This is a genomic window from Exiguobacterium qingdaonense (assembly GCF_018617855.1).
GTDB classification, from domain to species: domain Bacteria; phylum Bacillota; class Bacilli; order Exiguobacteriales; family Exiguobacteriaceae; genus Exiguobacterium; species Exiguobacterium qingdaonense.
Genome location: NZ_JACSKY010000002.1, coordinates 115,343 through 230,685 on the forward strand (window position 1 = coordinate 115,343; position 115,343 = coordinate 230,685).

General features: G+C 47.3%; 110 protein-coding genes, 2 tRNA genes and 1 other annotated feature (2 of these 113 running past the window's edge). Of the genes, 98 read left to right on the plus strand and 14 right to left on the minus strand.

Going from position 1 to position 115,343, the window contains the following annotated elements:
* The 4 genes from pnpS to coaE form a co-directional block, all read left to right on the plus strand.
* On the plus strand, window positions 1–956 hold the 3' portion of the coding sequence (gene pnpS, locus KNP00_RS03950) for a two-component system histidine kinase PnpS (protein ID WP_215142473.1). It extends 772 nt beyond the left edge of the window; only the last 956 of its 1,728 coding nucleotides appear in the window; its start codon lies beyond the left edge, outside the window; its stop codon occupies window positions 954–956.
* A gap of 283 nt (window positions 957–1,239) precedes the next feature.
* Window positions 1,240–3,834 carry a DNA polymerase I gene (gene polA, locus KNP00_RS03955; RefSeq protein WP_215142474.1) on the plus strand — a complete coding sequence of 865 codons (2,595 nt, stop codon included), beginning with the start codon at window positions 1,240–1,242 and terminating at the stop codon, window positions 3,832–3,834.
* A gap of 21 nt (window positions 3,835–3,855) precedes the next feature.
* Entirely contained in the window at window positions 3,856–4,683 is an 828-nt protein-coding gene (mutM, locus tag KNP00_RS03960) for a bifunctional DNA-formamidopyrimidine glycosylase/DNA-(apurinic or apyrimidinic site) lyase (protein ID WP_215142475.1), read from the plus strand.
* A 13-nt stretch (window positions 4,684–4,696) separates the two neighbouring features.
* Window positions 4,697–5,302 carry a dephospho-CoA kinase gene (coaE, locus tag KNP00_RS03965; protein ID WP_215142477.1) on the plus strand — a complete coding sequence of 202 codons (606 nt, stop codon included), beginning with the start codon at window positions 4,697–4,699 and terminating at the stop codon, window positions 5,300–5,302.
* 159 nt (window positions 5,303–5,461) lie between these two features.
* Here the strand turns inward: coaE and KNP00_RS03970 are convergent, their stop codons facing one another.
* Window positions 5,462–5,944: a site-2 protease family protein gene (locus tag KNP00_RS03970; protein WP_215142479.1), complete on the minus strand. Its 483-nt coding sequence runs from the start codon at window positions 5,942–5,944 to the stop codon at window positions 5,462–5,464.
* 157 nt (window positions 5,945–6,101) lie between these two features.
* On the opposite strand from KNP00_RS03970, the gene KNP00_RS03975 reads away from it, so the two are divergent.
* The 8 genes from KNP00_RS03975 (at window position 6,102) to KNP00_RS04010 (ending at window position 14,242) form a co-directional block, all read left to right on the plus strand.
* Entirely contained in the window at window positions 6,102–7,133 is a 1,032-nt protein-coding gene (locus tag KNP00_RS03975) for a glyceraldehyde-3-phosphate dehydrogenase (protein WP_215142481.1), read from the plus strand.
* Between the two features lie 232 nt (window positions 7,134–7,365).
* The gene (gene speD, locus KNP00_RS03980; RefSeq protein WP_215142483.1) at window positions 7,366–7,758 is read left to right on the plus strand and encodes an adenosylmethionine decarboxylase; all 393 of its coding nucleotides are present in this window, start codon (window positions 7,366–7,368) and stop codon (window positions 7,756–7,758) included.
* A 106-nt stretch (window positions 7,759–7,864) separates the two neighbouring features.
* Window positions 7,865–8,236, plus strand: coding sequence for a hypothetical protein (locus KNP00_RS03985; RefSeq protein ID WP_215142485.1), 372 nt, complete (start codon window positions 7,865–7,867; stop codon window positions 8,234–8,236).
* Window positions 8,237–8,248: 12 nt separating this feature from the next.
* Window positions 8,249–8,716: a transcriptional regulator NrdR gene (gene nrdR / locus KNP00_RS03990; protein ID WP_215142487.1), complete on the plus strand. Its 468-nt coding sequence runs from the start codon at window positions 8,249–8,251 to the stop codon at window positions 8,714–8,716.
* A gap of 40 nt (window positions 8,717–8,756) precedes the next feature.
* On the plus strand, window positions 8,757–10,109 hold the full coding sequence (locus KNP00_RS03995) for a DnaD domain protein (protein WP_215142489.1): 1,353 nt from the start codon (window positions 8,757–8,759) through the stop codon (window positions 10,107–10,109).
* A 4-nt stretch (window positions 10,110–10,113) separates the two neighbouring features.
* On the plus strand, window positions 10,114–11,028 hold the full coding sequence (dnaI, locus tag KNP00_RS04000) for a primosomal protein DnaI (RefSeq protein WP_215142492.1): 915 nt from the start codon (window positions 10,114–10,116) through the stop codon (window positions 11,026–11,028).
* A 295-nt stretch (window positions 11,029–11,323) separates the two neighbouring features.
* A complete protein-coding gene (gene thrS / locus KNP00_RS04005) occupies window positions 11,324–13,267 on the plus strand; it encodes a threonine--tRNA ligase (protein ID WP_215142494.1) in 1,944 nt (647 codons plus the stop codon).
* A gap of 102 nt (window positions 13,268–13,369) precedes the next feature.
* Window positions 13,370–14,242: a DUF1002 domain-containing protein gene (locus tag KNP00_RS04010; RefSeq protein WP_215142496.1), complete on the plus strand. Its 873-nt coding sequence runs from the start codon at window positions 13,370–13,372 to the stop codon at window positions 14,240–14,242.
* A gap of 28 nt (window positions 14,243–14,270) precedes the next feature.
* On the opposite strand, the gene KNP00_RS04015 is transcribed toward KNP00_RS04010, so the two are convergent.
* A complete protein-coding gene (locus tag KNP00_RS04015; RefSeq protein WP_215142498.1) occupies window positions 14,271–14,480 on the minus strand; it encodes a hypothetical protein in 210 nt (69 codons plus the stop codon).
* A 341-nt stretch (window positions 14,481–14,821) separates the two neighbouring features.
* Here KNP00_RS04015 and infC point away from each other — a divergent pair, with 341 nt between their 5' ends.
* From infC to pheT, 9 genes are all read left to right on the plus strand, one after another.
* Window positions 14,822–15,352 (plus strand): translation initiation factor IF-3, encoded by a 531-nt coding sequence (gene infC, locus KNP00_RS04020; RefSeq protein ID WP_074033409.1) that lies wholly within the window; start codon window positions 14,822–14,824, stop codon window positions 15,350–15,352.
* A gap of 30 nt (window positions 15,353–15,382) precedes the next feature.
* Window positions 15,383–15,577 (plus strand): 50S ribosomal protein L35, encoded by a 195-nt coding sequence (rpmI, locus tag KNP00_RS04025; protein ID WP_012726697.1) that lies wholly within the window; start codon window positions 15,383–15,385, stop codon window positions 15,575–15,577.
* A gap of 28 nt (window positions 15,578–15,605) precedes the next feature.
* Window positions 15,606–15,965 (plus strand): 50S ribosomal protein L20, encoded by a 360-nt coding sequence (gene rplT, locus KNP00_RS04030; protein ID WP_012726696.1) that lies wholly within the window; start codon window positions 15,606–15,608, stop codon window positions 15,963–15,965.
* A gap of 86 nt (window positions 15,966–16,051) precedes the next feature.
* Window positions 16,052–16,306: a hypothetical protein gene (locus KNP00_RS04035; RefSeq protein WP_215142500.1), complete on the plus strand. Its 255-nt coding sequence runs from the start codon at window positions 16,052–16,054 to the stop codon at window positions 16,304–16,306.
* Window positions 16,307–16,330: 24 nt separating this feature from the next.
* The gene (locus tag KNP00_RS04040) at window positions 16,331–16,813 is read left to right on the plus strand and encodes a dUTP diphosphatase (protein WP_215142502.1); all 483 of its coding nucleotides are present in this window, start codon (window positions 16,331–16,333) and stop codon (window positions 16,811–16,813) included.
* 18 nt (window positions 16,814–16,831) lie between these two features.
* On the plus strand, window positions 16,832–17,911 hold the full coding sequence (locus tag KNP00_RS04045; protein WP_215142504.1) for a M42 family metallopeptidase: 1,080 nt from the start codon (window positions 16,832–16,834) through the stop codon (window positions 17,909–17,911).
* 1 nt (window position 17,912) lies between these two features.
* Window positions 17,913–18,659, plus strand: a complete 747-nt coding sequence (locus KNP00_RS04050; protein WP_215142506.1) for a TrmH family RNA methyltransferase — start codon at window positions 17,913–17,915, stop codon at window positions 18,657–18,659.
* A 301-nt stretch (window positions 18,660–18,960) separates the two neighbouring features.
* Window positions 18,961–19,983: a phenylalanine--tRNA ligase subunit alpha gene (gene pheS / locus KNP00_RS04055; protein WP_215142507.1), complete on the plus strand. Its 1,023-nt coding sequence runs from the start codon at window positions 18,961–18,963 to the stop codon at window positions 19,981–19,983.
* A 12-nt stretch (window positions 19,984–19,995) separates the two neighbouring features.
* Window positions 19,996–22,371 (plus strand): phenylalanine--tRNA ligase subunit beta, encoded by a 2,376-nt coding sequence (gene pheT / locus KNP00_RS04060; RefSeq protein ID WP_215142508.1) that lies wholly within the window; start codon window positions 19,996–19,998, stop codon window positions 22,369–22,371.
* Between the two features lie 79 nt (window positions 22,372–22,450).
* Here pheT and KNP00_RS04065 read toward each other — a convergent pair whose 3' ends face one another.
* Window positions 22,451–23,263 (minus strand): alpha/beta fold hydrolase, encoded by an 813-nt coding sequence (locus KNP00_RS04065; protein ID WP_215142509.1) that lies wholly within the window; start codon window positions 23,261–23,263, stop codon window positions 22,451–22,453.
* A 71-nt stretch (window positions 23,264–23,334) separates the two neighbouring features.
* Window positions 23,335–24,249 (minus strand): ribonuclease HIII, encoded by a 915-nt coding sequence (gene rnhC, locus KNP00_RS04070; protein ID WP_215142510.1) that lies wholly within the window; start codon window positions 24,247–24,249, stop codon window positions 23,335–23,337.
* Window positions 24,250–24,368: 119 nt separating this feature from the next.
* On the opposite strand from rnhC, the gene KNP00_RS04075 reads away from it, so the two are divergent.
* The 7 genes from KNP00_RS04075 (at window position 24,369) to KNP00_RS04105 (ending at window position 32,590) form a co-directional block, all read left to right on the plus strand.
* Window positions 24,369–24,767, plus strand: a complete 399-nt coding sequence (locus KNP00_RS04075; RefSeq protein WP_215142511.1) for a hypothetical protein — start codon at window positions 24,369–24,371, stop codon at window positions 24,765–24,767.
* Window positions 24,767–25,288, plus strand: coding sequence for an NfeD family protein (locus KNP00_RS04080; protein WP_215142512.1), 522 nt, complete (start codon window positions 24,767–24,769; stop codon window positions 25,286–25,288). The genes KNP00_RS04075 and KNP00_RS04080 overlap by 1 nt, the downstream gene beginning before the upstream one ends.
* 3 nt (window positions 25,289–25,291) lie before the next feature.
* Window positions 25,292–26,803, plus strand: a complete 1,512-nt coding sequence (locus KNP00_RS04085; RefSeq protein WP_215142514.1) for a flotillin family protein — start codon at window positions 25,292–25,294, stop codon at window positions 26,801–26,803.
* 254 nt (window positions 26,804–27,057) lie between these two features.
* The gene (locus KNP00_RS04090; protein ID WP_215142516.1) at window positions 27,058–28,026 is read left to right on the plus strand and encodes a BMP family lipoprotein; all 969 of its coding nucleotides are present in this window, start codon (window positions 27,058–27,060) and stop codon (window positions 28,024–28,026) included.
* On the plus strand, window positions 28,026–29,669 hold the full coding sequence (locus KNP00_RS04095; protein WP_215142518.1) for a methyl-accepting chemotaxis protein: 1,644 nt from the start codon (window positions 28,026–28,028) through the stop codon (window positions 29,667–29,669). Before KNP00_RS04090 ends, KNP00_RS04095 begins: the two co-directional genes overlap by 1 nt.
* Window positions 29,670–29,886: 217 nt before the next feature.
* Window positions 29,887–30,471, plus strand: coding sequence for a helix-hairpin-helix domain-containing protein (locus tag KNP00_RS04100; protein ID WP_338082259.1), 585 nt, complete (start codon window positions 29,887–29,889; stop codon window positions 30,469–30,471).
* Between the two features lie 61 nt (window positions 30,472–30,532).
* Window positions 30,533–32,590, plus strand: a complete 2,058-nt coding sequence (locus tag KNP00_RS04105) for a DNA internalization-related competence protein ComEC/Rec2 (RefSeq protein ID WP_215142522.1) — start codon at window positions 30,533–30,535, stop codon at window positions 32,588–32,590.
* A 61-nt stretch (window positions 32,591–32,651) separates the two neighbouring features.
* Here the strand turns inward: KNP00_RS04105 and KNP00_RS04110 are convergent, their stop codons facing one another.
* Window positions 32,652–32,816, minus strand: a complete 165-nt coding sequence (locus KNP00_RS04110) for a YqzM family protein (RefSeq protein WP_012726678.1) — start codon at window positions 32,814–32,816, stop codon at window positions 32,652–32,654.
* A gap of 90 nt (window positions 32,817–32,906) precedes the next feature.
* On the opposite strand from KNP00_RS04110, the gene holA reads away from it, so the two are divergent.
* Together holA and KNP00_RS04120 are read left to right on the plus strand one after the other, a co-directional pair.
* Window positions 32,907–33,917 (plus strand): DNA polymerase III subunit delta, encoded by a 1,011-nt coding sequence (gene holA / locus KNP00_RS04115; RefSeq protein WP_338082260.1) that lies wholly within the window; start codon window positions 32,907–32,909, stop codon window positions 33,915–33,917.
* 9 nt (window positions 33,918–33,926) lie between these two features.
* On the plus strand, window positions 33,927–34,364 hold the full coding sequence (locus tag KNP00_RS04120) for a GNAT family N-acetyltransferase (RefSeq protein ID WP_215142526.1): 438 nt from the start codon (window positions 33,927–33,929) through the stop codon (window positions 34,362–34,364).
* Between the two features lie 27 nt (window positions 34,365–34,391).
* Here the strand turns inward: KNP00_RS04120 and rpsT are convergent, their stop codons facing one another.
* Entirely contained in the window at window positions 34,392–34,652 is a 261-nt protein-coding gene (rpsT, locus tag KNP00_RS04125; protein WP_012726675.1) for a 30S ribosomal protein S20, read from the minus strand.
* 219 nt (window positions 34,653–34,871) lie between these two features.
* Here rpsT and lepA point away from each other — a divergent pair, with 219 nt between their 5' ends.
* The 5 genes from lepA to hemW all read left to right on the plus strand — a co-directional run bounded on the left by lepA (window position 34,872) and on the right by hemW (window position 41,431).
* On the plus strand, window positions 34,872–36,695 hold the full coding sequence (lepA, locus tag KNP00_RS04130; RefSeq protein ID WP_215142528.1) for a translation elongation factor 4: 1,824 nt from the start codon (window positions 34,872–34,874) through the stop codon (window positions 36,693–36,695).
* A gap of 78 nt (window positions 36,696–36,773) precedes the next feature.
* Complete coding sequence (gene serC, locus KNP00_RS04135) at window positions 36,774–37,877, plus strand: 3-phosphoserine/phosphohydroxythreonine transaminase (RefSeq protein WP_240542702.1); 1,104 nt, start codon at window positions 36,774–36,776, stop codon at window positions 37,875–37,877.
* Complete coding sequence (locus tag KNP00_RS04140) at window positions 37,855–39,018, plus strand: phosphoglycerate dehydrogenase (protein WP_215142530.1); 1,164 nt, start codon at window positions 37,855–37,857, stop codon at window positions 39,016–39,018. The genes serC and KNP00_RS04140 overlap by 23 nt, the downstream gene beginning before the upstream one ends.
* Window positions 39,019–39,028: 10 nt before the next feature.
* On the plus strand, window positions 39,029–40,210 hold the full coding sequence (locus tag KNP00_RS04145; protein ID WP_215142533.1) for a DUF1015 domain-containing protein: 1,182 nt from the start codon (window positions 39,029–39,031) through the stop codon (window positions 40,208–40,210).
* 18 nt (window positions 40,211–40,228) lie between these two features.
* Window positions 40,229–41,431 (plus strand): radical SAM family heme chaperone HemW, encoded by a 1,203-nt coding sequence (gene hemW / locus KNP00_RS04150; RefSeq protein ID WP_240542703.1) that lies wholly within the window; start codon window positions 40,229–40,231, stop codon window positions 41,429–41,431.
* A 47-nt stretch (window positions 41,432–41,478) separates the two neighbouring features.
* Here the strand turns inward: hemW and KNP00_RS04155 are convergent, their stop codons facing one another.
* Window positions 41,479–42,084: a DUF1054 domain-containing protein gene (locus KNP00_RS04155; RefSeq protein ID WP_215142537.1), complete on the minus strand. Its 606-nt coding sequence runs from the start codon at window positions 42,082–42,084 to the stop codon at window positions 41,479–41,481.
* Window positions 42,085–42,277: 193 nt separating this feature from the next.
* On the opposite strand from KNP00_RS04155, the gene hrcA reads away from it, so the two are divergent.
* The 6 genes from hrcA to KNP00_RS04185 all read left to right on the plus strand — a co-directional run bounded on the left by hrcA (window position 42,278) and on the right by KNP00_RS04185 (window position 48,677).
* Entirely contained in the window at window positions 42,278–43,300 is a 1,023-nt protein-coding gene (gene hrcA / locus KNP00_RS04160) for a heat-inducible transcriptional repressor HrcA (RefSeq protein ID WP_215142539.1), read from the plus strand.
* 17 nt (window positions 43,301–43,317) lie between these two features.
* A complete protein-coding gene (grpE, locus tag KNP00_RS04165) occupies window positions 43,318–43,908 on the plus strand; it encodes a nucleotide exchange factor GrpE (protein WP_215142541.1) in 591 nt (196 codons plus the stop codon).
* Between the two features lie 26 nt (window positions 43,909–43,934).
* A complete protein-coding gene (dnaK, locus tag KNP00_RS04170) occupies window positions 43,935–45,761 on the plus strand; it encodes a molecular chaperone DnaK (RefSeq protein WP_215142543.1) in 1,827 nt (608 codons plus the stop codon).
* 96 nt (window positions 45,762–45,857) lie between these two features.
* Complete coding sequence (dnaJ, locus tag KNP00_RS04175; protein WP_215142545.1) at window positions 45,858–46,964, plus strand: molecular chaperone DnaJ; 1,107 nt, start codon at window positions 45,858–45,860, stop codon at window positions 46,962–46,964.
* A gap of 18 nt (window positions 46,965–46,982) precedes the next feature.
* Complete coding sequence (gene prmA, locus KNP00_RS04180) at window positions 46,983–47,921, plus strand: 50S ribosomal protein L11 methyltransferase (protein ID WP_215142546.1); 939 nt, start codon at window positions 46,983–46,985, stop codon at window positions 47,919–47,921.
* 3 nt (window positions 47,922–47,924) lie between these two features.
* Window positions 47,925–48,677, plus strand: coding sequence for a 16S rRNA (uracil(1498)-N(3))-methyltransferase (locus KNP00_RS04185; protein ID WP_215142547.1), 753 nt, complete (start codon window positions 47,925–47,927; stop codon window positions 48,675–48,677).
* A 46-nt stretch (window positions 48,678–48,723) separates the two neighbouring features.
* On the opposite strand, the gene KNP00_RS04190 is transcribed toward KNP00_RS04185, so the two are convergent.
* The gene (locus KNP00_RS04190) at window positions 48,724–52,380 is read right to left on the minus strand and encodes a S8 family serine peptidase (RefSeq protein WP_215142548.1); all 3,657 of its coding nucleotides are present in this window, start codon (window positions 52,378–52,380) and stop codon (window positions 48,724–48,726) included.
* A gap of 306 nt (window positions 52,381–52,686) precedes the next feature.
* On the opposite strand from KNP00_RS04190, the gene KNP00_RS04195 reads away from it, so the two are divergent.
* From KNP00_RS04195 to KNP00_RS04320, 26 genes are all read left to right on the plus strand, one after another.
* Complete coding sequence (locus KNP00_RS04195; protein ID WP_215142549.1) at window positions 52,687–53,310, plus strand: class I SAM-dependent methyltransferase; 624 nt, start codon at window positions 52,687–52,689, stop codon at window positions 53,308–53,310.
* A 16-nt stretch (window positions 53,311–53,326) separates the two neighbouring features.
* On the plus strand, window positions 53,327–53,794 hold the full coding sequence (locus KNP00_RS04200; protein WP_215142550.1) for an S-ribosylhomocysteine lyase: 468 nt from the start codon (window positions 53,327–53,329) through the stop codon (window positions 53,792–53,794).
* A 1-nt stretch (window position 53,795) separates the two neighbouring features.
* A complete protein-coding gene (locus tag KNP00_RS04205) occupies window positions 53,796–54,734 on the plus strand; it encodes a PLP-dependent cysteine synthase family protein (RefSeq protein WP_215142551.1) in 939 nt (312 codons plus the stop codon).
* Complete coding sequence (locus KNP00_RS04210; protein WP_215142552.1) at window positions 54,700–55,857, plus strand: bifunctional cystathionine gamma-lyase/homocysteine desulfhydrase; 1,158 nt, start codon at window positions 54,700–54,702, stop codon at window positions 55,855–55,857. The genes KNP00_RS04205 and KNP00_RS04210 overlap by 35 nt, the downstream gene beginning before the upstream one ends.
* Window positions 55,858–55,964: 107 nt before the next feature.
* Window positions 55,965–56,843, plus strand: a complete 879-nt coding sequence (gene rarD / locus KNP00_RS04215; RefSeq protein ID WP_215142554.1) for an EamA family transporter RarD — start codon at window positions 55,965–55,967, stop codon at window positions 56,841–56,843.
* 79 nt (window positions 56,844–56,922) lie between these two features.
* On the plus strand, window positions 56,923–57,588 hold the full coding sequence (deoC, locus tag KNP00_RS04220) for a deoxyribose-phosphate aldolase (RefSeq protein WP_215142556.1): 666 nt from the start codon (window positions 56,923–56,925) through the stop codon (window positions 57,586–57,588).
* A 74-nt stretch (window positions 57,589–57,662) separates the two neighbouring features.
* Window positions 57,663–57,857, plus strand: a complete 195-nt coding sequence (gene rpsU / locus KNP00_RS04225; protein ID WP_029334745.1) for a 30S ribosomal protein S21 — start codon at window positions 57,663–57,665, stop codon at window positions 57,855–57,857.
* A 33-nt stretch (window positions 57,858–57,890) separates the two neighbouring features.
* Entirely contained in the window at window positions 57,891–58,340 is a 450-nt protein-coding gene (locus tag KNP00_RS04230; RefSeq protein WP_215142558.1) for a GatB/YqeY domain-containing protein, read from the plus strand.
* A gap of 106 nt (window positions 58,341–58,446) precedes the next feature.
* Complete coding sequence (locus tag KNP00_RS04235; protein ID WP_240542704.1) at window positions 58,447–58,986, plus strand: NfeD family protein; 540 nt, start codon at window positions 58,447–58,449, stop codon at window positions 58,984–58,986.
* Window positions 58,983–59,969 carry a flotillin-like protein FloA gene (gene floA / locus KNP00_RS04240; RefSeq protein WP_215142560.1) on the plus strand — a complete coding sequence of 329 codons (987 nt, stop codon included), beginning with the start codon at window positions 58,983–58,985 and terminating at the stop codon, window positions 59,967–59,969. Before KNP00_RS04235 ends, floA begins: the two co-directional genes overlap by 4 nt.
* Before the next feature lie 5 nt (window positions 59,970–59,974).
* Complete coding sequence (locus KNP00_RS04245; RefSeq protein ID WP_215142562.1) at window positions 59,975–60,397, plus strand: hypothetical protein; 423 nt, start codon at window positions 59,975–59,977, stop codon at window positions 60,395–60,397.
* A 117-nt stretch (window positions 60,398–60,514) separates the two neighbouring features.
* Window positions 60,515–61,486, plus strand: a complete 972-nt coding sequence (locus tag KNP00_RS04250) for a PhoH family protein (protein WP_240542705.1) — start codon at window positions 60,515–60,517, stop codon at window positions 61,484–61,486.
* A gap of 42 nt (window positions 61,487–61,528) precedes the next feature.
* Window positions 61,529–63,616 (plus strand): HD family phosphohydrolase, encoded by a 2,088-nt coding sequence (locus tag KNP00_RS04255; RefSeq protein ID WP_215142564.1) that lies wholly within the window; start codon window positions 61,529–61,531, stop codon window positions 63,614–63,616.
* Window positions 63,594–64,070: an rRNA maturation RNase YbeY gene (gene ybeY, locus KNP00_RS04260; protein WP_215142566.1), complete on the plus strand. Its 477-nt coding sequence runs from the start codon at window positions 63,594–63,596 to the stop codon at window positions 64,068–64,070. Before KNP00_RS04255 ends, ybeY begins: the two co-directional genes overlap by 23 nt.
* The gene (locus KNP00_RS04265) at window positions 64,067–64,414 is read left to right on the plus strand and encodes a diacylglycerol kinase family protein (RefSeq protein ID WP_215142568.1); all 348 of its coding nucleotides are present in this window, start codon (window positions 64,067–64,069) and stop codon (window positions 64,412–64,414) included. The genes ybeY and KNP00_RS04265 overlap by 4 nt, the downstream gene beginning before the upstream one ends.
* Before the next feature lie 30 nt (window positions 64,415–64,444).
* The gene (era, locus tag KNP00_RS04270) at window positions 64,445–65,353 is read left to right on the plus strand and encodes a GTPase Era (RefSeq protein WP_215142571.1); all 909 of its coding nucleotides are present in this window, start codon (window positions 64,445–64,447) and stop codon (window positions 65,351–65,353) included.
* Window positions 65,354–65,356: 3 nt separating this feature from the next.
* The gene (gene recO / locus KNP00_RS04275) at window positions 65,357–66,106 is read left to right on the plus strand and encodes a DNA repair protein RecO (protein WP_215142573.1); all 750 of its coding nucleotides are present in this window, start codon (window positions 65,357–65,359) and stop codon (window positions 66,104–66,106) included.
* Between the two features lie 50 nt (window positions 66,107–66,156).
* Window positions 66,157–66,338: a binding site (T-box leader), on the plus strand.
* 64 nt (window positions 66,339–66,402) lie between these two features.
* Window positions 66,403–67,296 (plus strand): glycine--tRNA ligase subunit alpha, encoded by an 894-nt coding sequence (glyQ, locus tag KNP00_RS04280; protein ID WP_215142785.1) that lies wholly within the window; start codon window positions 66,403–66,405, stop codon window positions 67,294–67,296.
* The gene (gene glyS, locus KNP00_RS04285) at window positions 67,289–69,343 is read left to right on the plus strand and encodes a glycine--tRNA ligase subunit beta (protein WP_215142575.1); all 2,055 of its coding nucleotides are present in this window, start codon (window positions 67,289–67,291) and stop codon (window positions 69,341–69,343) included. Before glyQ ends, glyS begins: the two co-directional genes overlap by 8 nt.
* Before the next feature lie 21 nt (window positions 69,344–69,364).
* Entirely contained in the window at window positions 69,365–69,994 is a 630-nt protein-coding gene (gene ccpN, locus KNP00_RS04290) for a transcriptional regulator CcpN (RefSeq protein ID WP_215142577.1), read from the plus strand.
* Window positions 69,981–70,823, plus strand: a complete 843-nt coding sequence (locus tag KNP00_RS04295) for a pyruvate, water dikinase regulatory protein (RefSeq protein WP_215142578.1) — start codon at window positions 69,981–69,983, stop codon at window positions 70,821–70,823. The genes ccpN and KNP00_RS04295 overlap by 14 nt, the downstream gene beginning before the upstream one ends.
* Window positions 70,824–70,950: 127 nt before the next feature.
* Window positions 70,951–72,762, plus strand: coding sequence for a DNA primase (dnaG, locus tag KNP00_RS04300; protein WP_215142579.1), 1,812 nt, complete (start codon window positions 70,951–70,953; stop codon window positions 72,760–72,762).
* 35 nt (window positions 72,763–72,797) lie between these two features.
* Window positions 72,798–73,892, plus strand: a complete 1,095-nt coding sequence (rpoD, locus tag KNP00_RS04305) for an RNA polymerase sigma factor RpoD (RefSeq protein WP_215142580.1) — start codon at window positions 72,798–72,800, stop codon at window positions 73,890–73,892.
* Window positions 73,893–74,024: 132 nt separating this feature from the next.
* The gene (gene cccA / locus KNP00_RS04310) at window positions 74,025–74,363 is read left to right on the plus strand and encodes a cytochrome c550 (RefSeq protein WP_215142581.1); all 339 of its coding nucleotides are present in this window, start codon (window positions 74,025–74,027) and stop codon (window positions 74,361–74,363) included.
* Between the two features lie 96 nt (window positions 74,364–74,459).
* Window positions 74,460–75,176: a tRNA (adenine(22)-N(1))-methyltransferase gene (locus KNP00_RS04315; protein WP_215142582.1), complete on the plus strand. Its 717-nt coding sequence runs from the start codon at window positions 74,460–74,462 to the stop codon at window positions 75,174–75,176.
* On the plus strand, window positions 75,176–76,288 hold the full coding sequence (locus tag KNP00_RS04320) for a Nif3-like dinuclear metal center hexameric protein (RefSeq protein WP_215142583.1): 1,113 nt from the start codon (window positions 75,176–75,178) through the stop codon (window positions 76,286–76,288). Before KNP00_RS04315 ends, KNP00_RS04320 begins: the two co-directional genes overlap by 1 nt.
* 43 nt (window positions 76,289–76,331) lie before the next feature.
* Here the strand turns inward: KNP00_RS04320 and KNP00_RS04325 are convergent, their stop codons facing one another.
* Entirely contained in the window at window positions 76,332–77,285 is a 954-nt protein-coding gene (locus KNP00_RS04325) for a 4-hydroxy-3-methylbut-2-enyl diphosphate reductase (RefSeq protein WP_215142585.1), read from the minus strand.
* Window positions 77,286–77,414: 129 nt separating this feature from the next.
* Between KNP00_RS04325 and KNP00_RS04330 the strand changes: the two genes are divergently transcribed.
* From KNP00_RS04330 to KNP00_RS04350, 5 genes are all read left to right on the plus strand, one after another.
* Window positions 77,415–79,169: a sensor histidine kinase gene (locus tag KNP00_RS04330; RefSeq protein ID WP_240542722.1), complete on the plus strand. Its 1,755-nt coding sequence runs from the start codon at window positions 77,415–77,417 to the stop codon at window positions 79,167–79,169.
* Complete coding sequence (locus KNP00_RS04335; RefSeq protein ID WP_215142587.1) at window positions 79,166–80,104, plus strand: sugar ABC transporter substrate-binding protein; 939 nt, start codon at window positions 79,166–79,168, stop codon at window positions 80,102–80,104. Before KNP00_RS04330 ends, KNP00_RS04335 begins: the two co-directional genes overlap by 4 nt.
* Window positions 80,105–80,165: 61 nt before the next feature.
* Window positions 80,166–81,509 (plus strand): DEAD/DEAH box helicase, encoded by a 1,344-nt coding sequence (locus tag KNP00_RS04340; protein WP_215142588.1) that lies wholly within the window; start codon window positions 80,166–80,168, stop codon window positions 81,507–81,509.
* Between the two features lie 80 nt (window positions 81,510–81,589).
* The gene (locus KNP00_RS04345; RefSeq protein ID WP_215142788.1) at window positions 81,590–82,492 is read left to right on the plus strand and encodes a deoxyribonuclease IV; all 903 of its coding nucleotides are present in this window, start codon (window positions 81,590–81,592) and stop codon (window positions 82,490–82,492) included.
* A 3-nt stretch (window positions 82,493–82,495) separates the two neighbouring features.
* Complete coding sequence (locus KNP00_RS04350; RefSeq protein WP_215142589.1) at window positions 82,496–83,062, plus strand: hypothetical protein; 567 nt, start codon at window positions 82,496–82,498, stop codon at window positions 83,060–83,062.
* A gap of 31 nt (window positions 83,063–83,093) precedes the next feature.
* Here KNP00_RS04350 and KNP00_RS04355 read toward each other — a convergent pair whose 3' ends face one another.
* The 3 genes from KNP00_RS04355 to KNP00_RS04365 all read right to left on the minus strand — a co-directional run bounded on the left by KNP00_RS04355 (window position 83,094) and on the right by KNP00_RS04365 (window position 87,056).
* Window positions 83,094–83,264, minus strand: coding sequence for a DUF1427 family protein (locus KNP00_RS04355; RefSeq protein WP_012726630.1), 171 nt, complete (start codon window positions 83,262–83,264; stop codon window positions 83,094–83,096).
* A gap of 94 nt (window positions 83,265–83,358) precedes the next feature.
* Complete coding sequence (locus KNP00_RS04360; RefSeq protein ID WP_215142590.1) at window positions 83,359–85,524, minus strand: RNA degradosome polyphosphate kinase; 2,166 nt, start codon at window positions 85,522–85,524, stop codon at window positions 83,359–83,361.
* A 2-nt stretch (window positions 85,525–85,526) separates the two neighbouring features.
* Window positions 85,527–87,056 (minus strand): Ppx/GppA family phosphatase, encoded by a 1,530-nt coding sequence (locus KNP00_RS04365; protein ID WP_215142591.1) that lies wholly within the window; start codon window positions 87,054–87,056, stop codon window positions 85,527–85,529.
* A gap of 187 nt (window positions 87,057–87,243) precedes the next feature.
* Here KNP00_RS04365 and KNP00_RS04370 point away from each other — a divergent pair, with 187 nt between their 5' ends.
* Genes KNP00_RS04370 through KNP00_RS04385 form a run of 4 tightly spaced genes read left to right on the plus strand, consistent with a single transcriptional unit; the run spans window position 87,244 to window position 90,695 of the window.
* The gene (locus KNP00_RS04370; protein WP_215142592.1) at window positions 87,244–88,005 is read left to right on the plus strand and encodes a metal ABC transporter ATP-binding protein; all 762 of its coding nucleotides are present in this window, start codon (window positions 87,244–87,246) and stop codon (window positions 88,003–88,005) included.
* Window positions 88,002–88,850 (plus strand): metal ABC transporter permease, encoded by an 849-nt coding sequence (locus KNP00_RS04375; RefSeq protein ID WP_215142594.1) that lies wholly within the window; start codon window positions 88,002–88,004, stop codon window positions 88,848–88,850. The genes KNP00_RS04370 and KNP00_RS04375 overlap by 4 nt, the downstream gene beginning before the upstream one ends.
* Before the next feature lies 1 nt (window position 88,851).
* Complete coding sequence (locus tag KNP00_RS04380) at window positions 88,852–89,262, plus strand: Fur family transcriptional regulator (RefSeq protein ID WP_215142595.1); 411 nt, start codon at window positions 88,852–88,854, stop codon at window positions 89,260–89,262.
* Window positions 89,263–89,309: 47 nt separating this feature from the next.
* Window positions 89,310–90,695: an NAD(P)H-hydrate dehydratase gene (locus tag KNP00_RS04385; RefSeq protein ID WP_215142598.1), complete on the plus strand. Its 1,386-nt coding sequence runs from the start codon at window positions 89,310–89,312 to the stop codon at window positions 90,693–90,695.
* A gap of 33 nt (window positions 90,696–90,728) precedes the next feature.
* Here the strand turns inward: KNP00_RS04385 and KNP00_RS04390 are convergent, their stop codons facing one another.
* Together KNP00_RS04390 and ispG are read right to left on the minus strand one after the other, a co-directional pair.
* Complete coding sequence (locus KNP00_RS04390; RefSeq protein WP_215142600.1) at window positions 90,729–91,313, minus strand: hypothetical protein; 585 nt, start codon at window positions 91,311–91,313, stop codon at window positions 90,729–90,731.
* A 75-nt stretch (window positions 91,314–91,388) separates the two neighbouring features.
* Window positions 91,389–92,510, minus strand: a complete 1,122-nt coding sequence (ispG, locus tag KNP00_RS04395; RefSeq protein ID WP_215142603.1) for a flavodoxin-dependent (E)-4-hydroxy-3-methylbut-2-enyl-diphosphate synthase — start codon at window positions 92,508–92,510, stop codon at window positions 91,389–91,391.
* A gap of 212 nt (window positions 92,511–92,722) precedes the next feature.
* Between ispG and KNP00_RS04400 the strand changes: the two genes are divergently transcribed.
* The 22 genes from KNP00_RS04400 to KNP00_RS04505 all read left to right on the plus strand — a co-directional run.
* Complete coding sequence (locus tag KNP00_RS04400; RefSeq protein WP_215142605.1) at window positions 92,723–94,414, plus strand: methyl-accepting chemotaxis protein; 1,692 nt, start codon at window positions 92,723–92,725, stop codon at window positions 94,412–94,414.
* Between the two features lie 655 nt (window positions 94,415–95,069).
* Window positions 95,070–96,713 carry a Na/Pi cotransporter family protein gene (locus KNP00_RS04405; protein WP_215142607.1) on the plus strand — a complete coding sequence of 548 codons (1,644 nt, stop codon included), beginning with the start codon at window positions 95,070–95,072 and terminating at the stop codon, window positions 96,711–96,713.
* A 205-nt stretch (window positions 96,714–96,918) separates the two neighbouring features.
* Window positions 96,919–96,992: transfer RNA gene (locus KNP00_RS04410), tRNA-Met, on the plus strand.
* Between the two features lie 7 nt (window positions 96,993–96,999).
* Window positions 97,000–97,073: transfer RNA gene (locus KNP00_RS04415), tRNA-Ile, on the plus strand.
* A gap of 113 nt (window positions 97,074–97,186) precedes the next feature.
* On the plus strand, window positions 97,187–98,659 hold the full coding sequence (locus tag KNP00_RS04420; protein WP_215142609.1) for an alpha-amylase: 1,473 nt from the start codon (window positions 97,187–97,189) through the stop codon (window positions 98,657–98,659).
* Between the two features lie 84 nt (window positions 98,660–98,743).
* Window positions 98,744–99,352, plus strand: a complete 609-nt coding sequence (locus KNP00_RS04425) for a superoxide dismutase (RefSeq protein ID WP_215142611.1) — start codon at window positions 98,744–98,746, stop codon at window positions 99,350–99,352.
* Between the two features lie 157 nt (window positions 99,353–99,509).
* Complete coding sequence (locus KNP00_RS04430; RefSeq protein ID WP_215142612.1) at window positions 99,510–101,573, plus strand: peptidoglycan D,D-transpeptidase FtsI family protein; 2,064 nt, start codon at window positions 99,510–99,512, stop codon at window positions 101,571–101,573.
* A gap of 153 nt (window positions 101,574–101,726) precedes the next feature.
* The gene (locus tag KNP00_RS04435; protein WP_215142613.1) at window positions 101,727–102,662 is read left to right on the plus strand and encodes a PstS family phosphate ABC transporter substrate-binding protein; all 936 of its coding nucleotides are present in this window, start codon (window positions 101,727–101,729) and stop codon (window positions 102,660–102,662) included.
* Window positions 102,663–102,746: 84 nt separating this feature from the next.
* The gene (pstC, locus tag KNP00_RS04440) at window positions 102,747–103,691 is read left to right on the plus strand and encodes a phosphate ABC transporter permease subunit PstC (protein ID WP_215142614.1); all 945 of its coding nucleotides are present in this window, start codon (window positions 102,747–102,749) and stop codon (window positions 103,689–103,691) included.
* 1 nt (window position 103,692) lies between these two features.
* Window positions 103,693–104,604, plus strand: coding sequence for a phosphate ABC transporter permease PstA (gene pstA / locus KNP00_RS04445; RefSeq protein ID WP_215142615.1), 912 nt, complete (start codon window positions 103,693–103,695; stop codon window positions 104,602–104,604).
* Window positions 104,605–104,714: 110 nt separating this feature from the next.
* On the plus strand, window positions 104,715–105,476 hold the full coding sequence (pstB, locus tag KNP00_RS04450) for a phosphate ABC transporter ATP-binding protein PstB (RefSeq protein ID WP_240542725.1): 762 nt from the start codon (window positions 104,715–104,717) through the stop codon (window positions 105,474–105,476).
* A gap of 16 nt (window positions 105,477–105,492) precedes the next feature.
* A complete protein-coding gene (gene phoU / locus KNP00_RS04455; protein WP_215142618.1) occupies window positions 105,493–106,155 on the plus strand; it encodes a phosphate signaling complex protein PhoU in 663 nt (220 codons plus the stop codon).
* A 116-nt stretch (window positions 106,156–106,271) separates the two neighbouring features.
* Window positions 106,272–107,018 carry a DUF4912 domain-containing protein gene (locus KNP00_RS04460; RefSeq protein ID WP_215142620.1) on the plus strand — a complete coding sequence of 249 codons (747 nt, stop codon included), beginning with the start codon at window positions 106,272–106,274 and terminating at the stop codon, window positions 107,016–107,018.
* A 14-nt stretch (window positions 107,019–107,032) separates the two neighbouring features.
* On the plus strand, window positions 107,033–109,213 hold the full coding sequence (locus tag KNP00_RS04465) for a 1,4-alpha-glucan branching protein domain-containing protein (RefSeq protein ID WP_215142622.1): 2,181 nt from the start codon (window positions 107,033–107,035) through the stop codon (window positions 109,211–109,213).
* Window positions 109,214–109,333: 120 nt separating this feature from the next.
* Window positions 109,334–109,483 carry a 50S ribosomal protein L33 gene (gene rpmG / locus KNP00_RS04470; protein ID WP_012726608.1) on the plus strand — a complete coding sequence of 50 codons (150 nt, stop codon included), beginning with the start codon at window positions 109,334–109,336 and terminating at the stop codon, window positions 109,481–109,483.
* Window positions 109,484–109,537: 54 nt separating this feature from the next.
* Window positions 109,538–110,092, plus strand: coding sequence for a 5-formyltetrahydrofolate cyclo-ligase (locus KNP00_RS04475; protein ID WP_215142624.1), 555 nt, complete (start codon window positions 109,538–109,540; stop codon window positions 110,090–110,092).
* Window positions 110,071–110,841: a DUF92 domain-containing protein gene (locus tag KNP00_RS04480; protein ID WP_215142626.1), complete on the plus strand. Its 771-nt coding sequence runs from the start codon at window positions 110,071–110,073 to the stop codon at window positions 110,839–110,841. The genes KNP00_RS04475 and KNP00_RS04480 overlap by 22 nt, the downstream gene beginning before the upstream one ends.
* 169 nt (window positions 110,842–111,010) lie before the next feature.
* The gene (locus KNP00_RS04485) at window positions 111,011–111,967 is read left to right on the plus strand and encodes an L-lactate dehydrogenase (protein WP_215142628.1); all 957 of its coding nucleotides are present in this window, start codon (window positions 111,011–111,013) and stop codon (window positions 111,965–111,967) included.
* A 116-nt stretch (window positions 111,968–112,083) separates the two neighbouring features.
* Window positions 112,084–113,139: a rhomboid family intramembrane serine protease gene (locus KNP00_RS04490; protein ID WP_240542706.1), complete on the plus strand. Its 1,056-nt coding sequence runs from the start codon at window positions 112,084–112,086 to the stop codon at window positions 113,137–113,139.
* Window positions 113,140–113,151: 12 nt separating this feature from the next.
* Window positions 113,152–114,174, plus strand: coding sequence for a M42 family metallopeptidase (locus KNP00_RS04495; protein WP_215142632.1), 1,023 nt, complete (start codon window positions 113,152–113,154; stop codon window positions 114,172–114,174).
* Window positions 114,171–114,365 carry a YqgQ family protein gene (locus KNP00_RS04500; protein ID WP_215142635.1) on the plus strand — a complete coding sequence of 65 codons (195 nt, stop codon included), beginning with the start codon at window positions 114,171–114,173 and terminating at the stop codon, window positions 114,363–114,365. Before KNP00_RS04495 ends, KNP00_RS04500 begins: the two co-directional genes overlap by 4 nt.
* 93 nt (window positions 114,366–114,458) lie before the next feature.
* Window positions 114,459–115,343 carry the 5' portion of an ROK family glucokinase gene (locus KNP00_RS04505; protein WP_215142636.1) on the plus strand. 78 nt of this gene lie beyond the right edge of the window, so the window shows 885 of its 963 coding nt (coding positions 1–885); it begins with the start codon at window positions 114,459–114,461; its stop codon lies off the right edge, out of view.

Sequence of the window (115,343 nt, forward strand, 5' to 3'; positions counted from 1 at the left end):
TCGTCACGTTGGTCAACCGTTCTTATCGAGAAATGTTCCAATACGATGATTTATCGATTGGGCAATTTTATCATGGCATATTACCGAGTCCCGATGTGGAAACACTCATCGAGGACGTCTATTTGACAGAAGAAGTGCATCGGCGCCAACTATCGATCCGGACCGGCTTTAATCAAAAGACGTATATGGTGTCTGCCGCCCCGATTTTCAGTGATACGGGGATGCTCCGTGGGACGACACTTCTATTTAACGACATCACGGAACTGAAGCGACTCGAACAGATGCGAAAAGATTTTGTGGCCAACGTCAGTCACGAGCTGAAGACGCCACTCACATCCATACGTGGATTTAGCGAGACGCTTCTCGACGGGGCGAAAGAAGTGCCGGAACTCCGTGACCAGTTTTTAGACATCATTCAAAAAGAGGCGACACGAATGCAGATGCTCGTCGAAGACCTCCTTGAACTGTCAAGATTGGAGCGCGACGACTTTCAGATGGACCTTGTGTCGGTCGATTTGAATCAACTCGTCGACGAGGTATGTCTCTTGCTCAGCCAAAAGGCGAACGAGAAGTCGATCCATTTAGAGGCACAACATCAAGGAACCGTCATCTTACAGGCTGATTTGAATCGGATGAAACAAGTGATCATGAATTTGGTCGCCAACGCCATCAATTATTCACCAGAGGAAAGTCGTGTCGAGATATCAGTTGAATCGAAGCGAGACGCATACGTCCTTCGGGTCAAAGATAACGGAATCGGGATTGCCGAAAAAGAAGTGAGTCGCATCTTTGAGCGGTTCTACCGAGTCGATAAGGCGAGAAGCCGCAACTCGGGTGGGACCGGGCTCGGGCTCGCCATCGTGAAACACATCATCGATTTGCATCACGCAACGATTGACGTTGAGAGTGAAGAAGGCAAAGGAACGACGTTCACGATTGTTTTCCCGAGGGTTTGAGGAACGTTCCTATGTTGAGAGTTACAAGTGACGAAGTGTTGAAAGATGGGTAAATGGTTCATTCCTCTTCACTTTACAAAACCTTGCTGTTCCATTCATATTTACTTTACAAAACCTTGCTATTCTATGAATGAGACCTCTTCATCATCTCGTGACTCGGTCAGTGCTCATCTCCACTCGATCGAGAAATTGGCCCTTTTCTATTCGTAGAAAAGGGCCTTTTTTTTCGAACGCATGTACCCGTATGGTATGATGAATGAAGAGAAGAATGGAGGTCGATTGAATGAATAAACTACTAGTGCTGGATGGGAATTCCTTAACATATCGTGCGTTTTTTGCACTGCCTCCGATGTCGGACGCATCAGGTCGGAACACGAATGCGGTATATGGGTTTACGATGATGTTACTAAAACTGATGGAAGATGAGCGACCGACTCATTTCGCCGTGGCGTTCGATGCGTCAAAGAAAACGTTCCGTCACGATACGTTCGCTGAATATAAGGGTGGGCGACAAAAGACGCCAGGCGAACTACGAGAGCAATTCCCTCTCGTGCGAGACGTTTGTCGGGCATTCGGTATCTCGGTATTAGAGCTCGACCAATACGAAGCGGATGATATCATCGGGACGCTCTCGAAAAATCCGACATTTGACGAAGTGACAATTGTGACAGGGGACAAGGACTTGCTTCAACTGATCAATGAACGCGTGACCGTCTATTTGACGAAGCGAGGGATCACGGACGTCGAAAAAATGAACGAGAACGCGTTCAATGAACGTTACGAAGGGCTAAAACCGATTCAAATGATTGATTTAAAAGGATTGATGGGTGATAAATCCGATAATATCCCTGGTATTCCAGGGGTCGGAGAGAAGACGGCGCTGAAGCTCATCGGAACGTATGGAACGGTCGAATCGCTTTATGAACATACGGATGAGTTAAAAGGGAAGCAAAAAGAGAAAGTGGAGTCGAATGAGCGAGAGGCAAAAATGTCGAAACAGTTGGCGACGATTTATACGGACGTGCCGATCGATGTGACGATTGAGGATCTTGTCTTTAAACCGTATGACGCATCGATTGTAAAGCCCCTTTTCATGGAGCTACAGTTCAAGTCACTCATTGGAAAGCTAACGGATAGCCATTCCGAAGAACCAGTCGAAAAAGTGGTGCGTCCAACGATTGACTTGGCCGACCAAGATTTAACTCGTGCGGTCTTATTACTTGAACAGTTACATGATGATTATTTTGAAGAGGACTTGGTCGGAGTGGCGATTGCGTCGGACCGCGGCGTGACGATCGGCGATTTGACGCTTCTTGAAGAGGAACAGGTAAAATCATGGATCGAAGATGAAGCGAAGACGACGATTTGTCTCGATGCGAAGCAGACAATCATTCAGTTGAAACGTCACCAATTGACTCTTCGGGGATATGAAGACTTGCTCGTCGCCGGCTATTTATTGAACCTATCCGGTGGAACGTCACTCAGCTCGATTGCCGCACACTTTACGTATCAACTCGAGGAAGATGAAGCAGTTTATGGTAAAGGCGCGAAGACCAAAGTGCCAGAAGATGAAGTGTTCCATGCACATCTCGCAGAAAAAGCACACGCCATCTACTCATTATTTGAACGCGTCGTTTCAGAGCTGAAAGAGAACGAGCAGACGGAACTCTATGAGGCGCTCGAAAAGCCGCTCATCTCCGTGTTAGCCGAGATGGAGTGGGCCGGCATTCATGTGAATGTGGAGACGCTCCAACATATGGAGACGGACCTTCGCGAACGTCTGAGCGCGCTCGAGGTGACGATTCATGAAATGGCCGGTGAACCGTTCAATATCAACTCACCGAAACAGCTAGGTGTCGTCTTGTTCGAAAAATTAGCGCTTCCCCCTGTGAAAAAGACGAAGACCGGATACTCGACCGCTGCGGATGTCCTTGAGAAGTTGGCACCACTTCATCCGATCATCGAGAAAATCATGCATTATCGTGAACTCGGAAAACTCCAGTCTACGTATGTCGAAGGTTTGCAGAAAGTCGTGAAGGACGACGGGAAGATTCATACGCGTTATACACAGACGCTGACTCAAACGGGACGGCTTTCGTCGGTCAACCCGAATCTTCAAAATATCCCGATTCGATTGGAAGAGGGTCGTCGCATCCGTAAAGCGTTCACCGCTAGTGAGCCGGGGTGGGTCCTGTATGCGGTCGATTACTCTCAAATCGAACTGCGCATCATGGCACACATGTCACAAGATGAGAAGATGATGGCAGCCTTTCTCCATGATGAGGACATTCACACGTCGACGGCGGCAAACGTATTTAAGGTATCAACAGAAGAGGTCACGTCACTTATGCGTCGTCAAGCGAAAGCAGTCAACTTCGGCATCATCTATGGCATCAGTGACTATGGACTCTCTCAAAACTTAGGTATTACACGAAAAGAGGCCCAAGCGTTTATCGATACGTATTTTGAACAATTCCCTGGGGTGAAGACGTTCATGGATGCTGCGATTGAGCGGGCACGTGAACACGGGTTCGTCGAAACGATGTTGAAACGACGCCGGAACATCCCGGACATCCATTCACGTAACTTCAACTTGCGTGGATTCGCCGAACGTACTGCCATCAACACGCCGATTCAAGGAACGGCAGCAGATATTATTAAAAAAGCGATGATTGATGTCGATCATGCGCTAAGCACGTCGAATCTTCAATCAAAGCTCTTGTTACAAGTGCATGATGAATTGATCTTCGAAGGTCCGTCCGAGGAGATGGAAGCGTTAGAAGCATTAGTGACCGAAGCGATGGAACACACCGTCAGACTCGATGTCCCGTTACGTGCAGACGGAGCGGTTGGGTCGACGTGGTTCGACACGAAATAAACGGATAGAAAGGAAATCAGTATGCCAGAACTACCAGAAGTCGAAACGGTCTGTCGCAGGTTGCGACCGATCGTTTCAGGAAAGACGATTCAATCTGTCGATGTACTCGACCCAAAAATTATCCGCGGACTCGATCCTGAAGAATGGGCTCACCATTTAATCGGGGAAACCATTACGGATGTGGAACGTCGGGGGAAATTCATCTTATTCAAATTGACGAACGGTTATCTCGTCTCCCATCTTCGGATGGAAGGAAAGTTTTTCCCATATGAGACCGTTACCGAACCAGTTAAACATACACATGTCGTGCTCACGTTTACGGACGAATCGACGCTCCATTACAATGATGTCCGTAAATTCGGGACGATGGAGTTGCGGACGAATGAGACGGTTCACACGACTCCGCCTCTCTCGTTACTTGCGTACGAACCGTTTGATGAGCGTGTGACAACGGCGTCGCTACATCGACGTTTGGAGCGGATGAAGACGCGTGCCATTAAGACGGCTCTCCTCGATCAGTCCATATTCGTTGGACTCGGAAACATTTATGTCGATGAAACGCTGTTTCGTGCGAGTGTCCATCCGACTCGACCGGCCGCAAGTTTGTCGCGCGAAGAAGTCGACCGTGTGCGAACTGAAGCCGTTACCGTCTTGAATGAGGCTATTGAGCGTGGAGGTAGTACGATTCGAAGTTATGCCAATCCAGATGGCGCCTCAGGTACGTTTCAAGAGAGGCTCTACGTATATGGTCAGACAGGAGAGCCGTGTCGCCGATGCGGACATGAAATCGAAAAGATGAAACTGGGCGGACGTGGCACACATTATTGTCCGCACTGTCAACAACGGTAAGGGGTGGACGAGTATGTTGAAAATTGGATTGACGGGTGGAATCGCTACCGGGAAGTCCACGGTGTCACGACTGTTCCGAGAGAGGGGGATTCCGATTATCGATGCCGACTCAATCGCAAGAATGGTCGTCGAGCCGGGCGGAAAGGCTATCGAAGGGGTCAAAGCAGCTTTTCCAAGTTGTTTTCATGGTGACGTATTGAACCGCCCCGCTCTTGGGCGCGAGATTTTTCATGACGAAGCAAAGCGTCAACAATTGAACGAGTTGATGCATCCGGCGATTCGTGAAGAGATGAAGGAACAAATGCAATCGTACGAGGCATCGGGAGAGTCTGTCGTCATGTTTGACATCCCTCTTTTGTTCGAAGGTACGATGCTCGACCTTGTCGATTATTCGATCGTCGTCTATTGTCGGGAAGAGATTCAGTTGATGCGTCTCATGGAACGAAACGGATTGACGAAAGAAGAGGCGCTTGCCCGGATTCACTCGCAAATCCCAATCGAAGATAAAAAGCATCAAGCTGATTTTCTCGTGAACAACAACGGGGCGTTAGGGGAGCTGCCACCGCAAATTGACCGTCTGATCGAACAGTTCAATAAATTAAAAAAAGAAGGCGAGTGAGCCTCCAAAAAGACAGATGGCCTGCGTTGCGACCATTTGTGTGACTCGTCCCAAGGCGCCCCGATTTTGGAATTGGCTACGGAAATCATGGGCTCCGTAAGAACGAAATCAAAGATGTTGTTGTCAATAAGCTGAAGGCGATCCGCCTTCAGCTTATATTTAGTTTATCGGATCCGATTCAGGTGATCCTTTCTTCCACGTATCATAAATCGCTCGGCCGTCACTCGGGTGACCGCTTGAATAATAGATCGGGTAGAGTGAGAAAAAGATATAGTAAAACGAGAAGTAGGCAAATTGATAAGTGTACAGAGTCGGCTCGATTTCTTGTTGGAGGATAAACCAGTTTAATATGAGGATACTCGCCATATTGAAAAGCGCTCCACCAGCGTATACGAAGGAGCGGGTCACTTTATTGCTCCACTTCAAATCTGAAAACTGACACCACGCATCATAAAAGTAGACACGGTTCACTTGTAACGGACCTAGCTTGAACAGTTTCTTCCCCGTTCCGATTTGCATGTCGAGTGTGCCACCGAACAATCGTGCGAAGAAATAGTGTCCTAACTCGTGAATCAATGTCACAATCGGTAAAATGATGAAAAATGATATGAAAAATTTGTCGATGTCGCCCCAATCAAACATCGTGATCCCTCCTTTATCCATTGCTACTCGAAAAGAAATTCCCCTCATGTTCAAAAAGTAAACGGTGAAAAATGAAGAAAATGTGACAATAAATAGTGAAAACGCTTACAAGTATCCGTTATAATGGAATCGTAATGTAGAAAAAGGGGGATTTATCATGGGGACAAAAGTTGCGATTAATGGATTTGGTCGAATCGGAAGAATGGTATTTCGGAAACTGATGCTAGAAGGGCGTCAGGAAGTTGTCGCGATTAACGCAAGTTATCCAGCGGAGACGCTCGCTCACCTCATCAAGCATGATTCCATTCACGGTCCACTCGAATTGACAGTTCGTGCGCATGGGGATGCGCTCGAAGTCGATGGGAAACGAATCAAACTGATTTCGGAACGTGATCCGTCTCGATTACCATGGGCTGACCTAGGTATCGATATCGTGGTCGAGGCGACCGGGAAGTTCAATTCAGACATCGGAGCAAGACTTCATCTTGATGCAGGTGCGAAAAAAGTGATTTTGACCGCACCTGGAAAAGGGGATTTACGCACGATCGTGATGGGGGTCAACGATCGAGACTACCGTCCTGAAGAGGATCATATCATTTCAAACGCATCGTGTACGACGAACTGCCTCGGTCCGGTCGTGAAAGTACTACATTCCACTTTCGGAATCGAGACGGGACTCGTTACGACGGTGCACGCCTACACGAACGATCAAAACAATATCGATAATCCACACAAAGATTTACGTCGGGCCCGTGCTTGCGGTAGTTCGATCATCCCGACATCGACCGGTGCGGCGAAAGCGATCGGGCTCGTCATGCCAGAACTTGAAGGAAAACTGAACGGGATGGCACTACGTGTCCCGACACCGAACGTATCACTCGTCGACCTAGTCGTGGAACTTCATCGCGACGTCACGGTCGATGAAGTCAATAAAGCATTTGAACGCGCATCATTCGGAGAGATGACCGGTATTTTAGGCGTATCTGATGAACCTCTCGTCTCCATTGATTTCAATGGAGACGACCGTTCATCGATTATCGATTTAGATTCGACGATGGTGCTTGGTGGTAACCATATCAAAGTGCTCGCGTGGTATGACAATGAATGGGGTTATTCATGTCGTGTCGTGGATTTGTTAGACATGGTCGCTAGTTATCTACAAATCGGACAACAAGAAACGCACGCCTGAAAAATATTACGCTTAAAAAAATATTTTTTAAGATTTTTAATCAAATGTCTTGTCACGATGTCCCAAACACGTTACACTCAGTTTCGTGAACTTCAATTGGTCTGACAAACGCAACTTAAAGGGTTAGGACCTCTTAGGACTAACTTGCCCCCGTGGTTGTGGGCGATTCAGGCACAAAGTGAGTGATCATCAACTACTTTGAGACCATTGATGTAAAGGGGGATCCACTAATATGGATACTATGGGACGTCACATTATTACAGAACTTTGGGAGTGTAATCCCGACAAATTAAATGATATCGACTTCATCGAACGCTTGTTCGTCGATGCTGCTCTTCGCTCTGGCGCTGAAGTCCGCGAAGTCGCATTCCACAAATTTGCACCACATGGTGTAAGTGGGGTCGTCATCATTTCAGAATCACACTTAACGATTCACAGCTTCCCAGAGCACGGCTATGCTTCAATCGACGTGTTCACTTGTGGAGATCGAATCGATCCAGCTACTGCATCACAGTATATCGCTGAAGGCTTGGATGCGAAAGTACGTGAAGATGTGAAACTTGAGCGTGGAATGGGACCGATTCGCGTTCCAAACGCACAGGTTGCACTGTCAAAATCAAACTGAAGCACCTATAGAGGCTGGCCGATTATCGGTCAGCCCTTTTAATTGTTTTGTTGTCGCCTTAATTTTGATATGCTTAACGTATATAACTCAGGTGTTGAGGTGAATTATGGGACTGTTTGACAAGTTACAAACACATATCGAAACGAAAGATACACATAAAAATGAGTCGCTTCAGACTCGTTACTATTCAGCTTCTCCGAACGCGATCTTAAAATGGTTAGAAAATCAGATTCAAGCGAATGGGCAGACGGTTCGACGGATTGATGCGAATCGAGGCGAGCTCTCCTTCATTGGAGATGGTTGGGATGGACTCATCACGATTGTGCAAGTAGATGGTGGTCGCACAGCGGTTGACTTCACGCTAAACCGTGAACAGCGAATCGGCACAGACCTTGCGCGAATCGTCTCTCATTATTATGATGCGCTTACAAATCAATTCCCGCTCCGAGCCATCGGAACTAAATCAGTCGAACGATAAGGAGGTTTGAGCATGCGTTGCCCTAAATGTGATCACAATGGAACGAGAGTGCTCGATTCTCGACCGGTGCAAGACCATTATTCGATTCGACGTCGTCGTGAATGTGAAAAATGTGGGTATCGGTTCACAACATTTGAAACAGTTGAACAGACACCACTCATCATCGTGAAGAAAGATGGGAACCGAGAGGAATTCAGTCGTGAAAAAGTGCTTCGCGGCATCATTCGGGCGTGTGAAAAACGACCGGTCACCGTCGAACAGCTTGAAGGCGTTGTGACGAAAGTTGAACAACAACTTCGTGCTCTCGCCCAGTCGGAAATTCCGAGTGAACAAGTGGGTGAATTGGTGATGAATGAGCTAGCGCGTGTGGACGAAGTCGCCTATGTCCGATTCGCGTCAGTTTACCGTCAGTTCAAAGACATCACGGTGTTCTTTAAAGAACTTGAAGATTTAATGAAGCAAGAAAATTCGACCAACTAAAGGGCGGCCTGCTGGTCGCCCTTTTTCAGGGGAGAGAACTATGGAGAAAGAACGTACAATCTTTGGGACGGACGAACTGTTAATTATGAGTACGGGTCTTGTCGACCGGGAATCGTATCAGTCCCTTTATCATTTATATCAACCTGTCATCGGAGTGAACGCGCTTGCGCTTTACCAGACGCTATGGAGCGAACTGAAGCCAGGTAAAATGAAATCGAATTATATGTCACATAGTGCACTGTGCGAGATGTTAGACTATTCAATCGATTCGTTGATGGACAGTCTATTCCGTCTTGAGGCAATCGGGTTGGTGCGTACGTATAAAACAAAAGATGCCCGATTGACACAGTACGTCTATCAGTTGCGTGTCCCGCTTGCGCCGCATACGTTTTTAAATGATGGACTGTTGTCGAGCTTCCTCTTCTATAAAGTTGGAGAGGTGCGATTCAAACAATTACAGGGTCGCTTTACAATCGACCCGTTACCGGCGGGCATCGTCGAAGTGACGAAAGACTTTAATGAAGTGTTTGACGTCAAAGGGGTGAATCATCGCTCGTTCACACAAAAAAATTATGAAAAGCCTGACCGGGCAAAAATTGAAATCAACTATTCGTTCGATATGGAAATTGTGAAGAAATTGACGAATTTCCCAGTCGGTTTTTTCACTAAAAAACTAGACGAAACCATTACAAAGCTCGCCTACGTCTCGCAACTTGATGAAGAGATGATGGCCGAGATGTTGAAGGAGTATTTTGTCCATGAAGCGTACCTTCCGCTCAGTGAACAAGAGAAGCGGGATGGCTGCCGTCAGATGGTGTTACAGTTAAAGAAAAAGCAAACACGTCATCGTAAAGAAAAAGCGACCGAGCTGGAGAAGACAACGTTAGGAGACCTCCATGACCCGGATGTAATGGAGGCCGCCCATCCTCATCAATACGTATCGACTTTGCGAAAAACACCGCAATTGTCTAAAAGCGATGAACAGCTCGTCATCGAGCTCGTCGATACACTCGGTCTCACGCCGGGAGTGATCAATGCACTTTTCTATTATTGTATCGAAGTGAAAAAACAGACCCGTCTAAACGAGAATTACGTCCTTCGCATTGCGACGAGTTGGAAGACGGCGGGATATACGAATGCGAAAGAAGCGTTAGAACGCGAAGCGTCACAAGATGCGCTCATTGAGAAAAAACAACAAAAACGGGAAAGTGTACAACGGACGACTGTCGGCTCGCGTCGGAAGACCCAAAATGGCGACATGCCGAAGTGGCTCGAAGATGAAGCGAAACAACAGCGGTCGTATGACGAGGCGCGTAAAAAAGAACTCGAATCGTCTGTACCGGATGATGCGGAACTCGTGAAGTTGTTGAATGAATTGAAAGAGAAGGGGTGAGGGGATGGAACGAATCAACGAGTCGCTGTCTCGATTGATGAATCGAAAAGAAGTGCGTGAGGCGTATGAGTCGATTCGCAGACGAACGCTCAATCATCCTGGAGTGATTGCCTTTTTGAACGCTCATCCTGAGCTAGAAGAGAAGGCGATTGAAATCGGATTTACGAAACTGAGTGAGTACGCGGAGCAAATGGACGGGAAAAAGTTGATGGAAGAACAAGCGGTGATCCCAGGACATCAACCGGTTCTTTACGTCGACTTGGGTCAAATTGCGATTCGCTATGAAGAGACGGTCACTCACCGACAGGCTCGGCGCCAAAAAGAAATGGATCGAAAATTTAAAAGCTTATTCTTACCAGAAGAAGTGCGTGAGGCGAGTTTTGAGTCGTTTGATTGGGCAGATGATGCCCGCAAAATCGCACTGCGTGAAGCGATGCGATTCGTGACGGGGATGAAGAACCGGCAAAAAGTGAACGGTCTTTATCTACATGGGAGTTTCGGTGTCGGGAAAACGTATTTACTTGCAGCGATTGCGAATGAGTTGAAGGTGGCGGACATCGAGACGATCTTAGTTCATGCTCCGGGCTTTGTGTCGGAGGCGAAACGTAAAATTCGTACCGAGTCGTTCGACTCTTTCTTGACGTCGTTTCAACATGTGCCAGTCTTACTGATTGATGACATCGGTGCTGAGGCCATCAGCCCATGGGTGCGCGATGAGCTGTTCGGGATCATTCTTCAATATCGGATGATGCACCGCTTGCCGACGCTTTACAGTTCGAACTTTAGCGGCGAAGAGCTCGAGACTCACTTCTCAATCGACGGGTCACCGCAAAACAAAATGAAAGCGCAGCGACTCATGCAACGGATTTCAACGACGACGACTCAAATTGAGCTAAAGGGTGAAAATCGTCGGCGGTAAAGGATTGTTTTTCTTTACCGAGTTCATTATACTAGGAATCATATAACTGATGCATAGAAGAGGATATGGATCATCGAGACGAGTTATAGCGAGGGAAGGGCGGTGGAAGCTTCCTAACGACGACGATGCATTTACTCCCTCGGAGCACCGTACGGGTCAATCGTGCGGCGATTCACACCCGTTAGCGTGTGTTCGAGCCAAGCGTATCGCTTGGGAACGAGGGTGGTACCACGAGAATCAAAGCTCGTCCCTTTTTGAGGGATGGGCTTTTTTTATATTTATTTAGAGGGGACAGATGTACATGATTCAATTGACATTTCCAGATGGTGCGGTAAAAGAATTTGATGCCGGCATCACAGCAGAAGACGTCGCGGGCTCGATCAGCCCGGGACTTCGCAAAAAAGCAATCGCAGCAAAGCTTGATGGAGAACTGATTGACTACCGTCGTCCAATTGAGAGTGACGGAAAGATCGAACTCGTCATGCCGGACTCGGAAGACGGTCTCGATTTGATGCGTCACTCGTCTGCGCATTTGATGGCACAAGCAATCAAGCGTTTGTACGGGGAAGACAATAACATCTACCTCGGAATCGGACCGACGATTGAGAACGGATTCTATTACGATATTGAGATGGACCGTCGCATTAATGAAGAAGATCTCCCGGAAATCGAGAAGATGATGAAACGCATCGTCGACGAGAACTTAGAGATCACACGCGAAGTCGTTTCTCGGGACGAGGCACTCGCTCGTTATAAAGAGTTAGGAGACCCACTTAAAGTTGAGTTGATTGAAGATATTCCTGCTGAGGAGACACTCACGATTTATCATCAAGGTGAGTTTTTCGATCTTTGTCGTGGACCACACGTCCCATCGACTTCGAAGTTGAAAATCTTTAAATTGATGAGCGTGGCTGGAGCATACTGGCGTGGTGACTCGGACAATAAGATGTTACAGCGTGTTTATGGAACGGCGTGGGCGACGAAAGAACAACTCGCAGAGCATTTGCGTCTTCTCGAAGAAGCGAAGGAGCGCGATCACCGTAAACTCGGAAAGGAACTCGACTTATTCTTCGTCTCACAAGAAGTTGGTCAAGGGTTGCCGATGTGGCTCCCGAAAGGCGCATCGATTCGTCGTACGGTTGAACGCTATATCGTCGATAAAGAGCTTGAACTTGGATACCAGCACGTATATACACCGGTGCTCGGGTCGGTCGACTTGTATAAGACATCAGGACACTGGGATCACTATCAAGATGATATGTTCCCGAAAATGGAGATGGACAATGAGGAGCTCGTTCTTCGTCCGATGAACTGTCCGCACCATATGACGATTTATAAACATGAGCCGCGTTCATACCGCGAGCTTCCACTCCGTCTCGCCGAGCTTGGTGGGATGCACCGCTACGAGATGTCGGGCGCGCTGACAGGTCTTCAACGAGTGCGCTATATGGTCTTGAATGACGGGCACACGTTCGTCACGCCAGATCAAATGAAACAAGAATTTAAAGACATCGTCCACTTGATTCAAGAAGTGTACGCTGACTTTGGGATTAAAAACTACCGTTTCCGCCTCTCGTATCGCGATCCTGCCGATAAAGAGAAGTACTTCGATAATGATGCGATTTGGGAGATGGCGCAGAGCCAGTTGAAAGAGACGATGGACGAGCTCGCCCTCCCATACTTCGAAGCGGAAGGGGAAGCGGCATTTTATGGACCGAAACTCGACGTACAAGTGCGTACGGCGCTCGGGAAAGAAGAGACGCTCTCGACTGTCCAACTCGATTTCTTGCTACCGGAACGTTTCGATTTGACATACACAGGACCAGACGGGAAAGACCATCGTCCGATCGTCTTGCACCGTGGTGTCGTCTCGACGATGGAACGGTTCGTCGCATATTTGATTGAGGAATATAAAGGCGCGTTCCCGACATGGCTCGCACCAGTCCAAGTCAAGTTGATTCCGGTCTCACACGTTCACGACGAATACGTCGCTGAAGTGAAAGCCGAGCTGATCAAACGTGGCGTTCGCGTCGAAACGGACCTTCGTGACGAAAAACTCGGGTATAAGATCCGTGAGGCACAGATGAAGAAGATTCCAATGACACTCGTTCTCGGAGACAAGGAACGGGACGAACGTGCGGTCAACATTCGCCGTTACGGTCAACAAGAACAAGTCTCAGCCTCGCTTGACGAGTTCATCGCATCACTTACAGAAGAGATTGCGAACCGTTCACGCTAAGTGAGAGCCACCTTTCCTAAAAGAAAGGTGGCTTTTTTCGGTCTGTAGACGGATGTGGATTTGGTCGTCGGCACGTATCGTAAACGTAAGGAGTGATAAATGATGAATTATATGAAGCCGGTATTGGCACTTACGATTGGAGCAGTCGCATTTACAGGAGCACTTCCGAAAGTCGGGGCGGAGGCGATCGTCAAGGATACAATCGTGACGCTTGGTGAATCGTTATCTTCAGAACAACAGAGTTGGGTACTCGAGCGTATGGACGCCCCGGAAGGAATCGAACCGATCATCGCGACAGCCGCGGATGAAGAAAAGTATCTAGGCGACGCTGTCCCACAGGCACAGCGTGGTGGCGGCATGTACTCGTCTGCTCGCATCAAATTGACGGACGGGACCGGTCTCGATATTCAGACGGAGAATGTGACGTGGGTAACGAAAGATATGTATGCGAACGCCCTCGTCACAGCCGGTGTAACGGATGCGGACATCTATATCACGTCACCGATCAACGTGACAGGAACATCTGCACTGACAGGAATTATGAAGGCATATGACCAAACAGCAGCTGAAACAGGGATTGAATTGTCTGATGAACGAAAAGAGTTGGCGCAAGAAGAACTTGCGGTCACATCTGAACTTGGTAAGACGGTCGGACAAGAGGACGTTGCAGGTCTCATGAACGAAATCAAGGCGGAGGTCGCCAATCAGATGCCTGAGACGAATATTGAAATTCGCGACATCGTCATTCAAGTACTGAACCAAAACAACGTTCAGCTATCTGAAGGGCAGCTCGATCAATTGACGACGCTTTTTGAAAACATGCAGCAGGCCAATTTAGATTGGTCAGCGATCAGTAGTGGGTTGAAAGATGCGGGGCAGGACGTTCAGGCATTCCTCGAACAGGAAGAGGTCCAAGGATTCTTTGCGAGATTGTTTGAAGCAATCAGCAACTTCTTCAAGTCGTTAACAAACTAAGTGGTACTAAAAAGGGCATCTGCCCTTTTTAGTACCACCGTTTATGGATATAGTTTTGCGCCGATTCATGGTCATCGACAATCTTTAGCGTGATGCGATTCATTTCTTCTAACAAGTCTGTCAAAACTGCCTTTAATTTCTCATCTTCTAAGCCATGTGCCTGCATCGTCTTACTGACAATCTGTTGCACTTGATCATGATAGTCATGCTCTCGCGTCACATCTTTTCGCCAGTTCATGTCAATCCCTCCTTTGATATTTCATTATTCCCTTTGAAAAGGTATTGCGAAACGAGAGAATGACTGGTATCATCATAAAAGTGTGAGCTACCAATTATTCATGCGCGATATCTTGACATCTTTTCCTGCTAGTGCTAAGATGACATAGTGATTAAAAACAACAAAGCAGAAGCACCCGCTTTTCACCTCGTCTGAGAGTCATCAGGCAGGTCCATCAAGTTCTTGGTTCATTCGGCCTCGTCTGCCGTTTTATGACCTCAACTGATGTGTGGGTGGGAAACTGCCGACGCTTTTTTTATTGCCATGTTGTCTTGTCAATCTAAATCTCGTGCAATTGCACGATGGAGGTGCTAACCATTAGCAAAGAGCTCTTTATCAACGAAAACATTCGTGCCCGTGAAGTACGTCTCATCGGCGCAGACGGTGCACAACTCGGTGTGAAATCACGTAACGATGCGTTACGTTTAGCTGAAGAAGCGGAACTAGACCTCGTCTTAGTCGCAGATAAAGCAAATCCACCGGTCGCTAAAATTATGGATTATGGAAAGTACCGTTTCGAACTTCAGAAGAAGGAGAAAGAAGCGCGTAAAAACCAAAAAGTGATCCAAATGAAAGAAGTACGTCTCAGTCCGACAATCGAGGACAACGATTTCCAAACAAAATTGCGTAATGCACGCAAGTTCCTTGAAAAAGGAAACAAAGTGAAGGCTTCGATTCGTTTCCGCGGACGTGCCATCACACACTCGGAAATCGGGAAACGTGTTTTAGACAAAATGGCAGCGGAATGTGCCGACTTGGCAACAGTTGAACAAAAGCCGAAGATGGAAGGACGCAGCATGTTCTTAGTGCTGGCTCCGAACAAAGAAGATTAATCATCGATTCTCAGTGGGGAGGAAATACTCATGCCGAAAATGAAATCGCACCGCGGTGCTTCAAAACGTTTCAAACGTACAGCATCTGGTAAACTCAAGCGTTCACACGCTTACACAAGTCACTTGTTCGCAAACAAATCGACTAAAGCGAAACGTAAGCTCCGCAAAGGCGCTATCGTATCAGCTGGAGACTTCAAACGCATTCGCAACATGATCGCGAAGTAATACAGAAACAATTTAGGAGGGAATCCATATGCCACGCGTAAAAGGCGGTTATACGACTCGTCAACGTCGTAAAAAGCAAATCAAACTTGCCAAAGGATACTTTGGTTCGAAACACATTCTATTTAAAGTAGCAAAACAACAGGTCATGAAGTCACTCATGTACGCTTACCGTGACCGTCGTCAAAAGAAACGTGATTTCCGTCGTCTTTGGATCACACGTATCAATGCGGCAGCACGTACAAACGGTCTCTCATACAGCCGTATGATGCACGGCCTCAAGCTTGCAGGAATCGACATCAACCGTAAGATGCTTGCTGAGCTTGCTGTGACAGATGCACAGGCATTCGCGTCACTCGCTGAAACAGCTAAATCAAAATTGAACGCGTAATCGTTCAATCGACAGCGCCGAGACAATCTCTCGGCGCTTTCTTTTTCCTTTAGACTTTTTTAAAATGAAGAAAAGGAGGGACGTACATGAATCAATCAGTCCTAGCGATCGTTGCCCTTGCATTGATTGTCTTAAATGTATATACCTACGTACAGGCAAAACGATTCACGCATGGGAATGGTGACTTCAACGTGTTATACGCATATGCAGGGGGAGCCATCGGTGCCTTGTTCGGCTTTCATTTAACACGTAAAAAGACGGTTCATGCCTCAAAATCAGTCCAATTACAAGTATTGATTTTAGCGGTAGGCTGGTCTTTAATGATTTTAGTACTGCTATAAGTGGAGATAGGGGAGGAACATCCGGTGAACTGGACAACATTGTTTGATCAGCAGCGCGAATTAGACGAGCGGATCAAGGCACAACATGGATTATCCGGTAATCAGTTCGATGAACGGTTACTGGCGCTGCTTGTCGAGCTCGGTGAACTGGCTAACGAAACACGTAGCTTTAAGTTTTGGTCGAAGAAAGGACCGTCGCCTCAAGACGTGATCTTAGAAGAATATGTAGACGGTATTCATTTCTTACTGTCACTTGGTCTTGCGCTCGGGTATGAACGAGATGCGTTTCCTGCGGGAAGTTCATATCTTGACGCGACTGATGCTTTTTTAGATATTTATCGAAAAGTGACGAACTTTGGTCTTTCAAAAACGGAAGCCATGTACGAGACGCTGATGGCAGCTTATCTCGAACTTGGTTATACGCTCGGTTTTAATGAGCAACTCATACTAATGGCATACATGAATAAAAACGAAGTAAACCATGAGCGACAAAATCAAGGATATTAATGAAAGGAGCGGATTGGTATGAATGAATCGTTACATATGTTAAAACGGTTAACGGATGCGACGGGAGTCCCGGGAAATGAGGGGGAAGTCCGTCAACTGATGCGTGAGTACCTCGAGCCACACGTCGAATCGTTCGACCAAGACGGACTTGGTAGCCTATTCGGACAAGTGACAGGAGATGCTGAAGGACCGCGTGTCATGATTGCGGGACATATGGATGAAGTCGGCTTTATGGTGACACGAGTGGAGGAAGGTGGGTTCCTTCGTTTCCAGGCGCTCGGTGGCTGGTGGAACCAAGTCCTTTTGGCACAACGAATGGATGTCGTGACGCGTGCTGGCGAAAAAATCCCAGGTGTCATCGGTGCGAAACCACCTCACGTGTTACCGGTTGAGGCGCGTAAAAAGCCGGTCGAGATCAAGGATATGTTTTTAGATATTGGAGCGACGTCTAAAGACGAAGTGACTGAATGGGGCATTCGTCCAGGTGATACGGTCGTACCGCATTGTGAGTTTACGGTCATGAAGAATGAGAACTTCTTGATGGCGAAAGCTTGGGATAACCGGATCGGATGCGCGATTGCCATTGAAGCGGCAAAACGATTGAAAGAAGAATCATTCCCGGGAGTCTTGTTTACGGGAGCGACCGTACAAGAAGAGGTCGGGTTGCGTGGCGCGGTCACTGCTGCCAACTTGATTCAGCCAGATGTGGCGATTGCGGTCGACACCGGTATTCCGAGTGATACGCCAGGGATGACACCAGCAGAAGGGTTATCAAAACTCGGAGACGGAGTGCAAGTCATCTTCTTCGATGCGACAACCGTCACAAACCCACGTCTTGTCGACTTAATCGTTGACGTGGCCAAAGAGCAAGACATCAAATATCAATTGGATTTAACGCCAGGAGGCGGAACAGATGCAGGGCGATTCCACCTTTCTGGAATCGGAATGCCGGCCATCGCATTGACAGTGCCTGTCCGCTATTTACACACGAATGTGTCAATCATTCATAAAGATGACTATGAGGCAGCGGTGCAACTCGTTGTCGCATTGACGAAACGCTTAGACCACGAAACGGTCCAATGGTTGAAAGAGGGATAATATGACGAAGATTACGTCTACGAAGAGTGAGACGATTAAACGATTGAAACGTTTGATGACGAAAAAAGGTCGTCAAGAGACAGGTCAATTTCTTGTGGAAGGCGAGCACTTGGTGGATGAAGCGATTAAAGCCGGTCGACTCGTACAACTCATCATGGCCGAATCGTATGTGCCGAAAGGGACGTGGCGACTCGAAAATATGCCGGTACTCGAGTTATCCGATCACGTCGCCGACATCCTCTCCGAAACGGAGAAAACGCAAGGTGTATTTGCTGTCGTGAAGATGACGCCGGTCGAACGGAAGATGAAGAATGTACTCGTATTAGACCGGATACAAGACCCGGGTAATCTCGGTACGATGATTCGGACGGCAGATGCTGCCGGATTCGATACCGTACTTCTCGGGAAGGGAACGGTCGACCCGTTCAACGCAAAAGTAGTACGGGCGACGCAAGGTTCCCTGTTCCATGTGAGTGTGACTTCGGTCGACTTACTTGAAAAGTTACCAGAGTTGAAGGAGTCCGGTTTCCATGTGTATGGTACAGCCCTCTCAAAGGCGACATCGTATGAACAAGTTGCGTTTGAAGACAAGGTGGCCCTTGTCATTGGAAATGAGGCGCAAGGGGTACACCCTGATGTGTTGGCACTCTGTGACACACGCGTTCACATTCCAGTGCTCGGTGAGGCAGAATCGCTCAATGCGGCGGTCGCCGCTGGTATTTTAATGTATCGTATCGCGTTACAATAATCTTGTCAGCACGTAAAAAACGTGATAGGTTAAACTCATCGATCAATAATATATGACGTTGAAAGAACATAGTAAGCGAATGACCGGTTCCGTCAAGGGAGCAAAGGCCGTGACTGAGAGCCTTTGCCGGAGTCGTCGCTGAATTCACTCTGGAGTCGTGTTGGAGACAACACCGGTTTGGCATCACGATATCGATGCTCACAAGTGGGCCATCAATTGGCCAAGTAGGGTGGTACCGCGATGATTCGTCCCTTCAGTCAACGACTGAAGGGACTTTTTATGTAGAGGAGGAAGTGTAAACATGAAAGAACAATTAGAACAGTTACAAGTGGAAGCGTTAGAAGAAATTAAACAGGCATCCACACAAAAATCATTAAATGACGTCCGCATCAAATATTTAGGGAAAAAAGGTCCGATGACTGAGGTGCTTCGTGGCATGGGCAAACTATCTGCCGAAGAGCGTCCAATTATCGGTGAAATGGCCAATACGGTCCGTACATCGATTCAAAGCACACTCGATGCTCGTATCGAGGAAGTGAAGGCGATTGAGCTTGAAGAGAAGTTACGAGCAGAAACACTCGACGTGACGCTCCCTGGTCGTACTTCACTTCCTGGCCACAGCCATCTGTTACAACAGATCATCGACGAGATGGAAGATTTGTTCGTTGGTCTTGGCTATACGATCGCAGAAGGTCCAGAAGTCGAGACGGACCTTTACAACTTCGAGATGCTAAACTTACCAAAAGATCACCCGGCACGAGACATGCAGGATTCGTTCTATATCACCGAGGAGACATTGCTCCGTACACATACGTCACCTGTACAAGCACGGACGATGTTAGAGGCGAACGGCAAACCGATTCGCATCATTTGCCCGGGCAAAGTGTATCGTCGCGATGAAGATGATGCGACGCATTCACACCAGTTCATGCAAATCGAAGGTCTTGTCGTCGATGAAGCGATTTCGATGGCTGATTTAAAAGGGACGCTTGAAGTGTTCGTCAAGCAGTTGTTCGGTGAAGCACGTGAAATCCGTCTCCGTCCAAGCTTCTTCCCATTCACAGAGCCATCGGTCGAAGTCGACATCTCTTGTTTCAAATGTGGTGGAAAAGGCTGTAACGTCTGTAAAGGAACCGGTTGGATTGAAATTCTCGGCGGTGGGATGGTCCACCCACATGTATTAGAAATGGCAGGCTATGACTCATCTGTGATGTCCGGATTCGCATTCGGAATCGGGGTCGAACGTATGGCGATGCTCAAACACGGCGTCGATGATATCCGCCACTTCTATACAAATGACTTACGCTTCATCGAGCAATTCTAAGGAGGAAGACAGATGTTACTTTCAAAAAAATGGTTGAATCAATATATTGATGTCTCAGATTTAAGCGGACAAGCGCTCGGCGACTTGATCACGAAAAACGGGATTGAAGTCGAGAGTGTGACGAACCGTGGAGAAGGGCTTTCAGGGATTGTCGTCGGTCGTGTCCTTTCATGTGAAAAACATCCAGAAGCGGATAAATTGAACGTGACGAAAGTGGACATTGGTGAATGTGACCCCGTCCAAATCGTCTGTGGTGCACCAAACGTAGGCGAAGGACAATACGTCATTGTGGCGAAAGTAGGAGCTCGCTTACCAGGACTAAAAATCAAAAAAGCAAAACTTCGTGGTGTCGAATCACACGGGATGATTTGTTCACTCGAAGAACTTGGGTTCGAAAAGAAACAAATTCGAGAAGATGAGCAAGATGGGATTCACACGTTCCGTGAATCGGTACAAGTCGGTGCGGACGTACTCGATTTACTAGACTTGAACGATGAGGTCATCGAACTCGGTCTTACTCCGAACCGTTCAGATTGCTTGAGTCTCTACGGAATCATTCATGAGGTTGCGGCCATCTTGGAACGTCCATACACGTTGCCGACAGCAGACGCGACATCGTCATCACCATCGGCGGTGACGATTGAACTCGCAACACCGAACTGCCCATACTATGCAGCTCGTGAAGTAAAAGGGGTAATGATTTCAGAATCGCCACAATGGCTAAAAAATACGTTGATCGCAGAAGGTGTCCGTCCAATCAACAACATTGTCGATGTGACGAACTACGTGATGCTTGAAATGGGGCAGCCGCTTCACGCATTTGATTCGAAAAAACTCGGCAACTCGATTGTAGTTCGTCAAGCGAAAGACGGCGAAGAGATGGTTACACTTGACGACGTGACACGTACCCTCGATTCATCGATGATGGTCATCACGGACGGGAAAGTACCGGTCGCAATCGCAGGTGTCATGGGTGGCGCGAGTACAGAAGTCGATGCAACGACGACTGATATCGTTTTAGAATCTGCATATTTCGATTCGGCATCTGTACGCAAGACGAGCCGCACACTCGGTCTTCGTTCAGATTCAAGCGCACGTTTTGAAAAGGACGTCGATCCGGAACGCGTCGTGCTTGCGCTCGATCGTGCCGCGCAGTTGATTGAGGAGATCAGCGGAGGGGTAGTGTATGACGCAGTAAGCTCGGGCGAAACAACATCGCGGGCCCGTCAAATCGAGGTATCGATTGACTATATTAACAAGCGTTTAGGAATGACGCTCGATCGTCAGACAATTGTTCAAATCTTGGAGCGTCTCGGTCTCACGACTGAAGGGGGTGACGTGCTGACAGTTCATATTCCTTCGCGTCGTCCAGACTTAGAACTTCCGGCCGACATCACAGAGGAAGTAGCACGTTTATACGGATATGATAGTCTTCCTTCTACACTACCTGCGTCTCAGTCAAAAGGTTATTTGCCAGTCATCAATGCACTGCGCAGAAACACACGTCGCGTGTTACAAGGGGGCGGCTTGTCACAAGCTATTACTTACTCGTTAACGAGTGAGGCACACGCAACGCGCTTTGGTGGAGAGGCCGATCAACTCGTCCGTTTGGCGATGCCGATGAGTGAAGAGCGCTCGGTTCTTCGCACGTCGCTCATCCCTGGATTGTTGGAAGCGGCACGTTACAACACGGCCCGACAACAGTCGAACGTCGCATTATATGAGACGGGTCGTGTCTACACTGAGCACGGTGATACATTACCACGCGAAACAGAACGTGTGGCAGGTGTCGTCACGGGTCTTTGGATGGACCATCGCTCACAAGGTACACGGATTCCGGTTGATTATTTCGTTGCAAAAGGGATTGTCGACACGTTAGTCGAAACGCTGCGACTAGAAGTCACATATGAGGCGGTGTCGATGCCTGATATGCACCCGGGTCGCACGGCGAACATCGTGATGGACGGAGAAGTCATCGGATATGTGGGACAAGTACACCCAGGAACATCAAAAGACGTATACGGGATGAAGGAAGTGTATGTGTTTGAGCTCAATCTTTCGGCACTCCGAGGAGAAGAGACACTTCTTTATCAAGACGTCCCACGCTATCCATCGATTGCACGAGACTTGGCGCTCGTCTTGCCACGTGCGACTCCAGCTGGTGTCGTCGAGCAGACGATCCGACAAGCGGCCGGTCCACTCTTGATTGACCTCGTCTTGTTTGACGTGTATACAGGAGAGAATGTTGGGGCGGATGAGAAGTCAATCGCCTTCTCACTCAAGTTCCAAGACCCGTCAAGAACGTTGCAAGATGAAGAAGTAACGGCAGCATATGAAACAATCGTTGAAGCGGTCCGTGCGGCACACGGTGCTGAAGTACGAGCGTAAAATAAGGAGCGTTGTCCTATGTGGACAGCGCTCCTCTTTGTTTGGATAAAAAAATAAGGAAGCACGGTGGCTTCCTGACTCAGCTCATTTTTAGCGAAAGTGCTTGAATCTGATGATCGATAAAATCCATCGACAACGCGTTGAATTGATCGGGTTGGTCTACATTGACGACATGTCCAGAGTCTGCAACGATTTCAACATTGGCTGTTGGTTGATGCTTTGCCGTCCGTTCGACAGCCTCAAGAAACATATAGTCCTCGTCGCCCATAATGTATAAAATCGGCACGTTCGTTTGAATTGACGTGATTTGGTTTAGCAATGGATTGATATTCTCAGTCATCTTGAACCATCTGATGAACTCGCGCTGGCACAAGTTTGCCGCATCTCGGACGAACATCATTCGAGATTTTTTGTGCCGTTTTTTCGGCAACAAAATCCAAGCGAACAATTTGTACAACCACATGTATGGGACGAAATTTTGGACGAGACTACCGAGACGGATGAGCAACGTCGATCGGACGTTGAACTTGACGATGGCTCCTCCGAGGACGACCGATGCGATTCGGTCCGGATAGTGTTCGAACATCGCCTGAATGACAATCGTTCCTAAAGACAGACCGACCATATGCCCTTTTTCGATACCTAGGTGGTCCATGACTTCAATCACATCTTTTGCAACGACATCAAACGTATAGGCGTTCAGAGGTTGTTTGAGCGACTGTTCTGCATCATACGAACCGCCATGACCGCGCAAGTCGACGAGTAACACATTATATTTTTTACGAAATGGCCGAAGTTGACGATACCAGTGAGATAGACTTCCACCGGCTCCGTGAATGAAGATGACCCAAGGATGGTCATCGCTAATCGTGTAGGTTTTATAATGCAACATGAACGCTATCCCCCAAAAATTTTAAGTTCATTTAACCATAAAAAGAGTATATCATACTTGATGTCGAAGCTCTACATGCGACGTTCATTCAAGTGAATCGCTTTTTTTGTGTTCGCAAAATGGATTTTTGCGAGGTTATGCAAATAATCTTGTCCATGCCGCTGGATGATGGTGGCGGCAACTTGATCGACTTTGGAGCCTGCCCCTTTAGGAAGGGTGACACCTACTTCTTTGCTTAATTTGTCCATCTCTTTCAAAAAGAAAGCGCGAGCTAAAATCGAGGCTGCTGCGACAGCGACATGGAGACCTTCTGCTTTAGTAGAAAAATAGACGTCGTCTCGAACGACATCCCGTTCTGCCCGCAAATGCTGATAATACAACGATTTCTCTGCAAACTGGTCGATTAAAATGGCATCAGGTCTTTTCCCGAGTTTTTGAAGCAATGCTTGTAGCGCAGCGTTATGGGCGATTGCGGTCATCTTACCTTGTGTCATCGTACGTTGCATCTTGTTATAGGTCGGATTGTGCAAGGTCGCCTTTTGATAAGGAATAGTGGCATGTAAATCTCTAGCGATCCGAATGATCTCCGGATCCGTTAACTGCTTCGAGTCTTTGACACCGAGTTCTTTGACAAGAGCGATCTGGTCTCGTGACACAAAGGCCGCTACGACGACGAGCGGTCCGAAATAATCCCCCTTGCCGACTTCATCGCTACCGATGACGGACCAATTTGAAAATCCTTCAGGCAAGGTAGTGCTCGGGACGGATGGCTGTTTCTTCTTGGCTGGTGTTCCCCATTTCATCGCCTCGGTCTCGGCATCCTTACCTTGAAACATCACTTTACCCGATTGATAAATCGTCACGACAAACCCTTTAGTTTTGGCACTGAACGTCGCATAAGGTGGGGGGGTGATCGCATACTCGTGGTACATATTTTTTAACTTTTCTTGTGAGGCGGTGGATAGCTTAATGACTTGGTTGCCCAAAATGAGCACTTCCTTTCTATCTGGCACATTCATTTTACAATTTTTTAAGATTTTTTGAAACCGAAGAAGAGGTTTTATCGTATATGGAAGAGAGTAAAGAAAAGTGAGGTGAAGTGGACGTGTGGTGGCGCGATGACACGCAACAAGATGAGGTGGAGAAGTTATATAAGCATATTCTCGAACTTGAAGCGAGAATTGCCAAATTAGTAGCTCATCAAGTGAGAGTGCGTCGGCTGCTGATGCAAGATTCTTCTGAAGAAGTGACGGACCAGATCATTCAAGTTCAAAAAGAAGTTGATTATTTTTTAAACAGGATGCGACTCGAACGAGAAGAGCTCGTCGAGTTATACAATCGACGCCGCATCGAACAGTCCATCGGTCGAGTCCGGGAAACGAACGATTTAAGAACATCGTCATTGTCGGAATGGGATGCGATAGAAGATCAGCTCGCATTAGAAGTCGAACAGATTCGACGCGTATTGATGACGGAACAGAAACGTCGACAGGAGGGGTGGTAATGGAGGCAATCGATCAACTGTACTGGTGGGTGTTGATTATCGCTGGTTTCGGGACATTCGTCTACATGTTGTTTTCCGATGCGTTTGACGTGTTTGAAGGTTGGTTCAACCCTGCCGTCATCTTATCGTTTTTGGCACTTGGCGCAGGTATCGGACTAATATTGAACGCATTGGCCCATGTTTCTCCAATGATCGGTCTCGCTGTCGCATTAGTTGGTTCGTTCGCGTTGACGACGCTTCTATACTTATTCGTATTGTTACCATTATCAAACGCTGAAGAATCAATCGGTTTGACAGATGACGCGTTAGTTGGACGAGTCGGCCGCCTGACAGTTCCGATTCCTGAGGGCGGGTACGGAGAAGTAATGATCGAGACGGTGACGGGATCCCTTCTAAAGACAGCTCAAAGTATGGACGGCACTTCGATTTCGACCGATCAACGAGTCGTCATTATCGAAGTAAAAGGCAATATTGCAATCGTCATGAAATATGACGAACCTACGATTCGAGAGGAGAAATAACGTATGGATACGGCTATTTTGGTCAGCATCATTGTCGGGGTCATCATCCTCGCACTCATTTTTGTATTCGTATTAAAATATCGCACAGTCGGGCCGGATGAGGCGTTGATTGTGACGGGGAGTTATTTAGGAAAGAAAAACGTACATAGCGATGCATCCGGAAACCGCGTCAAAATCATTCGTGGCGGCGGTACGTTCGTACTTCCGGTATTCCAGCAAGCGGAACCACTGAGTCTACTCTCTAGTAAGTTAGAGGTCACAACGCCTGAAGTATATACGGAACAAGGTGTACCGGTAATGGCGGATGGGACAGCCATCATTAAAATTGGTGGGTCAATCAGTGAAATCGCTACAGCGGCTGAACAGTTTTTAGGTAAGCCAAAAATCGAACGGGAAAACGAGGCGCGAGAAGTGCTAGAGGGACACCTGCGCTCGATTCTTGGTTCGATGACGGTTGAAGAGATTTATAAAAACCGTGACAAGTTTTCTCAAGAAGTACAACGTGTCGCCTCTCAAGATTTGGCGAAAATGGGATTGATCATCGTATCCTTCACAATAAAAGATGTCAGAGACAAAAACGGTTACTTAGAATCACTAGGGAAGCCAAGAATTGCTCAAGTGAAGCGTGATGCTGATATCGCGACTGCGGAAGCCGACAAAGAGACACGCATCAAACAGGCAGAGGCGATGAAGGACGCGAAAAAAGCAGAGTTAGAGCGAGCGTCTGAAATTGCTGAAGCGGAAAAAGAAAACCAGCTTCGTATTGCGGCATACCGACGCGAACAAGACGTCGCCAAAGCCCGGGCCGACCAGGCTTATGAACTCGAGGAGGCGCGTGCGAAACAGGAAGTCACTGAACAGCAGATGCAAGTCCAAATCATTGAGCGTCAAAAGCAAATCGAGCTCGAAGAGAAAGAAATCATGCGCCGTGAGAAGCAGTATGATTCAGAAGTGAAGAAAAAAGCCGATGCAGACCGCTATTCGATTGAACAGTCTGCAGCCGCGGATAAAGCGCGTCAAATCGCAAGCGCAGATGCAGAGAAATATCGTATCGAAGCCCAAGCGAAAGCTGATGCTGAACGTGTGCGCTTGGCGGGTCTCGCAGAAGCTGATTCTGAACGGGCGAAAGGTGAGGCGGAAGCTGAAGTCATTCGTTTGACAGGTCTAGCCGAAGCAGAGGCGAAAGAGAAGATCGCCGAAGCCTTCGCACAATACGGACAGGCCGCGATTCTCGACATGGTCGTCAAGATGCTTCCTGATTATGCGAAACAGATTGCTGCACCACTCGGTAACATCGATCAGATCACGGTCGTCGACACGGGCGGTGGTCAGAACGGCGGCGCTGGGAAAGTGACAGGTTATGCCACCGATCTCATGGCATCACTTCAACAAACGTTGAAGGCATCTTCAGGTATCGATATGAAAGAGTTACTAGAGAACTTTGCTGGGAAAGGTACAAAGATGCCGGTACCTGAGCGAGAGCTAGGTGATTCAACAGAGGCTCCAACAGAATGAGCATAAATGGACCATAGACTTCGCGTCTATGGTCCACTTTTTTGGTTTGCCTAACCACGATGGATTTGTTAGTAAAATTCAATGCAACTCATAACCGTAGCGAAAGAGACAATGGCGATCACGTTTATCACATATCATATCGGGACCCGCCTTCGGCATTTCATTCCCACAACTTTTAAAAAAAATATTGGAGAATGAAGCTTTCATGGTCGATATATAGGTTGTCAGACCAATAGAGAAGGAGTAGCGAATTCATGAAAAAAAGCATAATGATCAGTACAATCACGGCATGTGCTCTTTGGTTATCCGGCTGTCAGTCGGTAATCGACGACCCGAATGCCACGGTAGAAGAACGTCAAACGATGGGAGTCGTCCTATCAGATGTTGGTCTCGGGGACCAATCGTTCAGTGATGCCGCGATGCGTGGTATGGGTGAACTACGTGAGACAGGAGAATGGTTCGTCGATTATCGTGAGTTATCAGAGTCGGAAACGTACCAAGTAGGATTTGAAGAGTTAGTGAAAGAAGGGCATGACGTGATCGTCGGTCTTGGATTCGCGTGTCAGGAAGACTTAGAAAAAGTAGCAGCAGAGCATCCAGATCAACAATTTGCGCTCATCGATGGCGTGTCATCACTTCCGAACATCTTGAACATCACGTTCGAAGAAGGGGAAGGAAGTGTACTCGCTGGGGCGGTTGCAGGGCTTGAGACGGAGTCAAATAAGATTGGTTTTATCGGTGGGATGGATATTGAACTCATTCAGAAGTTCGAAGCAGGATTTGAACAGGGGGCAAAAGCTGTCAATGAGGATGTCGAGATGCTCGTTGATTTCTCCGATGATTTCGCCTCACCTGAAATCGGACGAAAACTAGCTGAGAAGCAGATTGAAGAAGGAGCGGACATTCTCTATGCTGCAGCAGGTCTTACGGGTGTTGGGGTACTCGAGACAGCTGAAAAATATGGGATTAAGGCGATTGGTGTCGATAGTGACCAATCGATGATTGCACCTGATGCAGTCGTGACATCCATGTTGAAGCAAGTCGATTTGGCAATCGTTGAAATCGCTGGCCGTATCACTGACAAACCATTCAATGACCACGTCATCCTCGGCATTGAAGAGGGGGGCGTCGGCTTGGCACCGCTTCGCCGCATCCAATGGGACGAGAGAGAGACTTCCGAATATGAGTCTGTTGAACGCAAGTTGAAGGAGGGGACACTCTAATGAGTTTACGTAAACGATTTACTTTCTCGACGGTGTTCACCGTTGTCTTAGTCGTTATCATGATGAGCTATGTGTTGTCGACTTTGAATCGTCTGCAGACGTACAATGAGCAGTATGGGAGTCAAATGATCGAACTGTCTCAACTTGAGACGTCGCTCTTACAAGAACAGTCGTTATGGACGTCGCTCGGCGAACAGTCGAATCAATCGACATTGACACAACTTGAACGGATTCGTGTAACGAACGCGGAAACGTTTGAGCAGTTGAAGCAATCTTACTTGATTCCTGCATTCTCGAATCATTTAGACCGTGCCACAATGAAGTATGAACAAGTGAATGAGGATGTCGAGTCTGCATTACGAGGTGGTATTGAAGCACGGATCCAGGCAGCGAAGTTAGAAGGCTTATTAAATGATGTCAATACGTTGATTGCGAAGAACGGTTCATTTTATGAAGCGTTACAAGCAGAAGCGGCAAGCGAAACGGAACGACTGTTATTGATTTCCGTATTGTTGACGGTGCTCGTCATTTTGGCACTTGGCGTTTACAATTTCTTTTTTGCCCGGTCCATCACACGCCCTCTCGAGCGAAACGTGAAAGTGGCCGAAGCCATCGCGGCAGGTCGCCTCGTCACGTTACCAGAATCAAACCGACAGGACGAAATCGGACGTCTAGAACGCGCCATGCGAAACATGACAGTGTCGCTTCAAACCGTGATCGGTTCGATTCGTGTCACATCGGTGCAAGTGAACGGCATGACCGAGACGGCAGCTGCTGAGAACGAAGCGGTCGTCAGTACAACTTCAAACATTACAAACGCTGTCGATGAAATGGCTCACGGGGCACAGTCGATTGCGAATGAGTTGCAAGAAACACTCAGCTCTGTCCATACGATGGCGACCTCATTTGAGACGAGTTTGAATCAAACGAAACAGACGACAGAAGAGACGTCAGAAATGACACGTGAAGTCGCAGCTGGAATTGAGACGTTGACTGATCAAGAACATATTTTAGATCGTTCAAGCGAACGAAACGAAGTGCTCGTTTCGCGGATGGACCACTTTGCAAGACAGACGGCAGAGATTGAATCGATGGCGAAGCTTGTCGAAGATGTCGCTGCTCAGACGAACTTGCTTGCCCTCAACGCGGCAATCGAAGCAGCTCGTGCTGGGGAAGCTGGACGTGGGTTTGCGGTCGTGGCAAGCGAAGTGAAAAAATTGGCAGAAGAAAGCAATAAAGCGACTCGTTCCATCTTCCACGTCGTGGAGACGATTCAACAAGAAGTCGTCCGATTGACAGAAACCGTGAACGAATCGAAACGAGAGCAAGAAGCACAGCTAGAGGCGTTCGGATTGACAAAGAAAGCGTTCAACCGAATCCATGAACGAACAGACCATGTCGCCTCGTTCGTGCGTACGATTGAACAAGAGATGCGTACATCTAGTAATGAGGTAAACAATGTCTTGCGCCGGGTCGAAGAAGTGTCTGGTGTGACGGAAGAATTGGCCGCAGGAAACGAAGAAGTGGCGGCCTCGATGAAAGAGCAGCAGGCGAGCTTTGATCAAATCTTTACGTTAATGCAGGAGTTGGAAGGACAGGCGGCGGCACTCGCCGACCAGGTTCAGCATTTCGAAGAAGAATGATTTAGCGAATAGAAGGATCGGAGACCACGCGTTGGTTTTCCGGTCCTTTTTCAGTTGAGTAGTCTCGTGAAATGAGTGACTGCTCTTCACTACACGCAACGATGTGGCGTGTACCTTCAGTGAAAATGATAAAAAAAAAGACAGGGTTGATCGAAGGAACGTTCTAGGTGAATCATCTAAAGATTCGGCATACTGGACGTAACAGTCGAATCGGGTGGTGAATGTTTTGCAGAGGTGGAAACAAGTCGTCATAGGTGTTGTCGTCGCCTTATTTTTAGGTGTCGGTTATATGTTTTATAAGAAAGAGCCGGAACAACGGGTCATTGATGAGTTCGTGATGGCACCTGAGGAGGTCGTCCCTCCAGTGACAGCGGAACGATTAGAGATTGTCGTCTACGTGACGGGGGCAGTCGAGTCCCCAAACGTCTATCAAGTACCTGAAGGCGCGAGAGTCGGAGACGTCCTCTCATTGGCTGTATTGACGGATGAAGCCGATCCTGAACAACTCAACTTGGCGCAACGATTAGTCGATGGGGTCAAAATCATCGTTCCGAAAAAAGGGGAGACACTGATCACTCAAGACATACCGAATTCAGATATGGAGTCGAACGGTGTCCATGTCAATAGTGCCACGAAAGAAGAACTTATGTCGGTCCCAGGAATCGGTCCGGCAAAAGCCGATGCGATTTTAAATCATTTGAAGCAACACGGTCCGTTCAAAACATATGAAGACTTAGGTGATGTGAAAGGGTTTGGCGAGAAAACACTAGAGAGCATGAAACCGTACTTGTTGGTACCGTAACATGCCATTGTACCCTCTATTTGCGGTGTTGGTCGTGACAGGATTGACAGAAGAGGTGTATATGGTATCCGTAGTATTCGGTGTACTGTTCTTCATCTCACGACGAGGTCAACGATTGTTCGCGAAACTAGGCGTCCTCCTCCTCGTCGTCATCGCCTTTATTCACAGCGATTCGGAAGTTTGGTCGCCGGAAGATTCAATCGTATTTTCCATTGATAGTCGAAAGGATAATGGCAAAGCAGTTCGGTTATATGGGCATGTAGATTCGGTTCAAGGCGTGTTACGAGGTCGTGATTTATCTTTAGGGAGACCAGGAGAGACTTGCCTGATGCAAGTCGAATGGGAGACGTTTCAGCCGTCACGAAACGTCGGAGGATTTGACGAGCAGTCATGGGCGTCGAGTTCGAACAAAACGTTTAAAGGAAAGGTTGAGCGAATTGAACGGTGTCGTCCGACCTCAGGACTTGACGGCCGGATGTTGAGATGGAAAGAAAGGCAACTTCAACATATTGAACAATATTACCGGGCAGATGTGGCATTATATATGGAAGCCTTGTTATTCGGAGAAAGTCGAATGCTTGATGAACAGACATCCTTTTCATATCGTGTGACGGGTCTGCTCCATCTTCTCGTCATTTCGGGCTCACACATAGCGTTGCTAATTGTTGCGCTTCACATCATGTTGCGACGAATCCCGATTCGTCGTGAATCGAAGACCGTTTTAATCATGTTCAGTATAACCGCCTTCGGATGGCTGACGGGCTTTTCACCACCCGTCGCTCGAGCGGTCGTCGTGGCAGACGCGCTTTTATTACTTTCCCTTTTCGGTGTGGCGATTCGAGACCCGATTCGTCTTCTCAGTTGGTGTTCAGCAGGGATGCTTGCCATTCAACCGTTTCTTCTCATGAATCTTGGATTTCAGTTGACAGTCGGCATGACATTTTTTTTATTGGTCACTAGACCGATTTGGACGAATGTATTCGAAATGTCAGTGTTTGCCCAGTTCTTCAGTTTATCCGTCCTTTGGCAAGTGCAGGCGGTACTATCCGTTGCATCGCCGCTACTCAATGTCGTGATGGCCTTTTGCATATCGTGGCTCATCATGCCCCTCGCACTCATCACTTGGATCGTTCCATCTGTTGCTCCATTATTCATGGTCATTTTAGATGCGATTAATGGTTTCTTTTCAGCTCATCATGCAAGTCGTCCGTGGATTCCATTACATGAACTCACATTTTTGCAACAAGTCGGTTTGTGGGTCGGGATATGGGGGAGTTTACTTGTCGTTCATCGAAAACGATGGGTTGGATGGGGGATGATGATTCTGACGTATGTTATGCTCATGACAATTTGTGAGTGGTCCGAATCTCCACGGGTGACATTTTTAGATGTCGGCCAAGGTGATGCGATTGTCGTGGAATCAAAAGATACAATCGGAGTGATTGATGTGGGTGGAGTGTTTCAAGATCCGAGTGAGCAAAAACTGTCTGTCTATGATCCGGGAGCGGACGTAGTGGCGCCTTACATATGGAAGCGGGGGGAACGAGCACTTGACTTCGTCATTCTCACGCACGCTGACCATGATCACATCGGAGGCTTGGAAGGACTGCTAAAGGTCATACCGGTTCGAGAAGTTTGGTTATCTAAACTAGTGGCCAATCCCGAGAAACGAGAGGAGATCCTCCGTTTGATCACGAAATACGGGGCTTTAGTACGTTATGTTGAGGTCGGGGATCGACCCGTGCCATGGATGTGGATTGTGGCACCAGATGGCCCACATGAAGATGAGAATGATCACTCCATCAGTTTGTATATGAACGTAGGTGGTATGGCTTATCTTCTGACAGGTGACTTACCGATCGAAGGGGAAGCCATGTTGCCTACGTTGGATGTCGATGTATTTAAACTGGGGCATCATGGGTCAAACACTTCTTCGAGTGAGGCACTATTAGAACGAACCGACCCAGAATGGGTGATTGCGAGTGTCGGTGCGAGCAATCGTTACGGTCACCCTCACGAGGAGACGTTACAACGGATCGTCGGACGGCGTTTATTGCGAACCGACATGGATGGGATGGTCGTTTGTGAGAAGGGAATATGCCAAGGGCGAATCGAGTAGCACCCGATTAAATATGATACACTAAAAAACGATTGCTCCCCCGGGGCAATCGTTTAATCACTTATAGGCTTAAGAATTTGATGATGACACCGATAAAGAAAATCGTGAAGAAAAAGCCAAATGGGACGATGAAACCGATCGCAGAATCGATGGCGTCGTTACGTTTGCATTGAACGTCATTTTCAAACGGGTTTTCACTCGGTGGTCGTACAGAGTTGATTTGCATAATTTGTCCCTCCTTATCATACTTCCTTTATAAGTATAGCGAATCATGAGAAGATAATCTATGTTTAGATGAGAATAAATTGTGAAAGTGGTGTGTGTTTTGAATGAACCTTGGTTACATAATGGGAAACTAGCGAGCGTTTATGTTCTCCACGGCACCGAAAAGTATCTGTTAGAGACATGGGAACGCGGGATTGTGAAGAGCGCCAATCCATCTGGCGACCAATTCGACGTCATGCAACTCGACCTTCAAGAGACGTCATTAGATACGGCGCTAGATGAAGCGGAAACGGTGCCGTTCTTCAGTGAATATCGGACGGTAGTCGTCAAAAATGCGCAGTTTTTGACAGGAGCGAAGGAAAAGCAAAAACAAAATGTCGATCGACTCGCCGACTATGTCATTCAGCCGGCCAGCTACTCGGTCCTCGTGTTAATCGTCGAGTCAGAAAAGCTCGATGAACGCAAAAAAATTGTGAAACGGCTGAAAGAACGTGCGATTGTTCTTGAGGCAAAAAAGCCGAGTCAAACGGAACTCATGCGTTACGTAAACGATACACTCAGTCAAGAACAACAGAAAATGGAGCGTCCGACGATGGAGCGTCTTTTATTTTTATGCCAGGATGATTGGGGAAAATTAGTTCGCGAACTAGAGAAGCTTCAGTTGTACGCAGGAGCGGGCGCAAGCATTCCGATTGAGATTGTGAATGATCTTGTCCCACGTACGTTAGAAGATAATGTGTTTCAGTTATCGGAACTACTCGTCAAGCGCAGGGCGGATGCGGCGCTTCGATTGGTCCGGGATTTAGAGAAACAAGGTCAAGAGTTGATTGGATTACTCGGTCTGCTGGCGAGACAATATCGGAACATGTACTTGGCAAAACAGTTGACGGAGGCAGGTTACGGGGAGAAACAAATCGCATCTAAGATTGGAGCTCATCCGTATACAATCAAACTGGCAACGCAAGCGAGTCGCGGTTTCTCCGCTAGCCAACTCGCGCAGGCATTGACATTGATTGCTGATGCAGACGAAGCGATGAAGACGGGTCGCGGCGACAAACAGATCATTTTTGATACACTTGTTTGTCAATTGACCTTATTGTGAGGTGAGAAAATGGGACTTGAGCAAGTGGCACTCCGTGACGTGATTCCGCTTCGGCATGAAGTGCTCAGACCAGGTTTGAGTATCGAAACGTGTTATTTCGAAGGAGATGAGGCGCAGACGACACGACATTTCGCGTGGGTGGAGGCAGGTCAGATCGTGTCGGTCGCGACGGTCATGACGTCACCAAGACAAATCGATGGGGAGCCGATATCGTTCCAACTTCGTGGAATGGCGACGGATCCTCGTCTGTCGGGAAAAGGAATCGGTTCTCAATTTTTACAGGCTCTCCACACCGAGCTAGGAAGTTCGTGGTGGTGTAACGCGAGAGAAGTGGCTGTTCGTTTCTATGAGCGAAACGGACTTATACGAGTTGGTGAACCGTTCAATCTCCCGCGTGTCGGTCCTCATTACGTCATGGTATACAAAAAAACAGCCGGCTCCGAATAGGAGGCGGCTGTTTCGTTTAGTCTCTAATTAGAGAGCAGCGATACGAGCTGCGAGGCGTGATTTGTCACGACCTGCCTTGTTTTTGTGGATAAGACCTTTTGATGCAGCCTTGTCAAGTTTCTTCGTAGCGAGGACGAAAGCTTCTTGAGCAGCTTCTTTGTTTCCTTCGAGTACGAGAGCGTCAACACGTTTTACTGCTGTACGCATTGCTGCTTTCTCTTGTGAGTTCGCAACACGACGTTTTTCAGAAGTTTTTGCACGTTTGATTGCTGATTTGATGTTTGCCATTGTTTGTCACCTCCTGAAACAAGAAAGTGTATGTTCTTATTACTTCAAGTAATCATTCAACAGAACAAGCACAATTGTAGCAAACGGTTATATGAAAAGCAACCACTTGATGATTATTCTGAAAACTATCTGTGGTATTGTTGTAGTAGGTCGTACACATTACTTTAGGATTTTGATATAATGACACGGTATGCATGAGAAGGATAGGTGAACCCATATATGAATAAACAAGATTTAGAGAATCGTCAGAAGAAGATTCGTAACTTTTCCATCATCGCCCACATCGACCATGGAAAATCGACACTCGCTGACCGGATTCTTGAAAAAACTGGTGCACTCACGGCTCGTGAGATGAAAGAGCAGACGCTTGACGCGATGGATTTAGAGCGCGAGCGTGGAATTACAATCAAACTAAACGCCGTCAAACTGAATTATACGGCAAAAGATGGAGAAGAGTATATTCTTCACTTGATCGACACCCCAGGACATGTCGACTTCACGTATGAAGTGTCTCGCTCGCTCGCAGCATGTGAGGGTGCGATTCTCGTCGTCGATGCGGCTCAAGGGATTGAAGCACAAACCTTGGCGAACGTTTATTTAGCACTCGATAACGACCTCGAAATCATCCCGGTCATCAATAAAATCGACTTGCCGTCAGCCGATGTCGATCGCGTCCGTCAAGAAATCGAAGACGTCATCGGACTCGATGCAAGCGACGCGGTCCCGACATCTGCCAAGGCTGGTATCGGCATCGAAGAGATTCTCGAACAAATCGTCGAGCTTGTGCCACCACCGACGGGTGACCCGTCGGAACCATTACAGGCATTGATCTTTGACTCGTACTATGATGCCTACCGTGGTGTCGTCGCATCGATTCGAATCGTCAACGGTTCGGTCAAAGTAGGCGACAAAGTACAGATGATGGCGACAGGGAAGACGTTTGAAGTGACGGACCTTGGTGTATCGACACCGAAGCCTGTCTCGGTAAAAGAACTGAACGTCGGTGATGTAGGTACGCTCTCTGCGTCGATTAAAACAGTTGGAGATGTTCGTGTCGGGGATACGATCACGCTTGCGAAAAATCCGGCAACAAGTCAGCTTCCAGGTTACCGTAAAATGAATCCGATGGTGTACTGTGGTTTGTATCCGATTGATGCAGCCAAGTATAACGACCTGCGTGAGGCACTCGAAAAGCTTCAACTTTCTGATGCCGCACTCGAGTTCGAGCCTGAAACATCACAGGCGCTCGGATTTGGATTCCGATGTGGATTCCTCGGGATGCTTCACATGGAAATCATTCAGGAGCGGATTGAGCGTGAGTTCGGGATTGACTTGATTACGACGGCACCATCGGTTATCTATCACGTGACGACGACTTCTGGAGAAGTCATCCACGTCGATAACCCATCGAAGATGCCTGAACAGCAAAAAGTCGAATCGATTGAAGAGCCTTACGTCAAGGCGGCTGTCATGACACCGAACGACTACGTCGGCGCCATCATGGAGCTTTGTCAAAAGAAACGTGGAACGTTCATCGATATGCAATACATCGACACGACACGCGTCAAAATCACGTATGAGATTCCACTCAGTGAAATCGTCTATGATTTCTTCGATCAGTTGAAATCGAGCACGAAAGGCTATGCGTCTCTCGACTATGAGTTGATTGGCTACCGTCAATCGCGTCTCGTGAAGATGGACATCTTGCTCAACAATGAAGTGGTCGATGCACTTAGCTTCATCGTTCACCGCGACTTTGCGTATGAGCGCGGGAAGGTCATCGTTGAGAAGTTGAAGGCGCTCATTCCACGTATGCAATTCGAAGTGCCGGTACAAGCTGCTGTCGGAACGAAAATCGTCGCCCGGTCTACAATTAAAGCGTTGCGCAAAAACGTCCTTGCTAAATGTTATGGAGGAGATATTTCACGTAAGCGGAAACTTCTCGAGAAGCAAAAAGAAGGGAAGAAGCGCATGAAGATGGTCGGGTCTGTCGAAGTCCCACAAGAAGCCTTCATGTCTGTACTTTCAATGGACGAAGAATAAGAACAGTCGCCCTGATCCTTGGATTAGGGCGATTTTTCCTTTCAAGCAGGAAAAGTTTCATCCTGTAAGGAAGTGTACATGCCTAGACAGACTTATAGAGGAGGATACATCGTGTCGACGTATACATACTCTGCAGGCCCGGGCATGCTGCCAAAAGAAGTGATGCAAGAAATCCAGCAACACCTTCTCACATTTGAGTATGAGGGGGTTTCAATACTTGAGACGAGTCACCGTTCGGAGGCTTTCCAACATGTGGTGGACTCACTTGAGGTGAGACTTAGGAGGCTCATGGGCATTCCTCGGCATTATGCGGTTCTTTGGCTTCAAGGTGGGGCGACACTTCAATTTTCAATGATTCCGATGAACTTAAGCAGATGCAACCGTTTCGCCTATGTCGACACAGGGGTTTGGTCTAAGAAAGCGATGGAGGATGCCCGGCGATTTGGAGAGGTCGAGGTCATTCAGCCGATAAGTGACGAGGCGGACGGGATGTCATTCGATTCGAGATCTGCCCAAGACGTCGACTATCTTCATGTGACATTGAACAATACGATTGAAGGAACCCGCTTCACAAACATACCTGAAATGGACATACCACTCGTGGCAGATGCCTCTTCGAACATTCTTGCCGAGAAAATCGACGTTGAACGTTTCGGTGTGATTTATGCTGGAGCCCAAAAAAATATTGGACCTGCAGGATTGACCGTTGTCATCATTCGGCGTGACCTCATTCAATCTCTTTCGTTGCCGAGTTACCTTTCTTATGCGTCACATGAGGACAAGCTATTGAATACACCGGCGACGTTTAGCATGTTTACAGCCGAGCGTGTGCTGAAATGGATTGAAGACCGAGGTGGTGTGGAAGCGATGGAACGATTGAATCGTAAAAAAAGTGAGGTCGTCTACTCTTTTCTAGACCGGTCGAACCATTTCTCATCACTCGTGTCGGGCAATCGACGTTCATTGACGAACATCCCATTTACAACCGGTGACAGTGAAGGAGATGCGGCCTTTCAGCGATTCGCCCTCGAGCGCGGGCTGGTTGAACTCGGAGGTCATCGTTCGGTCGGAGGATTGCGCGCGAGCCTATACAATTCGATGCCGCTCGCAGGGGCAGTGCGCCTCGTCGACGTCATGAGGGAATTCGAGGAGGAGACTTATGTATCACATCAGAACATTTAATCAAATCGCTGCGGCAGGATTGAAGCGATTTGAGCCGAGTGAATATGTCATCAATGCGTCGGGGCAAGCTGATGCTTGGATATTGAGAAGCCATAATGTACATGATGAAGAGATACCATCTTATCTTCTCGCGATCGCAAGAGCGGGTGCGGGAGTGAACAATTTACCGCTCGAATCGCTGGCTAAACAAGGTATCGTTGCTTTTCATACTCCCGGTGCCAATGCGAATGCCGTAAAGGAACTTGTCCTTGCCAGTATGATTCTTTCCGTACGCCCAATCTTCAAAGGATTGACTTGGGTGGGCGAGCAAACGGTCAAGTCACAAGCACAATTAGAACAAGCGATGGAACAACAGAAACGACAGTTCCTCGGGGTAGAGTTGAGGGGAAAGAAAGTGGGGATTATCGGACTCGGAGCCATCGGTGCCTCGCTTGCCAATGATTTGCTCCAACTCGGAGTCGATGTCATCGGATATGACCCTCACCTCTCGGTCGATGCCGCTTGGAATATCTCGAAGCATGTGACGCGTGCGAAACATTTGAGTGAGGTACTCGGAGCGGTCGACTTGTTGTCGATTCACATGCCGTTGACGGATGAAACACGACTTAGCATCGACCGAAGTTGGTTTGAACGAATGAAGCCAGGCATGACCATTTTAAATTTTGCGAGAGGCGAACTCGTGAACGATGATGATTTATTGAAGGCGTTCCATCATCATGTCGGAATGTACGTGACCGACTTTCCTCGTCATACGCTAATCGGTCATCCGCAAGTAATGGCACTACCTCACCTCGGGGCATCGACGAAAGAATCGGAAGTCAACTGTGCGATTCAAGCGGTCGAGACGCTCAAGTTGTATCTCGAGACAGGGAACATTCGTTCATCCGCCAATTTTCCGAACGTCGAGCTTCCTTACACTGGCAAACGACGCCTCGGAATTTTGCACCGAAACGTACCGAACATGGTTGGGCAAATCACGGGAGAACTTGCATCCCATGGATTAAATATCGATAACATGGTCAATCGTAGCCGCGGAGAGATGGCATATACGTTAATTGACCTAGACAACTTCGAGCATGAACCGTTGTCGATTCATGCGCTATATGAAATCAAGGGCGTCATTCGCGTCCGAGAATTTTAAGGAGGATATTATGGTCGTATTCAAACCGTTTAGCCCTTACATGCCAATGCATGCGGAACGTGTCGCAGCAGACCCGTACGATGTCGTATCGTTAGAAGAGGCGAAAGCAATCCTTTCAAAGAACCGTGATTCATTTCTAGCTGTCGATAAGCCCGAAGCACTCCAAGACACCCCCTCTCTTCAAGCGTGGGGAGAACTTGCCCGTCAAGAGCTGGACCACCTCTATGAACGAGAATTGACGGAGCGACCGAATGGTTTTTATATTTATCGTCTAACGTCTGGACAGCGGCAACAAACCGGATTGGTCGCGACTTTCTCCGTGAGGGACTATGAAGCGGGGCGAATCAAGATTCACGAACATACCCGTGAGACAAAAGAACGCGAACGTGTCGAACATGTCCAAGCGACGAAAGCACATACCGGGCCGATTTTACTCAGTCACCCCCCTCACGAAAATTTAAAGCAGATTTTACGTGCGGTAACGGAAGAGGAGCCGTTGTTCTCATTCACAGACGATCGTGGCGTAAAGCATGAGGGCTTCATGATTCCAAACCGTGAACTAGCACGGGTCATGATGATTGGTGCGACCATCCCGTCCATCTATATCGCAGATGGGCATCATCGCGCGAAGGCAGCGGCCGTCGTCTCGGGAATGGGCGGAAACGAGACGCAGCAGAGCGAACGGTCTCATTTTTTAGGTGTATTGTTTCCGAGCGATGAGTTGACCATCTTGCCATATCATCGACTACTGACGAATGTTGCGCCGGAGGAAGTGGAACAGATGATCGAGGGATTGTCATTTTCATATGAGGTGAACTCGGTAGACACGCTCGTTACCCCGAAAGCGCATGGAGTGTTCGGAGTCGCCTATCGAGGTAAATACTACGAGCTGAAGAAACGGAAAGAGGACACTGCTCTCGACGTCGCAATCTTACAGCGCGACATCCTTTCTCCATATTTCAGTGTCGAGGATATTCGTACGGACGCGAGAATCGATTTTGTCGGTGGGAACAAGTCGGTCGCCGAATTAGAGGAACTAGTGAAAGGACAGGACCGATTACTGTTCACTTGTCATGAAACGACGATGTCACAGCTCATGCGAGTGGCAGATAGTGGTGGACAGATGCCGCCAAAATCGACCTGGTTCGAGCCAAAATTAAAGAGTGGTCTGTTCATTCATCGATTCGATTGATTGCGCAGGCTGGAAAGAATGGACGAAAAGCGTTATAAATGGAATGAGAAGAAAGGGGTGGCCTCATTGGCTAAAGCCGTATATCTTCACATTCCTTTTTGTGAACATATTTGTTATTACTGTGATTTCAACAAGGTGTTTTTAAAAAACCAACCTGTTGATGACTATTTAGATGCATTAGAACGGGAGATTGTATTGACGCTCGAAGCGTATCCGACGGAGCGGATCGATACGATCTTTATCGGAGGCGGGACACCGACTGCACTCAACGAAGCGCAGATGGCGAAGCTTATGGACGTGGTCCGGCGACACCTCCTCCCACTCGCCTCGGACGACTTGGAGTATTCTGTCGAGGCGAATCCGAACTTTGTGAGTGCGGAAAAACTCGACACGATGAAGGCCGGGGGTGTCAACCGACTTAGTTTCGGTGTCCAGACGTTCGATGATGGTGGACTCGAACGAATCGGCCGAACGCACCGCGCCGACGATGTGTTCGAGACCGTGAGCGAAGCGGCGAAACGCTTTGACAATATCTCGATTGACCTCATGTTCGGTCTACCAGAACAGACACTTGAACAGATTGACCGTGATTTGAAATTAGCGCTTCAATTGCCGATTCAACACGTGTCCTCCTATTCTTTGATCCTTGAACCGCATACCGTGTTCGCGATTCAAGACCGAAAAGGGAAACTTCGTTTACCTGGTGAGGACGTCGAAGTCGAGATGTACCTCAAAGTGATGGAGACACTTGAACAGAATGGGCTGAAACAGTATGAAATCTCGAATTACAGCCTGCCGGGTCGGGAGAGCCGTCACAATCAAGTGTACTGGCGCAATGAAGAGTACTATGGTTTTGGAGCTGGCTCACATAGTTATTTGAACGGGACACGACGTGCCAACATCGCCCCGATTCCTCACTATATTAAGGCGGAAGGCATACCCGTGAAGCGGGTGACCGAGCTTGAGGAAGTGGAAAAAATGGAAGAAGAGCTGTTCCTCGGTCTACGTATGCGTTCCGGGGTCTCGCTTCAGGTGTTTGATCAAAAGTATGGGGCGTCGCTCGATGATGTGTTCGGTCATGTCATCGACGATTTAGTGAAGAAGTCATTGGTTGAACGGACAAAAACACATATCCGTCTAACGGCATCCGGTTTGCCACTCGCGAATGAAGCATTCGCGGCATTTATCGGAGAAGCAAAACTTGAACATGCCGAATCATAAAAAAATGGACGAGTCCCTCGTGAGGGATTTGTCCATTTTTTGTAGGATTATAAGACGAGGTCACGATAGAGCGGCGTGAGCCGAGCGAATGTATCTTCGACGAGCGCTAGAAACGCATCTTCGTTTTGTAAGATTGATGCGTCTGCTGGTAGTTGTCGACCAATCAAGAAATCGGCTTTTTTGACGGTAGCGAACCGTTCCAATAATGCATGAACGTCTTCATTTGGCGTATCTTCGACGAGAAACGCCTCTTTTTTCATATGGTCGCCCGCGATATGGAAATCGGCGAATGTCGATTTTACATCAATCTGTTGCAAATGTTTCGCAATCGCGTCCTTGTTTGGCATCTCATAGATGAACGCAAGCCAAATGAAGACACGGTCGTCGAAGAGGCCGACTTGCAGATGAGGGTGTTTTTTGTACCCGCGTTTATCGTGACAAATCGACATCCACGTATCTTTCGGTGGATTCACCGTCCGACGTGCGTGCTTTGCGACATGAAGATAAAGGGGAATACCGACATCCGCCTCGAGCTGAGGACCGACCTCATCATAAATGCGATGAAACAGCGGCTGGATATCCGAGCGAATGCCTGACATTCGTGAATCGAGCCCATCGCGTTTGAACACTTCAAATTGTTTTGTTGTAAACATTTTATCACCTCATCATCTATCATAACGAATTGATTTTTCTTTTTCAGGTTTGCCGTCTGAGAAAAAGGTAAAAAAATCAGAGGGGATGAATTGACAAATAGTGAGAACATGATAATATTTGAAGTGTGATTAGCACTCGTTAAATATGAGTGCTAATAAAACGAGGTAACTTTTCTCAGAGAGGAGTGATGTTGTGCTGACAGATCGACAATTGCTCATTCTTCGGGCCATCATTGATGATTATATACAGACCGCTCAGCCGGTCGGCTCACGTACGTTGTCGAAGCGAGATGACTTGACGTTTAGTTCGGCGACAATTCGGAACGATATGGCCGACCTCGAAGACATGGGGTTGATTGAGAAACCACATACTTCCGCAGGTCGAATCCCGTCAGAAATCGGCTATCGATATTACGTGGATCATCTCGTCGAAAAGCAGATGATTGATGAACAGGAAACAGGTCGCTTAGAAGAACGACTGAGACAATCTTCTAAAGAGTCTGAGATTCTGATTCGCCAAGCAGCAGATCTCCTTTCTGATCTGACCAATTATACGACGGTCGCCCTCGGTCCAAATAGCCAAATGGAGACGTTGGCACGTGTGGACTTTATGCCATTAGATGAGCGTCGAGGTGTCGTTCTCATTGTTACCGATCAAGGCCACGTCGAACATCGCACCGTCATGTTCGAATCGCGCGTGGCGCCTGAAGTCATTGAGGAAACGATTCGTCTATTAAATGATCGCCTCGTCGGAACTTCAATCGGACAACTGAAAATTCGAATCGGAGAAGAAGTTGCAAGATTACAGCTTGCCCAAAGACAGCAATATGAAAATATGATGCAACTGATTCAATCAACGGTCGGTATTCAAACGCCATCCTCACTTTATTTAGGAGGAAAGAAAAATATCTTTAATCAGCCTGAGTTTCAAACGCTCGATACGTTACGACCGTTTCTTGAATGGATTGATGAGCAGGACCGATTGACCCATTGGCTCGAATCGTTGCCAAATCGTGAGATTTATGTGAGCATTGGGAGCGAGAATGGAATAGTCGCCCTTCAACATTGTAGTGTCATCACCTCTGATTATACACTTGACGGGGAAACATTTGGTACGATTGCCATGATTGGACCGACTCGAATGGATTATCGTCATGGGGTCCAAATGATGGGACAAATTATTGAAGCGTTGCGACGAACGAAATTAGATGAATGATGGAAAGGAGTTTTACGATGACAGAAAATCATCCAAACAGGCGCGACCAAGAAGACGCGCTTGATGAAAAATCGGTTGACTCAGCGAAGACAGAAGAAACAGAGCAGACTGAACAATCGGAAGTAGATGAGGTTTCAAATGCTGAGATTGTGGAAGAAAGTTCTGAGGGGACGGACTTACAAAAAGAAATCGAAGCGTTGAGAGCGAGTGAGCTTCGGATTCGTGCCGATTTCGATAACTTCCGACGTCGTACGAATGAAGAGAATGCCAAGCGCGTCAAATTTGCTTCTCAGTCTGTCATTGAAAAATTGATTCCACTCATCGACAACTTTGAGCGTGCGCTCCAAGTCGAGGCAACTTCAGAAGATGCGATGCAAATCCAGGCAGGAGTCGATATGATTCACCGCCAGTTGCTTGACGTCTTGAATGCTGAACAAGTTGAAGCGATTGATTCGGTCGGACAGCCGTTCGATCCAAATTATCATCAAGCAGTCATGCAAGAGCCTAGCGACGAGTACGAGTCGGGAATCGTGACGATGGAACTTCAAAAAGGATATACGATGCACGGCCGAGTCATTCGTCCAAGCATGGTAAAGGTTGCAGAATAATACTTAATGAGACGGAGGAATAAATGATGGGTAAAATTATCGGTATTGATTTAGGGACTACTAACTCATGTGTAGCAGTGATGGAAGGTGGCGAAGCGGTCGTCATCTCAAACGCAGAAGGGAACCGTACGACTCCTTCAGTTGTCGCATTCAAAGGGGAAGAGCGCCAAGTAGGTGAGGTTGCGAAACGTCAGGCGATCACGAACCCAAACACAATCCAGTCGATCAAACGTCATATGGGAACATCTCATACAGTCGATGTAGACGATAAGAAATTTACACCACAAGAAATCTCGGCTATCATCTTGCAAAAGTTGAAAAAAGACGCTGAAGACTACCTCGGTGAAACGGTCACGGAAGCGGTCATCACAGTTCCTGCGTACTTCAACGATGCAGAGCGTCAAGCTACAAAAGATGCAGGTAAGATTGCAGGTCTCGATGTAAAGCGGATCATTAACGAACCGACAGCGGCTGCACTCGCGTACGGTTTAGATAAAGGTGAAGACCACACGATCTTAATCTATGACCTCGGTGGCGGTACATTCGACGTGTCAATTCTCGAACTTGGTGACGGTGTATTTGAAGTTGTCGCAACAGCAGGTGACAACCGTCTCGGTGGAGATGACTTTGACCAAAAAATCATCGACTATCTCGTTGCAGAATTCAAAAAAGAGAACGGGATCGACCTCGGGAAAGATAAGATGGCGCTTCAGCGTTTGAAAGATGCGGCTGAGAAAGCGAAGAAAGACCTCTCTGGTGTCACAAGTGCGCACATCAGCCTCCCATTCATTACAGCAGGTGAGGCAGGACCACTTCACTTGGAGATGACGCTCACGCGTGCGAAATTTGAAGAGTTGACGGCCGACCTCGTCGAACGTACGATGGAACCGACTCGCCGTGCATTGAAAGACTCAGGACTCACTCCTTCTGACCTCGACAAAATCATTCTCGTCGGTGGTTCGACACGTATTCCTGCAGTTCAAAAAGCAATCCATGACTTCACGAAGAAAGAACCGTTCAAAGGAGTCAACCCGGATGAAGTTGTCGCACTCGGTGCAGCAATTCAAGGTGGGGTTCTTGCAGGCGATGTGAAAGACGTAGTCCTTCTTGATGTTACTCCACTCTCACTCGGTATCGAGACAATGGGTGGCGTGATGACGAAACTCATCGATCGTAACACGACGATTCCGACGTCTAAATCGCAAGTCTTCTCGACAGCGGCAGATAACCAACCGGCTGTTGACATCCACGTCCTCCAAGGAGAGCGTCCGATGGCACCAGACAACAAGACGCTCGGTCGCTTCCAATTGACGGACATTCCGCCGGCGCCACGTGGTGTACCGCAAGTCGAAGTTAAATTTGATATCGACGCCAACGGGATCGTTCACGTATCTGCGAAAGACCTCGGAACGAACAAAGAGCAATCGATCACAATCCAATCTTCTTCTGGTATCGATGAGGCAGAAATCGAGCGTATGGTGAAGGAAGCGGAAGCGAACGCAGAGGCAGATAACCAACGTAAAGAAGAAGCGGAACTTCGCAACGAAACGGACCAGCTCGTCTTCGCAACAGACAAGGCGATCAAAGACCTCGGTGAGCAAGTAGATGAGGCGGACAAAGAAAAAGCAGAAGCTGCGAAAGAAAAAGCGAAAACTGCTCTCGAAGGTTCGGACCTTGAGGCAATCCGTACAGCCAAAGACGAATTGTCAGCTGTCGTTCAAGAGTTGACGCAAAAAGTATATGCAAAAATGGCTGAACAGCAAGGAGCTGAAGGCGCAGAACCACAAACAGAAGCGAAACAGGACGACGATGTCGTGGACGCGGAATTTGAGGATCTCGACGACCGTAAGTAAACAGCCGTTGTAAAAGGGAGCGCCAAAGCAGGTTTCTGCTTTGGCTCTTTCCATGTTAAGGTAGAATCGATATAAGCTAGGATAGGAGCGAGAATAGTGGCGAAACGAGATTATTATGAAGTGCTCGGGCTCGAAAAATCGGCCTCGGCACAAGAAATTAAGCGGGCATACCGTAAACTGGCCCGTCAATATCATCCAGACATTAATCAAGAAGCCGATGCGGCGGAAAAATTCAAGGAAATCGGCGAAGCGTACGAAGTATTGTCCGATGAACAAAAGCGTGCTCAATATGACCGATTCGGTTTTGAAGGTGCCAATCAGTTCGGAGGTGGAGGCGACTTCCAAGGTGGATTCGGAGATATCTTTGACATGTTCTTCGGAGGTGGCGGACGTCGTCAAGACCCGAACGCACCGCGCCGGGGTGAAGATTATCAGTATGTGGTCGACCTTGACTTTATGGAGAGTGTGACCGGAAAGACGGAAACGATTGAACTTGAAATTGAAGTTGAGTGTGACACGTGTATGGGAAGCGGGGCAAAGCCTGGCACGAAACCGGAGACGTGTAGTCGTTGTGGTGGAAGTGGCGTCGAGACGGTCGAACAGAATACGATTCTTGGACGTATGGTCAATCAACGCCCTTGTAGCCAATGTCAGGGAACAGGGAAGACGATTAAAGAAAAATGTGCGACTTGCCACGGTTCAGGTCATGTGAAGAAAAAGCAGACGGTCGAAGTGAAGATTCCAGCAGGGATTGATAACGGTCAACAGATTCGTCTCTCTGGTAAAGGTGGCCCTGGAGTGAACGGTGGACCAGCCGGAGACTTGTACGTTGTCGTCCGCGTCAAAGCACATGAAATTTTTGAACGTGTCGACCAACACATCGCAATGGAGATGCCGGTCACGTTTGCGCAGGCGGCTCTCGGTGCTGAAATTGAAGTGCCAACCGTTCACGGCAATGTGAGCTTGAAAGTGCCAGCCGGAACCCAAACCGGATCGAAATTCCGTTTACGCGGAAAAGGAATGCCGCACTTACGCGGTGGTGCCAACGGTGACCAATATGTCAGTGTCATCGTCATGACACCGAAAAATATGACCGACCGCCAAAAAGAATTGCTTCGTGAGTTTGAAGAAATCAGTGGCGAGTCTGGCGTAGAAGAGGAACATGGCATGTTTCAAAAAATGAAAAAGTTCTTTAGTCATTAAAAGGAGTGTGTTCGGGCGATGAAATGGTCTGAAATTTGTGTCCACACGACACAACTTGCGGTAGAAGCTGTATCGAATATATTACACGAAGTAGGGGCACAAGGTGTCGTCATCGAGGACGTCGAAGATTTCGACAGAATGATGGCGGAGGACCATTTCGGAGAGATTTGGGACGTTTCGGATCGTGAGACGTATCCAACTTCTGGCGTACACGTCAAAGCGTATGTCCCAGCCTCTGGTGATTTTCAAGATTTACTTTCAAATTTGAAGAAAGAAATCGAACGACTCCGCACGATGCTCGATATCGGTTCGGGAGACGTCACGGTCGCTGAAATCGATGAAGAGGACTGGGCGCACTCTTGGAAGCAGTATTATAAACCGGTCAAGATCTCAGAACAGCTGACGATCGTTCCTCTATGGGAAGAGTACACACCGCAACCGGAAGAAAACGTCATCTTGCTAGACCCTGGGATGGCGTTTGGGACGGGGACGCACCCGACGACGATGCTTTGCATTCAGGCGATCGAGAACTACATCCAAAACGGTGATCAAGTCATCGATGTGGGCACAGGCTCAGGTGTCTTATCGATTGCCGCAGCAAAACTCGGGGCAACAAGCGTAAAGGCATTGGACTTAGATACAGTCGCAGTCGAAGCTGCTCGTCAAAACGTTGAGACGAACGGAGTAGACGAACTCGTTCAAGTGGACACGGGTGATCTTTTGAAAGGTGTGGAAGGTGAATACGATTTGGTCGTGGCGAACATTCTCGCCGACGTCATTCTCCTTTTCATCGAAGACGCCTATGCACGTACGAAGTCAGGTGGGCGTTTCATCACCTCTGGTATCATCGGAGAGAAGCGGGCTGAAGTGACGAACGCTTTGATTGCTGCGGGCTTCGAGATTGAAGAGACGCGCGTGATGGAAGACTGGGTCGCAATCATTGCCAAGAAAGGGTAAGTTATGCAACGTTACTTTTTGACACGAGAAGCCTTTAAAGGCGATACGGTGACCCTTCCCGCCGACGTGGTCCATCACATCGGTACAGTCTTAAGACAAGGTCCCGGATATGAGATGGTCCTGTTGGACGGTACAGGTGTTGAATATGCCTGTGTCGTGGCTTCGCTTGAGAAAAAAAGCGGGGAAGCGAAAGTCATGTCATCGCGTCAGGCGACGACGGAACTGCCGATCGAGGTCACGTTGGCGTATGCACTTCCGAAAGGGGACAAGGTCGAACTCGTCGCCCAAAAAGCGACCGAGCTTGGTGTCCACCACCTCCTGCTGTTCGAGTCGACCCGTTCTGTCGCCAAGTGGGACGGAAAAAAAGCGCCGAAAAAAGTGGAGCGGATTCAAAAGATTATGCAAGAGGCAGCTGAACAATCATATCGTGCCGTGGTACCGACTTGCGCATACGTCTCTCCGAAAGAGCTCGACCAAAACATCGATGGCTACGATGCCGTCATCATCGCGTATGAAGAGTCGGCAAAAGAAGGTGAACGGTCTATGTTCGTGCAACTATTAGACCACCTGAAACCGAAGCAACGCCTTCTCGTCATCACGGGCCCTGAAGGTGGGTTCGATGTGGCAGAAATAGAGCGATGGATTGATGCGGGAGCGACAGCCTGTGCATTCGGTCCACGCATTCTTCGGTCTGAAACGGCGCCGCTCTATGCGTTATCTGCAATCTCATTCGCGCTTGAACTAAACACACGATAAGAAAAGACGGATGACCCGATTGAGGTCATCCGTCTTTTGGTGCCGTTTATTTTTTATTGATTGTAATCACTTTCTTCGTGACGTTCCCGCCTAGGTCGGTCACTTCGAATGTGAAGGTGTTCTTTCCTTTCGATGTTACTGGGAGGGTGATGGTTCCAGTTCGCGAAAAGGCACGCATCGCGTATGGTTCTTTTAGTGTATTGCTCCATTTCAAGTCTCCATTGACACGGAGTTTGATCTCATCAAAGTTATCAGTGACCTTTACTTTTACTTTTACCGAGTTCTGTTTAGCCGATACGTTTTTCGGTACGTTTGTCACGGACAGTTTTGCTTTCGTCGAGTCGACGAAGATCGGGCGTACGAAATTGATCACATTTCCGGCAGCGTCTTCTGCAACGAACCGAACTTTATGGAATCCGTCTTGATATGTTCGTGTCGTATTGAACGTGTATTGTTTTGCTGTCGCGTCGTATGTGAGCGGTACTTCGACCCCGTCTAATGTGAACGATGCAATGTCAGACGCATCCTTGATTTGACCGCTCACTGGTACGATGGATGTACCATAAGGAGACAAGGCGAGTGGTGCGTCAACGAAGACCCCTGGTTTGTCCGCGTCATTTTCTGTAGATACGTCACGCGTGATCACATTGCCCGCATTGTCTGAAACGCGAACCGATAGTTGGTCTGTTGATTCAATTGGTGCATCGAGTGTGAAGTTTGCCGTATCACTTGCTTCTTTGGCAACGACCTTCCCGTTCAAGAGGAACTCGATTCCGTTAATTCCAGCGAAGTCGTCTGAGGCTTTGACACTAGCCACTCCTTCGTTCCAACGAATCGTGAAGCGAGGGTCCGTGTAGTCCACTTTTACTGGAATTCGAAGTGTCTGGGCTTGTTTTTTCATATAGTCGATGCTCGCCTCAATTTCGTAATAATATGTTCCTTTTGGCGCCATCTCTCCGTTCAGTTTTCCATCCCAAGCGTTATCAGACGTGTAGTAATATGGATCACCACTTCCACCATCAAAGTAGTTCTTTCTCAATTCCTCATCCATCTTGAGGGTTCGGAGGACGTTTCCTTTCTCATCGACAATCCGATATTTCATGTCTTTCGCATTTCGTAGGAGTGAGAAGACCGGGGTTGCCGTGTCTTTTGATCCGTCCCCGTCTGGCGAAATCGCTACCGCATCTTCAGCCACGGACTCGTCAAGTTTCTCACCTAAATAGTTCCCAGCCGCATCAACCAATCCGGAGATTCCATAGAATGAGCCTTCTTCGTAAATGGTCTCATCAAAGATTGGTGCCTTGCCCCAATCCCCTTCGAACCCGACGAACGGTACGACGAGTGATGGATGACCGTCTGTACCACGTGGGTCTGTCAAACGAATGAATCCATCAATGAAATAACCATTCTCAAAGACTGATTTAGCAGATACGGCACCGTCCAACGTCTCAGGATTTAAGACTTTTGCTTTTGAGACATCGATGGACACGGTGATTTGTTTCTTCTGTTTTGCTTTCAACGTGACTTTACTTGTGTTCGATCCGTTGATTTTGACGACTGCTCGTTGAAGTGCTTGAGCTTCCATCGCATTTTGAATGATTCCATCTTTGTTTTTGACGGCGAGGTCTGTCTGTAAAGAAGCGGCGACATCATATGTGAGCGATTCATCAGATGTGTTTTCAACGACGATAGTGAATTTCGCCTTGCTCTTTGATAGTTCTTTCAAAGCTACTTTTGCTTCTTTCGTCTGCTTCTCATATGCGACTGCCGGAGATGTGACGGCGGCATGGAGTTGCATGAGACCGGCTCCGGCGCGACGTGGTGAGTATGGAAGCGACTGTTTCAATTCCTGGTTGTATGGTCCGATATCAGTGACAGGCTTAGATGTATTGAGTAACAAGTTTTTCGCCATCGTGACGCGTGCTTTCCCGCTCAACTTGAAGTCGCGGTCTACACGTTCGAGAACGAGTGCCGCTCCTCCAGCAACGTGTGGTGCTGCCATTGACGTTCCGCTCATCAATCCATATTGGTTATCGTTAAACGTAGAGAAAATTTGTCCGCCTGGAGCAGACAATTCCGGCTTGAAGTCAAGGTTCGGTGTAACGCCCCACGATGTGAAATCAGACATCGCACCGGCTGAACGGTTGTTGACACTGATTCGGTCACCGGCAAACGTCACTTGAAGCGGACCTTCTGCTAACTTGTCTTTCAGTTCATTCCCATCCTGGATGCTAAGTGAAGCCATTGGGATTTGAGGTTGGTCGAGAGCCATCGAGACATAATCGCCATGCCCGACCGCACCACGTACGATGACACCTGCTGCGCCTTGTGCTTCAGCTGTTTTTTGAATCTTCGAGTAGAAATAACCGCCGTCGCGAACAGCAAGGACGAGTTTTCCTGTTACGTCTTTCCCTTCGTAGTTCTCCGGTTGTCCGTCTCCGACATACACGATGTCGTATGTCCCTTCTTTGAAGGCAGGACCGTCTTGTTTTTTCCATCCGATTTTTTCATCTCCGACACGGAATGCGTCCAATTGAATTTGATCGTTTTCAAGAGAGGCGACCGATGTCGATGCTTGACTGACACTCGGTGCCCCGACGACACCCGTATCTGGGTTTGAAGCAGTCGGTAAGTCGAATCCGTGACCAAAGTATGCAGAGTTCCCAGCAGAAATCGACATGAAGATACCGTTGTCGACGGCGCGTTGGACAGCTTGTTGTTCTGGAGAATCAGCATCGACGAAACCGGCTGTTGAACCGAGACTCATGTTGATGACGTCAGCCCCGAGTTTAATCGCATCGTCGATCGCTTTGATGTATATATCGCCATATGTAGACGCGTAGTTCGGGTCGTTACTGAATACTTTTAGTCCTAAAATTTGTGCTTCCGGTGCGACACCTTTGATCCCACCGTTTTCCAAGTCGCCGTTTGCCGCAACTGTTCCTGAGACGTGTTGACCATGCATCGATGCGCCGGGTGAGTCATCTTTGATGTCATCGTTCTCATCATAGTAGTTGTATGCGTACGGGACTTTCTCGTTCACGTATTCACCCGGGAGATTGAACGACGTGATTGCTTGATTGACTTCTGATTGAGTCAACTCTGCCGTCTTGGCGTCTGTGATCTTATAATCCCGGTGCTCAGGGTCGATTCCAGAATCGATGACGGCGACGACCGTCCCTTCTCCGGCAAACCCGTAATCTCCCCACGTTTGTTCGGCTTGAACCATGCCACTACTCGTGATCATATCCGGTTTGACTTCAGGGCGCTCATACTCGTTGACGATGTGGACGGTTGCTACTTCGGGTAACGCTTCGACTTTCGCGATTTCATTTGTAGACAAGAATGTAGAGAATCCGTTGAAAACGGTCGTGAACTCTTCAATCGGTGTGACCGATACTCCTTTTTTCTTCAATGAGGATTTAGCACGTTTTTGTTCAGATTCGACAGTCTGTTGTGCTTTGTCTTGCTCAGACTTGGTCAACTCATTAAACTTTTTACCTTTTTGTTCTGCTTCTACAATTGCAGGATCACCGACAAGTTCGACGACGACACGAACTTTCTTCTGCTTTTTCTCAAGAACGAACTTTGATTTAACGGAAGTTTCCGCAGAAACAGCGGTAGTTCCAGCTTGAATCAAAGCAGGTGACAAGGCGATGCATGTGGCGAGTGAAGTATGTAGGTAGAATTTTTTCCGTGACAATGTGTAACCCCCTAAAATTTGTTATAACCTGTAAAACAAAGTGTCAACTATCATTGAAAATAATCATATCGTTAATCAAATGAACAATAGTGGTTTTTTTTTGTAAATATGGTGAGTGTTTTTGCACAAATTAAAATATTCAGATAATGAATACGTCCTATTCCATAAGACCTATATAAAATTTTTTAGTGACACCTTGGGGGTAAATGACTTGAAATGATGAGCAAAACCTGGTACTGTATCCTTAATGTTAAATACCTATAAAACATATCAATTTAGTAAGAATTAAGTTTAAGGAGTGGCGGGATGAATTTACCATTCATGGACATCTTTAAAGATTGGGCTAAAAATTATGACACAGCGGTCGGTGGACATGACGAGCAATATCACGAAGTGTTTGTCGGATATGAACAAATGCTTGATGAAGTCGCGCTAAATGTTACCGGGACGGTGCTTGAGTTCGGTGTAGGGACGGGCAATCTGAGTGCACGAATTCAAAAGGGAAATCCGTTGATTGCGATCGAACCTTCTCCAGAAATGCGTCAGATTGCAATTGACAAGTTAGGTATTGAAGTTCAAGAAGGAGATTTTCTCCGTTATCCAGATGTTCCACACATCGATACGGTCGTGTCGTCATATGCTTTTCACCATTTGACAGATTCTGAAAAAGAGACGGCGATTGGTCAATATGCCAGAACGTGGGGACATCCGAAATTCGTGTTACTTGATACGATGTTTGAATCCCCGACATCCCGTCAGGACATCATCGATTGGGCGACTGCAAAAGGTTACTCAGACCTAGTTGAAGACTTGAATCGTGAATACTATCCATATACGACAACGATTCGTTCCATGTTAGAAACGAATGGTTATAAGGTGACGATGACACAAAAAAACAAGTTCGTATGGCTCGTGGTGGCCACTAAATAACGAGGAGGAATTACACATGAAAACATATAACGTTGAAAGTTTTAACTTAGATCATACGAAAGTTCAGGCTCCTTATGTTCGTCTGGCTGGCGTCAAAGAAGGATCAGTTGACACGATCTATAAATATGACATTCGTTTCATCCAACCGAACGAGGGTCTCATGCCGATGCGTGCGGTTCACTCTCTCGAACATTTGATTGCGGAAAACAGCCGTAACCATTCAAGTGATATCGTTGATGTTTCACCTATGGGATGCCAAACAGGGTTCTATTGGACGATGTTGAATGACGGGGACTATGACCGAATGCTTGATTTGGTGGAAGCAACGTTACGCGATGCGATGAACGCAGAGGAATTACCTGCGCAAAACCCTGTACAATGCGGAAGCGCCAACCATCATGATTTCGAAGGAGCTAAGAAGTTAGCGGCAGATATGCTCGCGAAGCGAGACGAGTGGCATATCATCTTTAAGGACGAAGCGTAAGATGATTGTCCGTGACGTCTACGAGCTCATCGGGGATACGCCGCTTATTGAACTCCATTCACTTCCCGTACCCCCAAACGTCAAAGTGTACGGAAAGCTCGAGATGATGAATCCGGGCGGAAGTGTGAAAGACCGACTCGGTATGAACTTGATTGAAAAGGCGATTGAGCGCGGCGATGTCGCACCAGGTGGCACGGTGATCGAGCCGACAGCGGGGAATACGGGAATTGGGCTCGCCCTTGCTTGCCAACGGTTCGGGATTCGTCTTTTCACCGTAACCCCTGAAAAGTTTAGTCAAGAAAAACAAGCGCTCATGCGACTCTTGGGGGCAACGGTCGTCAACACGCCGACAGAACTCGGGATGAAAGGTGCAATCCATCATGCAATCGAATTAGCGAAAGAGCATGACGCCTATGTCCCAGAACAGTTCTCAAACCCTGACAATCCGGACGCATATGTTGACGTTCTATCTCGTGAACTTCTAAACGATTTGCCTCAGATTGACGTGTTCATAGCCGGGGCGGGTTCGGGAGGGACATTTACTGGCGTCGCGAAAACGCTGAAACCGCTCGGGACAAAAACTGTCGTTGTGGAGCCGGTCGGATCGGTCTTAAATGGTGGTGAACCGGGTCCTCATAAAACGGAAGGAATCGGCGTCGAGAAATGGCCACCATTTTTGGAACGGTCCTCTGTAGATGCAATCCATACGATCACGGATGAAGAAGCGTTCTACTATGTGGCACATTTGGCGAAACAGGAGGGGCTGCTCATCGGTAGTTCATCTGGTGCCGCCATCGCAGCGTGTGTAAAGGAAGCGAATCAATTGTCGGAAGGCACGATTGTGACGATCTTGCCGGATAGTGCAGAGCGGTATTTAAGTCAAGGAATTGTCAAGGAGGCAGAACATGCGTACAAAGACAGCACTCATTCACGGCGGTAAGACGACGGATCCATTGACAGGAGCCGTCACACCACCGATTTATCAAACGAGCACATACAAGCAAGACGGGATCGGGAACTTACGAGAAGGTTACGAGTATTCCCGGTCGGCTAACCCGACGCGAACAGCGCTTGAAACACTCATCGCCGACATTGAAGGCGGGGTACAAGGTTTTGCGTTTGGGTCAGGGATGGCGGCCATCTCGACCGTGCTCATGCTACTAAAATCAGGAGACCACGTCATCGTCGGATCTGACGTGTACGGAGGAACATATCGTGTATTCAATCGAGTATTTCAGTCACGAGGCTTGGAAGCAACTTTTGTCGACACATCCGATGAAACGGCGGTTCGGGATGCGCTTCAAGCGAACACGAAAATGATTTATGTCGAGACACCGACAAACCCTCTCTTGAACGTGACAGACATTCGTGCGATGCGCACGATTGCCGATGAGGCAGACGTATTGCTCGTAGTCGACAACACGTTCATGACGCCCTACTTCCAAAATCCGATTGATCTTGGAGCGGATTATGTACTCCACAGTGCCACGAAATATTTAGGCGGACATAGTGACGTCGTGGCGGGACTTGTTGTCGCTCGTACGGTCGAGCAAGGGGAGGCGCTCGCATTCCTGCAGAACTCAATCGGTGCGGTATTAGGTCCGCAAGACAGTTTCCTAGTCGTTCGTGGTATCAAGACACTCGCTGTTCGGATGGAAGAAATTGAATCGAATGCACGTGCATTGGTCGAATTCCTTCAATCGAATGAGTCGGTATCACGCGTGCTCCACCCGAGCGTCTCAAGTGAAGAGGCAAAACGTGTTCATTTGTCTCAGGCACGTGGGTTCGGCGGGATGATTGCATTTGATGTCGGTTCAGAAGAGGCAGCGGAACTGATGGTCGCGAAGACAAAATACTTTACACTCGCAGAGAGCCTGGGAGCGGTCGAGAGCTTGATTAGTGTTCCGGCTCGTATGACCCATGCGTCCATTCCGGCTGAGCGCCGGGCAGAGCTGGGCATCACGGATGGGCTCGTCCGCATTTCAGTCGGACTTGAAGACATTGATGACTTGATCGAAGACTTATCACAAGCGCTAGCAGCGATTGAACAAGTGAAGCAATAAGACAGGGAGGGCGTTAGCGTCCTCTCTTTAATTATGAAAAAAAGCCTTGTAACAAAAGTCATTCATCGACTAAACTGTGTGTAATTTGAAAGAGAGCAGGTGTGCATGTGAATAAAGGGGTGTGGACGACAATCGGGGCCTACTTCATGTGGGGTGTTCTTCCGATTTATTGGAAGTTCTTACAAGAGGTGCCGAGCGGTCAAATATTGGCACATCGAATCATCTGGTCATTTTTATTTATCCTACTCGTCTTGAGATGGACGAATCAATGGAAAGAGTTCGGTTATGCACTACGTCACCGGGCTACGCGGAATGCATTCATGTTGAACGGGTTCATCGTCAGTGCAAACTGGTTCGTCTACATATGGGCTGTCAATCATGGGTATATCATTGAGGCATCTCTTGGATACTATATCAATCCACTCGTCAGTATGGTGTTAGGAGTGCTCGTCTTTCGGGAATCATTAAATCGAGTCCAATGGATGGCTGTCAGTATCGCCACTATGGGTGTCCTCGTTTTGACGCTAGGGTACGGCTCATTTCCTTGGATCTCCTTCGTTCTAGCGAGCACGTTCGGTTTCTATGGAATGGTGAAAAAGAGACGCCCACTCGCTTCAACGGTCAGCCTCGGCATCGAGACGTTGGCGGTCGTTCCGATTGCAATCATCTTTCTCGGCAATCAAGCGATCACAAACGAAATCACGTTCGGTGCCCCTCCCATGATTTGGGTCGCTCTGCTCGGGACAGGCGTGGTCACGGCACTTCCGCTTCTATTGTTCGGTTACGGGGCACAGCATATCCCGTTCACGCTCGTCGGGTTTCTCCAGTTCATCGCACCGACGCTCAGTTTGGTGATCGGTGTAGTGATGTATCACGAACCGTTCACGCTCTATCACATCTTTGCGTTCACGTGCATTTGGATTGCGATCTTCTTCTTTAGTTGGAATAGTTGGGTCGTTGCTCGCAAGCGCCGTCAATTGATTTGAATTTGAAAGCTGTTACATTCAGAAAAAACGTGGTAATATGTTAGATGTCAGACTTATTTGTCAGAGGAGGAAATGAATAATGGAATTAGCCCGTTATATCGACCACACAGCTTTAAAAGCTGAAACAACAAAAGATCAAATTACAACACTCTGTGCTGAGGCACTCGAGTACAAGTTCGCAAGCGTATGTGTCAACCCGACATGGGTGAAGTATGCAGCTGAACAACTCAAGTCAGATGACGACGTCAAAGTATGTACAGTCATCGGTTTCCCACTTGGGGCGAACACACCTGAAGTGAAAGCGTTTGAAACAAAAGACGCGATTGCAAACGGCGCAGATGAAGTGGACATGGTGATCAACATCGCGGCACTTAAGGATGGCGACCATGACCTCGTAGAGCGTGATATTCGTGCGGTTGTCGAAGCGGCAAACGGTACACTTGTCAAAGTGATCTTTGAGACATGCATGCTCACGAAAGAAGAAATCAAAAAAGCAGCTGAACTTTCAGTCAAAGCTGGAGCAGACTTCGTCAAAACATCGACTGGTTTCTCAACTGGTGGTGCAACTGTCGAAGACATTCGCCTCATGCGTGAAACGGTCGGACCTGACCTCGGCGTAAAAGCTTCTGGTGGCGTTCGTGACTTCGAAGGTGCGAAGGCGATGATCGATGCTGGTGCGACACGTATCGGGGCATCAGCGGGAATCGCAATCGTCTCTGGTGGCAGTTCAGACAGCGACTATTAATAAGTGGTTGACCACACGACTTAATTTCACTATAATATGATATGACGTGTGAAACACGTTTCCTTAGTCGTGTAATTCGGAGGGAGGGAAAACTAGTGGAAACTCGTGTCCGTAAAAACGAATCGCTTGAAGACGCTCTTCGTCGTTTCAAACGCGGTGTTTCGAAAGATGGCACTCTTGCCGAAGTTCGTAAACGTCGTCACTACGAAAAGCCAAGCGTAAAACGTAAATTGAAATCAGAAGCTGCGCGTAAGCGTAAGAAATTCTGATTCCAGTTTCATTTGTAGAGAGGGTGTTGGCTCATGAGTCTTCAAGAACGCTTGACGGACGACATGAAGCAAGCCATGCGCGCGAAACAAAAGGATCGTCTGACGACGATCCGTATGGTGAAAGCGTCGCTCCAAAATGAGGCTATCAAACTAGGTCGTCAAAATCTTACTGAGGAAGAGGAACTCACGGTGCTCAACCGAGAGATGAAACAGCGCAGAGACTCCCTCCGAGAATTCGAAAGCGCTGGTCGTGAAGACCTTGCTTCTAAAGTAGCAGAAGAAATTGTCGTCCTAGAAGCCTATATGCCTGAACAACTTTCAGAAGATGAAGTGACTGCGATCGTTCAAGCAGCTATTGCTCAAACGAACGCATCGGCTCCATCGGATATGGGTAAGGTGATGGGCGTCGTCATGCCACAAGTTAAAGGCAAGGCAGACGGTGGTCTTGTGAACCGAATCGTCAAACAACAATTGACGAATTGATGAGAAAGTAGAAACTTTTCGGGAAACCGAAAGTTTCTACTTTTTTTTGCGTATTCTGAAACCACATTCATTCTCATTTCGTATACACTAGAGATAGGAGATAGCTTTGAATTTGGAAGGGGGTAGTAAAGCGATGACATTTGGTCTCGGAGTGATTCTGACAGTCTTTTTTGTCGGAGTCGTCCTTCTTGGAATTGAAGTGTTCGTAGCAGGATTTGGATTGTTCGGTTTACTTGGGATCGGAGCGGTCGTTGCCAGTCTAATCATGGCGGGTGCGACAATCGGTCAGCTATGGCTTTCACTCGGACTAGCGGCAGCAGTACTCACAGGGCTCGGTTTTTGGGCTTATCGCCGTTTGAGTACGAATCGTCCTCTCTTTTATAAAGGGTTGATTTTGACTGATTCCACTTCTACCGAAAAAGGCTACTTGTCCCATGAAGACCGGAAACAGCTTCTAGGGAAAGTCGGTGTTACCTTGACACCACTTCGCCCGGCTGGAACTGCCGAAATCGACGGAGAACGAGTCGATGTCGTGACGGAAGGTAGCTATCTCGATCAAGAGACAAAAATTCAGGTATATAAAGTGGACTCAGGGCGGATCGTCGTTCGAAGCTTTATAGAACCGAAGGAGGATGTAACAGAATGACACCAGAATTATTGACAACGTTACTCATTACAGGCGGAGGGTTGATTGCACTTGCCGTGTTCTTCACGTTCGTGCCAATCGGACTGTGGATTAGCTCGTTCGCGGCCGGAGTCCACGTCTCAATCTTCACGTTAATCGGGATGCGTCTTCGCCGCGTCGTTCCTTCAAAAATCGTCAACCCATTAATTAAAGCGGTCAAAGCAGGTCTTGGTTTGAATACAAACCAATTGGAGAGTCACTTTTTGGCCGGTGGTAACGTCGACCGTGTCGTGAACGCATTGATTGCGGCACATCGTGCAAATATCGAACTATCATTCGAGCGTGCCGCTGCCATCGACTTGGCAGGTCGTAACGTGCTCGAGGCTGTGCAGATGTCAGTTAACCCAAAAGTCATTGAAACGCCGTTTATCGCAGGTGTGGCGATGGACGGGATTGAAGTAAAAGCAAAGGCGCGCATCACAGTTCGCGCTAATATCGACCGCCTCGTCGGTGGTGCGGGTGAAGAAACGATTATCGCCCGTGTCGGGGAAGGGGTAGTTTCGACGATTGGTTCACAGAACAATCATAAACATGTATTGGAAAACCCTGACTTGATTTCACGTACCGTTTTGACTAAAGGATTAGATTCTGGTACAGCGTTTGAAATTCTCTCGATTGATATCGCAGACATTGATATCGGTAAGAACATCGGTGCAGTCTTGCAGACAGATCAAGCCGAGGCCGATAAGAAGATTGCCCAAGCTAAGGCAGAAGAACGCCGTGCGATGGCGATTGCTCGTGAACAGGAAATGAAATCTTCTGTAGAAGAGATGCGTGCGAAAGTAGTCGGCGCTGAAGCGGAAGTCCCACTCGCGATGGCGGAAGCGTTGCGTCACGGGAAGCTCGGTGTGATGGATTATGTGAATTACTTGAACGTTCAAGCGGATACAGAAATGCGAAAAGCGATCGGGTCACCTGTCGATTCTGAATCAGATAATGAGTGATTGATATGGATGGATTATGGGTACTTTTGTTAGCCGCCTTCGGGATTGCCTCGGCAGTGATGAAACGGCTCGAAAAGTCATCTTCTTCTGATGATCGTCCTCAAAGTAGTGAGCTGAAGCGCTATTTAGATTCAGTAGGGGACGTAATGAAAGAGATTGAAACGGCATTTGATGGCTCCGATTCGGAGCAAAAGCCGGCACCGCAAAAGGTAAGACGGAGAGTGGCGCAGACTGAAGAAAGGTCGGTTCCTCGTGAGCGTCAGTCAGAGTTGCCAAAAGTGAGCGCTCAATTTGAACACATCGCAAAAATTCCTCCGGTTCAAGAGGAGTTGAGACGTCGACAGCCGAAAGTCTCAAGAAAGCAAATGCGAGAAGCTGTTATTTGGAGCGAGGTTTTACAACCGCCGATTTCAAAACGAAAAAAGTAAGGGGAAGGCAGTGACGGATGTTACTGCCTTTTTGCATGGAGAAATTAGACAGTCTTTCTTTCACCATAGGCATGATAGTGCTAAAGTAAAAGAGGAACAACTGATTATGAGGGGGCAATGCATCCATTGATTATGACTGATAAAATACCGTTTGTAATGGAACAAGCGAACGAGGCGCAGGCGTTACTTGGACCGAATGATGAAGTGTTTCAAGCGATTGAGACAGAATTGAAAGTCGCGCTCATCCCAAGAGGGGAAGAACTGATTATTCAGGCTGACTCTCAAGACGTGTTAGAACTGACAAAACAAGTGGTGCTCACGTTGCAAACCTTGGTGAAGAAAGGGGCGCGTTTGAACGAAGGTGATGCCATCAGCGTCATTCAACATATTCAAGTCGGCAAGGGAGACGAACTGCTGGAGCATTATGAGCGTGTCGTCTTCACGACGAACAAAGGAAAACCGATTCGTGCGAAGACTGTTGGACAGAGCCGCTATGTTCGTGCAATCGAACGGCGAGACCTCGTGTTTGGGATTGGGCCAGCTGGTACCGGAAAAACGTACTTGGCCGTCGTGTTGGCGGCACGTGCATTAAAAGAAGGTAAGGTCAAACGAATCATTCTCACACGTCCTGCCGTTGAGGCTGGTGAGAACCTTGGCTTTTTACCGGGTGACTTAAAAGAAAAAGTAGACCCGTATTTACGTCCGTTATATGACGCGCTGTTTGATGTATATGGGGTCGAGCAGACGAACCGATTACTAGAACGCGGCACGATTGAAGTGGCACCCCTTGCTTATATGCGGGGGCGAACGTTAGAAGATGCGTTTGTCATTTTAGACGAGGCGCAAAACACGACGAAAGAGCAAATGAAGATGTTTTTAACGCGACTCGGATTTGGATCGAAGATGGTGGTCACAGGGGATTTGACCCAAGTCGATTTACCGAAAGGCAAAACATCGGGCTTGCAAGAAGCGTTACGCTTGTTGGAAGGCGTGAATGGCATTCACTTTGAGCACTTTAGTGCATCGGATGTCGTCCGTCATCCGCTTGTTAAGAAAATTATTAACGCCTACAGCACAGATCTCACTTAAAAATGGAATGAGAAGCATACATCGTGAAAAGGGGGGACACGAATGCAGCAAGCTAAAAATTGGACAGTTGCGACTATATCGCTAATTTTCTTTCTGTTACTGGGAGCTCTATTATACTTTACAGTGCGCCCGTCCATCATCAGTGTAGAGCCGCTAGGCATTGCCGAACAAGACATTCGGTCTCCGATCACGGTCGAAGATCGCGTAGCGACCGAGCGTTTGAAGCAAGAAGTGACGAACGGTGTCGGGAGTCAGTTTTCCTTGAGACGAGAATTCGCTGATCAACAGATCGCGAAAGTCGAGCAATTGTTCGCTGCTTTTGACAACACCGATGACGAGACCGAACTCGCCGATATTAAAAATCGGTTGAACTCAACCGAGGCGAACGAAATTCTTGCTGACGAAGAGTTAAATTCGTTACTTGAAGCGAATGAAGATACTCGACAAACAGTCGAGGATGTGACCGTGACGGCGTTACAACAAGTGATGGACAATCGCATTGAGACGAGCAACGAAGCGGTGGCCGCCGCGCGCGACCGTGCTGCGGGGATTATCGATCAATCACCACTATCGTTTGAGTTTCGGGCTATCTCGAAAACGTTGAGCGATGAACTCATCGTCCCCAACTATGTCTTTGACTCCGAGGCGACTCGTCAAAAAGAACAAGAAGCTGTCGATGCGGTCGACCCTGTCATCATCCAGGAAGGCCAACTACTTGTCAGTCAAGGCGAAGTAGTCACGCGCGAGACTTATCGAAAGCTTGAACTATCTGGAGCGATCGACCCAGACCGCTCACTTGCCCCGCTATTAGGGTCATTCTTGTTGAGTGCCCTATTGACGGGTGGTTTTTTGTTCATGCTCATCCGTTCGAGAATCAAAGAGTTGTTATTGAGCCCGAAAATATTAGTGACGGTCTATGGATTGCTTTTATTGCAACTCGGTATCTTTTTTGGCGTCGGTTATATTGGTGTCGATTTTACGACGTACGCCTATATTTTGGCCCCGACCGCATTTGTCGTGTTATTACTACGCATTTTGATTGACGAGCGAGTCGCACTCGCGTCAGCCTTCATCACCATGATTGCCGGAAGTATCGTCGTTACGTTCGGACAGAGTACGAATTTTATGACGCTTGTGTACATTGCGACTGGGAGTTTTTTGGCGGTCTTTTTAGTCGAACCGAAGATTCAACGGAAGCGTTTGTTCTTGTCCGGGGTGTTGCTCGGTTTCGTCAACATCATCATGGTGATGGCGTTGTTGTTATTGCGAAACGTACAACTCTCTTGGGAGATGGCGATGTATCTATCGGGATTCGCTGTCATCAGTGCCCTGTTGTCGATTGTCCTGACGTTTGGATTCTTACCATTTTTAGAACCTTGGTTCGGTGTCTTATCTTCTGGACGGCTCGTCGAGTTAATGAGTCCGACACATCCGTTGTTGCGTAAACTCTTAATGGAGGCGCCAGGCACGTATCATCACAGTATGATGGTAGCGAATTTAGCGGAATCTGCCTGTGAAGCAATTGGGGCAGATGGATTGCTCGCAAGGGTCGCGAGCTATTATCACGATCTAGGAAAGACGGAGCGACCCCTTCATTTTATTGAAAATCAGCAAGGCGGAGGGAATCCACACGATCGGTTGACTCCTGAAGAATCGGCAGACATCATCATGGCTCATCCATACGATGGGGCCGACTTATTGCGGCGCTATAAGTTACCGAAAGAAATTATTGATATCGCCGAGCAACATCATGGAACTTCCTTGTTGAAATATTTCTACGTGAAGGCGCAAGAAACGGAAGAGAAGGATGTGATGGAATCGCGATTCCGTTATCCTGGCCCGAAACCGCAGACACGTGAAGCGGCGGTCGTCATGATTGTCGACTCAATCGAGGCAGCCGTTCGGTCGCAAAAGCAACCGACACCAGAAAAAATCCGAATGCTCGTGCGAGCTATCATTCGAGATAAAATGGCCGATGGACAATTCGAAGACTGTGAACTCACAACGAAAGAAGTTTGGCGCGTCGGAGAAAGTGCGTGTGAGACATTGACCGGCTTGTTCCATGAGCGAATTGAATACCCAGAAATGAAGAAAGAGGGAGAATTACATGCAAATCATCTCGAACGATGAACATGAATTGTTAACAACATCTCAAATCGAACTTGTCGAGGCAATCCTTCAACATGCTGCCGAGTTAGAAGAGGTGGAGGAACCGAGCGAATTGTCCGTCTCGTATTTGACGAATGCGGAAATCCATGAGGTGAATCGGGAATGGCGTGGTAAAGACGCCCCGACCGATGTCATTAGTTTCGCCTTTGATGAGATGGGCGATGATGAGATGGATTTCACTCTCGACGAAGATGAACCACATCTACTCGGTGATTTAGTCATCTCGGTAGAACGTTGCCGAGAACAAGCAGCTGACTATGGTCATTCATTTGAACGGGAACTCGGATTCTTGGCAATCCACGGATTTCTTCATCTATTAGGGTACGATCATATGACAACTGAAGAAGAAGCGGAAATGACCGCAAGACAAGAAGAGGTGCTCACTCATTTTGAGTTGAAGCGAGGCAACGTGTGAAACCGTTCCGATTGGCATGTGTTGGCATACTGCACGCCATTCGTACAGAGCGAAATATGCGTCTCCATCTCATATCGGCTCTTCTCGTATTGATTTTTTCCATCTGGTTACAGCCGACACGGTTAGAGATTGTGATTCTGATCGCTTGGGTGGTTGCGGTCATTAGCTTAGAATTGATGAACACTGCGATTGAACGAACGGTCGACCTCGTGACCGAGGATGTTCATCCGCTCGCAAAACAAGCGAAAGATGTTGCCGCAGGGTCCGTACTTGTCGCCTCGATTGGTGCCGCCGTAACGGCACTCATAATATTCGGTCCACGGCTATGGAACATGCTATACTAATAGTTCTGATATTGAGAAAGCAGGTGCATTATGTATCAAGAAGATTTTAAATCCGGATTCGTCTCGATCATCGGTCGACCGAATGTCGGGAAATCGACATTCCTCAATCGAGTGATCGGTCAAAAGATTGCCATCATGTCGGATAAGCCTCAAACGACACGAAACAAAGTACAAGGTGTATACACAACGGATGATTCCCAAATCATTTTCATCGATACACCGGGAATCCATAAACCGAAACACCGTCTCGGCGATTTCATGATGAAAGTGGCGACGAACGCTCTCCGTGAAGTCGATGCGATTCTCTTCATGGTGAACGTGACGGAACCACGTGGTGCCGGAGATGACTTTATTATCGAGAAACTAAAAGGGCTCGATACACCAATTATTTTGGTCATGAACAAGATTGATTTGATTCATCCAGATGAACTTCCGAAGGTGATTGAGCAATATACGAACGAATTAGATTTTGCGGCATATGTTCCGATATCGGCACTACAAGGTAATAATGTGGAGCCACTGTTAAAAGAAATTAAGAAACTGCTACCGGAAGGACCGATGTATTACCCGGCCGACCAAGTGACCGACCACCCGGAGCGATTCATCATTTCAGAGATGATCCGTGAGAAAGTGTTGCACAAGACAAGGGATGAAGTCCCTCATTCGATTGCTGTTGCCATCGAATCGATCAAGAAACGTGAAAACTCAGAGATGATTGACGTCGAGGCCGTCATCATGGTCGAGCGCGATTCACAAAAAGGAATCATCATCGGGAAAAAAGGGGCGATGCTTCGTGAAATCGGAACGGACGCCCGCCATGATATCGAGGCGCTTCTCGGTACGAAAGTCTATTTGAATCTTTGGGTCAAAGTGCAAAAAGACTGGCGAAACAAGATGGGTCAGCTACGTGACCTCGGTTTCCGCGACGACGAGTACTAAGTCATGTTACAAAAAGTCACGGGAATCGTCGTTCGTACCGTCAATTATGGGGAGTCGAATAAAGTCGTGACTTTGTTTTCGGAAGAACTTGGCAAAGTCGCGATTATGGCGCGTGGTGCGAAAAAACCAGGTAGTCGTTTTCATGCCTCGAGCCAGCCGTTTGTGGAAGGCGTTTACATTTTTCCTTCTAGCCGTGGGCTCGCACAGTTAAAATCATCTGATGTGATCACGTCCTATCCTGAGATTAGAAAAGACGTCGACCGGATGGCGTACGCAATGTATTGGTTAGAGCTTGTTGACCGGGCTGCTGAGGACCGTGTTCAAAATCGTCCGCTGTTTCGGATGTTGCGGGACGCGCTACAAGCGTTGAATGCCGGGATGGATCCGGATGTGATCACGCATTATGTTGAACTACGTGTGTTACATCTATTAGGAGTCGCCCCTGTATTGACGGGATGCTTACGCTGTGGAGACGTGACCGATCCGATGTACTTCTCTGTCGCATCGGGCGGGTTCTTATGTGCGAGACATCAAGAAGAAGGGGCAGTTCGACTTTCTGAACGTTTGGCCAAACTTCTCTATTTGATGAGCAAACATGAACTGTCGGAATTTCGGAACGTACCACTATCGGATGAGTCAAGACTATTATTGCGACAGCTCTTCGATGCGTATATGGAATCATATAGCGGCCTGCGACTGAAGACGAAGCGTGTACTCGATCAAATGATTCGACTTCATATGAATGAGGATTGACTTTTTATATTGAATTCGATACGATGATTTACGATTAGACAAATGAATTAGCGTGCGCGATGAAGGAAAAAAGTAACTCTTCCTGTCATGATGAAAGCGAGTTCGGGATGGTGTGAGCCGAATATCATGTGAAGTGTGAATGGCGATTCCAGAGTGCCCACATCTTTTTAAGAGTGGCCCTAATTTTAAGGGCAAGTAGGGTGGAACCGCGGGAATCAATCCCGTCCCTATGTGCTAGGCACATAGGGGCGTTTTTTGTCGTTTCAATTTTATTGGAGGTGTCATTTATGAAACATATGACCATGCAAGAAATCATTCTCACACTGCAAAACTTTTGGGCATCAAAAGGTTGCTTGACGATGCAGGCGTACGATGTGGAAAAAGGAGCAGGAACGTTAAATCCGATGACGACGTTGAGAACATTAGGACCAGAGCCGTGGAACGTTTGTTACACAGAACCATCACGTCGTCCAGCCGACGGGCGTTACGGAGAGAACCCGAACCGTTTGTATCAACACCATCAATTCCAAGTGATCATGAAGCCGTCACCGAACAATATTCAAGAGCTATACTTAGAGAGCCTTGAATTAATCGGAGTCAATCCTCTTGAACACGATATCCGTTTCGTCGAGGACAACTGGGAAAACCCGACGTTTGGAGCGGCGGGACTCGGTTGGGAAGTTTGGCTCAACGGAATGGAGATCACGCAGTTCACCTACTTCCAGCAAGTCGGAGGTATCGAATGTGACCCGATTGCCGTGGAAATCACATACGGGCTCGAGCGTCTCGCATCATATATCCAAGAAGTAGAGAGTGTGTTCGACCTCGTATGGACAGATGGATTCAAGTATGGTGACATCTTCTATCAACCCGAGTTTGAGCATTCAAAATATACGTTCGAACTATCGGACGTCGATATGTTATTCTCGCTCTTCGATACGTATGAAAAAGAAGCGAAGCGCGCCCTCGAAGAAAATCTTGTCTTCCCGGCTTACGATTACATCTTGAAATGTTCGCACACGTTCAACTTGTTGGACGCGAAGGGCGCCATTTCGGTGACGGAACGTACAGGCTTCATCCAGCGTGTACGTAACATGTCCCGTGCATGCGCGGCTAAATTTATCGAAGAACGGGAACGTCTCGGTTTCCCACTTTTGAAACAAGAGAAAGCAGGTGACTTGGATGCGTGATCTTTTACTAGAGATTGGATTAGAAGAACTTCCGGCCCAATACGTCTTACGTTCAGAGGCGCAGTTGGCAGAACGCGTCGATGTATTTTTAAAAGAAGCGCGTGTTGATTTTGGCTCAATCGAGGTGTACTCCACACCGCGTCGTTTGGCTGTCATCGTTCGTGATGTGGCGGAGACGCAACAAGATTTGACAGAAACGCTTCGCGGACCTGCGAAAAAGATTGCGCAAGACGCTGAAGGGAACTGGTCCAAGGCGGCCCAGGGATTTGCTCGCGGGCGCGGATTGACGGTAGAGGACCTTTATTTTGCAGAAGAAAAAGGAGTCGAATATGTCTTTGCAGAGCGTCATGAAAAAGGTAAAGAAACGACTTCGTTATTGAGTGGTCTTGAAGACGTCATTCGGAGCCTGACGTTCCCGAAAAACATGAAGTGGGGCACGAGCAGTTTACGATATATGCGACCAATCCGTTGGCTGATCGCGCTTTTCGGTCGAGACATCATCGATTTCACAATCGAGGGCGTGAAGACCGGGAATGTGACGCGTGGTCATCGTTTCCTCAGTAAGGGAGACGTGGTCATCGAATCGCCTAGCGAGTATGTACAGACGTTAACATCTGCTTTCGTACTGGCGAACTATGAGGCGCGTAAAGCTGAAATCGAGCGTCAAATTCAAACACTCGCTTCAAACCAGGGGTGGAAAATCCCGCTCGATGCTCGTTTACTGGAAGAAGTGACGAATTTGGTCGAATGGCCGACTGCCCTCTTCGGTGAATTTGATGAAACGTATCTCGATTTACCTGAAGAAGTGCTCATCACAACGATGAAAGAGCATCAGCGCTATTTCCCAGTCTATATCGATGGCACGTTGAAAAACTATTTTGTCACTGTACGAAACGGGGACGCGAACCATCTTGAAAATGTAGCGAGAGGAAATGAAAAAGTCATCCGAGCACGTCTCGCAGATGCCGTCTTCTTCTATGAAGAGGACAAAAAAACCAAAATCGATGATCAAGTAGTTCGCCTTGACCGCATCGTCTTCCATGAAAAACTCGGGACGACCGGAGCGAAGTCACGTCGCGTAACGGAAATCGCAGAGACACTTGCACCTTTATTTGAGGCAGACCTCGATAAAGTAAAACGTGCCGGCGCGATTCATAAGTTCGACCTCGTGAGCCAAATGGTATACGAATTCACAGAACTTCAAGGGATCATGGGTGAGAAGTATGCGCTTCAACAAGGTGAGGACAAGGAAGTGGCAACAGCGATTCGTGAACACTACATGCCTCGCTTCGCAGGGGATGCCTCTCCAGAGACGGCGACTGGTGCTGTGCTCGCCCTTGCCGATAAACTCGACTCGATTGCTGCGTTCTTCGGCATTGGTATGATTCCGAGTGGTTCACAAGACCCGTTCGCCCTTCGTCGTCAGGCCCAAGGTGTCGTTCAAATTCTTGGCGACTGGAAAATCGATCTCTCAATCGAAGAGCTCCTCTCAAAAGTTGTCGAATTACAACTTGAAGCAGGACTCTATGAAGCCGATAAAGAACAAGTCAAGACTCAACTTTTTGAGTTTTTCAAACTCCGTTTGAAGTATCGCTTGCAAGAACAACATATTCGTTACGATGTAATCGACGCTGTGCTGACGACGTCATTGACGGTAGGCCGCCTCGACGCACGGGCGAAAGCGATTCAAGACTTTGTATCGACGGATGCGAAGGCGTTAATCGAACAGTTATCGCGTGTCGTCAATATCTCGAAAAAAGGTGAGCCTGGTGTTGTCGACCCGGCATTGTTTGAAAATGAATATGAGGCTGCATTGCACGAAGCGATTGAAAAAATCGAGCCTGAAACGATGGACGCTGTGCAGTCGGGAGACTATACGAGAGCGTTACACCTGTTAAGCACGCTTGAATCACCGATCATGATGTACTTTGAACATACAATGGTTATGAGTGAGGATGAGACGGTGCGCCATAACCGTCTCCATGAAATGAGCCGACTTGCTACGACGATTCATCATGTCGCAGACTTTAATGCGCTCGTACTCTGAACAAACTAGAGGGGGTTGGCTATGCAACTGAATGAACGCCAACAAAAAATTGTTGAGATCGTGAAGGAGAACGGACCGATCACTGGAGAGCAAATCGCGCAAGAGTTGTCATTGACACGAGCGACGCTGCGCCCCGACCTTGCGATTTTAACGATGACTGGAATACTTGAAGCTAGACCGCGTGTCGGCTACACGTTCGTTGGCAAACGGAACTCGTCGATTCTCCGAGAAAAGTTGGACTCTTTGACCGTCGGAGACTTCATGTCCTCTGCGAAAGTCGTTCGAGATGAGATGACGGTATATGATGCGATCGTTACCTTGTTTTTAGAAGATGTCGGCTCGTTGTTCGTAGTCGGACGTGATCGGGAGTTAGTCGGAGTGTTATCTCGAAAAGACCTCCTTCGTGCCGCGATCGGGAATCAAGATTTAGACCAGTTACCGGTCAACGTCATCATGACACGCATGCCGAACATCACCGTATGTGAGAAAAGTGAGACGTTGATTCGGGCAGGCATGAAATTGATTGAAAAACAAATTGATGCCATGCCTGTCGTGGAAGAAAAGGATGGGAAGTTGATTGTGCTCGGTCGTATGACGAAGACCAATATGACGAAAGTGCTCATTGCGTTAGCGAACGATGAGTCAATCTGAGGAGGAAACTGATTTGACTACGAAGCAACTTGTGTTCGTTGTAAGCGACTCTGTCGGGGAGACGTGTGAACTCGTCGTCCGGGCAGCGAGTATCCAGTTTCACGAAAATGCGATTGAAACACTGCGTATCCCGTTCGTAGAGGATGAACAGACCATTCTCGACGTCGTCACCCAAGCGAAAGCTCAACAGGCCATCATCGCCTTCACACTTGTCAATGAAGAACATCGGGCCCTGCTCATGAGACTAGGGGAAACGCATCAAATCAAGACGGTCGACTTGCTCGGCAACTTGCTTGACGTTTTGTCAACTCAATTGAAAGAGGCACCACGTGAGAAACCTGGTCTCATCTATCGATTAGATGATGATTACTTTCGAAAAATCGAAGCGATGGAATTCGCTGTCAAATACGATGATGGCCGGGACCCGCGCGGACTGAAAAAAGCTGATATCGTGCTAGTTGGGGTCTCGCGGACATCAAAAACCCCATTGTCTCAATATTTGGCACTCAAACGATATAAAGTCGCAAACGTGCCTCTCGTCCCGGAATCACGACCACCTGAAGAATTGTTTGACCTGCCTGCGGAACGATGTGTCGGGTTGATCATTTCTCCTGAAAAGTTGATTTCAATCCGAATGGAACGTCTCAAATCACTTGGATTGAAACCGGAAGCGGATTATGCACAACTCGAACGAATCAATCGCGAACTTGAGTATGCGCGAGGGATTTATGAACGTATCGGGTGCGATGTCATTGATGTGACAAACAAGGCTGTCGAAGAGACGGCAGGGATTATTTTGCGTCATCTCGAACACTCAAAAGACGATTGATTCAAATAAGCGTTTCGATTAGTAATCGTTGCCTTAAGAAGGTATAATAGAGTATTGACAGTACAGTGAAACGGAACGTGTTGCGCGTTCCGTTTCGTTGCGAGATTGGAAACAGGGAGTGGTCAACATGCCACGTATACCAGATGAAGTCATCGCAGAAGTGAAACAAGCGACCGATATTGTGGATTTAATTGGCGAACGCGTCGAGTTGAAGAAACAGGGGCATCGCCTTGTCGGGTTATGTCCGTTCCATTCTGAAAACACTCCTTCCTTCTCTGTTTCACCTGAGAAGGGAATGTATCACTGTTTCGGCTGTGGTGCCGGAGGGAATGTATTCACATTCGTGATGGAGACCGAAGGCTTGTCGTTTCCTGAAACGGTAGAACGTTTGGCGACGCGAGCAAATATTTCAGTGGATGGCATTCAAGGGGACGAGGAACTGACGCGTGAGCAAGTATGGCGCAAACAGATGCGAGATGCGCATCGACTCGTCGCCGATTTGTATCATGAAGTGTTGATGAAAACGGAAGCTGGCGAAGAAGGGCTTTCGTATTTAAAGAATCGCCACTTAAGCGAAGATACAATCGAGCAGTACAAGATTGGTTTTGCTCCGGACCAACGGCGCTTTACTGTCGAGTTGTTGGAGCGGCGAGGTTTTGACCTAGAAGTGATGGTTGAAGCAGGTTTGATTTCAAAGTCGAAGGCCGGTGAATATTATGACCGGTTTGAAGGACGGGTCGTCTTTCCGATTGCGGATCGAGACGGTACCATCGTCGGCTTTAGTGGACGGGCGATCGATGACCGACAACCAAAGTATGTGAATACGTCTGAAACACCGCTATTCAATAAAAGTGAACTTTTATTCGGTTTCCCTCAAGCGCGGGCATTGATGCGAAAGAAAAAACGTGTCTTCCTCGTCGAGGGGAATGTTGACGTCCTGCAAGTCGCACAAGCAGGTACGCAAGAAGTCGTCGCATCACTCGGAACCGCATTTTCCCAACAACACGCAAGGGCATTGTCCCGAATCGTGGAAGAAGTCATTATCTGTTATGACGGGGACCGTGCAGGCCAAGAAGCGACACAAAAAGTCATTCGCCAACTCGAGGCGTCTCCACTCGACGTACAAGTTTTACCGCTACCTGAAAAGACGGACCCGGATGATTACATTCGTCAACATGGTGCGTCGCGCTGGCAACAGTTTATTGAAACTGAACAGTTGAGTGTTCTCGATTTTATGAATCGTATGCTCCGGCAAGGAAAAAACTTGAACCGAGAAGGAGAACGGATTCGCTTTATTGAATCTATGCTTGAAGAGATTGGAAAGACGAATGATTCGATCCGAAGAGATTTATATGTGAAAAAATTGTCAGATGAGTTTGATGTTCCGCTAGAGACGCTCCGCTCGAGAATTCCTCGTCCGACGTCAAGCGAATCAACTCCCGCACGCACGATGGAGCGAGTCGAGCCGGTAAAAAAACGTTCCACTAAAACGAGTGAACCACGCTGGATGAAAGCTGAAAAATATTTGTTGCGTGCGATGTTGACCGGTCCTGAGCAGGTCCGATTCGTCCGTGATCGCTTAGGTTTGCGCTATCAAGATGAGACCCATCGTATGCTAGGCACTGCCCTATACGAGGTTGTCTCCGAAACGATGACGCAAGATGAATTTGATCAAGTCACGCTCCCCTTTATGGAACGTTACTGTGATCAACGACCCGATTATGCGACGCGTTTTGCAGAGATTCGGCTCATGGCTGGTCCGGATGAACTGTCTGAAGAGGTTTTAGACGAATACATTCGGGTCATAAACAGTTATGAGGAGCAACGTCAAATCGAGCGTGCAAAAAGGGAAATCGCTCAAGACGCTTTAAGTATGCAAGACCAGGCGTCCAAGCTACAAGAATTGATTGCCCGTAGTCGTCGTCTTCGAGAACGATGATCGTGGATGAAGTTTGGAAGGAGTTGAACTGCTAAATGGCAGAGAAGAAGAAAGAGGATTTATTTAACGCCATAGATGAGCTTGAAAAGTTAGGAAAGAAAAAAGGCGTTGTCTCAATGCAAGCGATTCAAGACCGCCTCAGTCATTTTGAGGTGGATTCGGATTTTATCGATAACTTCATCGAAGATTTAGAAGCGAAGGACATCCGCGTCACAGAGGATGCGGCAGATGCAGAAGAAACACCTGCCAAGAAAGAAGATGAAGAAGTCGATTTAAACGACTTATCCGTACCACCCGGAATTAAAATCAATGACCCGGTTCGTATGTATTTGAAAGAAATCGGTCGAGTCGATCTCCTTAGTGCCAAAGATGAGACGGAGCTTGCGAAGCGAATCGAGCAAGGGGACGAAGAAGCGAAGAAACGACTCGCAGAAGCAAACCTTCGTCTCGTCGTATCGATTGCGAAACGTTACGTAGGGCGTGGGATGCTCTTCCTGGATTTGATTCAAGAAGGGAACATGGGACTCATCAAAGCGGTCGAAAAATTCGACTACATGAAAGGGTTCAAGTTTTCGACGTATGCCACATGGTGGATTCGTCAAGCAATCACGCGTGCGATCGCGGACCAGGCCCGCACGATTCGTATCCCGGTACACATGGTTGAAACAATTAACAAGTTGATTCGCGTCCAACGTCAATTGCTTCAAGACCTCGGTCGTGAACCGTCTCCTGAAGAGATTGCCAAAGAGATGGAACTCACACCTGAAAAAGTGCGTGAAATCTTGAAAATCGCCCAAGAGCCAGTCTCACTTGAGACGCCGATTGGTGAAGAGGACGATTCACATCTCGGAGACTTCATTGAAGACCAGGATGCGATGGCACCACAAGATGCAGCGGCTTATGAGTTGTTGAAAGAGCAATTAGAGGACGTGCTCGATACGTTGACAGACCGTGAAGAGAATGTACTTCGCCTTCGTTTCGGTTTAGATGATGGTCGTACACGCACACTTGAGGAAGTCGGTAAAGTGTTCGGTGTTACGCGGGAACGGATTCGTCAAATCGAGGCGAAAGCACTGCGGAAATTACGTCACCCAAGTCGTTCCAAGCGATTGAAAGACTTCCTCGATTAATTTCATATTTGAATAAAGTGTGAAGTTTTAGAAGAGAGGGAGGAAAATAAGTGATTTTCCTTCCTTCTTTATTATTTTTTGAGTAAAATAGTGTTGGATAGAAATTTGGAATGAACATGAGGGGGAACTACAATGCGTAATCCATTGTTACCGTTTGCGGCCATCGCGATCGTCGCAATTATCGCCATGGTATCATTATCGTATTTTGGTGTGAATCAGGCGCAGCAAGCGGCTGAAGGTCCGGCAGTCACTGAAATGAACCCAGAAGAATTGTATGCAGCGAAGGGTTGCACAGGTTGCCACGGTGGAAATCTTGAAGGGGGCGTTGGTCCAGCGCTTACTGGTGTCGGGGATCGTCTTTCACCTGAAGAAATCGTAGACATCATCGTCAACGGACAAGGCACGATGCCAGCAGGTCTTGCATCGGCTGAAGAGGCTGAAGTGCTTGCCAATTGGTTGGTTGAACAATAAGATGTGACGCACTCCGTAACGGGGTGCGTTTTTTGTTGTCGAAGTGTGAAGATTTCGATACGCTAAGGAAGAAGTAGAATAAAGGAGTTGTCTAGTATGCAAGAACGTGTCGTTTTAGATCGTCGGTTGAAGCAAGTCGTCGACTATATCCCAAAAGAAAGCGTGCTCGCCGATATCGGGTCAGATCATGCCTTCGTCCCGTGTTATGCCTTTCAGCAAGGCATCATTTCAAAAGGAATTGCAGGAGAAGTGAATATCGGTCCAATGGAGGCTGCAAAAGCACAGGTGAACTTGATTGGAGCACAAGATGTGATCGATGTGCGTCTAGGAGACGGACTCGCCGTTTTACATGAAAATGAAGCGACATGTATCTCGATTTGTGGAATGGGAGGCAGTTTGATTCGCTCTATTCTCGAAGCGGGTCAAGATAAGCTCGGTGCGGTCGAACGGCTCGTCCTTCAACCGAATGTGGATGGGCAACATGTTCGGAGTTGGCTACTTGAAAATGGCTATGTCCTTGTCGAAGAAGCGATTGTGGAAGAGAATGATAAGGTCTACGAAATCCTGGTTGGAGAAAAAGGTACTGAGTCCATTTATAGTGACGAGTCGGACGAGCGCATGTGGCAGTTGTTATTCGGTCCGTTTCTCATTCAGGAACGACCAGAACCATTCAAGCTCAAATGGAGCCGTGAAGCCGATAAGTTAGAATATGTGCTCGGACAAATGGCGGACGGCATTCAGTCGGAAGCGTTGGTTCAAAAACAAATCGAGTTTAAACGGATGCGCGACAAGATGAGAGAGGTGAGTGAGTAATGGCGAACGGTAATCAAGTGATTCAACTGTTTGAAGAGTTTGCGCCAAAACATTTGGCAGTCGAAGGCGATAAGATCGGCTTGCAAATCGGGTCGCTCAACAAAGAGGTCAAACGGGTCATGGTGACGCTCGATGTGCTCGAATCGGTTGTAGATGAAGCGATTGAGAACGAAATCGATTTGATTATTGCACACCATCCCCCAATTTTTAGCCCGTTAGCTCAAGTCAATGACCGCTCCACGGCAGGTAACATTACGATGAAGTGCATCCAGCATAATATTGCGGTTTACGTCGCGCATACGAACTTAGACGTGTGTGTCGGTGGTGTCAATGATTGGATGAGTGAGGCGATCGGATTACGTGACACGAAAGTACTCGTTCCAACGTATGAGGAGCCCGTGTACAAGTTATCCGTATTCGTTCCAGAAACGCATGCACAAGACGTCTCGAACGCAATAGGGAAAGCGGGTGCGGGACAGATCGGTAACTATGCGGACTGTCAGTTCCGGGTCTCTGGAACCGGACAGTTCACTCCGCTCGAAGGTACGGACCCGTTCATCGGTCGACCACATGAGACAGAGCAAGTAGAAGAAGTGAGAATCGAGACGGTCGTTCGCGAAAGCCAAAAAAAGCGCGTATTAAAAGCGATGAGAGATGCTCACCCATACGAAGAAGTGGCGTATGACCTCATGCGTGATGAAATCGAGGGGCACGTGTATGGGCTAGGCAGAATCGGTCGACTTGAACAGGCGTTGACGCTCGAGCAGTTCGCCGCACATGTGAAGACGAGCTTCGGTGTTGAAGGTGTGCGGGTCGTCGGGGACCCGGCTCGATTGATTGAGAAAGTGGCTGTCCTTGGTGGGGACGGGAACAAGTACGTCTCTGCTGCGCATTTTAAGGGAGCAGATGCTTATGTCACGGGCGATTTATATTTCCACGTTGCCCACGAGGCGATGGCACTAGGACTTTCGGTCGTCGATCCAGGACACCATGTCGAGAGTGTCATGAAACAAGGCGTGATTGACGTGCTCCGCAAAAAGTTTGAAAAAGCGAAGGTAGATGTCGACTTGATTCGATCTGTTGCGAACACGAACCCGTTTCAGTTCAGATAAAACATGAAAATCCCCCGTCCTCCTTAGAGAATGGGGGATTCCTTCACTTTCGCAATGCCTTTACTTTCGGTAAGATGCTTCGAAGTTCAAGAAATGGTGTTTTATCGTGTGTACTCAAATCTGTAGGGTCATATTGTGTCAAGAAGTCGATGACTTTTTTAGTGATTGGTGTCGGTGTAGAAGCCCCGGATGTCACAGCGACCGTCTCTACGCCTTCGAGCCAATTTAAATCAAGTTCACTCAAGTCGCCGATGCGATAGGCATTCGTTCCGGCAATCTCTTTTGATACTTGGGCCAATCGGTTCGAGTTGTTGGATTTAGGGTCACCGACGACGATTAATAATTCACAGTCTCCGGCTTGTTCAGCGACTGCCTCTTGACGAACTTGCGTCGCGTTACAGATTTCATTATGCACTTCAACATGTGGGTATCGAGCCTGTATTTGTTCGATGAGTGTCGAGACGTCCCATTGACTCATTGTCGTCTGGTTCGTCACAAGAATCTTGCGATCAAAGAGCCGACTTGGTAATTGATCGATTTCATGTTCATATTGTATCAAATGGACGAAATCCGGTGCGACCCCGATGGCGCCCTCCGGTTCCGGGTGCCCGTGTTTTCCAATATAGATGACATCATAGCCGTCTGCCGTTTTTTCACGAATCAAATCGTGCGTGACGAGCACATCCGGACATGAGGCGTCAACAATCGTCAATCCTTTTTCAATGGCACGTTTACGAACGAGCGGAGAAATTCCGTGTGCTGTAAAGACGACTGTGCCTCGATCGATTGTTTCGAGTGCCTGCATGCGGTCTTCACCATCCACCGTTTTGACACCAAGATCTTCAAACGCCTGTGTGACGTGACGATTGTGGACGATCATTCCGAGTATATGAATCGGGCGTGGCAAATCTGGATTTGCGACCGCCTCATTTGCAAGTTTCATGGCATCGACGACACCGTAGCAATATCCGCGTGGACTAATTTTTTTAACTTTCATATGAAGACGAAGGCTCCTTTCGAAGTGCTTTCATACGTATTAGTCTAACATTGTTTCGAAAATACGAAAAGATTTGCGTGTATTCATGCTATAATTTTTAGGTTAGAAAGGAGGGACGCCGTGAATCGTATGAAACAATGGGGAGAACTTAAGAAATCATACTTTTTTCAAATCACGTTTATTATCATCATCATACTAGCACTTGTCATTTCTTCACTTGCTTTTTCTGCTGACCGAGTCACGGTGTCTCGGGCCGAAGAGCTTGCAAAAGAGCAGTTTGATTATGCGATTGATGACAGTATTGAGAACGTCGAATCCCGTTTAGGAAAACTGTATGAAGATTTAGTTTATCTTGGAGCATATGCCGGGAATGAACCGTGGATTGAAGAGCGGATCCGTACGGGGTATTTGAATCAGCGGACGAGCTTTACATCTATCTTTTATTATGATGTCAGGCAAAATTCCTTTAAATGGTATTCTGAACGACGAGTTGCATCATCTGATATAAAGCGCGACCCCAAGTTCACGGAAGTGCTGACTGCCAGTGGAAAAGAACTGTATATGAGTGAACCGATCATGATTAGCGGAGATGTAGGGACGTATTTATACGTACCTGTGATCGAGGAGAATCGACCGATTGGGATTTTTGGGGGAAGCATTAGTGTATTGAACTCTGACCTGTACCGTCGTTCGTTAGAATCATCAAATGACGATATGATCTTGTATTTGCTTGATGAACAAGGTGAAGTGCTAACGACCTCCTTCAACCTCGTCACGGATGCGGAACGCCGTGTATCGCGTGAAGTCATCGACGAAGCGTTAAAGCGTAATACACGGACTATACTGAGTACCGATGAAGATACGTTGATGTACGAACCGGATGCCCGTGTCAGTGGATGGAGTATGCTTGCGAAACATCGGAACGACTCGGTGTATGAAACGGTCTATGATACGCGTTGGCAATACTTGTTGATCGCACTCGTCACATTTTTCTTGAGCATCCTTGTCGGATTGTTGCTCTCCCGCACGTTGACGAACCCGTTAGTCGAGCTGGTCAATCATATTAAAAGGCAACAATCTCTTGGGACGATCGCATTAGAACGTACCGGTTCAAAGGAAGTGGAGACGCTACTCGATACGTACAACGATTATGCACAACGTATGGAAACGTCGCGTCGTGAACAGTTAAGTCAACAACAGTTAATTTTACATCAAGAAAAGCTAGCCTCACTCGGTCAATTGGCTGCTGGTATCGCCCATGAGATACGCAATCCGTTGACGCCTGTACACATCACGTTACAGATGGTGCGAGAAGGTCAGAGTGACCGTGACATGGTAGATGTGGCCATCAAAGAGTTAGAGCGGGCAAATGACTTGATTTCGACGATGTTAACGCTCGCTCGACCCGACCAGGCCGGAAAAAATGAAGAGTGGATCGATATGTTATACTTTGCGAAACGACTTGAGTTCTTAATGGACGCTGAATGTTATAAGCGGCCAACCAAATGGGAACTACTCGTACCGAACGACATGCCTTCATTCTATGCATCTTTTGATATGCTCGTCCAAATCATATACAACCTCTTTAAAAACGCGGTCGAAGCCGTCGAATCGAAAGGTGCAGAGGGCAGTGTCGTCGTCACCGTTCTCTTTACGGAACAGGAATATCGCTTCTTGATTGAAGACAATGGGATCGGCATGAGTGAGGAACAACTTAAACTGGTCGGCTCTGCTTTTCATACAACGAAAGAAACAGGGAACGGTCTCGGTATTTATATGATTCAGGAATATTTGAAGAGTGTAAACGGGACGATGGAGATCGACAGTACAGTCGGACAAGGGACAGCTATGCTAATCAAAATTCCAAGGAGACAACCGTCATGAAGGGGCTCAGACACTATTGGATTTGGTTGCCGATCGTTTGGGCTATGACGATCCTTCTTATTACCTCAATCCAACTTCCGGAAGAAAAGACAAGTGACAAAGAAGTGGGATTCGTATTTGTGAGTGACAAACATGAGCATGCGAATAAACTGTTGGACTCGTTCGTTCATACAGCCAATCAAAAAGGGTTCGTCCCAATCCCGACGACGAGTGAAGATTCCCGCGTCCTCGAAAAAGAGAAACTAGATTCTTTGATTGACCGGGACGTCGAGGCCATTTTTTTGACAACATTAGATGACACATTCATTCAATCTTCATTAGAACGTGCAAACCGCAAACAAATCCCGATTATTGCAATTGACCGTATGATTGATCATTCGAGTGTCCTCACTTCGGTCGTATCTGACAATGTCGATATCGGTCGGATGGCAGCAGAGCAGATTGCTGCAAAATATAGTGACCTTGATCGCCCGATTCGTGTAGTCGAGGTGAGGGGAACTCCAAAAGTTCGTTCCACGATGGACCGTAGCCTTGGAATTCGTGAATACGAGAAACAACATGAAGATCAATTTCAAATCATTGCGTCAATCACCGGCAACTATGACACGTTCCAAGCAGAGATTGAAATGTCGCGTTGGTTGACGGGAGAGATTCCGTTCGATGCTGTCTTTTCACATAACGATGACAATACGTTCGGTGTCGTCAGGGCTTTAGAGAGCCATGGTCTAACAGACAAAACGATCGTGTCGGTGGATGGGGTCTCTGACATTTACCCCCTCATCCAAAACGGGAAAGTCAATGCGACCGTCGTACAGTCCCCGAATGAAATGATGGAAGTCGGCTTTAAGGCGCTCGAGCAACATTTAAATGGAAAGAAAATTGCCAAACATTATTATTCTTCAAGCTATTTATATGAAGGTGTGGCAAAAGATTGATTGACAAATCATTTGATTCCGCTATGCTAGGAAAAGTGGAAAGAAACAGGAGGTGTATCGATTGAACAGCTTCCAACAGTTCAAATTGCTACCGTTTATGGTTGATGCGTTAACAGAAAAACGCATTACGAAACCGACCGATATACAAGCCCGGATTATTCCGGCTGCCTTGAATGGTCGAGATATTATTGGAAAATCACAGACAGGAACGGGTAAAACGCTTGCGTTCTTGTTACCGATCGTCGAAGCGATCAATCCAGAAGAAGCTTCGGTCCAGGCAATCGTTGTCGCACCGACACGCGAGCTCGCTTGGCAAATTCACGAGGAATTGAAATCGATTCTAGTGAAAAACCCGGATTACATCAAATCTAGTCTGATTGTCGGTGGGACAGACCGCGAACGTCAAATCGATAAGATGAAAAACCCACCACAACTCATCATCGGGACACCAGGACGTATCCTTGATTTGATGAAGGCACAGGCATTGTTCCCACACAAAGTGACACACTTTGTCGTCGATGAAGCCGATCAAATGCTCGATATGGGATTCTTGCCAGAAGTCGACCGCATTGCGCAGTCGCTTCCTGAAAAACTGCAGACGATGGTCTTCTCGGCTACGATTCCAGAGAACCTTGAGCCGTTCCTGAAGAAGTATCTTCACGATCCACGCTTTGCAGAAGCGAGTCCTGAGCATCGCGTCGCACCTAAAATCAAACACCATGTCATCCCGGTGCGTCACCGTGACCGGAAGGAACTGACTGTCGAGGTTGCGAAGGCGATCAATCCGTTCGTTTGTCTCGTGTTCACGAACACGAAACAAGAGGCAGATGAACTAGAGGCGTCGTTCCGTGAGGCGGGGTTAAATGTCGGCACACTACATGGTGATATGCAGGCACGTCGTCGCAAGCAAGCCATCAAAGATATTAACGGAGCGAAATATCAATACGTGATCGCTACGGATTTGGCAGCTCGTGGAATCGATATTTCCGGCGTATCTCACGTCATCAATCACGGCATCCCGAAAGATCTTGATTTCTATACGCACCGTGTCGGTCGTACCGGTCGTGCGGGCGCTTCAGGTGAGGCATATACGCTATACGAGGACCATGAAAACGGACCGATCAATCGTCTCGAAGAGCGTGGGTTCGAATTTACACACGTTGACCTTAGAAACGGTTCGATCCAACCGATCAAGACTCGTCGCCGTCGCCAAACAGACCGCAAAATGAAGGTCTCGCATACGGCACATAGCCGTATGGCCGGTGAGATTAAAAAGGCTAAGAAAAAAGTGAAGCCTGGCTATAAGAAGAAGTTCAAGTATAAGTTGAAAGAGACTGCTTCACGTGAGCATATGCAACAACAGCGCTCGGATCGCCGGGCCGCACGTAAGAAGAACAAACGTTAAATCTGAAAGAATCGACTTCTTGGAGTCGGTTCTTCTTTTTGTGTAAACTAAAGAAAGAAGCATATGAAGGGAAGATGATGATGTTAAAAATAGGTTCACACGTTTCGGTATCAGGTAAAAAAATGTTATTAGCGGGTAGTGAAGAAGCCGTTTCATACGGAGCGAATACGATGATGGTATATACCGGTGCACCCCAAAATACACGACGTAAGCCAATTGAAGATTTGAATATTGAGGCGGCACTCCAGCATATGGCTGCACACGATATCGAGGAGATTGTCGTTCATGCCCCGTATATTATTAACCTCGGAAACACGACGAAGCCGGAGACGTTTGAACTCGCCGTTTCCTTTTTGACGCAGGAACTTGAACGGGCAGAAGCGCTCCAAGTGGCACGCCATGTCGTCCTTCACCCAGGCGCTCATGTCGGTGCGGGAGAAGAGGTTGGTCTCGCTCGAATCATCGAAGGACTCAATGAAGTATTGACGGGCAATGAACAAGTCAAGATTGCACTTGAGACGATGGCTGGGAAAGGAAGCGAACTCGGTAAGACGTTTGAAGAACTGGCGACCATCATTGACGGGGTGACGCACAATGAGCGTTTGTCTGTCTGTTTTGATACGTGTCACGTTCACGACGCCGGGTACGATTTAGTCGGTGATTTAGATGGTGTCATCGAACAATTCGATCGCATCGTCGGACTCGACCGTCTCGGTGTCATTCACGTGAACGACTCGAAGAATGTACGTGGGGCGAAAAAGGACCGTCATGAAAACATTGGCTACGGAGAGATTGGTTTCGATACGTTAAATCGAATCATTCACCACGAAGCATTTGCACATCTTCCAAAAATATTAGAGACACCGTATATCCCAATCAGCGAAAAAACAAAAGTGGCACCATACAAGCAAGAAATTGAGATGTTCCGCGCTAATCAATTTGATTCGGAGTGGCGTGAACGCTTCACGCTGTCTCATCAGTAAACGATGGCAATCCTTCAGATTGACCCAAAGCTCTACGATGTCTGGAACGCGTTCCCGACCTACTTCCTTGAACAGAGTCCACTTTATGTGAAAGGGGCGGTGACGACACCGACCGTATTCATCGAAGTGCTCGGGCATGGGATTGTGGCGGAGGCAGAAGTGTTGTTAGAGGAAAAGATTGAGCGACCTGACGATCCATATTGGCTCGGAGAAGAGGAAGAAGGAGAGACCACGTATAGCCTGGTCGATTTACTCCAACTTCACTTCCATCATCCTCTTTTAAAAAGTGGGATGTATGAGGAAGGTGAATCGTACGAGTCGATTCAAAAAAAGTGGAGGGACGGCTATCACGTACCATCGTCGAAATGGACGAAAGAGACATATGAAGCGCATTTGTTTCAGGAGAAACATGTCTTATATGCTCCGGTGACAACATGCTCTGTTTGTGACATCGACCTTTTCGAGCGTTACGGGAACGATGCATTGAAACTGATGGAGTATCATTTGCAGGACGGCCGAGGAATTTGGGTTTGCCCTACCTGTCATAAGGCGCTTCATGTACTAGACTAAAAAACGATGCCCGAGAAGAGGGCATCGTTTTTTAGAATGGCCAGTTCGCCACGGCGAACTGGTAAACTTTCATTCCGAGGAAGACCCCGAAAATACCGACAACCCCTGGAAGTACTGGTGGGGCCGGGAGCGGTAATTTGAGCGCTGTAAAAATCGCACCACAAATCAAACCGGCAAGTAATGATAATAAAATTTCCTGCATGTATAATTCCTCCGTCTCTTAATCATGAAAGCGTTTTATAAAGAGTTGACCGAATTCATTATACAATGACTTTGTGCATTTGAGAAGTCTAACATCAGTCATCTGTCATTTTCTCATTCTCTGCTCGAAGACGAAGCACTTCACGTTCTGCCCAATTTGAAGGCTCCCGCTCGAATACGCTCGGAATATTGTTCCATCGCCCTCCCGTGTATTGATGAATGATGATTTGAGACTGGATTTCGTCTTCTTTGTTTCCGCGTTTCACATACGTATACCGACCGTCGGAACGTTGTCTTCTCGCCTTGACGTTATCAACCAGTTGAAGCGCCATCATATCTTTGATATATGTCTTATGCGATGGATCGAGGATGGGGAAGAGGATCTCGATTCGTTTCTTCATATTCCTCGTCATCCAGTCTGCTGAAGAACAATACAAGTCTTCATTCCCATTTTGATAAAAATAGAAGATTCTCGAATGTTCGAGATAGCGGTCGATGATCGAGACGACTTGAATGTTCTCGGATACTCCTTTGATTCCTGGTCTCAAACAACAGATGCCTCGTACAATCAAGTCAATCTTCACCCCGGCCGAGGAGGCATCATACAATTTCGTGATGATGGCCCGATCTGTAATCGAGTTCATTTTTGCGACAATCCGACCATTTCCATACTTTTCATGCAATTTAATCTCATCTTCGATTTTTTGAATGAAGAAATGTTTCATATCGTCAGGGGACGTCTCGAACTGATGCCAAGAAGGTCTCTCTCCGTATCCTGATAACCAGTTAAAAAAGTTTGTCGCATCTTCTGCGAGTTCCTCGTTCGTAGTGAGAAGCCCGATATCCGTATACAGTTTGGCGGTCGTATCATTATAGTTTCCGGTCCCTAGATGAACGAAACGTTGGAGCACGCCACCCTCTAATATTCGAACGACGAGCGTGATCTTTGAATGAGTTTTGAGTTCTTTATAACCATAAATCACGTGAGCACCAGCTTTTTCAAGTTGCTTCGCCCATTGAATATTTTTTTCTTCATCAAAGCGTGCTTTCAGTTCAACGAGCACGGTCACTTGTTTACCGCTCTCGGCCGCATCGGTCAATGCCTTGATAATAGGGGAGTCCCCTGAGACGCGATAGAGTGTCTGTTTAATGGCAAGTACATTCGGGTCCTTGGCGGCTTGTGCGATGAATCGGACAACTGGGTCGAACGAGTGGTACGGGTGATGGAGCAAGTAATCCTGTTTGGCGATACTTTGGAATAAATCTTTACCGGACTCGAGTCCCTCCGGAATGAATGGAATCAACGTCTCATTGATCATGTCGTCATACTCTATGCCAATCTGACTATATATTCCAAATAAGAATGTCAGGTCAATCGGACCATCGACGATGAAAATGTCACGGTCTTGCAAATCGAGGACATCTTGGAGCATGAACAACAGCTCTTTTCGTAATGAGCGTTGTTGCACTTCGAGGCGGATGCCCACCCCATAACGTCGTTTTTTTAGTTCTTTCTCGATTTGTTTCAAAACGTCGCGACTGTCCTCCTCGTGGAAAGGCATATCCGCGTTACGAGTGATTCGGAACGGCATCGTCGATTCGACGACAAACCCTTTAAAGAGCGAATCGATGAACTGGATAATCAAGTCCTCGAGCAAGATTAAATCCGTATGTTCCTCTTCATCCGTAGGCAGTTCAAGATAACGGGGGAGGACGGATGGTACTTGGACGAGGGCGAGTCGTTTTTTACCTTCGCCATTTGAAGCAATTTCAACTGCGATATTCAATGACTTTGATAAGAGCATGGGAAACGGACGATATGCATCGACCGCTATCGGAGTTAGAACCGGAAATACATGTGTCCGGAAATACTCTTTCACGAAATCTAGTTGCGTGTGATTTAAATGCTTCGTTCGTAAAAAACGAACGTTTTGATTCGACAGTTGTTTCGTGATTTTTTTATATGTTGCATATTGGATCTCGACGAGTTCTTGAGCCCGCATTGAAATGGCTTTAATTTGTTGTTTCGGTGTGAGTCCGGTCTTGTCCTCTGGACGGTTGAATCCGGCGAGCACTTCATCTTTCAACCCACCGACACGCACCATATAAAACTCATCAAGGTTCGAACTGAAAATCGCCAAAAACTTCAATCGTTCCATCAATGGGGTCCGGTCATCCATAGCTTCTTGAAGAACGCGTTCATTGAAATCGAGCCAACTTAGTTCACGATTATTAAAGTGCTCATATAAATAATCGGTCATCGTTATTCCTCCTTGCTGAAGATGATGTCAATCGATTGATCGATCGCACGCTCCAAATGTTTTTTATGTCGTGTGCTTCGCTGTAACTCAAAACGAGCAGGTCCATTCGTATCGAGTGAGATTGTAAGTCCATCTTTCGAACGAGACACGTGAACATCTGTAACGATTTGGCGCTCTGTCAAATCGAGGGCGTCAACGAGTTTGACGATGGAACCGAGCAATTCAAGACTTCTCAACAGTTTTTGGTCAAACCACTTTGGAAAAGCCTCGATATGTTGTTCTAACACGCGTTTTGACTTGAATGATGTGACGAGTGCAAGGGCGAGTCGGTCTTCATTGTTTAATCCCTTGAAGTCATTGGTGGTGATTAAATGAAAAGTGTGGTCACTTTTATTGTTATGGTCAATATATTCACCTACGTAGGCGAGGCGGCAAGCCCCTTCGAGGAGACCGGGTTCGAACGGTCTTGGTTTGATTGCCTTCTCTTCGATCAGCCCGGTATATAGTTGACGGGCAAGCCGAATCAAGTGTTGGTGTCGGACTGGATTGACGTCATATTGTTTTTCAAAATGCCGAAAACTTTCTTCTTTGACATCGGCAAAGCGAATTTTATCGTGCTCATGCAAATAATTCTCATAGAACAATCCTTCTCGAAGTCCGTTGTTACTCATCGTGAACTCAGGAACTTTTAAATATTTGGCGAGTTCCCCGATTGCCGTGACGGCCGGTGCGATGATGTCGACACGGTCTTTTGAGAGGCCGTCCAGGCGACCGAGTTGTTTAGACGACATACCGACGAGCTCATCGACGACCTCCTCTAATTGCTCGGCAGAGATCGTGTATTGATGGATTCCCTCGAGCGGGAAGCTCGACATGGTCTGCTCGACGCGCACTAAGTTACGGGCCGTCCCACCGACACCGACAAGGGGGACACCATGTGGCTCTAGCCATTCAATTTCTTTGAACGCCTTCTTTAAGTAAGAGATCAAAGCCTTCCTTTCGTCTTTCGTCATCGTTTCATCTTTCATGAACTCCTTCGTCAACGTCACGGCACCGAATGGAAAACTGTGATAGAAGACAAGTTCTCGATTTTGAAAGTATGTGACCTCCATTGACCCACCACCAATATCGACCGAATATCCATCTTCGATATATGTGGAATTGACGATGGCGGAGTATCCATAAAATGCTTCCTCGTAATCGCTTAACAATCGGATGGTCATTCCTGTCGACTGCTTGACGTTCTTCAAAATCTCCTCTGAATTGTTCGCATTACGAATGGCTGCCGTCGCAACGGGAAGAACATCCGTAACGGCATGATGGTCATTCAACTCTTTGAAGTGACGTAACGTCTCGATAAGTGAAGCAATCCCTTCCTCGGTCATTTCGTTCGAATCACTAATATGACTGGACAAGCGAGCGACTTCCTTCACATTTAAACGTTCAAAATATTGTCCCTGTCCATTCACTTCAAAGATGACATTTCGAATCGAGTTCGACCCGATATCAATAACCGCAAGTTTCTTTGTCATAATACCATCCCTTTCATAATTCTAGTGTAATCGACAAAGTTTTGAACGAACATATGATTTACGTGATTTTTAATATTTGATTCGATGAAAAAGGTCTCACTTGAAGGTATACTAGTTATTCTGTATAATACAGACGCCTAGAAAGTAGAAATGATTACGATTTATTAAATGAGAGAAGGGATAATACATGATGTCATCCGTCGTGAAACTAAATGATGTATCTTATTCATATGATGGGACAGCAGCGTTAACAGACGTATCGATTGATATTCGACGAGGTGAGTTTGTTGCGATCGTTGGCGATAACGGTTCGGGAAAATCAACCATGACCCGTCTCATTCTTGGGTTATTAAAACCGAAGCATGGGACAGTCGAGCTGTTCGGGAAACCGATCTCACAGTTTAAAGATAAGTCTCGTATCAGTTACGTTTCCCAAAAAGCAGCGTCATTTAACTCGGGCTTTCCCGTCACAGTAGAAGAAGTAGTGGCGATGGGAAGGTATGGACGTCTCGGTTTGTTCAAACGATTGAAAACTGAAGATCGGTCTGCGATTAGACGAGCACTCGAAACGGTGAATATGTGGGACTTCCGACATCGGAAAATTGGTGATCTATCCGGTGGTCAGCAACAACGTGTCTTCATTGCAAGGGCGATGGTCAATCAACCCGACTTATTGATTTTGGATGAACCGACTGTAGGGGTTGACCAAAAGCACCTTAAAGATTTTTATGACGTGTTACATTTACTGAGAGAGCAAACGTCGTGCACATTCATTCTTGTCACGCATGATTTAAACGTTGTGACGAACCTCGTCACGAAAGTGATTCATCTCGACCGTGGTAGTCTAGCCTGTGATTGCGGGTTAAAAGAATATAGCGAAATTGACCAACTCGCTCCGTCCATCAGACCTTACCCGGTGAAGGTGCTCATTCATGAGGAGACGACATGATTGTTGATTTATGGAACTATAGTTTTTTACGTTATGCGTTTATTGCAGCAATCGTCATCGGATTCACCGCTCCTTTAATCGGTTCATTTGTTGTTGTGAGACGAATGAGCTTGATTGCCGACGCCCTGTCACACGTAACGCTTGCCGGTATATCATTCAGTTTATTTCTTGGGCAATACGTTGCCTTGTTCGCTGATTTAAACCCGCTTTATATGGGTACGTTTATTTCAGTGCTCGCTGCGCTCAGCCTCAATTGGTTACGCGGGAAATATATTCACTTCCAAGAGTTGTCCATCCCGATCATGATGTCTGCGGGAATGGGGCTTAGTGCAATCTTCATATCACTCTCAAGAGGGTTTTCTATCGATTTATCGTCACTGTTATTTGGATCGATCTCTGCGGTGAGCCAATCCGATATCATGTTGATTGTCGGTGTGGCACTTGTCACCGTGATTGTCATACTCATCTTTTACAAACAGTTGTTATTTTTGTCATTCGATGAGGAGCAGGCAAAAGTATCTGGATTACCGAGCACGATGCTCCACATCTTGTTTATGTTCATCGTGTCGCTTGTCATTGCTGTCAGCATGCGGATTGTTGGGACGCTTCTCGTATCGAGCTTGATTACGTTACCGGTCGCTGCCGCGTTACGGTTCACTTCGAGCTTCAAGCAGACGATTCTTTGGGCCGTCATCTTTGGGGAAGTCGCAACGATCGGAGGGCTTCTTTTCGCATATGAACTTGATGTTGCGCCAGGCGGGGTGATCGTGTTGATCGCTGTTGGAATTTTAGCAACTGTTATGACGTTTGAAAGAATGATAAGCTTTAGAAAAAAGGAGGTATAACATGAATGAGACAGAACAACTGAACCGTCTTCGGGCGTCGTCTTTGAAAGTCACCCCGAAACGTCTTGAAATGTATGCCTTTCTCTCTGAAGAAGACCGTTACATTAGTGCGAAAGAAGTACTCGATTACATGCGGGCGAAGCATCCGACGATGAGTTTTGACACGGTCTACCGTAACCTCAAGTCGTTTGCCGAGGAAGGATTGCTCGAAGCGACAGAACTCGATGGAGAGAAAGCGTTTCGAGTCACATGTGGCACCTCGCACCACCATCATCATCTGATTTGTCGTAGCTGCGGAAAAACAAGACTTCTCGACTTATGTCCAATGAGTTACGTGAAAACGATTGATCCTGAGTTTGAAGTCGTCGATCATAAGTTTGAGGTATATGGATATTGTAAGTCTTGTATGTAAAAGGATTGAATGAATTCAATCCTTTTTGTATTGAAAGGGGAGATCTGATGATTTATACAGCTGAAGAAATCAAACAGATTGATCAAAAAGCTATGCAACAAGGCATGCCGGGAGCGGTATTGATGGAACGAGCCGCATCGGCAATCGTACCTCATATAAAGATAGCGCCTTCAACGGTCTTAGTTGTTTGTGGTACGGGTAACAATGGTGGTGACGGCTGGGTCATCGCAAGAGAGCTTGCTATGCAAGGCCATCAAGTGAGCGTCTGGTCGCCGCTCGGGGAAAGCAAGTCTGAATCAGCCGCAACTCACTCGGCCTATGCTTCGTCGTTTGTTCAAAGCGTCGAGCAGCCGATCAAGTCGGACGTCATCATCGATGCGTTGTTTGGAGTCGGATTGACAGGACCGGTGACAGGTAAAGCAAGAGATGTGATTGAATGGATGAATCGACAGGTGAGTCCCGTCATCTCGATAGATGTCCCTTCAGGAATGCCGAGTGATCATGCTCGTGAGTTTGACGGACTCGCTGTCGAGGCCACAACGACCTATTCATTACATGGATATAAACGTACGGCCTTTTTGAATCGTACAGCGCCGTACTATGGAAAAGTTGAGCGGATAGACATCGGCCTTCCGCATACGTCAGATTGGAACGTCCTGACCGAATCTGACTTTGACCGCTCCCTTTTAGAGCGGGACCGATTCAGTCACAAGACAGATTATGGTCATGGCATCCTCATCGGCGGGAGTCGTCATTTACTCGGTGCACCTTTTTTAGCGGCCCGTGCGGCACTGCGTTCAGGAGTCGGACTGTTGCACGTATCCATCCCTCACGAAGCGAGCCCGCTCATGGCGACATTACCTGAAGCCATGTATTCTCGCCATACCGACGTTTTGGAGCAATCGTTTGATGCGATTGCCATCGGACCGGGAATGGTGGACGGTGAGGAGATGAAATCGATTTGGCAACAAGTGAGTCGTCAGTCGTGTCCGGTCATTGCAGACGCCGGAGCAATTTCGTTGAGACGTCTTGAGACGAGGGGACCGCTCACACTCACGCCGCATCCTGGTGAGTTCTCTAGATTGAGCGGTAAATCGGTCGAAGAAATCGAAGCAGACCGTTTCACAATTGCTTCCGAGTTCGCGCAACAGCACCGCATCCATTTAGTGCTGAAAGGAACTTATACACTCATCGTCAAGCCGGATGGAACGGGTGCCGTCAATACGGTTGAAGCCTCTGCTTTGGCGAAAGGTGGGAGTGGCGATGTATTGACCGGGATCATCCTTGCACTTTGGGCAAGAAGAAAGCGAGTACAATCACCGAATGAACAAGCTGTCTTATGGCATGCGCTCGCTGCCAAATCAATCGGTCACAACATACATCATGCGAGCGTACTCGCCAGCGATGTAATTGAAGAACTCGGACGTATATGAAAAGGCAACCCCGATTTGCATCGGGATTGCCTTTTAGCGTTGTTGTAGAACGATTTGGTTCTCCATTTGCGCGACATGATGATGCGCCTCACGCCATGTTGATATACGGGTCACCCCTTCAGGTAGTGTCTTGCGATTATAAGGGGCATCGAACAAAAGGACCGGGATCGATGTTTCTTCATGAATCGAAATCGCATTCTCATATCGATCTTCCATGAACAGCTCGAGTGCCAAGTCCTTGACGACGCTGATTTTATCGTGGGAACCGGTCATGACCAATGAATCAAGGGGAAGGCGGTGATGCTTGATCCATTCTTCCGTAACCGGTCGAACCGCTTCGCTTCGGGCGGTCACATAATGAAGGTGGTGCTGCCGTTTCAACTCCCATAACACATCGAATACATCGGAGTGCGGAAGGGAGCGGCGGTAAATGGCTTCCTCGTGTCCCTTTTCAATCATGAACTTCCAAAATTCATGCTGCTCCATCGTCGTGTACGTGTGCAACTCGTACTCGGTCGCACGATGATAGTCAATCGAATAGCCGAGTGATTCATTCATATATAGAAAACAACTTTTAGGGTCTGTAACCGTTCCGTCCAAATCAATGCCGATTCGCATCTCGTCACTCCTCCTCACATGCCCTCTATTCTACCAAAAACCCGTACGGTTGCAACCGTACGGGAGTGAGACTCATTAATTTGATTGATTTGCGAGTTCCTGCTCTTCGCGCTCACGTTCAGCCATTTTTTCGGCAGCGATTGCGTCGATTTCTTTTTTCAGTTCCTCGACCATCGTCGCTTCCGGGACCTTCCGGATAATTTTACCGTGACGGAAGAGAAGACCTTCATTGCGGGCACCGGCGATTCCGATGTCGGCTTCACGAGCCTCACCAGGTCCGTTTACCGCACAACCGAGAACAGCGACTTTAATGTTGACGTTAATATTTTGGATATAGTCCTCTACTTCTTTTGCAATCGAAATCAAGTCGATTTCGATTCGCCCACATGTCGGGCAAGAAATGAGTGTCGCAGCATTCGCTGCGAGTCCGAACGACTTGAGCACCTCTTTAGCAACTTTCACTTCTTCGACCGGGTCGTCTGAGAGCGAGACACGAACCGTTGAACCGATCCCAAGCGATAGGATTGCACCGAGTCCGGCCGCGGATTTAAGTGAACCGGAGAAGAGTGGACCCGATTCTGTGATTCCGACATGAAGTGGGTAGTCGAACGTTTTCGCAGCGAGCGTGTACGCTTCAAGGGCAAGGTTCACGTCTGAAGCTTTGAGGGAGATGATCGTGTTATAGAAACCGAGGTCCTCGAGAATCTTCACGTGGTGCATCGCACTCTCGACCATACCTTGTGCGGTCGGATAGCCATACTTTTCAAGGAATTGTTTTTCGAGTGATCCGGCGTTGACACCGATTCGAATCGGGATTCCTTTTGCTTTCGCCGCGTTGACGACGGCCTCTACCTTTTCACGACGCCCGATGTTACCCGGATTGATTCGAATCTTATCGACACCACTCTCAATGGCTTTTAAAGCGAGCTTGTAGTCGAAGTGAATGTCGACAACGAGCGGGATATTGATGCGGCTCTTGATTTCTGCTAGTGCGTCAGCTGCACGTTCGTCTGGACATGCCACGCGAACGACTTGGCAACCAGCCTCCTCAAGACGTTTGATTTCGGCGACTGTCGCCTCAACGTCATGAGTTTTAGTTGTTGTCATAGATTGAATAACGACTTCATCTGATCCCCCGATAATCAAGTTACCGACACGAATCGGACGAGTTAATGAACGATGCAAAATTTCTGACATATACGTAATCTCCTTCTTTTGGAAAGAATCCAATCGATTTAAGATGATGCGGTTTCTTCATTATCATAACGAAAAGAATGTGAAAAAGCATCTAGGATGCGTAGGCGATGTGTTCTCTTTACAAACTATAACGTTATCTTAACATCTACTTCATAATTTTCCACCGTCTCAAGACCGATATAGAGGCGAGATTAAAAAAGAGGTGATGTATAGTGAAGTGGAACTTCAAACGAAATCACGACAAAAAAGAAAAACAGCAAGGCAAACACTACAAAATGGCGCATCGTCTTCAATGGACACTCATGCCGCTGATCTTGCTCGTCTTTTCACTCACATTCGGTTGGTTCGCAATCAAGTCTGAACAATTGTTAGTAGCAGAGATTGAAGAACGTCTTAAAAGAGAGGTCACGGTAATGAGGGAATCGATCAAAACCTCTTACAGTGCCTATGTTGCAAACGAGAAACAACTCAATCGTTCGTTAAAATCATCATACATGCAACAAGCTTCAATTTTATCGGGGGATGAGATTGAGGCCGCCCAATTCCTTGTGAATGAACAGTCAGTCGAGCAGTTGACAGGGAAACAAGGTATGAAAGTAGAGCGTTTGATGGAAGACGTGTCTGGCGGCTCAGCGTTACAAATGAAGGAAACAGAACAGTTATTGATTGCGTCGATACCAATACCTGAACTAAAGGCTGATTACGTTCTCGTCGTCACGAAAGAATCTGTTCTCGGACCGATGAGTGAGTTGAGGAAGTATACTGTTTATATCTTACTGATTGCCATGATTGGAATGACCTTACTGTTTACACGTTTGATTCACCGTGAAGTCAAACCGCTGAGCATTTTGGCCGATTCGTTACGTCGCGCCGTCGAATCACGTCGTTTCGACGATGTGGCGCTCAAGGCAAGGTCGAAGGAAATACATATGTTAGAAAAAGAGTTTAATTCCTTCATTCTACTATGGAATCAATCCATGGCGATGATGGGAAAAACCGCAACTGCGTTTAATGACAGCTTGCCTGTCTTCAAACAAGAACTGGTAAACAGTCATCAGCAAGTAGCACAGTTCCGTGAAGTGGCGGCGACCGTCGAACAGACGAGTCAATCGTATCAATCATTTACGACAGGGTCCGCGTCCAAGATGAAAGAGGTCACTACGCAAATCCACATGCTCGAGAATCAAATCGTAAGTGTGGAAGAGCGAGGCGACCGTTTGAAATCGATTTTGTATGAAGAGCTACAATCTTTCTCATCAGTCAAAGAAGTAAGTGACTATGTCGAGCGTCAAATCGAGTCTATTCAACAGAAGTTGATGGAGAGTGAGAAAAATTCAACGAAAGCAGACACGGCACTAAAGCATATTCTATCTGTTTCCGCCTCCACGAAAATGTTGTCGTTAAACGCCTCGATCGAAGCTGCTCGTGCAGGTGAACACGGAAAAGGTTTTGCAGTCGTGGCCCACGAAGTCGGGAACTTAGCGAAAATGACGAATGAAGCAACCCTTCTTGCTGTCTCAGCGATTGAAGCATTACATTCCGAGCGAACGGAGTTATTGTTCGAGGTGAACGATTTCGTAAATGAAATTCATCGTCTGAAAGAGACGGTTCATCGGGTAGAAGACGGGATCGAGACAATCGACCACGAAATAAAGGTTCAGTTAGACGAGTTTCAGACAATTACAAATCATACATCGGATACAGGTAGACAGCTTGTGGACATGATGGAATCAAATGAACAGTTACGAGAAATCAGTTCTTTATTAGAGAGAAAATTACTTGAACTGAATGACGGAGTTGATCGCTGGTCAGTCGCTCAACTTTCTCTTCAGTCAGCTGGAACGCACTTAGGAGACCAAAGCGAGGAATTGAATCGGACGCTACGTGATTTATCACCAAAATAAAATCAACGCCGAACGGTCATACCGACGTTCGGCGTTGATTTTTTTTAGGGATAAGCATAAGAGGATAGGTCACATAAACGAACCCGATCATGAATCCGATTATCCAGAGGGAAGCGTTCACGTGATAGATGGTGATCGATAGGAGAGTCGGTACAAATGTCATGGACACGGTGTATGGCCATGCTTGACGATAAGCCCACATTTTCATTGTGTAGAGTTTTGTAAAGAGCTGAACATATAACGAAACAATGGCGACCAATAGTAAATAAAAAAAGAAGATGGCAAACCCGTGTAAAAGCAACCACATCGGAATGAAGAAATCAGGTTGTATTACGAAAAAGTCTAAAGCAGTGACAAGCAACGTCAATACGATCGTCGCACCCATATATGCATGAAGTGGGGCGAGCCGCAGACGTAAAACACCTTTAGTCGGAAAAAGACTTGTTCGAAGAAATGTGATAACGCTGGATAACATCATGAAAACCCCAATCTGTTCTAGTACAAAATTGATAAAAGAATTAAAAATAGTACAGTACTTTAATAAAACTTTTACATAAAACGTGTTTACATGGACATACCGATGAAGGCATAATGAGTAAGGCATTAAAAACCAAGCAAATCCAACCAATTCTTAATTAAAAGGAGTACAAAAATCGTGGAATACAATTTGCAAGAAATGTTATTCATGTTTTTTGGAGGTCTAGGGATCTTCCTATTCGGTATCAAATCAATGGGAGACGGGCTCCAAAAGTCTGCAGGTAATCGTCTGCGAGACATCCTTGATAAGTATACAACGAATCCATTCCTCGGTGTACTCGCCGGGATTATCGTTACAATTTTGATTCAATCATCTTCAGGTACGACCGTAATCACAGTCGGGCTAGTCAGCGCTGGTTTCATGACACTCCGTCAAGCGATCGGAGTCATCATGGGGGCGAACATCGGTACAACGGTAACGGCATTCATCATCGGGTTCGATGTCGGTGAGTATTCACTCCCGATGATCGCAGTCGGTGCGGTCTTACTTTTCTTCTTTAAAAAAGAACGTTATCAACATCTTGGACAAGTCGTCTTCGGGCTTGGTGCATTGTTCTATGGACTAGAATTGATGGGAGACGGGATGCGCCCGCTTCGTTCAAGTGAGTATTTCATCGACTTGACACAATCAATGAGTGACAATCCGTTCCTCGGTGTCATTGTAGGTACAGTCTTTACAGTCATCGTCCAATCATCATCCGCAACAATCGGAATCCTGCAAGAACTTTATGCAGGAGGTTCAATCGAGTTGGGTGCCGCTTTGCCGGTATTGTTCGGAGACAACATCGGTACGACAATCACGGCCATTTTAGCTTCAATCGGTGCATCGGTCGCCGCACGTCGGGCAGCAGCAGCTCACGTCATCTTCAACTTGATCGGGACGACGATTTTCTTACTATTGTTAATTCCGTTCACGAATTATATTTATTGGGTTACAGAACTGTTGTCAATCGAAGATAAGATGCAAATCGCATTCGCACACGGAACGTTCAACATCGTCAACACATTCATTCAGTTTTGGTTCATCGGGACGATTGCTTGGATTGTGACGAAGTTGGTACCGGGTGAAGATTCAATCGTTGACACGAAAGCACAACACTTGGATCCAATCTTCATTCAACAGTCACCATCGATTGCAGTGGAGCAGGCGAAATATGAAGTCATCCGCATGGGTGATTTTGCAAAACTCGGCCTTGATGAAGCACGTAACTATTTAACATCAGGTGACAAGAAACACTCAGAGAAATCAGCGCACATTGAAGAGGCGTTGAACTCATTAAACGCAAAAATTACAGATTATCTCGTGAAATTGGCTGCAGTTGATTTGACAGAGCAAGAGTCTCAAGAGCACAAGACGCTCATGCATGCCATCAACGATATCGAACGAATCGGTGACCACGTTGAAAACATCATCGAGTTGATTGATTATAAGACAGCTACGAAAGTGTCTCTTTCACCGGAAGCTCAAAAAGAATTGACTGAAATGTACGACCTTACACGTGAAACGCTTGAGAAATCACTTCAAACGTTAGCGAGCGGCGATATGGTCGAAGCGCGTAAAGTCATTGAGATGGAAGCGAAGCTTGACATGCTAGAGCGTCAATTCCGTAAAAACCACGTCGTTCGTCTAAACACTGGTGCATGTGATGGACAAGCAGGCATGTTCTTCGTCGATATGCTCTCGAACCTTGAGCGAATCGGTGATCATGCGATGAATATCACAGAAATTACGCTTGAAGATGCAAACGAAATGACAGTATAAAATTTAGTTCTTTCATTGTTAACGAACCAGGTCGCATCACGGGACCTGGTTCGTCTTTTTATCCAGTTGATTCTTCACAATTATAATTGAGGGAATACCCTACGCTAACTGACTTGTCGTGACGCATACGTATGGCTCAACGAGTTCAATGATCATCCTTGACACACTTGAGTATATTCAGTATATTATTACTGTATAACAACGAGGCGGTGTAGCTCAGCTGGCTAGAGCGTACGGTTCATACCCGTGAGGTCGTGGGTTCGACTCCCTCCGCCGCTATTTATAAGGACCCTTAGCTCAGCTGGTTAGAGCAGACGGCTCATAACCGTCCGGTCGTAGGTTCAAGTCCTACAGGGTCCATTTCATGGCGACTTCACTTTGTGAAAGTCGCTTTTTTGTTTTCAATAATTCCATCATGGGTAAATAGTCGTTAGCATTTTATTTTTTGAAAAATATGAAATGAGGCGAACGAGATGGAACGAAATCACACCATGATGCAGTTTTTTGAATGGCACGTCGAAGCAGATCATAAACATTGGAAGCGTCTGAAAGAGAGAGCAGATGATTTGAATAAGGCAGGAATCACCGCCCTTTGGCTACCACCGGTGACGAAAGGATTGAGCGGCGATGATACCGGCTATGGGGTTTATGACCTATATGATTTAGGCGAGTTCGACCAGAAAGGTTCAATCGCTACGAAATATGGGACGAAGGAAGAGCTGCTCGAAGCGACATCCTACTGCCAACAAGAACTCGGGATGCAAATTTATATGGATGTGGTTTTGAATCATAAAGCCGGGGCAGATGCGACGGAGACGTTCGACGTTTTGGAGGTGGACCCGAATGACCGAACGAACGTACTGTCCGAAGAGCCGTTTGAAATTGAGGGATGGACAAAGTTTGATTTTGACGCACGGAAAGGAAAATACTCTTCATTTAAATGGGATTTTACCCACTTCAATGGAACGGATTACGATGCGGCGACTGATCGTTCCGCCATATTCTTTATCCTTGGGGAAGATAAGCGATGGAATGACAATGTGGATGATGAGTTCGGTGTATATGATTATTTAATGTTTGCTAACATCGATTACCATCATCCAGATGTGCGTGAGGAAGTATTGAATTGGGGAAAATGGTTCATCGAGGAGACGAAATGTGACGGCTTTCGATTGGATGCGATTAAACATATCAATTATGACTTTGTAAAAGAGTTCAGCCAATCGATGCAAGAAGAGAAAGGAGATCATTTTTATTTTGTCGGTGAATTTTGGAAATCCGACCTTGATGCGTGTCGGGAGTTTCTTGACAACATCGACTATCACGTCGATTTGTTTGATGTGCCACTTCATTACAACCTACATCGTGCGTCTCAAGAGGGAGCCTCATTTGATATGCGAACGATCTTTGATGACACCCTTGTCCAGTCCCACCCACTTCATGCAGTCACATTCGTGGACAATCACGACTCACAGCCAGAGGAAGCACTAGAGTCATGGGTAGACGACTGGTTCAAACAAATTGCATACGGGCTCGTCTTATTACGTAAAGATGGATACCCATGTGTCTTTTATGGAGATTATTACGGAATCGATGGACCGCATCCGACAGACGGGATGAAACTTGCGATTGACACACTTCTTTATGCCCGTCGAGAGAAAGCGTACGGGGAGCAGGATGACTACTTTGATGATGCAAACATCATTGGGTGGGTACGAAAAGGAGTGGAAGAAGTTGAACGTTCTGGGTGTGCCGTTTTGATTTCAACTTCTGATGAGGCTGAGAAGAAGATGTTCGTCGGAGAAGACCGTGCCGGAGAAGCGTGGGTAGATTTGACGAATACACTAGATGAAAAGATTATGATTGACGAAGAAGGATTTGGGGTATTTAAAGTGGCGGCAGGGTCGATTGCAGTGTGGGCATTGCCAGAAGAGGATGTCGAGTAAAGCATTACAATTGAGTCGACCTTCACAAATCTGTTACATTTAAGACGAACGTTGTTCAAAACAATCTTAAGGGGGATTTTAGTAATGGCTAAATTTGAATTACCACAACTTGATTACGCATACGATGCACTCGAACCACACATTGATGCACGCACGATGGAAATCCACCACACGAAACATCACAACACGTATGTGACGAACGTGAACAATGCACTCGAAGGGAAAGATGTGGAGTACTCTTCACTCGAAGACCTGCTTCAAAAAATCGATTCACTTCCTGCTGACATTCAAACGGCAGTCCGTAACAACGGTGGAGGCCACTGGAACCATTCATTCTTCTGGAAACTCTTGAAGAAAAACGAGAATGGCACACCATCTGGCGATCTCGCCACTGCAATCGATGAGGCGTTCGGTAGCTTCGATGCGTTCAAAGACGAGTTCACAAAAGCTGCGACAACTCGTTTCGGTTCTGGATGGGCGTGGCTCGTCGTGAAGAACGGAAAACTTGAAGTGACGTCTACACCAAACCAAGATTCACCGATCATGGAGGGTGTAACGCCGATTCTCGGACTTGACGTTTGGGAGCACGCTTATTACTTGAACTACCAAAACCGTCGCCCGGATTACATTAGCGCCTTCTTCCATGTGATCGATTGGGATTATGTGGCGAAGCTGTACGCTGACGCGAAGTAAGGTGTCACGACCCGAGACTCGAGATGAGTCTCGGGTTTTTTCGTGCTTTTCATTATTTTGTAAACAAATTATGATATAGTGAAAAACAGACAAAATGACAGGCTTTCCCCTGTCCTCTATATAATGAAAGAATTGAAAGTGGAAGGAGTCAACAGACTTGCCTAAAAATCGAGTAAACGTGCCAAAAAAACGGAGAAATCACTTGCCGTTACGTTTGAATTTGCTATTCTTCATCGTGTTCATTTTATTTGCGACACTTATTTTTCGGTTAGGTGTCGTTCAAATCGTCAATGGTGAGTTGATTGCTCGAGAAGTTCAAAAGACGGAGTCGAGTAAAATTAAATATGAAGTACCACGGGGAAAGATATATGATCGGAACGGTCAAGTGCTTGCGGATACCATCTCGAATTACTCGGTCATGTATCGTCGCTCACAGGTGACGAAAGCCGATGAACGCTTGGACGTTGCAAAAAAACTAGCAGAAATTATCGATCTCCCGAAAGAAGACCGTAAAATGACGGAGCGTGACCGAAAAGATTATTGGATTGCGACGAATGAAGAGATGGCCAAAGAGCGGCTTCAATCACTATTGGATGAGTTGCCAGATGATGAGCGGGCCGCGTTATCAAATCAAGAAGTGGACCGTCTATTGCTCGACTCGATTACAGAAGAAGAGATCACGTTTGATGATGCGACTGAAGAGATTGTCGCCATTAAACATAATATGGAGAGCGGTTATGCACTCGACCCGCAAGTCATTAAAATCGGGGCTAGCCCAAAAGAGATGGCGGTCATTGAAGAAAATTTAGAACTGTTACCTGGTGTAAGTGTTGAACCTTACTATCAGCGGGATTATCCGTATGATGAGACGTTCAAGAGTTTCTTAGGTAGTTATCGCCAAATCCCGGCTGAACAACGAGCATCCTACCAAGCAAAAGGATATGGGTTGAACGACCGGGTCGGTACGTCCTATCTAGAACAACAGTATGAAGATGTTCTTCGTGGTACCCCAGCGTATGATGTATTCACAACATATAAAGGGGAACCGGTCGGTGAACCGACGCGAGTGAGTGGGAACCCAGGAAAAGACATCGTCCTATCGACAGATATTGAGTTTCAAAAAGAGGTTGATGAGATTCTGAAAAAAGCCATTCGGGCAGGACGGTCTGGGAGTCCTCATTTTGATCGAGCGTTTGTCGTCGTGATGAATCCAAAAACGGGTGAGCTTCTCGCGCTTTCGGGACAGGAACTTGATTTAGAAACGAACGAGTTTAAAGATGTTTCGACCGGTACGGTGCTTCGCGCCAGCCAAATCGGATCGACCATCAAAGGGGCGACCGTCGCCTATGGATTTGAAGAAGGCGTCGTCAAACCTGGGGAAATCATTTATGATGCCCCGATTCGGATCGGGTCTTCCGTTAAAGCATCGTACCGCAACATGGGCAACATCAATGACCTAGACGCGCTCGCGATGTCATCAAACATTTATATGTTCCAAATCGCGTTGCGCCTAGCCGACTATTACTCGACCGGTCAAATTGTCGGGGAAAATGTCACGCAAGCGTTCGAGACGATGGAACACTACTATAAACAGTTCGGTCTCGGAATCGAGACGGGAATCGACTTGCCGTTTGAGTCTACCGGATTCCGAAGCGTTCCTGATCGTGTCACGCTCCTTATGGATATGTCGATCGGACAGTATATCTCGTATACGCCGATCCAACTGGCACAATATACGTCTGCACTGGCAAACGGAGGGTATCGTGTGCAACCGCACTTGCTAAAAGAAATCATTGAGCCAGGTTCGCTCGATGAGAACAATAAGCAAGTCGTCAGCACGTTCCAACCGAATGCGTTGAATAAAGTCGATATTCAGGACGAGTATATCGAGCGGGTTCGTGAAGGCTATCGTCAAGGGGTTGAATCGTCGTCTGGTTCATCTCGGATCTTGCAACAGACCGGGATGACGGCTGCAGGTAAAACCGGGACGGCCCAAGCAATCGCTGAAGGTGCTGACGGTCAGGCGAAACGAAACGCAAGTGGAGAACCGATTAAAACGCTCAACTCGAACCACGTCGGTTGGGCACCGTACGACGATCCTGAAATCGCATGGGCCATCATCATGCCAGGACTTGAGGCTGAAGGGGTCAACACACGTGTCGCCCATGATATCATGAAAGCTTATTTTGACTTAGAGGACGTAAATGCAATGCTTCAATGAGAGGAGTCACTTCGGTGACTTCTTTTTTTGTCTTTACAATTCTTTTACGTTCCGTTTATTTCTCGTTAATAGAAGTTCATTAGGATATTAATTGTAGGACAGAACAACAGATCCACAACAAAAATCAAAGCAAACTCAAGGAGGACGTCACAAATGTCTTGGATGAAAAAATCAGCTTTACTCGCTTCAATCACTTCGGTCGCACTCGTAGGTGCTGCGTGTGGAAATAATGAAGAAGGTGGCGCTGCTGAAGGCGATGCACTCTCAGGTAAAGTCGTCATGGACGGATCGTCTACTGTATTCCCAATCATGGAAGCAGTCGCAGAAGAATATTCAGCTGAGCAACCAGAAGTTGAAGTGACGGTCGGTGTCTCTGGTACGGGTGGCGGCTTCAAACGCTTCGTAACAGGAGAGACAGACTTCTCGAACGCATCACGTGAAATTAAAGAAGAAGAGGCAGCGGAAGCTGAAGAAAATGGTGTGGAATTCACACAACTCTCAGTCGCACTTGATGGTCTCTCACTTGTAGTCAACCCAGCGAACGATTGGGCACAAGACATCACGATTGAAGAATTAAATAAAATGTGGACAGATACGAACGTGAAAACGTGGAAAGATGTTCGTTCAGACTGGCCAGATGAAGAGATCTCATTCTTCTCGCCTGGTAAAGACTCAGGAACATTCGACTTCTTCAATGAAGCCGTTCTCGACGACACGGACATTCGTGAAGACGCGCAATTGTCAGAAGATGACAACGTCCTCGTAACGGGTGTAGCAGGAACAGAAGGCGCAATCGGATTCTTCGGATACGCATACTATATCGAGAACCAAGACACGCTTCGTGCCGTGGCGGTCGAAGGTGTAGAACCGACAACTGAAACGATCAACGACCTTTCGTACCCGCTCTCACGTGAAATCTTCACGTACGTTAACAACGCTTCGTTGAAAGACAAAGAGCAAGTAGCTGACTTCGCACGCTTCATGAACGAAAACGCAGCCGCGCTTTCTGAAGAAGTTGGATATGTCGGTATGGAACAAGCACGTTACGATGAAAACATGAAGATGATTGATGAGCTCGCAGGAGAATAATATTGATGGATGGCAGAAGGTGAGACAAGTTCTCGCCTTCTCGCCATGCTTTCTAGTATGAAGAGGTAGGGAGCGATACACGAGATGAATGATCAAAAAAAAGAGCTCTCGATTCGAGAGATGATTCAACAAAATAAGCAAAAAACATATAGCACGACGAATGTATTCGATAAAGTTATGCCGTTCTTATTATTCTTGAGCGCATTCGTATCGGTCGTAACGACAATCGGTATTGCGTTCACGCTTGGCTTTGAGCTGTTCAAGTTCTTTGAACGAGTCCCCGTCTCTGAATTTTTAGGGACGACAGAGTGGTATCCGCTTAGTGCGGATCAACGCTTCGGTGTCTGGGCGCTCGTTATGGGAACACTCCAAATCGCTGTAATTGCGATGATTGTTGCCGTACCACTTGGTTTGGCGTCCGCCATTTATTTGAGTGAGTACGCCTCTGAACGAGCTCGTCGCATACTGAAGCCGATCTTAGAAGTGTTGGCAGGTGTGCCGACGATCGTCTTTGGTTTCTTCGCGCTCTCTTTCATCACGCCGATTTTACAAGCACTCGTACCAGGACTCCAAATTTACAATGCACTCAGTCCAGGTATCGTCGTCGGAATTATGATCATTCCGATGATTGCATCGATTTCTGAAGATGCGATGAGTGCGGTTCCGAAAAAAATTCGTGATGGGGCACTCGGTCTTGGTGCGACACGTCTTGAGGTGGCGACAAAAGTTGTCATGCCGGCAGCTACGTCTGGAATCATTGCATCGATTGTACTTGCAATGAGTCGTGCTGTTGGAGAGACGATGATTGTGACGATCGCAGGTGGTTCACAACCAAACTTTGAGTTCAATCCGCTCAATGCGATTCAGACGATGACGGCTTATATCGTTCAAATCGCTAAAGGTGATGCGGGTTACGGAACAATCGAATATTACAGTATCTATGCGGTCGGTGCGTTATTGTTCGTCTTCACATTATTGATGAACCTATTCGCAAACTGGGTGACGCGCCGCTTCAGAGAGGAGTACTAATATGGCTTTACCGAACAGTGAGTTCAAGAATAGGAAGAACTTGATGAATCGTGAGACGGTGTCTCAACAGATTAAACGCCGCTTACGACTCAATGAATTTTTTAAATATGTGTTTTTGGCGGGACTGGTTTTTGCGTTACTCGTCCTCTCTACACTGATCTATGATGTGATTTCGAAAGGTGGAGGATGGGTCGACCTCGATTTCTTGCGTAACTTCCCATCGCGTCGTCCTGAAGATGCCGGGCTATATCCTGCCTTGATCGGATCACTTTGGTTAATGCTTCTAATCGTGCCGATGGTATTCATCATCGGGGTAGGGGCAGCGATTTACCTGGAAGAGTACGCACCGAAAAATCGAATGACTTCTTTCATTGAAGTGAATATTTCGAACTTGGCTGGTGTTCCTTCAATCGTATTCGGTTTGCTCGGGCTAACTATTTTTGTTCGAGTCATGGAACTAGGGAACTCGATCATGGCTGGTGCGCTTACACTCGGGCTCATGAGTTTACCAATCGTCATCGTGGCCTCGCAAGAGTCGTTACGAGCGGTGAAAATGGAACTACGACATGCCTCGTTGGCATTAGGTGCATCCAAATGGCAGACGACATTCAACGTTGTATTGCCATCGGCATTGCCAGGGATCATTACAGGAATCATCCTCGCCGTTTCTCGTGCAATCGGTGAGACGGCACCACTGATCATGGTCGGAGCGGCGACGTTCATTTCGACGACACCGAGCAGTGTGTTATCTGACTTTACGGCACTTCCGATTCAGATTTATAACTGGACGAGCCGACCGCAAGCAGAGTTCCAAAACTTGGCGGCAGCGGGAATCATCGTACTCATGACAATGCTCATCACGATGAACTCGGTTGCCATCTATATTCGAAACAAATACACGAACAGACATTAAGTCGTCTTTGCAGATGAATGAGGAGGAAGCTCGAGATGATGAAGCAACAAGAGCTCAACAAAGGAGACAATAACGTGAATACAACTACGACAGAACCGACAGCTACTGAGATGAAAAAAGATAGTGCCTATGTCGTCAATAATTTGAACTTATGGTACGGCGAAGATCAAGCTTTGATTGACGTCAACCTCGATATTAAAAAAAATGAGGTCACAGCCATCATCGGACCATCTGGATGTGGGAAGTCGACGTTCATTAAAACGTTGAACCGAATGGTAGAACTCGTTCCATCGGTTCGGACGAACGGGGAAATCTTATATCATGGTCGCAATATCTTCGATCGTGGATACCGTGTAGAAGATTTACGTACATCGGTCGGGATGGTATTCCAACAACCGAACCCGTTCCCGAAATCTGTATACGATAACGTCGCATATGGTCCCCGGACACACGGGATTAAAAATAAGAAAGTGCTCGATGAGATTGTCGAACGCTCACTTCGCGGCGCAGCGATTTGGGACGAAGTTAAGGATCGTTTGAACGAGAACGCGTATGGTCTATCAGGTGGACAACAACAGCGTCTCTGTATCGCCCGTACATTGGCGATTGAGCCTGATGTCATCTTGATGGACGAGCCGACGTCTGCGCTTGACCCGATCTCAACATTGAAAGTGGAAGAGTTGGTTCAAGAATTAAAAGAGCAGTACTCGATTATCATCGTGACGCACAACATGCAACAAGCTGCCCGTGTTTCGGATAAAACGGCCTTCTTCTTGAATGGAGAAGTTGTCGAGTTCGATGTAACAGATAAGATTTTCTCGAATCCATCTGACAAACGGACGGAAGACTATATTTCTGGCCGTTTCGGTTAAGGAGGAGACTAGATTGATGGCACAAAATCGCACATTTTTTGATACGAAGTTAACTGAATTAGAAGATAAGGTAGTTCATTTGGCGAATTTGACGATGCGTCAAACGGCAACAGCAATTGAAGTGTTAGAAAAACACGACCTAGAATTGGCAAAGACAGTCATTGATAACGATAACGAGTTGGATGATTTAGAGTTGGCAATCAATGATGAAGCGATTCTATTGATCGCTAAACAACAGCCCGTTGCGACTGACTTACGTCGGTTGATTGTCACGATGAAATCGGCGACGGACCTTGAACGCATCGCAGACTATGCGACGAATATCGCAAAAGCGGTGACGCGAATCGAACACGTCCCATACGTACACGATATCCAACCGCTCAAACGGATGGCTGAACAGTTGATTGACATGCTCGAGCTTGCGACGCACGCCTATCGAAAAGGTGAAGTGAGTCGCGTTCGTGAGCTTAATGAGATGGACCGTGTAATTGACGACATCAATTTAACGGTGATCAAACAATATATCGGTTCCCTTCCATCGATGACGGTCGGAACGAACGATGTGTACGAGTTCTCAAACATCGCTCGTTACCTCGAACGGATGGGTGATCACGTGACAAACTTCGGAGAACACTTGATTTTCCTCGAAAAAGGAAAACATTATGATTTGAATCAATAAGATTAGTGGTAAAGAACAACATGACCGTTGTTCTTTATTTTTTTTGGCAGGAAAACATACGTCAGGAACGAATAATAGTCTACATGGATTTTTACAGTGAAGGGAGCCATATAGAGATGGAAGAGAAAATCGTATCCTTGAAACAACAAGGTCTTACGTTAAAACAGATTGCGGCAGAACTAGACGTCCCGATTGGCAAAGTCCAATATGCATGGCGAAAATGGAGAAATCGACAACAACAAGTGGAGGACGTTACCGCTGTGAATAAAAAGAGTGGTAAGAAGGAAAAGACGACGATAGCTGAATCACAGAAGCAAGTAGCATCTGCGAGAGAGGTGAACGAAGTGTCGGCTTCACCACTCCTTGAAACAGGTCCTGAAGGCTACTGGAAGTTGCCGGACCGATATAATGTGGATTTTTTACATGCAGTCGTACAATCCCCGAACTCGGTTTATGTTTGCTGGGAAGTGTCTGATCTCGTAAAAGAAACGTTAGAGCTTCAGTTTATGAGAAAGTGGGAGGAGTTGCCGAAGGCGTTCCGCATTTTGGATGTGACGTTGCTTGATTACGCCAGCGGCCATACAAATCGCTCTTATACGTTCGACCTTCCGGAGATGACGAACAGCTGGTTCGTTCGCCCTCTCGACCCGAATACGACGTATGTGTTCGAGTTTGGAATTCGTACGATGGAAGGTGAGTTCTTACCGATTGTGGCATCTGAACCGCTCGATACGCCGCGAGCAGAGCCGGGTGGAGCTGGACGCTTCGCTGAACCGGTAAGACGTTGGCAATACGGGGAAGTCGATTCCCCAGAACTACTCGATACGTTACCAAAATATGCAGCATACCGACTCGTGCGTTAAGGGGGACTATAAATATGAAACCAGGCTACTTTTCACTCGTCCTTCATGCTCATCTACCGTACGTTAGGCATGAAGAGAAACATCGTTTAGAAGAAAGATGGGTTTATGAGGCCATCTCTGAGACTTACATCCCGATTTTATGGCAAGTTGATCGCTTGAAGCGTCCGTTGAACTGGACGGTCAGCATTTCACCGCCTGTAGTGGAGATGCTCGCCGATCCGCTCATCCAAGATCGCTACGTTGAGCACTTAGATGACATGCTTGAACTGATCTCACTCGAGCTGTCCGAGGGCAGGTCGGATGAAGAAACGGCGACACTACATTTTTATCGTCAACGTTATCAGGATTTGAAAAACACGTTCCTTCATTGGAACAAAAACTTGAATGTGGCGTTCCGTACATATCGTGAGGCGGGCTACATCGACATGGTGACATGTACGGCAACCCACGGCTTTAATCCACACCTCTTCACCGAACAAGCGGCTCGTGCCGAGATTCGGACCGGGCTCAACTGCTTTGAACGCCATTTCGGTTTCCGTCCGACAGGGGTCTGGTTACCGGAGTGTGCCTACACGCCAGGTGTCGATCGAATTTTGTATGAAGAAGGCATTCGTTACACGTTCGTCGATGAACATGCACTGCTCGATGCAGACCCGACGCCAGAGAAAGGAATCGGTGCGCCGGTCTATTCACCACATGGTGTCGCGTTGTTCCCGCGCGACCAAATCATCTCGGGTAAGATTTGGAGCTCGATGATCGGATATCCAGGTCATCCTGACTATCGTGAATTTTATCGTGATTTGGCATATGACCGGGATTGGGACTACATTCAATCATTCATGCACCCTGAAGGCATCCGCTTTGACACAGGGTTGAAAATGCATCGCATTACAGGAGACACGGATCAGAAAGATTTTTACATGCGCGAGTGGGCCGAGCATCAAATCGAAAATCATGCGACAGATTTCGCCAAAACATTGGAATCACATCTTGAAGCGCATGGAGGTCAAACGTTTCCACCATTTTTAGTCACTGCCCCGTTCGATGCGGAGCTTTTTGGTCACTGGTGGTTCGAGGGACCCGAATTTCTCGGAAAAGTAGCAGAACGATTAGAGGAGTTTGGTATTGAGACGATCACGCCGGCCCTCTTCCTCGAGCGTCATTTCAAAGACTTACAGACGGTTCATGTTTCGATGAATACGTGGGGTCGCAAAGGGTACGGTGAAGTATGGATCAATGAACGAAACGAATGGATGTTACGTCACCTTCACGTGATGGAGATGCAGCTCGTGAAAGATGTGGCGGACTACCGGGATCGATCTGACTTGACGAATCGTGCGTTGAAGCAATTGATTCGCCATTATGTTTTGGCTGTATCGAGTGACTGGGCATTTATTTTAGATGGACAGACGACGGCGCAATATGCGGCCGAACGTTTCCGTGAACATACGCGACTCTTTGCAGAACTTGAAACGGCCCTTTATCATGACGAACTATCAGAACAGTTGCTAGATCAGCACTATGCGGCCTATCCGTTCCTTCAAGACACAGATCTCGATATCGATACGTTCCTCTCGCCTCACGATTACTATGTGACGACAGAGCGTGAAGATGAGAAACCGGCCATCCTCATCCTCACACCTGAATATCATGGTCATATCGTCGGTGGACTTGGCAGACGCGTGATCGATGAGATCGATAAGAGAGCGAATGAAGGTGAGACCGTCTATGTATTGACGCCATATCAAAACGAGTTGCCTGAATATGAGCGACATGGAAACGTACATGTGTACCGAGTCCGACCGACTAGCCTGTTCTTAGAACATGTGATGAATCAAGTGGCAACACAAAACATCGCCTATGTAAAATTAGTGCATGAGCTGTCGAAACGTGTCTCCTTCAAAGTGGTCCATCATTTTGATTGGATGACCGTGCCTGCAGCGAGAGAACTTGCGAAATCGTTAGCGCTTCCGTTATACTCAACTATGTTGTCCTTTGAAGCGACACGCAATCCCCATGGACACGGTGGTCTGTTCGATGCGATCCATCGTATCGAAAACAGTGTGTTCGCCGAATCGGAGCGCGTCTACGTCGGTGAAGAGATCTCGATTGACGACCTGAAGCGATGGTATAAAGTAAGCGAGAATGTCAACACATGCCTGCCTCTTGAGGCCTTTCCGTACGGACGGGGATGAATGAAAAAGAACGTGAAATAACCTTGCTTTTTCACAAGAAACTTGGTAGGATAATTGAGTATGCTTAGACTGTAAAGCAAAAGCACTTGATACAACATCATTCAGATAGGAGTGAAAGAAATGCGCGTTAAAATTACATTAGCTTGCACAGAAACAGGCGATCGCACGTACATCACGAAGAAAAACAAACGTAACAACCCTGAGCGCCTCGAGTTGCGCAAATACAACCCACGTCTCCGTCGTCACACGCTTTACCGCGAAGTGAAGTAATGAGGGACCGGCCGTCACATATGTGGCGGCTTTTTTTGTAAGGAGGAATGCGTCGTGGAAGAGAAAGCAGCGCTCAGGCGCACCGTTCATGAATACATCAAGCAAATGTCGGATCGTCCTCATCTCGATCGATTGATACATAAGCGGCTGTTTGACACTGATTTATGGAAAGAAAGCCAGATCATTGCGGTGACATCATCACTGCCGCTCGAAATCGATACGTCCCCGATTATTCATGAAGCATTTTTAGAAGGAAAAACAATCTGCGTCCCGAAAGTAAAGGGGCAGGGGCTTACGTTTCACATCATCCATTCAGTCGAGGATCTCGAAACGAGCGTCATGAATATTTTAGAGCCGACCACGCCACCTATGAACGAACCGATTGATCTTTGTCTCGTACCAGGGCGAGTGTTTGACCGAGCTGGATACCGTATCGGTTGGGGTGGGGGATATTACGATCGTTTCCTTGAGACATTTAGCGGAACAACGATTGCTTTGGCTTACAACACACAACTTGTGAGCCACGTACCGACTGAACCGCATGATCTCCCCGTTCAATGGATTGTGACAGAAAAGGAGATGATTCAGTGCTCGCCATATTCGCTGTAACTTGTGTCGTCGCCTATCTGGGATACCGATTTCATTCTTTGACGCCTACCGGTGCATTGTTAACGGTAGTGACTGGGACGCTGATCGGGTATGCTTTTGGGTGGTTCGGACTTTACCTACTCGGTGTGTTCTTCTCAACATCATCGCTCGCCTCGAAATATCGGTCACGTGACAAAAAGGAAGTGGATGAGATTGTTGAAAAGACCGGGGCACGTGATGCGGTGCAAGTGCTGGCAAATGGTGGGGTGGGCATTCTGTGTGCGCTCGGATATATGATTTCCGGTGACCATGTATATATGTACATGTACATCGTCTCCATTGCTGCAGCGACGAGCGACACGTGGGGGTCAGAGTTTGGTGTCCTCTCGAATCGTAAACCGAGATTCATGTTCACGTTCAAGCGAGTCGAACCAGGGACGAGCGGTGCAGTTTCGACGTTCGGCACAGTCATGTCCATGTTCGGTGCACTTCTGATTGTCTCGTCGACTCTTCTCTTTATCGAGTTAGACGTGGCATTGTTTTTCGCCTTATGTGGAATCGGACTAAGTGGGAGTGTCATCGATACGTTACTCGGAGCGACTGTGCAACGGAAGTTCCGCTGTACGGTTTGCGGCAAACTAACCGAGAAAAAAATCCATCATCGCGTTCCGACCACGTACGTCTCGGGATGGCGTTTTCTAGGGAATGATGCGGTGAACTTTATATCAGTGTTCGGAGCTACAGTCATTTGTTTTTTCGTGTTCAGATAAGGGTAGTACAGAAAATGAAGATGTTCCGACTGAATGTGAACATTGTCACAATATTGCCAAAGTGAAAACGGTTTCCACTGTATTTAGTATTTGTGAATGATGTTACAATCTTGATGTAACAGAGATAACAAAAACATGAAACAGATTGTTCGAAGGGTGGAGAATCAATATGGAAACATTAAATCATGCTAAAGTAACACGTGTCGCACTCGTTGGGGCAGGTGCGGTTGGTGCGAGCTTCGCTTATCAATTGACAACAGCAAGTCTATGCGAAGAACTCGTCATCATTGATATCAATAAAGCAAAGGCAGAAGGGGAAGCGATGGACTTGAACCACGGTGTCTCTTTCGCCTCGTCACCGATGCGTGTCTGGGCAGGGGATTACACGGATTGTGGGGTCGCTGATATCGTCGTCATCACTGCAGGTGCACCGCAACGTCCGGGTGAGACTCGTCTTGACCTCGTAGAAAAAAATGCGAAGATCATGAAGTCGATGATTTCAGAAATCATGGATTCTGGTTTTGACGGAATCATCATCATCGCATCAAACCCGGTTGATATCATGACCCATCTCGCTTGGAAATACTCTGGTCTCCCGAAACATCGCGTCTTCGGTTCAGGGACGGTGTTAGATACGTCTCGCTTGCGCTATATGCTTGGAGATTACTTCAATGTCGACCCGCGTAACTGTCATGCCTACATCATGGGCGAACATGGGGATACGGAGTTTGCCGCATGGAGCAATGCTCGTATTTACGGAAAATCGGTTGAACAGTTGCTTGAAGAGCATGATGAATATAACTGGGAAGACCTCGAAGATATTTATGTGAACGTCCGTGACGCGGCGTATCACATCATCGAACGTAAAGGTGCGACTTACTATGCGATCGGACTCGGGTTGCTTCGTTTAGTCAAGGCGGTCCTCCGAAATGAGAACACGTTGTTGACGGTCGGCGCTCATCTTGACGGTGAATACGGCTTACACAATATTCATATCGGTGTACCGGCCATCATCAACCGCCAAGGTGTTCGTGAAGTCGTTGAAATCGAGTTGTCACAAGAAGAACATCAAAAAATGCAACATTCTGCGAACGTACTCTTAAAAACGATGGAGCCTGTATTATAATCTCCACCTCATGACTACCCGTAGCCTTATCGGTTACGGGTTTTTGCATGGATTTAACGAGTCGAGATTTTGTCGAGTGAGGCTACGTGATTTACAATAGAAGGAGAGGAGGGGTTATGTTGGCGACGACTTGTTTTTGGCAAGACATCTATCAAGCGGTTGAGAATGGTGGGCGCATTGAAGGAATATTAGAGCCTTCGCGTGCGCTCATCTTGTTCGACACGAAAGCAGGTGATCGCTATGACCTGTATGTTCAAACTGAAAAAGCATGGGCGAATCATGTCGCTACCGACATACATGCTATCCTGAGCGCCTTTCGCTTATCTCGAATCGGACGAAAACGGTTGACGATTCATATATACGGGGAGCGTCTCGTAGACGAGGAGCGCATCGATACACTGACGTTCGATATCCCGGCCAAAGTGACGTTGTCTAGAGCGATTTGCTCACCGACAACCGAAGAAGAGAGGTTTCGGATGTTGGCGATTGCGTTGGACCGAAAAAAGAAAGGCGAACTGAAGAAACGATTCTCATTCGGAAAACCGCAAGTCGTATACGGTCTCTTGTTCGTCACATTTTTAGTCATGTGGTTAGCGGAATCGGTCGGTTCGACCCTTGACCCAAACACGTTGATTGCATTCGGTGCAAAAGTGAACCCGCTCATCGAGCAAGGAGAATGGTGGCGTTTGATCACGCCGATGTTTCTTCATATCGGGTGGTTTCATTTTTCAATCAACATGTTCGCCTTATTCTCTCTCGGACCACTTGTTGAGCGAATGTACGGGTCGGCTCGATTTTTGATGATATACGTAATCGGAGGGATATTGGCGACGACGGCATCGTATGCGTTCAGTGAGTCCATTTCAGCCGGTGCTTCGGGAGCGCTATTCGGACTGGTCGGCGCGTTATTATATTTTGGATTGCGTGACCGTTCGCTCTTTATGAAGACGCTCGGCCCTCCGCTCTTTATTATGTTAGGATTAAATGTAGGTCTTGCGTTTGTGTTAGGCGCGAGTTTAGATCACTTTGCGCACGTGGGCGGTCTAGTCGGTGGATTCGTCGTCTCTGGGGTCGTCGGATTGCCTGATGAAGACAATCGAACACAACGAATTTTATTTTCCGTGCTCACGATTATATTGTTTGGTTTCTTATATGGGTACGGATCTTGGTAAGGGGAGAATATGATGATTGAAACATTAAAAACGTTAGTGAACATTCCTAGCCCGTCTGGAATGACGGAACAGGCGGTCAATTTCGCAGAACAAGAGCTACAAGCACTCGGTGTCAATACGTCTCGTCTACATAAAGGGGCATTGTTGGCAACGTTCCCGGGACGTTCAAGCGAGTCACGACTTTTGACGGCACACGTGGATACGCTTGGTGCGATGGTCAAAGACATCTTGCCGAGCGGTCGCCTTCGTTTGACGCAAGTCGGCGGCTACGCATGGACGGCAATCGAAGGAGAAAATTGTCTCGTCCATCGGGAAGAGGGGGATGCGATTGAAGGGACGATTCTCATCCATCAGTCGAGCGTCCATGTATATAAGGATACGAATTCTGCGGAACGCTCTGCGTCCAACATTGAAGTACGACTAGATGAAAAGGTTCATTCGCGAGAAGACGTGACCGCGCTCGGTATTGAAATCGGCGACTTTGTCTCGTTCGATCCACGCTTCAAGGTGACGACATCAGGCTATGTGAAATCACGACATTTAGATGATAAGGCGTCTGTCGCCATATTATTGGATCTTGCCAAAGACTTGATTCGTCTAGATTTGCCGCATACCGTACATTTCCTCATTTCAAACTATGAAGAAGTCGGGTTTGGTGGCAACGCAGGGATCCCGGAAGACGTGGTGGAATATACTGCTGTCGATATGGGGGCGCTCGGGGACGGGCAACATTCAGATGAGTATACTGTCTCGATTTGTGCGAAAGATTCTTCTGGACCGTATGACCTTGGATTGCGACGTAAGTTTACGTCTCTCTGTAAGACTCATCAGATCGATTATAAAGTGGATATATATCCTTATTATGGATCCGACGCGTCAGCTGCAATTCGTGCCGGCTACGACATGCGTCATGCGTTGATTGGTCCGGGAATCGAGTCGAGTCATAGTTACGAGCGGACGCATACGTCATCAATGGAAGCGACGAGAGAACTTTTATATCGTTACGTATTGTCAAACATGGAGGAAGAAGCATGAAAAACTTTTATGATGTCCAACAGTTTTTGAAATCGTTCGGTACCATCATCTATATCGGGGAACGGGATGCTGAAATCTCGCTCATGATGATGGAGCTTGACGAGTTACACGAAGGGGGCATCATCGAGCAGCGTGTGTACGATACGGCTAAAATCATTTTGACCCATGAATTAAAAAATTCAACAGATTGACAGAAATCCCCTTAGTGCAAAGGGTTGCACTAAGGGGATAATAGTGTACACTAATCAATGAAAGCGATTTAGTTGAGATGAGGAGTGAACGGTATGAAATGGTTATTAGGTATCGACATCGGTGGAACGACGGTGAAGATGGCTGTTTTAGACATGAACGGCATCATTTCTGACAAATGGGAAGTTAAAACGGATATTCGAGAGAATGGTGTACATATTCCAAAAGACATCGCAGCCTCTTTTGAAACATATTTGGAGACGTCCGGTAAGAAAAAAGAGGATTTCGCAGGTGCGGGAATCGGCGCACCGGGATTCATCAATTTTTCAGAAGGCATCGTCGAATATTCTCCGAACATCGGCTGGAAAGATTTTGCCCTCGTCAGCGAGTTTGAACAGGCAGTCGGTCTACCGGCCGTACTAGAAAATGATGCGAACGCGGCAGCTTTAGGTGAGATGTGGAAAGGCGCAGGGGAAGGTGCCTCTGAACTGTTGGCAATCACGCTCGGTACCGGTGTCGGCGGCGGTGTCATCACGAACGGCAATATCGTGCATGGTACAGCCGGTATGGCAGGAGAAATCGGACATATCACGGTAGAGCGGGATGAGGCGAAAGCCGTGAGATGTGGATGTGGTCGTCTAGGATGTATTGAAACGATTGCTTCGGCGACGGGAATTGCACGTCTCGCCCTGCAGAAGCGAAAGAATCGGGAAACTTCATTGAACGATTTGAAAGAAGTGACGGCGCGCGACGTCTTCGATGCGTATAAGGCGGGCGACTCGATTGCTGCCGAAGTGATTGATGAGATGACGGAATATCTTGGGTTGACCATCTCGAACATTGCGAATACGCTCAATCCGAAAATGATTGTCATCGGCGGCGGCGTCTCGAAGGCTGGTGAGGCACTTCTTAAACCGTTAGATGTCCAGTTCAAACGATTCGCACTCGAACGCGTTTATGAGTCGACGACGTTCAAGATC

Bases quoted from the DNA above. Each gene is read 5' to 3' on its own strand.
- polA (WP_215142474.1), top strand. From the start codon at position 1,240: ATGAATAAACTACTAGTGCTGGATGGGAATTCCTTAACATATCGTGCG.
- mutM (WP_215142475.1), top strand. From the start codon at position 3,856: ATGCCAGAACTACCAGAAGTCGAAACGGTCTGTCGCAGGTTGCGACCG.
- coaE (WP_215142477.1), top strand. From the start codon at position 4,697: ATGTTGAAAATTGGATTGACGGGTGGAATCGCTACCGGGAAGTCCACG.
- KNP00_RS03970 (WP_215142479.1), bottom strand. From the start codon at position 5,944: ATGTTTGATTGGGGCGACATCGACAAATTTTTCATATCATTTTTCATC.
- KNP00_RS03975 (WP_215142481.1), top strand. From the start codon at position 6,102: ATGGGGACAAAAGTTGCGATTAATGGATTTGGTCGAATCGGAAGAATG.
- speD (WP_215142483.1), top strand. From the start codon at position 7,366: ATGGATACTATGGGACGTCACATTATTACAGAACTTTGGGAGTGTAAT.
- KNP00_RS03985 (WP_215142485.1), top strand. From the start codon at position 7,865: ATGGGACTGTTTGACAAGTTACAAACACATATCGAAACGAAAGATACA.
- nrdR (WP_215142487.1), top strand. From the start codon at position 8,249: ATGCGTTGCCCTAAATGTGATCACAATGGAACGAGAGTGCTCGATTCT.
- KNP00_RS03995 (WP_215142489.1), top strand. From the start codon at position 8,757: ATGGAGAAAGAACGTACAATCTTTGGGACGGACGAACTGTTAATTATG.
- dnaI (WP_215142492.1), top strand. From the start codon at position 10,114: ATGGAACGAATCAACGAGTCGCTGTCTCGATTGATGAATCGAAAAGAA.
- thrS (WP_215142494.1), top strand. From the start codon at position 11,324: ATGTACATGATTCAATTGACATTTCCAGATGGTGCGGTAAAAGAATTT.
- KNP00_RS04010 (WP_215142496.1), top strand. From the start codon at position 13,370: ATGAATTATATGAAGCCGGTATTGGCACTTACGATTGGAGCAGTCGCA.
- KNP00_RS04015 (WP_215142498.1), bottom strand. From the start codon at position 14,480: ATGAACTGGCGAAAAGATGTGACGCGAGAGCATGACTATCATGATCAA.
- infC (WP_074033409.1), top strand. From the start codon at position 14,822: ATGGAGGTGCTAACCATTAGCAAAGAGCTCTTTATCAACGAAAACATT.
- rpmI (WP_012726697.1), top strand. From the start codon at position 15,383: ATGCCGAAAATGAAATCGCACCGCGGTGCTTCAAAACGTTTCAAACGT.
- rplT (WP_012726696.1), top strand. From the start codon at position 15,606: ATGCCACGCGTAAAAGGCGGTTATACGACTCGTCAACGTCGTAAAAAG.
- KNP00_RS04035 (WP_215142500.1), top strand. From the start codon at position 16,052: ATGAATCAATCAGTCCTAGCGATCGTTGCCCTTGCATTGATTGTCTTA.
- KNP00_RS04045 (WP_215142504.1), top strand. From the start codon at position 16,832: ATGAATGAATCGTTACATATGTTAAAACGGTTAACGGATGCGACGGGA.
- KNP00_RS04050 (WP_215142506.1), top strand. From the start codon at position 17,913: ATGACGAAGATTACGTCTACGAAGAGTGAGACGATTAAACGATTGAAA.
- pheS (WP_215142507.1), top strand. From the start codon at position 18,961: ATGAAAGAACAATTAGAACAGTTACAAGTGGAAGCGTTAGAAGAAATT.
- pheT (WP_215142508.1), top strand. From the start codon at position 19,996: ATGTTACTTTCAAAAAAATGGTTGAATCAATATATTGATGTCTCAGAT.
- KNP00_RS04065 (WP_215142509.1), bottom strand. From the start codon at position 23,263: ATGTTGCATTATAAAACCTACACGATTAGCGATGACCATCCTTGGGTC.
- KNP00_RS04080 (WP_215142512.1), top strand. From the start codon at position 24,767: ATGGAGGCAATCGATCAACTGTACTGGTGGGTGTTGATTATCGCTGGT.
- KNP00_RS04085 (WP_215142514.1), top strand. From the start codon at position 25,292: ATGGATACGGCTATTTTGGTCAGCATCATTGTCGGGGTCATCATCCTC.
- KNP00_RS04090 (WP_215142516.1), top strand. From the start codon at position 27,058: ATGAAAAAAAGCATAATGATCAGTACAATCACGGCATGTGCTCTTTGG.
- KNP00_RS04095 (WP_215142518.1), top strand. From the start codon at position 28,026: ATGAGTTTACGTAAACGATTTACTTTCTCGACGGTGTTCACCGTTGTC.
- KNP00_RS04105 (WP_215142522.1), top strand. From the start codon at position 30,533: ATGGTATCCGTAGTATTCGGTGTACTGTTCTTCATCTCACGACGAGGT.
- KNP00_RS04110 (WP_012726678.1), bottom strand. From the start codon at position 32,816: ATGCAAATCAACTCTGTACGACCACCGAGTGAAAACCCGTTTGAAAAT.
- KNP00_RS04120 (WP_215142526.1), top strand. From the start codon at position 33,927: ATGGGACTTGAGCAAGTGGCACTCCGTGACGTGATTCCGCTTCGGCAT.
- rpsT (WP_012726675.1), bottom strand. From the start codon at position 34,652: ATGGCAAACATCAAATCAGCAATCAAACGTGCAAAAACTTCTGAAAAA.
- lepA (WP_215142528.1), top strand. From the start codon at position 34,872: ATGAATAAACAAGATTTAGAGAATCGTCAGAAGAAGATTCGTAACTTT.
- serC (WP_240542702.1), top strand. From the start codon at position 36,774: ATGCCTAGACAGACTTATAGAGGAGGATACATCGTGTCGACGTATACA.
- KNP00_RS04140 (WP_215142530.1), top strand. From the start codon at position 37,855: ATGTATCACATCAGAACATTTAATCAAATCGCTGCGGCAGGATTGAAG.
- KNP00_RS04145 (WP_215142533.1), top strand. From the start codon at position 39,029: ATGGTCGTATTCAAACCGTTTAGCCCTTACATGCCAATGCATGCGGAA.
- hemW (WP_240542703.1), top strand. From the start codon at position 40,229: ATGGACGAAAAGCGTTATAAATGGAATGAGAAGAAAGGGGTGGCCTCA.
- KNP00_RS04155 (WP_215142537.1), bottom strand. From the start codon at position 42,084: ATGTTTACAACAAAACAATTTGAAGTGTTCAAACGCGATGGGCTCGAT.
- grpE (WP_215142541.1), top strand. From the start codon at position 43,318: ATGACAGAAAATCATCCAAACAGGCGCGACCAAGAAGACGCGCTTGAT.
- dnaK (WP_215142543.1), top strand. From the start codon at position 43,935: ATGGGTAAAATTATCGGTATTGATTTAGGGACTACTAACTCATGTGTA.
- prmA (WP_215142546.1), top strand. From the start codon at position 46,983: ATGAAATGGTCTGAAATTTGTGTCCACACGACACAACTTGCGGTAGAA.
- KNP00_RS04185 (WP_215142547.1), top strand. From the start codon at position 47,925: ATGCAACGTTACTTTTTGACACGAGAAGCCTTTAAAGGCGATACGGTG.
- KNP00_RS04195 (WP_215142549.1), top strand. From the start codon at position 52,687: ATGAATTTACCATTCATGGACATCTTTAAAGATTGGGCTAAAAATTAT.
- KNP00_RS04200 (WP_215142550.1), top strand. From the start codon at position 53,327: ATGAAAACATATAACGTTGAAAGTTTTAACTTAGATCATACGAAAGTT.
- KNP00_RS04205 (WP_215142551.1), top strand. From the start codon at position 53,796: ATGATTGTCCGTGACGTCTACGAGCTCATCGGGGATACGCCGCTTATT.
- KNP00_RS04210 (WP_215142552.1), top strand. From the start codon at position 54,700: ATGCGTACAAAGACAGCACTCATTCACGGCGGTAAGACGACGGATCCA.
- deoC (WP_215142556.1), top strand. From the start codon at position 56,923: ATGGAATTAGCCCGTTATATCGACCACACAGCTTTAAAAGCTGAAACA.
- KNP00_RS04230 (WP_215142558.1), top strand. From the start codon at position 57,891: ATGAGTCTTCAAGAACGCTTGACGGACGACATGAAGCAAGCCATGCGC.
- floA (WP_215142560.1), top strand. From the start codon at position 58,983: ATGACACCAGAATTATTGACAACGTTACTCATTACAGGCGGAGGGTTG.
- KNP00_RS04245 (WP_215142562.1), top strand. From the start codon at position 59,975: ATGGATGGATTATGGGTACTTTTGTTAGCCGCCTTCGGGATTGCCTCG.
- KNP00_RS04250 (WP_240542705.1), top strand. From the start codon at position 60,515: ATGCATCCATTGATTATGACTGATAAAATACCGTTTGTAATGGAACAA.
- KNP00_RS04255 (WP_215142564.1), top strand. From the start codon at position 61,529: ATGCAGCAAGCTAAAAATTGGACAGTTGCGACTATATCGCTAATTTTC.
- ybeY (WP_215142566.1), top strand. From the start codon at position 63,594: ATGCAAATCATCTCGAACGATGAACATGAATTGTTAACAACATCTCAA.
- era (WP_215142571.1), top strand. From the start codon at position 64,445: ATGTATCAAGAAGATTTTAAATCCGGATTCGTCTCGATCATCGGTCGA.
- recO (WP_215142573.1), top strand. From the start codon at position 65,357: ATGTTACAAAAAGTCACGGGAATCGTCGTTCGTACCGTCAATTATGGG.
- glyQ (WP_215142785.1), top strand. From the start codon at position 66,403: ATGACCATGCAAGAAATCATTCTCACACTGCAAAACTTTTGGGCATCA.
- glyS (WP_215142575.1), top strand. From the start codon at position 67,289: ATGCGTGATCTTTTACTAGAGATTGGATTAGAAGAACTTCCGGCCCAA.
- ccpN (WP_215142577.1), top strand. From the start codon at position 69,365: ATGCAACTGAATGAACGCCAACAAAAAATTGTTGAGATCGTGAAGGAG.
- KNP00_RS04295 (WP_215142578.1), top strand. From the start codon at position 69,981: ATGAGTCAATCTGAGGAGGAAACTGATTTGACTACGAAGCAACTTGTG.
- dnaG (WP_215142579.1), top strand. From the start codon at position 70,951: ATGCCACGTATACCAGATGAAGTCATCGCAGAAGTGAAACAAGCGACC.
- rpoD (WP_215142580.1), top strand. From the start codon at position 72,798: ATGGCAGAGAAGAAGAAAGAGGATTTATTTAACGCCATAGATGAGCTT.
- cccA (WP_215142581.1), top strand. From the start codon at position 74,025: ATGCGTAATCCATTGTTACCGTTTGCGGCCATCGCGATCGTCGCAATT.
- KNP00_RS04315 (WP_215142582.1), top strand. From the start codon at position 74,460: ATGCAAGAACGTGTCGTTTTAGATCGTCGGTTGAAGCAAGTCGTCGAC.
- KNP00_RS04320 (WP_215142583.1), top strand. From the start codon at position 75,176: ATGGCGAACGGTAATCAAGTGATTCAACTGTTTGAAGAGTTTGCGCCA.
- KNP00_RS04325 (WP_215142585.1), bottom strand. From the start codon at position 77,285: ATGAAAGTTAAAAAAATTAGTCCACGCGGATATTGCTACGGTGTCGTC.
- KNP00_RS04330 (WP_240542722.1), top strand. From the start codon at position 77,415: ATGAAACAATGGGGAGAACTTAAGAAATCATACTTTTTTCAAATCACG.
- KNP00_RS04335 (WP_215142587.1), top strand. From the start codon at position 79,166: ATGAAGGGGCTCAGACACTATTGGATTTGGTTGCCGATCGTTTGGGCT.
- KNP00_RS04345 (WP_215142788.1), top strand. From the start codon at position 81,590: ATGTTAAAAATAGGTTCACACGTTTCGGTATCAGGTAAAAAAATGTTA.
- KNP00_RS04350 (WP_215142589.1), top strand. From the start codon at position 82,496: ATGGCAATCCTTCAGATTGACCCAAAGCTCTACGATGTCTGGAACGCG.
- KNP00_RS04355 (WP_012726630.1), bottom strand. From the start codon at position 83,264: ATGCAGGAAATTTTATTATCATTACTTGCCGGTTTGATTTGTGGTGCG.
- KNP00_RS04360 (WP_215142590.1), bottom strand. From the start codon at position 85,524: ATGACCGATTATTTATATGAGCACTTTAATAATCGTGAACTAAGTTGG.
- KNP00_RS04365 (WP_215142591.1), bottom strand. From the start codon at position 87,056: ATGACAAAGAAACTTGCGGTTATTGATATCGGGTCGAACTCGATTCGA.
- KNP00_RS04370 (WP_215142592.1), top strand. From the start codon at position 87,244: ATGATGTCATCCGTCGTGAAACTAAATGATGTATCTTATTCATATGAT.
- KNP00_RS04375 (WP_215142594.1), top strand. From the start codon at position 88,002: ATGATTGTTGATTTATGGAACTATAGTTTTTTACGTTATGCGTTTATT.
- KNP00_RS04380 (WP_215142595.1), top strand. From the start codon at position 88,852: ATGAATGAGACAGAACAACTGAACCGTCTTCGGGCGTCGTCTTTGAAA.
- KNP00_RS04385 (WP_215142598.1), top strand. From the start codon at position 89,310: ATGATTTATACAGCTGAAGAAATCAAACAGATTGATCAAAAAGCTATG.
- KNP00_RS04390 (WP_215142600.1), bottom strand. From the start codon at position 91,313: ATGCGAATCGGCATTGATTTGGACGGAACGGTTACAGACCCTAAAAGT.
- ispG (WP_215142603.1), bottom strand. From the start codon at position 92,510: ATGTCAGAAATTTTGCATCGTTCATTAACTCGTCCGATTCGTGTCGGT.
- KNP00_RS04420 (WP_215142609.1), top strand. From the start codon at position 97,187: ATGGAACGAAATCACACCATGATGCAGTTTTTTGAATGGCACGTCGAA.
- KNP00_RS04425 (WP_215142611.1), top strand. From the start codon at position 98,744: ATGGCTAAATTTGAATTACCACAACTTGATTACGCATACGATGCACTC.
- KNP00_RS04435 (WP_215142613.1), top strand. From the start codon at position 101,727: ATGTCTTGGATGAAAAAATCAGCTTTACTCGCTTCAATCACTTCGGTC.
- pstC (WP_215142614.1), top strand. From the start codon at position 102,747: ATGAATGATCAAAAAAAAGAGCTCTCGATTCGAGAGATGATTCAACAA.
- pstA (WP_215142615.1), top strand. From the start codon at position 103,693: ATGGCTTTACCGAACAGTGAGTTCAAGAATAGGAAGAACTTGATGAAT.
- pstB (WP_240542725.1), top strand. From the start codon at position 104,715: ATGAAAAAAGATAGTGCCTATGTCGTCAATAATTTGAACTTATGGTAC.
- phoU (WP_215142618.1), top strand. From the start codon at position 105,493: ATGGCACAAAATCGCACATTTTTTGATACGAAGTTAACTGAATTAGAA.
- KNP00_RS04460 (WP_215142620.1), top strand. From the start codon at position 106,272: ATGGAAGAGAAAATCGTATCCTTGAAACAACAAGGTCTTACGTTAAAA.
- KNP00_RS04465 (WP_215142622.1), top strand. From the start codon at position 107,033: ATGAAACCAGGCTACTTTTCACTCGTCCTTCATGCTCATCTACCGTAC.
- rpmG (WP_012726608.1), top strand. From the start codon at position 109,334: ATGCGCGTTAAAATTACATTAGCTTGCACAGAAACAGGCGATCGCACG.
- KNP00_RS04485 (WP_215142628.1), top strand. From the start codon at position 111,011: ATGGAAACATTAAATCATGCTAAAGTAACACGTGTCGCACTCGTTGGG.
- KNP00_RS04490 (WP_240542706.1), top strand. From the start codon at position 112,084: ATGTTGGCGACGACTTGTTTTTGGCAAGACATCTATCAAGCGGTTGAG.
- KNP00_RS04495 (WP_215142632.1), top strand. From the start codon at position 113,152: ATGATTGAAACATTAAAAACGTTAGTGAACATTCCTAGCCCGTCTGGA.
- KNP00_RS04500 (WP_215142635.1), top strand. From the start codon at position 114,171: ATGAAAAACTTTTATGATGTCCAACAGTTTTTGAAATCGTTCGGTACC.